Origin of the sequence: Chitinophaga sp. YR573 (assembly GCF_900110995.1) — a bacterium.
GTDB lineage: Bacteria > Bacteroidota > Bacteroidia > Chitinophagales > Chitinophagaceae > Chitinophaga.
This window is the reverse complement of record NZ_FOJF01000001.1, coordinates 3,664,503-3,779,845: the sequence shown is the minus strand read 5'-3', so window position 1 is coordinate 3,779,845 and position 115,343 is coordinate 3,664,503. Positions and strand designations below refer to the sequence as shown.

The window sequence follows — 115,343 nt, the reverse complement described above, 5'->3', positions numbered from 1 at the left end:
ATCCTATCCTGATCCAGTTCAATTGATCCGTATGCTTTGAAACATGCTTAAAAGCATTCTCTACAAAGGTCATTAAAATAAAGGGAGCAATGGTCAGATTATTTTCTTTATCTACATCGAAGGTAACTTCTATATTATCGTTCTGTCTTAGCTTTTCCAGGTCTATAATATTTTCCAGGTAAGCAATTTCCTGACTTAATGGTATCTGTGTATCATTACATTCATACAACTGATGCCTTAGTAATTCAGAGAATTTAGCAAGAGAAGCAGAGGCTTTATCCGGATTCTTATGGATGAGAAAAAAGATGGAATTAATTGTATTGAACAGGAAATGTGGATTAAACTGATATTTTAAAAAGTTCAGTTCTGTTTCCAGTTTTTCTTTCTCTAACAGCTGTTGTCTTCTTTGTGTCTGTAACCAGTTCTTGGCTAGTTTAATGCTCATAGCAAGGGTGATACTGGCTACGGTGGAAGACAACGGACTTCCTATTAATAAATGATAGAAACTACAGGAATCCTTACCATATAATTGTTCCAGGCTTTTCCCCGATAAATAGGCGCCCAGGCAATAGCCGGATACGATAATAGAAGCGGTACAAAATATTGTTATCAGCAGGTAAATAATATATAATGCGAACCTGCTCTTTTCCAGATATTTTGGTATCAGGAAATAGAGATTGAAATAGACGGCCAGTGTTTCGAAGATGACATAAAAAGAGAACTTTACGGCGAATGGAGAAAAGAATATCGCCCGGGCAGCTTCGATTGGATTGTTAATCGTAATTGCCCACCAGAGATAATTGTACAGGAACCAGAATGGTATGTGGTACAATTTATATTTGTAGAACCAATGTGTTGGTTTCATGTATTGAAGATAAATAAATCTATTCGAACCCCCGCTGACAATTGACCAAATGCATATGTGGATATATGAATGGCGTATATGTATTTCATCAATTATATACTACTGCTGGTCATGTTGTTTTTTTCTTTTGTAGCTGCAGTTCTTTCTTTGTTTTATGAAACTCCTGCTATACTTATTATTCTCCGGACAACTGACTACCAGTGGTGGTCAGCCTATCCCTTTTGCCAATGTAATCCTGTTACAGGATACAGTGCTGGTGAAAGTTAGTTTAACAGATGAGAAAGGATTTTATCGTATTGATAATGTCCCCCCCGGCAAGTATACCCTTCGCTTTAGCAGTGTAGGTTACCAGACGGCGGAGATACCGGCGGATACAGCTTTTCATGTGCAGGTGATGAATAATAAATCGTTGGGGGAAGTAGTGATACGGGGGGAGAAACCTTTATTACAGCAGCAGCCCTCAGGGCTTGTGGTGAATGTGGGGAATAGTCTGCTGACGAAAGGCAGTACTGCCCTGGCTGTTCTCGAACGTTCTCCGGGAGTGGTTATAGACCAGCATAATAACGGTATTACATTGAATGGTAAAAGCGGGGTGACAGTAATGCTGAATGGTAAAGTGCAACGGATGTCTATGGCACAGTTGTTTACGATGTTAAACAGTATGCCTGCGGATAATATTGAGAAGATAGAACTGATGACGACTCCTTCTTCTAAATATGATGCAGAAGGGAGTGCGGGGATCATCAATATTGTACTGAAGAAAAACAGGCAGGCTTCTTATGCGCTCACTGCCGGTTATGGGAAAGGTGAGAAAGCGGCCGGTAATATCAACCTCTCTCATAACAACCTGTATGGGGCTTATTCCTTCTCTCACGATCGTACTTACGGGAGTTTTACCGGAAAGGGTACGGAGATCCTGGAGGCCCTGGGAGGCCCTCTTGCGTTCGATTTTCACAGTGAGACTAAACGGGTGGATAATGCTCAGAATATAATGGTTGGTTTTGATGGGGCTTCTTTTGGTGGCAGTGTGAATTATAGTACAAGTCGTTCGACGGCTAATACCAGTAATCATGGGAAATATGTTACTGATTCTTTGTTACTGGTGGATGCATATATCAAAGAGATAAACCGCTGGCGGAATCTTTCTGTTGCTGCATATGGAGAGTGGAAACATTTCCATCTTGATATTGATTATCTCTATTATAACAATTACTATCCTACTACTGTTCAAAACGAATATCCTTCCAGGACTAGTCGTGATACAGGTTATCAGTTTGCTGCGATCCAAAAGGGTCTGGCGAATACTACTATACAAGTGGGGGTAGTTAAACTGGATTATAATAAGCAACTCAGTTCTTCTTTGAAATTAGAGGCTGGTCTGAAAGGGACTTATACCCATAACAAGAGTCTTTCAGGGATACAGAGTTTTGTGGATGATCATTGGGTTGACAGGTCCGGGACTACGAATGATATTCTGATGCAGGAGGGTATTGCGGCTGCCTATACCTCTTTTGATTATCATATTAATTCGGCTACTTCTTTAGTACTCGGTGCCCGTTATGAATATTCTCATATTTATGACCGCGACTACCGGCAATTGTTTCCCAGTCTGTTCTTTTCTCATAAAGACTGGCAGTTTTCTTATACAAAAAGGATTAGTCGTCCGACGTACAATGATCTTGCTTCTTATGTTACTTATAACGATCCGTTGTCTGTGTTTACGGGCAATCCTTTATTAAAACCTACTATCACACATAATTTAAAAATCGGGTACCGTTACTTTTCCCTTCTTTACAGTAGTGATAATAATCCTATTGTCGGGTATCAGCTGGCTACCGGTCCGGAGAAGACTCTTGTCTACATCTCCCCTCAGAATCTTAGTTGGGACCATACTTTAACCGTGCAGGCAAACTTACCGTTTAAGGTTTTTAGCTGGTGGGATATGAGTTATAATCTTATTGGTTCGTTGCGTCAGTTTAAAGCAGAATATACGGTCTTACCTGTTATAAAGACCTATCTCTCCTATTCTATTAATTTCAACGAAACTTTTAAACTCCCTAAACAATTCTCTCTGGAACTTTCCGGGGTGTATAATTCCCCTTCTTACTATGGCACTTTACAGGTAGATCCTTCCGGAGTGCTTAACATTGGTATCAGGAAAAACAACTTCACTTTATCTGTTGCTGATTTGTTACGAACAGACCGTATCAGTAATTATCTGGGTACTATCGCCAAAGAGGTCTTTGATACAAAGTATCATGTACTGGTATATCCGGAGTCGACGTACTTCCCTATTATCAAATTAACCTATTCCAGGTCTTTTGGTGGTGTGCGGAAAGAAAGGAAAGATGGGGCGAAGGATGAGAGGGAGAGAGTGAGGGGGTAGGGAGATGTATCTTTAATAAACTTTAACAATCCCATTTCATCAATTCCCCTACCTTTGTTTGACAAAATTGTTAAACAATAATGGCTATTAAGGATAACAAAACCGAACAGCATATCATAGATACCGCCATGCATGTTTTCTTCACAGAAGGTAAACTCAATGCAACTACCCAGGATATCGCAGATGCTGCCGGCGTTAACAGGACCCTGATACACTATTATTTCAGATCAAGAGATCAGCTGTTTGATTCAGTGTTTGAAAAAGCACGTTTAGCCGCTATGATAGAGTCTGAAGCAGTGCTGGAAACTACTCTGCCCTTTAAGAAAAAAACAGAGAAACTGATAGATGTGTTCCTTAAAAGACTAAAAACATACCCTTTCCTCGAAATAGCCATTACCACCGGCTTAAACCAGATGGAAACAGCCTTTCCTGCCAGCAATCCCAAATATATGCAGCAGTTCCTTAAAGAGGTACAGGTGGAAATGAACAAAGGAACTATACAAAAGTCTAAGCCAGTACATTTTATGATCAACCTTTTTTCCTTAATCGTATACCCTTTCATCGTTAAACCCCTCAATCTCCAATTGTTTGGACTGAGTGAACAGGAATATGAAAAGATTGTTAATGAAAGAAAGAAAGTGATCATGGGGTTGTTATTCTCTGAATAACCCTTTTTTTGCCACATAATTAACAAAATTGTCAAACTTATATGTTAATGAGAGTTAATGCAATTATAATAGCCATCCTGCTATCGTCGTGCGGAAATAAGAAGGCTGCCCCACAGGCCGATGCGGTGAAAGACTACGCCGTCATTACATTACAGCCCAGGAAAGCCACCATCCATTACGACTTTCCTGCTACCATCCAGGGGCAGCAAGTGATTGAGATCCGCCCTAAAATAGACGGGTACGTACAGGCGATCTACGTGAATGAAGGCGCTATCGTTAAAAAAGGACAACTTCTTTTTAAGATCAGCAACCCTCAATATGAACAGGAAGTAGTCACAGCCAGAGCCAGCATTAAAAGCGCTGTGGCAGATGTTAAAGCGGCAGAAATGGACGTGAACAAAGTACGCCCCCTCGTTGAAAAAGATATCGTCAGCAAATACCAGCTGGAATCCGCTCAATATACCCTGGAAGCCAAACAGGCAGCCCTGGCACAGGCGCAGGCTACCCTCGCCAATGCACAGACCAACCTGGGCTATACCGTGCTTAGAAGCCCCGCAGATGGCGTAATAGGGACCATCCCTTATAAAATAGGCGCCCTGGTAAGCAGCACCAGCACAGACCCTTTAACGAACCTCTCTAACGCAGGCAATGTATACGCTTATTATTCACTGAACGAAAAACAACTGCTCGACTTCTCAGAACATGTGCCGGGTAATACCTTACAGGAGAAACTGACACATCTGCCGGATGTAACGCTAATACTCGCTAACGGTACCAACTATCCGGAGAAAGGAAGAATAGAAACTGCCAGTGGATTAATCTCCACCGAAACAGGAACGGCTAGTTTTAAAGCATCCTTCCCCAATCCTTTAGGCATCATTCAAAGTGGGGCAAGCGCCACTGTAAGAGTCCCGAGAACAGAAGATTCTGCGCTTGTAATACCACAAGGGGCAACGTTTGAACTCCAGGATAAACGCTTCGCTTATGTTGTGGGAAAAGACAACTACGTCACCAGCACTCCCATCACCACTACCGCCAATGATAACGGTCAGTTTTTTATCGTAAAAGAAGGATTGAAAGCAGGTGATAGAATTGTACTGGAAGGCGTTAGTACTTTACGCGACAGTCTCCTTATAAAACCCCGCGAAGTACGCGCAGACAGCCTCTACCGGAAAGAACTCTAAAAAACAGATTATGCTTAAAAAGTTTATAGAACGTCCGGTACTAAGTACTGTCATTTCTATCATCATAGTAATGCTGGGGATCTTAGGATTAGTGACGTTACCAATTGCTCAATACCCGGATATCGCACCGCCTACGGTACAGGTATCCGCCAGTTATACAGGTGCCAATGCGGATGTAGTACTGAAAAGCGTGATCGTTCCCTTAGAAGAACAGATCAACGGTGTGGAAGGTATGACCTACATGACCTCCACCGCTACCAATGAAGGCGCGGCTTCCATCAGTGTATATTTTAACGTGGGTACAGACCCCGACCAGGCAGCTGTTGATGTGCAAAACCGTGTATCCACAGCAAGCAGTCTGCTACCGGCAGAAGTTACACAGGCAGGTGTGACCGTGAAGAAACAACAAAGCAGTAACCTGCTCATCACGGCCATCTACAGCGATAACCCTGCATATGACCAGACATTCCTCCAGAACTATGCAGAAATCAACCTCATCCCCCAGCTGAAAAGGGTGAACGGTGTTGGTAATGCCAGTGCTTTTGGTAGCATGAACTACTCCATGCGTATCTGGTTAAAACCTGATGTCATGTCTGTGTATGGATTGATCCCTGATGATATCACTACCGCATTAAGTGATCAGAATATTGAGGCTGCACCCGGTAAATTCGGAGAACAGGGCGGACAAAGTTTTCAATATGTAATCAGATACAGAGGGAAATTACAGTCGATTCCCGAGTTCGAAAACATCATCATCAAATCTACCGGCAACGGGCAATTTCTCAGATTAAAAGATGTAGCCAGAGTAGAACTGGGGGCACAGTCGTACAATAGTATGGCTACGGTGAACGGTTTCCCCGCTACGAATGTATCTATTAATCAAACCGCAGGTTCCAATGCCAGCGAAGTAATTAACAACTGTAAAACGATACTGGCAGAGGCAGCCAAGACATTCCCCAAAGGACTGCATTATACCAACCTGGTAGATATTAACAAGTTCCTGGATGCCTCTATCAGTAAAGTAATTCATACACTGATAGAAGCATTTATACTTGTATTTATTGTGGTATTCATCTTCTTACAGGATTTCCGTTCTACATTAATACCTGCTATATCCGTACCCGTTGCCATCATCGGTACATTCTTCTTTCTCAATCTCTTCGGATTCAGTATAAATCTATTAACCTTATTCGCATTAGTTTTAGCGATAGGAATTGTAGTGGATGATGCGATTGTCGTCGTCGAGGCCGTACATGCCAAACTGGATGCAGGCTATACTTCGGCAAGAAAAGCTTCTATAGATGCGATGAGTGAGATATCCGGAGCTATCATCTCCATTACATTAGTAATGGCAGCGGTATTCGTACCGGTAACATTTATCAGCGGTTCTACCGGTGTGTTCTACAAACAGTTCGGGATCACCCTGGCTATTGCCATCATCTTATCCGCAGTAAATGCGTTGACATTAAGTCCTGCGTTAGCTGCTCTCTTTTTAAAACCACATGGAGAAGAAAAACACAAGCAAAAATTCGTCCAACGGTTTTACACAGCATTTAATACCGGCTTTACAGCTGTAACTAATAAGTATACACGTTCCGTTTCTTTCCTCGCCGGTAAAAAATGGATAGTGATACTAGGCATCGCTATATTCGGAAGTGGATTATATTATATGATGAAGACCACTCCGTCCAGCTTTGTGCCGAATGAAGATATGGGAACCATCTTCGTGAATCTAAGTATGCCTCCGGCTACTTCCATGGAACGTACTACTGTCATTGCTAATGAGATCGACAGTATTGCCCGTACTATTCCCCAGGTGAACAATTCCCTGCGTATGGTAGGGCAAAACATCCTGGCAGGTAGTGGTAGCTCTTATGCGATGGTTATTCTGGAACTGAAACACTGGGACACCCGTAAAGGTGTCAGCAATGACGATGTGATCAATATCCTCAGACAGAAAACTGCTTATATCCGTGAGGGATTTATCCTCCCCATGTCCTTACCTACTATTACAGGATTCGGCGTAGCAGGTGGTTTCTCTTTCCAGCTACAGGATAAAGGCGGACATACGACCGAAGAGTTTTACAAAGTAGCACAGGATTATCTCACAGCATTACAGAAACGTCCTGAGATACAGTACGCCTCTACTACTTTCAATCCTAATTTCCCACAGTATTTATTAGATGTAAACGTGGCGAAGGTAAAAGAAGCAGGCCTTACCGTCAGTAATATCATGACGGCCATGCAGGTATATTACGGCGGTTCTTATGCATCCAACTTTAACCAGTTCGGAAAACAGTATCGTGTGATGATACAGGCAGATACCAGTTACCGTGCTAATATCCAGGGATTAAATAAAATCTACGTCCGTACTACCAACAATAAGATGGCTCCTATTACGGAATTCGTTACTCTCACAAGGGTATACGGACCAGAAAGTATTTCCCGCTTTAATCTGTTCACGGCTATGTCTGTGAATGGTTCTCCCAATGCAGGTTATAGCTCGGGGGAAGCATTAGCGGCTATCAAAGAAACACTATTACCGGCAGGTTATGGATTCGAGTTCTCTGGTATCAGCAGGGAAGAACAAAGTAGTGGAACACAATCTACCTATGTATTTATCCTTTGTCTTGTTTTCGTTTACTTCTTATTAAGTGCACAATATGAAAGTTACCTGTTACCATTTGCAGTATTACTCTCATTGCCGGTAGGTTTAGCAGGCACCTTCCTTTTTGCAAAGATCTTCGGGATAGATAATAATATCTACATGCAGATTTCCCTTATCATGTTAATAGGATTATTAGCCAAGAATGCTATCCTGATAGTGGAATATGCACTGGAAAGAAGACGTAATGGTATGGAGCTGAAAGAAGCCGCTATACAAGGTTCTAAAGCTAGATTCCGTCCTATCTTAATGACATCCTTCGCATTCATCTTCGGGTTAATGCCTTTGATGGTAGCCACAGGTGCAGGTGCAAATGGTAACAGATCTATCGGTACTGCTGCTGTAGGCGGGATGTTATTTGGTACTGTGATAGGTGTATTCGTGATTCCTGTATTGTTCATCATTTTCCAGTCGATCCAGGAGAAATTTACAAAACAAACAACATGAAGACATTAAAATTACTGTTGGTAGTCATCATAATTTCTTCCTGTAATATCACGAAGAAATACCAACGTCCGGAGAATAATGATAAATTATACCGGGGTGTTACTACCACCGATACAACGACTATCGCTGATATACCCTGGACACAGATGTTTCCTGATACGGCATTACAATCATTAATACGTCAGGGGCTTGATAATAATCTTGATTTAAAGATTGCGGTGATCCGTATTAAAAAAGCAGCGGCTAATTTAAGACAAAGCGGGCAGGCATTACTACCCAGTTTAAGTGGTACTGCCAGTGCTACTGAGCAGAAACTTTCTTCTGCCCAGGGTGCAGGGGTACTCTCTTCTCAATCATATGAGTTGTCTTTAACTTCCAGTTGGGAAGCAGACATCTGGGGGAAATTACGTGGTACCAAACGCGCTTATCTGAATGCTTTATTACAAAGCGAAGCATATAAACGTGCCGTACAAACGCAATTAATTGCAGATATCGCTACTAACTATTATTTACTCTTGGCGTATGATGCGCAATTAACTGTTACAGAAAGAACCGTTGCCAATCGTAAAGAAGATGTGGAAACGATGAAGATATTAAAGGAGAGTGATGTGGTAACAGGAGCCGCAGTGGTACAGAGTGCTGCTAACCGTTATTCTGCCGAAGTAACGATACCGGACCTGAAACAGAATATCCGTGAAACGGAGAATGCGATCAGTATATTATTAGGGCATGCTCCTGATAGTATTTTACGTACATCATTAGATATACAAAAGATAAATGTTGATCTGAAAACCGGTATCCCCGCACAATTATTAGCCAACCGCCCTGATGTGCAGGAAGCTGAATATCAGTTGAGATATTATTTCGAGTTAACGAATGTTGCCCACTCTTACTTCTACCCTTCTTTGTCTATTACTGCTACCGGAGGGTTATCAGGTACAAGCGTTTCACAGATGTTCAATGCTTCTTCATTCTTTGGTAGTATCGCAGGTAGCTTAACTCAACCCATCTTTAATCAGGGATTAAATAAACAACGTTTGAGAGTAGCAGAAGCCAACCGGGAAGAATACCTGGCTACTTTCCGTCAGACACTATTAACGGCCGGACAGGAAGTGAGCAATGCATTATATGATTATCAGGCGGCTATAGATAAAGCGAACATTCGTTCCCAGCAAATCGATTATCTGCAAAAATCTGTTGACTATACGAAGGAATTGCTCAAATATACTTCTGCTACTAACTACACTGATGTGTTGACATCAGAACAAAGTTTATTAGCTGCCCAGTTAAACAGTATCAGTGATAAGCTACAGCAGCTGCAGGCGGTGGTTACTTTGTATCGCAGTCTTGGCGGAGGCTGGAAATAAACGGTCACGGTATTGTTAAAATTTTTAACATTTTTGATTCTATATTATATATATCTTGCAAAGGGCGACCCCAACAATATTAAATTAATATATGAATATCTGCAAGAAGACGGTGATTAGCATCACATTTTTATTTTCGGGTTTTATAGCGAGCGCACAAGTACCTAACTGGCAAAACATGGATCTTCAGAAAGATTCAGTCTTTGGTATCAGCGTAGAGAAAGCCTACACAGAGTTACTAAAAGATAAAAAAGCAAAACCTGTAGTTGTAGCAATCATCGATAGTGGTATTGACACTGCGCATGAAGATCTGAAAAATGTTCTCTGGGTAAATCTGAAAGAGAAAAGAGGTAATGGTAAAGATGATGATAAGAATCATTACATAGATGATATTAACGGATGGAGTTTCATCGGTTCTACTAAAGGCAATGTCAATTATGATAACCTGGAGCTTACCCGTCTTATCCGTCAGCAAAAAGCCAAATTCGATACGTCTAAAGATACTACGGGGTTATATGCATATGCACAGATGAAGATGAAATTTGATCAGCAGTTACAGGAAGCACAGCAAACATTAACAGGTATCGGCCGTTTTGTGCAGATCCTGGATTCTATGCTGGTGCATATGAATAATCCGAATCCTACTGCTGCAGATTTAGATGCGTATGCGACTAATGACCCTGCAGAACAGCAGGTAAAGCAGGTGATCGGACAACAACTTCCCCGTTACCCCGACTTTAAAACATTTAAAGAAAAGGAACTGGATGGCGCGGTAGATCATTTCAAAGAGCAGGTGGATTATCAGTTAAACCTGGATTTTGATCCACGTGCTATTGTAGGTGACAACTACGGCAATCCCGAAGAGCATTATTACGGTACCAATGATGTTACTGGTCCTGGTGCAGACCATGGTACACACGTAGCGGGTATTATCGGTGCTGCCCGTAATAACAATATCGGTATCAATGGTGTTGCGGATGATGTGCTGCTGATGTCTGTAAGAGCTGTACCTAATGGTGATGAACGTGATAAAGACATTGCCAATGCGATCCGCTATGCGGCCGATAACGGCGCCAAAGTGGTAAATATGAGCTTCGGTAAACCTTACTCTCCTAATAAGAAAGTGGTAGACGAAGCGGTACAATACGCCATGTCTAAAGACGTGCTGCTGATCCATGCGGCGGGCAATGACGGCGCTAACCTGGACAGTTCAGTATTCTACCCCAACCGCGTATATGCCGACGGTAAAGGCGCTGCAAATGCCTGGATAGAGGTAGGCGCTTCCGGCCCTGGTGATGACGAGTCTCTGGTAGCTCCTTTCTCCAACTATAGCAAGACTGGCGTAGACGTATTTGCGCCTGGTGTGGCTATCTATTCCAGTACCCCTGGTTCTCAGTATGATTATCATGATGGTACCAGTATGGCGGCTCCTGTAGTGACGGGTTTAGCTGCGCTGATCCGCTCTTATTACCCTAAACTGAGTGCTGTACAGGTAAAGGATATCATCCTTAAGTCAGTATCCAAAGTGACTCACCCGGTAACAATTTATATAAACGGAGAGCCTAAAATGGTACAGATGACGGATGTTTGTAATACAGGGGGTGTGGTGAACGCCTATAGTGCGTTGAAATTAGCGGCTACTTATTAAAAAGATTTTTTCTGATTAGTGATAAATATGCTATTTTAGCTTCTCAATTACTTCTCTCACAAAAAGTAGCTCCGTCAAAAGAGCTACTTTCTTGTTTTAGGTCAGTTCTTACTTTTTTTAGATATTTTTTGCTTTTTCGGTTTAATGTTATAATTTTGCCGTCCCGAACAAACAATATACTGCCTGATAGTATAACGGTAGTACGACAGACTCTGACTCTGTTTGTCTTGGTTCGAATCCAGGTCAGGCAACTTGGCGAAACTCTTTCCAGTAAAGGGCTTCGCTTTTTTTATTTCCTCTCTCCAAGGTGGTATACCGAAAAATCTCCAGAAAACGGTAAAAAAAATCTCCAAACCACCTGATTTATGATTGAACTTCCAAATGGATGTAGCTACACCAAGCCATACGTCAATCCCTTCGATTGGGATCTGCCAGACGCATTTTTAGACACCGAATGGTACATTGAATATTGGTTCTTTGATCCCAGTTTTAAAAGTACACTCCCAAGAGGAAAACGGTGCAATTTTAAGAAAGGCTTTGCCGGGGCAAAAACACTCGATGAGCGAAGAAAGCTGGTTAGAAAGGCACTAAAAAATATTAAAGAAAAGCTCGAAAGTGGATATAACCCTATCACCAAACAAACCCTAAAACCAAATGAATATTATAACCAACAACCAAAAGAACAGGCACATGATCCATTTCATGATGTTGTCACTAAAACTCAGATCGATATTTCACCACAGCTCCTCGCTGTAGCAAATAAAGTCGCACTAGAAACCGAAAAAGCCCAGAAGTTGAAGGAGGAAATAAGCTCCGATAAAATAACTATTCATATCCTGACCCCAGATCTGCCTTTTATTGATGCGCTTTGGAAAGCATATCGCAAAATAAAGGGAGTTCCAGGACACCTGAGCAGTGTACGAGGCGCCATCCGGGCGATGAATCGTGCAGCATTCCTCTTAGAATATCTTCAAACACCTATCAGCAGAATAACTCCACAACATATTACCTTAAGCTTTGAGGTTATCGCCAAGATCAATCCCAAATTTTCACCAAAGTCACGTAATAAGTATAGGTCTTTTCTGCTTTCATTGTTTAAGGAACTGGCACTAGCCAGAGTCGTAAAATCAAATTTTATCCTGGAAATTCCGATTCTTCCGGAAGATGAGCCCTTACCACGGGTTCTGGAAGAAGAGGAGATTATCACCATTGATGAATATTTAAAGGCCAATTACTATCATTTCTGGCGATATGTGATAGTTTTCTACGCATCTGGCAGTAGAGAGACCGAGCTGGCCTTAGTAAAGGTAGGCAACGTGGATATAAAGAAAAGGCAGTTTACCGTATGGGTATTGAAAGGAAAGATCCACCGGGAGGTAATAAAACCGATTCCCATCCATACACTCCATATCTGGAAAGAAATATTATCGGATTGCCAGGAATATGCAACTAAATGCGGAGTACCAGAAAAGACCGGTGAAGTATTTATATTTAGCAAATTCATGAAACCCCAATTTTACTCCATCAGACCAGACCAATTTGGGCGGCGGTGGAAGAAATATGTAAAAAAGGAATTGGGTATCGATAAGGACATGTATAAGCTCAAGCATCTTTATAGTGACAGAATAGCAAAAACACTATCCCTACAGCACGCCAAGGAACAGAATAGTCATGAATATGACTCTACAACAGAGATTTATGCCTTCAATGAGGAGGAAAGGCGTAGGGAAGATCTTAAAAATGTCGTTGTTCCGTTTGCCAGAAGATCTGCATTTATAGATGGTAGCCCAATACCCGCCAAAGAAGCGAATAAATTACTTCTCCCTTCACTTACTGCTGATAGTATAAATATCATCAAACAGTTTTTAGGCACGCTGGAAGATAAATCAATGATTGTTATACCGTCTGAGAATTCTTTTCACATTAATATCATGTGCATCAGTAGTAATATTGAATCTCATCTGGGAATAGGAACACTTTATAAGTTCAGTGAAGGATTTTCAAATGGCAGTATTTGGGTGCCGGCATGTGAAATGGAATTCTACGTAGTTCACGATTCAACTGTAGGACGAATTAAAAACAGGTCTCCAAAAGTTTATGTATGTAAACTAATACATCATCCTGCCAGAAAAGAATTTGCAATTGTATTCAAGGATAATAAAATTGTAAAGGCTTTTAGTGGTGTATCAGTATACCTTACTCAATTTGCCAACGAATGGCTCCGTATGTTGGCTAGTCAATACAATGAAAAAATCATTCCACCACAGGTTGATCTATAGAGAGCAAAGCATCATTCAGTCAATAAAATCACGAGGATATACAAATACAACATTATTTAAGGTGGATAGAAATACTCCAAACCCAATATATAAAACTGAGGCAAAAAGATGTCACAACATTCAATAATAAATTATGTAGAATGAACGAAATGGGGAATTTGTTTTCTATATTTACTATAATATCTGTACCTGAATATCCTGAAATGATTCTGACACTATTCTATTTAAAAGCCTGGTAATACCAAAATGGCAATCCCAAATTCAAGAAATTCCGTAACTATAGCATGACGCGTTATTTTCCAAATGGTATTTTATCCCTAAATATTTACATCCATCTCCAAGAGAGAGGGAACCTAAGGCCATATGAATAATACATTTCATCATTGAGCTTATACACTGACAAATTCCATAATAACACTATACGGTGAACATTGAAATAGATCTGATTAAACATTAGTCAGTTTTATACTTCATATTATTATTTGATCAATTAAAAGAACTTACGACGATGAATTTCTTTGCTTATTACACTTATCAGAAAGGAAACATTCAACCTGGAGAGAAGGCAATCATTTATAGTGGTGAAATAAAAGAATTGGTAAATATCAGCCAGGACATGGGGAAACTTATCATAACCGATAGTTTTGGTCATATTATCACTGCTCCCACAGAAGCCAAAATCCAAAGGGTAAATTTCTCACTTTGCACATTTAGTGACCTGAAAGCTGGAGACCTGGTTTACGAATTTGATCCCAGAAAAGCTCCCAGAAAGATTAAAAAGATTGCCAATGACAATGTTTACTTTACAAGCGGCAAAATTAAAGAGGTTCCTATTGGTCAGGTATTTAAAAAAGTGGCTGAGATTTCACATCATGTCAGTTTTATAAAACCTTTGGAAAAAATTACCAGTGATTGCGTAAAGTTTTTGGTTTGTAATAATAATTCAGGCACTACCAGGAAATACAATGCTGAAGTGAACAGTCAGATTGATAATGCTAAAGAATACCTTATAGCACTGATAAAATGTAACAATTGCGGATCATTCCGATAGGACCATACAACTGTTAGCCCCTTTTATTCAATTATCAATTAAGGCCGTAATTCTCTTTTCATAGATTATCGTGTTTTGTATTCAACCCCAATTTATTTAATGTTATCTAATCTACTGGTTCAAAAACTACTAGTTCTTTGCATCGAAAAAAGGTTTTGAATGCAGTATGATTTGATTTTTTCTATTTTTTAACTCTTAAGAACTAAACCTAAAACAATTTTATAATTTTGTTTAACTGTTTGTAAAGCAAATATCTGAGGTGTATTAAATCATATAAAAAAAAGACCGTGAATATCTGCTAAACAATCGTTTTCCGACATGCGAACTTTAAAAATATTTCCATTGCAAAAACAAGCAATGTGAATGCCCGAATAATACACATCAAAAACAGGGGTATAAAGTAACCCATTTGAATATTGACCTGTAAGGGCCGACGGACTTATTGCGCATATCAGGCGCAACTTCCAGCTGTCATTTGCCTTAATCAAATTTATTTACCTATAAATTCAGTACACATCTATCAACTAGATGTGTATAAATGTGTCCTAAAAGTAGCATACAAAGTTGCTATTATAGCACATCTATTGGGAAAAATAAAAAATATTCCATGATAAACAGAATTATATGTTTGCCAATTGCGGGCGAAACAATAGGAAGGGGGAATCTATTTATTGTCACTAATCCAAAGCACCAGGATTACGCAACCGTACACTTTTGTACTGGAACGAATTCTGAGAATATGATATTGAGTAGTAAATCAGTAAATGCGTTTCATTTCTTAAGTGTATGTAAGGTGACTCTGTATCATTGCTGTTTTGATTTAAAAGTCAATGATCAGGCTACTGTCTATTACGATACAAGCTATACGCTGGGAAAGATTAATCACTTTTACACCGGTACTATAGTCGATAATATTAGTCGCACACAATGGCTATTAAAAAAGTCGGACGGAACGCTTGTTCCAGCGCCTAAGAAATACTGCTTTAGAGTCGAGAATGAAGTACCAATAAATCAGTACTTGAATGGGAAGCGAAGATCTATATCACGACGAATGTTTGCAGCAGTGCAGTGACGATGAGTTACATCATGAGATGGAATACGAACACCAGATGTATCTGGAATTAAATTCACAGGTTAAAGGGACTACCAATATGAGTGACGGAAAATCAGAAAGCAACAATCTGCACTTAGATATTGAAGATACGGAAGCCTATCTTTTCAACATCCGCTCAGAGGGGCGCAGAATTTTATTGAAAGAAAATTTAGATTTTAACCTGCTATATGTTTTGGAGTTAGCTTATCAGAATAATTTGTTGCCGGTCACCGGAAAAATTGCAGATTGGTGTCAAACACTAATCAGAAAAAGCTACCTGACATCAGATTATAAAATTACCATTAAGGGAAAAAAGGTATTAAAGCAGGTTCGGTTTGGAGAGGAAATACCAGATCCTCAATACTCAAAACACGATGATCCCTTCGAATATTGGTGGAAAAATGCCTATCCGACCACAGATATGTTTGAAATTTCCGGTAGACAATTTGCCGGTCATCAAAAGAAAAACCTTGACAAAGAACAATCCAGAAAATATTATTGGAACATAATCAACGAAGGTGAGTATAGTACTGATGATATCTATTGGGCCACAATCTGTCAGATGGAAAATGCTAAACAATTATCCTTACAATCCGGCAGAAGTGAACTCCACTATATCCCTAACTGTCCAAGGTATCTTTATATAAGAAGCTTCACCCCTTTTATAGAAGCTGGCCGAAATAAAAGATTAAATAATAACAATATTCAATCAGATCCATTCACATTCAGTATATGATAAAACAATATATGCCTCAGGGTTATAGCAAGGCTATAGTCAGGCCGGCGGGAGCCGGTAAAGTTGAAGCAAAATCAATAATCATTTGCTTTAACGACAACGGAGTAGCCGGTTATTTTTCCAACTTTAAAACATAGCGTTCATTGTAAAAATTATAATGGCTAAATAATCGCCCTGCTTCGTGAGTAATCACGATGTATGCAAAATATAAATACAGGAGAGTCCGAAGAAGACGCCGGCATTGGATTATTTGACTCCTTTATGATCTATGTAGATCAGGGATTAGATGGGATACATGAGGGAATTCCAATTGGGATTGAAAAACTGGACGAGTATCTTTCTTTGAGGAAAAGTATGCTTTATGTTTTAGGAGGCTATACTGGCTCAGCTAAGACATCTTTAGTGGACGATCTTTTTGTTTTGAATCCATATGACTACATGCTCCGAAACGGTAAACCGGAAAAGCTCCGGATTATTTATTGGAGTATGGAAAGGAAAAAAGTTTTTAAAGTAGCAAAATGGGTATCACACAAAATCTTCAAGGATACCGGTAGGATCATCCCTATGAAAAGGCTGCTCGGTTGGGTTCGTAAAGAACAAAGGCTTAACGAACAGGAACAGGAGATCGTCAGAGGCTGCAAAGAGTACTTTGACAATATGTTCAAATATATAAGGATTATTGATGGCCGTCAAAATCCTACTGGCATTAGAAAGGAGATTCAAAGGATTGCAGAGGAAAATGGAGATCTGAGGAATCTAAATCAGTTTGAACGAGTTTATAAGCCGAGTGATCCTTCAATTACCTGGTTGCATATTTTCGACCACGTTGGTAAGCTAAAAGGTGAGAATGGGAAGAATCTAAAGGAAACTATAGATAGCTTTTCTGATGATACCTCTAATTATACGAGGGATTTGTTTGGACATTCAGCTGTTATCCTGTCTCAATTCAACAGGGATATTGCTAATCCATTCAGGTTGAAAAATGGAGATGTAGAACCCAGATTAGAGGATTTCAAAAATACAGGTGACCTTACGGAAGATGCAGATTTGGTAATGAGTATTTTTGATCCATGGAGGTATAAAGTGCTCGACCCTAACGGATATGATTTGAATAAACTGCGCAGCGCTGATGGTGCCAAAATGTATAGACTGTTTAATATTCTCAAAAGCTCTTATGATACTGAAGGGATTAGAATAGGTCTAGCATTCCTTCCACAGACAGGCATTTTCAAAGGTCTTCCACCGTCAAATACAATGACAAGCGCAGATTATGAATCTGTAATTAACTATACAATATTTAAACATTAAAAATGGTATTTCGCTTTTTCTGATTTTAATATTACATGTCATAACGCCACATTAATATTTTTCAACTAATAAAATGCACTGTTCTTGATTAAAATAAATCATATATGGGTTAGCGTTATAGATTTCTATGTTAAAACAGCATTTATACGTATTATAGTGTCAGAATTAGACTAATGCGATACTATACAAAAGTTTACAATCATCTTTATTTATACTATTGATATTAAGGAATCGAAATAACAAACACCTAATGCGATAATTATCCCTGGCTATAGAGATTGTTTCATAGAAATGAGTATCAAAATCGGACACAGTTTTAATATATCAGATATGTGACAACCATAGAAATTGAGCGATATCCCTGAGGATGCTACCAGCCGTGAGTATTCTCTACGCAGTGGTATTGTATCCTTAAAAATTAGAACTCTTATGTAACACCTGTTAAATCTGCTTTAAGAAGTGGATAGGGAAATTATTGTCTTAAATATTTAATAATGTCAGCACAAACACAGCGAGAAGAGAACAGAATAAGAAGGCTGCCTATGGATGAAGATAATAACATCATTGATAGGCAGGAATTCACGATACAGTCCCCGGCAAAAATGATAATGATGGGACATACACTCATGGGAAAGACTATGACTATGGTGAACACAAAAAAAATAATGATTGGTGACACTCTCACTGAGACAAAATATTTCGAGTGTACAAACAAAGTCCATCTTTCTGTGAAGAAAAGTAAGGATCCGTATAAGAAGCTAAAAAATGGAGTCTATATACCAATGGGATTAGCAGAAGTTGTCAATGATCTATATCATACCAATTGTATGGACGAGTATCGTAAACTTCAACAAAGGCTGGATCTTGCACATGTACCTGAAGAAAAGGTAAAAATATTTAATGCTCTAAAAGAACATATCGCAAAAATGCGTTGGCCAATCTTCGCATTAGATAATTTAACGCAGCTGCAGGAGATGAATTATTCAGCAACTCTGCATGCTTATAATTTGGAAGTTAGACCTGATCCTCCCAAAATGGATATTCGGAAAGTTGATAAATACAGCGGAGTTAACTATACTCGTCCCAATTTCTTTGGAATCCTAGAATACATCGAAAGTTACGCAGCCCCTTTTATCATATATGTTGCACATGTAAAGAATAAAAAAGATGTTATCGGTAAAGATACAGACGACCTAACTCCACTCGACGTTGCCCTGGATGGAATTGCACCTTATACAATCACTCGGCTCATGTCAGCTGTTGCTATTTTTAATCGAAATAATGAAGGATGCTTCCTCGATTTTAATAAACGCACAGAAACTGACCTGGGAGCAAGACCCGTTCATTTACGAAATAAAATAATAAAAATTGCTGACTTTCAGACTGACCCAAAGGTATATCCCACACGTTACTGGCAGGAAATATATCCCGACCTGATATTTTAATCATCATTCATTACAATTAAAATTATAATACTATGAGTATTGTAGGACCAACAAGAGAGCCCCGTGCAAGTTCCGGATTCAGAGTAGGACTTGGTGTGCTGGAACCACTAATCGTAAATCCAACAAAAAAAGAGATCAAAGAAATTCTGGGATGGGAAAGTGAAAAAGATCCGGAATATGTTATCAATGATAATGGTGTAAAATCATTAAAACTCGAAATCTGGGTGAAGGATCTATCCACAGGCAAAAAACATAAAATACAGATTCGCCTCAAAGATCAGATAGCTACCTCAGAGAAAGGAAAAAAACGCTATATCGATAAAAAAGGCACCAGCACTTTCTGGGTTGAAAACACTGATAATTTCCAATCCTGGTTTAAAGAAAATAATCCATGGGTTGCCAGATCAGGTGAAGTAGAGTTGTATAAATTCTTAAGAGCCCATACAGGGGAACTTAGGGAGAAAAGCCCGGAAGTTTCCCGGGTACTTGACTGGAAAAAATTAATGAAGGGCGATGTTAGTGAAATTAATGAAATCCGTGGTCAAAGCTTTTCCACTAACATTGTCGGGCTGTATGCTGTAAGGCTCGCTAAAGTGGGCGATGAATTTAAGGAATTTCAGACTATTTACAACAGGGAGTTCTTATCAGTAAGCAACTTTGGATACTATAAAAGTACTATTCCTATTACTGAAATTAAAGATAGAAAGTTAGCCTTCTTTCTCAGTCAGATCCTCCACCCCGAACATGGATGTAAGGATTTTTTCGGGGCTAACAGAGTATTGGAATTGGCCCACGACTATGATCCAGCACAAAATAAACTTTTATCTGACAGTCCCATCATTACGGATGATAACATTCCAACTCCGGATGGCGATAATGTTGAGGATGATCCAATGGGAGCTTTTCCAGATATGGATGACGACCTCGACTTAATGGATAGTGATTATTGATTTAAAAATCGAATGCCCTGCTTGTACTTATTCAAGCAGGGCATTCCTATCCTTTAACCAAGGATAAAATCTATACAAATGATACAGGGTCGCCAGAGGACAGAACTGACTTTAGACACAATATTCGAGCACGTAAGTGAATATGATATCTTCCGGCACTACTTAGGGCATGATTTTAAGTTGGGCAAACCATTCAGGTCACCTCTTAGACATAAAGACGATAACCCGTCAGCTTCCATTATTAAAACAAAATTTGGAAGATTATACTTTACAGATTTCGGTCCTGGAGGATTTCGAGGTAAAATCATTGACTTTCTCAGGAACATTTATCCTGGAAGCAATTTCAATGATATTCTGCATCAAATTGACAATGACCTAAATCTGGGTATTACCAATGGAAAAGCTCCTTCAAAACCCATCAGGCGAACAATAACTGATCAAGTTGGGTATACCGATGACTACCAATCCTTTAAACTTATCCAGGTAACCCCTAAACCATTTTGCAGCGAAGATTTCAAATTTTGGGGTATGTATCACCTGGATAAAAGTGACCTAAAGAAAGAACCAGTGGTATATCGAGTAGGAGCATTGTATATAGATAAAATAAAAATAGAAATTGGTTCGAATGAATTAGTATATGGGTTTCTTTTTGAAGGTGGGAAATGGAAAATATATAGACCTCTCGCCGAAAATAAAAAAGATAAATGGAGATGTAACGTCCCCCATGATCAGCTCTATGGAATCAAATCTCTTAACCCGTCAAAAGGCGCTTTTCAGATAAAAGCAGTCAAAGACTTTAAAGTTGCTTCAAAGTTCTACGATAATTGCTATGGTATTCAGTATGAAGGTAATAATGTTATAGGCGAGGCTGACATGAAATACCTGCTAACCTTTCCATGGATACTTATATGCAACGACCCAGATGAAGCAGGAAAAAAGGCAACAGAATACTATACCAGCCTGAATAATAAGTTTAAACCATTTATAATTCCCTCATCCTACATAACACCACCCATTCGAAAGGATCTTGCTGACATTGCAAGGCACTACGGACCAGGAACAGTAGAGCGAATAATAATTAAAAATATAGAAACACTATGAAGATCTATGCTATAAGGAACAGGATTACTGGTGATTATGTAAGATTAGGTAGGGCGCAGAGGTATATCTGGAATCACTTTCCAACAAACGTTATAAGACAGAATATTCCGCTTGCGGAAAGGGCAAATTATGAAGTTGATTTCTATGACCTGAACTGGCTTGAACCAACCCGTACTTACACAATTAATAAAACCGTAATCAGGTAATTTATGAACTACGATCTCATAAAAGATAAATTCTCGACTTGGGCACCACTATTTAAGGGGTTTATTGAAACCGAAGAGTTTGATATTATTATCAGGACTTTAAAAGGGCTCTCGAAAAGAGGCCGCACGGTATGTCCATTCAAGGAACAAACATTTAGATGTTTTAGTGAAACTGCCTACAGTAACCTAAAGGCAGTCTTTTTCATTGATGGACCATATAGTAGCGTTGTAAATGGTAAAAGTATGGCCGATGGGCTATCATTAAGTGTTTCAAATACCCAGACTATCCCCAGAGGTCTTCACCGGCTTTACAGAGCTATTGAACAGGAATACTCCTCAGGCTTTAATGTGGACATGATAGATGAACCTGATTTAGGCTTCCTCGCTCGTCAGGGCATCCTATTGCTAAATTCAGCTTTAACAGCAGAACAAAATAAACCGGGATCTCATTATGACCTCTGGCGACCATTCATGAAGTATTTCTTTATTGAAATCATTAACTATTACCCTTCTTCTTTACCAATTGTATTTATGGGAGAAAACGCGAAATCCTATACACAACTGGTTGCACCATTCAACAATATCTCATTTGAACTGGACGATCCCGAATTATTTCCAGAGACAGAATCATGGCAAAGCAACCGTTTTCTAAATAAGGTTGATATAATAATAAAAGATAATCATCCGGAATTTGAGGGTATAAAATGGTTCAATGAAATCTGTACCGCATAGGCGGTACTGTACAAAATAAAACGATTATTCAAAATTTAAAATCAAAAAGAAATGACCAGATCATTGACAGTATTTAACACCAGGGGAGTTGATGAAATTGAAATCGACGAATTCGAAGGAGAGACCCTTAAAGAAGTCCAGCAGGTCTTTGAAGAACGAGGAGTCAGGTATGAAGGAATGAGTATCGTGCTGAGAGGTCACTCTAAGCCTCTTGTTGACCCATCAACGATACTGCCTACCGGAAATATCGTTGTCTATATCGTTCAACAGAAATCCGAATTAGGAAGGAAATAAAATTCCAGTAAATAAAAGGAGAAGAGATATTATTCACTTCTCCTTTTTCAAAAACCAATTGAAATGGCTGAAATTTCAAAAGCTGCGATGCTTCGCCGGGCAGTTTATCTAAAGGCCAAAGAAGGGCGAAGGATTACTGGTGAAAGCGGAATACTTAATCAAATAAAGAAAATATTAAACACTCATTTTGGCGAGCTTAATAATGAAATAGTCAATATAAATGAGTCACAGGCTATTGATCTTGCATTAAATTACTTAGGTATCTCTTTAGGACCCGACGGCGATGAAAATAATCCGGATGACACCAATATTGAACACCTCCTGGAGGTGGTAGATAAATACCTATTTTATGAAGTAGTCATACGTTTTCCAGAAGTTGAAATAAAAAATGAGCATGATGCTTCTCATATAATACGAGATCTATTCGTAAGCTTTAATATTAACTTCCAAGGATGTTTGTTCAGTGTCGATGATTCCTTTTTAAATGGTATCCGTTCCACAGTTACCGTAGATGAACTCAAGTATAACTATGCACATTCTCACCTTCCGAGAGTAGATTACCGAGAGAATTACGATGGACATTTTTGTTTGGGAACGGGATCTATTTTAGATGTTATTCTTCAGCTTAAGCACAGATTTTATGAGGATGGAATGGAGCTATTTTGCTTGCATATAAAAGAGCTGGTCAAATGGGAATCTATTTCAGGCGTTCCATATCGCTACATTTCTGAAATTGGAGTTTCTGAGCACACAACCTCTGGTCCTGCAGAAGATTTCCCGGCAGAACAAATTCCAATAATTTGCAATCATTTCCTCTTCCATTTGAGTTCCCTTCGACCACAAGTGATCAGAGATATGTTCTCTGTAAAAATCATTGAAGACAAATTCGATGTTGAGCTAACTGATCGTGGACAAAAAGAAATAGTTACTGTAATGGAGCGTATGAATCTTCCTTTGCAATGTTACGCGGTAAAAAACCATCAGGGTAAACTAATCCGTATTTCTCCGTTTGAAATCGATACGACCCAATATAAGATGACCGAACCAATACTTTATTTTCAAAACAAACCAATAAATTTCAAAATTGTTGATTATGAAAACGCAAGCAATGAAATTCGGAAATATCCCGACCCAGAATTCACCAGATTTATTAACACCCAACTTTCTGACAGATTCAATAGTTACGCGTTACAACGAAATTCTCTTCTCCCAATCAATTCCGGTATATGTGCCTAGTCATTTTATGGATAAAGTCCGATTTCTATGTTCTGAGATACAGGATCTGGAATGGAGCGCAGTTCTATTCTATAGGACAATAGGAGATTTCGGAGAAAAAAACTTCAAGTGCGTGTTAGAAGACGTACTTCTAATGGATATGGGCTCCTCAGTGATGACTGCACCAGTTTTCACTGGAAAACTTGCTACGTACCTGGATGATAATCCTTTAAACAGATATTGTAGACAAGGCATGATTCACTCCCATAACAATATGCCGGTATTCTTTTCCGATACTGACAAAAAGGATATACATATAAATGCGCCAAATCATAATTACTATTTATCAATTATTGTAAATAACAGCTATGACATTATTGGTAAGATGAGCGTTTTTGCAACCCAAAAAACAACATCAAATTCAACTTTAAATTACCTGGGTAATAATGGAGTGCATTCAACTAAAGTGATGAGCGACACCAATTCAGAAGAGGAGATTATAGGTATATATGAATGTAATATTGTTCACCACGAAAGTCAAATCGACGAGGATTTCAGGTCTCGTTGTTTTGAACTAACTAGGGAACCTGTTTTACCATCATTACCCACGGCACCAAAACCTCGTAAGGCCAAAGCATTAAAAAAACTTCAATTATTCCCAGAAGGAAATATCGCTGAGAAAAAGCCAAAATCAAAAACACGGGCACCTAAAAAGGTTGTTTCCAAAGCGGCTAAGGACATATCCAAAGGAAAAAAAGAAAATAGTCACCTATTTACCACTTATCGACAAAACGACAAAAAATGACAAATGAAAATAATGTATTAACAGAAAGTGAAAAAATGATCACCCCTGCCATATATGGAAGGTCTAAAGGTGCCTTTTGGTTTGACGCTATCTACAAAAGGGATATCGTCATAATAGGTCAGGGGGGGATTGGGTCCTGGTTGTCATTACTACTCTCCAGAACAGGAGTACGTCTTCATGTATACGATAAGGATATTTTCGAGGACCATAATGGTGGCCAGGTTATGTTTGACACTAATGTAGGGCAAAAAAAGGTAGAGGCCATAAAAAATACAATCAGTTCCTTTAGCCCGGATTGCGAAATAGAGACACATGGAGAGTATACCCGTACCAGTGAAACATCAAAAATTGTGCTTTGTGGCCCGGATAAAATAGAGGTAAGAAGACTCGCATTCGAAAAGTGGGCTGCATATGTGAACAGAACGCCTGAGCACGAACGCAGCGAGTTCTTCTTTCAAGACGGAAGATTGCTTGCAGAACAAATGTGGATCTACAACGTACCAGGTGATAGGCCAGATCTAATGGAGAAATATTACAATAATTGTCTGGAAAAACCTGATGAATCGGATACGCCTTCATGTACCTACACTCAAACAACACCTACCGCAGCTGGAATCGCTGCACACATGATATTTTATATCACGAACTGGTTGTCCAATGTAAAAAAAGGTAAGATAATTCGTAACGTCCCTTTTAGTTACGAATTCCTTATTCCACTTGATAAGTATGACATAGAATATTAAATATTAAAGTCATGGTGAACCAAAATTTTCTATCAACAATTCGGATAGGTGAAAGAACTATCAGTTTGGTTCCAGATCAGACAATTTCAAATTCATGCAAATTCATTGCTTCTGCGGGCAATAGAATACCCTTTATTCTATGTTTTACATCACTGGGATACTTAACGCTTCCTAGCGGCCCAAATGGCTACAAGAGATTATTTGATACTGATATTGTCATTCAGATTTTTCAGGACGGATCTGAAATCATTAAAATTCCAATTAGAAACAGAGTTTATTATGTCGGCAAAGGCATCATCATGGATAGCGAGTTTAATATCCTTGCAATGCTCACTGTTACTGAAGAATTCTATCATTTTTATATGGAGTTCACTGAACTGTTACCAGATCACATATCCAAACATTTTACGCTTGTAATCAGCAATAAATTTGAGAAACAGAAAGAGTTTAAAACGTTGTATGCTAAATTCAGAAAACTATACAAAGGTCAAACCATAAACCTTCACTTTACAAAAAACCCTGAATATGAGTCCTTTGTTCATTTGAAAGTCCCTTATTTCTCCACAATGGAAGAGCGTAAGGAATACATTGAAAAGTTTACGACCGATGTAATAGAAAACGTTTTAATCTCCCAGGTTATAGAGTAGTAAAATAATGAAATCATTATCCTACTTTTATTTAGTTAATCCCCCCTATCCATTGAAAACCCCGAAAAAATCTACCCTCGTAGATGATGCTGCATATCCAAGGAAGCAGCGTATTAACAGTAAACAGAAAGGAAATACTTACGAAAGATGGGTTGCAAAACAACTCAGGGATTTATTTGCCTTTAATTATTGTAAAACTTCCAGGCAAGCGTCCCGACTGCTCGATAATTCCGGTATTGATTTAAGCGGCATTCCTTTTAATGCTTCACTCAAAACCGGGTATCGAAAGTCGAGACCTAAGCCGGAAGAAATATTCAAAAATATAAAGGAACAGCTTATTAAAAATTTCCCTGGTGATGATCCAATTCATAGTAGGATGACTTTTTTATTTCACAAGCTGGACGGACGAGCACCGGAGCATCACATTGTTTCCATGATGTTTGATGATTGGTGCCGGCTGATGGCTTTTTGCATAAGAAATAAATTTTTTGAAACATGAGAAACATTCTAAGACTCGCAGACCTCCCTGATATGATCAGATATGGAATAATGACCTGCAAACCTGTTCCGCAGATGGGACTATCTATAATTTCAAAAGGAAACTGGAAGGAGATTGAGGGGAGGCAAACTGAGGAAAAGGCCGACATATTTTACTATACCGGCGTGTTCTGGAAGCATGTAAAACACAGAACGAGGGCGGAAAATAGCTGGCCCGACATTCTTGATGAAGAAGAACTTATGGAGGTTTTCCCCAATACAATATCCACTGTGGTATATAATTGATCATCTGATAAAACTAATAGTGATGACAGAAAGAGAGTATAGGGCGATAAACAGATTATCGTACAGTTCACTGAAAGATTTTATAGAAGACCGGTGGAAATACTATGAAAAACATGAGCTGAGAATAAGAAAAGTGGAGGAGCAAACCTATGATATGACATTTGGAACATTGGTAGAAACTAAACTTTGGACGCCGGATGTTTATCATGAATTATTTAAAGAGGCAACAAATAATAAGCCTAAGGGACAAATGGGTGAGGTAATAGAAAAATTGTACAATTATACCATTGCTGCTCTATCACCGGAAGGGGTTGTTACGAGGGATTTTACTGAATTATTAGCCGATGCCTTCAATGCAGTCGCGTTCAATTCAAAGGGTATTAGAGAAAAACTCAAGAAAACGTCGTATGAAACAGTTCTTATGGAGTTTGAGGGTAGTGAACAGGAACGTTACTATAAAGAAATGCTGGCCAATTCTGACAAATATCTGGTAGGACCTACCGACCTGAAATATGCAGACAATTGTATAGCGCAGCTTCAGAAACATTGGAAAACGTCAAATATCGTATGTCGTAAGTCTAACGAAAGATATAATATTCACTATCAGCTGGTAGTACTCTATGAATATCTGGGAATAAAAATGAAGTCCAAATTGGATATGGTCTCCGTAGATCATGACTTGAAAATTATTGAAATATTTGACCTGAAGGTCACTTTCGATGTTGAGCTATTTAACTTCTCCTATCGCAAATTCAGATACTACATACAGGCATTTCTGTATTACATGGCCATTCGCCAGTGGGCAAAAGAAAATGGATATGGAAATTATCGCATCATACCCATGCGGTTTATTGTCGCTCATTCTAAAGCCCAAATTGCTCCTCTTATTTTCAGAATCGGAAAAGGAAACATGATTAATGCCAGAGATGGATTTGCCGATGGAAACAAATGGTATATGGGTGTCAACGAAGCCATTTCAGCCCTTAAATGGCATAGAGACTCAGAAATCTGGGATATATCTATGCGAAATTTTGAAAACAAAGGTGATTGTACCATAAAAATTTATGCTGATGATAGTGGGGAAATCAACAAACACAACGTTGTTTCTGGTGCCGGGGTTGAGTATTAATGTAGAAGATGTAAAGAGTAAGTACGGATTCATTAACGGTTTCCTGAAAGAAACCGGAAAGGATGCTCCTTGTAAATATCCTGTATACCTGCTTTTTATGCCACCTGAATTTGAAAGCTTTCAGGAATTTGTAGATAAAGAATATAAAGACAATACTGGAATCCTGGCCGACTATGATTATGCCGGCGGATTTGTTGTCCTTGTTTATAAATTTCCAACCAGTTTCGAAAGGGTATACCGGCGATTTATAAAAGGAGAGTATTCTAAGTTCAGCCCGGAATATGTCCCTCTTCTTCCTGCTTATGAAAAATCACCGGATGGATCCAATGTTGTTAACATGTCATTGCAGCTAATGGTAATATTTAAAGTTCCCGCTTTTATCGCAACGATGGAAGAAATAGTTGATGACGTACTTGCGGACGAATGTTGGTCTATTCCAGATATAAAGCGAGAAACACTAAATATTGAGTCAATCCGTAAAAAATTAAATAAACAGTGATGGACGCAGCAAAAGTGAACTATATAATAGAAAATTGTCCTGGTGCCTATAATAGGATGCTCAAATGGTATGAAGAAAAATCGCAGATATCAACTATCCCGAGTATAGATTTTTCAATAAAAGATATTGAACGATCTATCAGAGCATTGTTATTTAACAGCCCAGGAAGATTTCTCTACGATTTTTTTGATGAAATACAAATACGGATATGTGTCCTCTGGGAGGCTGATGGTATCTGGCAATACAAAGTAACCTCTGATGTAGTCTCTGTCCATGAGAAAAAATATGGAGACAGAATACTGGCGGAGGAAGAAGGTATGTTAGCAGCATTTCAAATCCTTGAAAGTAACCCGATAGCTCATCACAATGAAAGAGTATGATCTTATAGCCGGATACAAAAAGGATTTTACCACTAAGACAGGGAAAAATCTCAAGATCACTGTATGCAGCAGGTGGGAGTCAGCATGCCAGCTACCGATTCAGATTGAAATGCCCATTGTTATAAATATGATATTGGATGCCGCTGACTGGAGCTGGGAGCAAGTCTTTACAGAATCACGCAGATCTCAATTTATTTTCAGGCGTGGATTGATATACTTTATCATGGTAAAGGCAGGCTATTCCCTTCTGAAGCTGGCAGGATATACCGGCAAAGAACATACTACCATCATAAACTCCTATCGGAAATTTGAAAATCAGTTAGAAAGCGAGCCATTAACCAGTATAGTGCTATTGGAAATAATGGAATTTATCGAAAAAAATCATACATATTATCTGGATAAATAATCACAGCATATTCCCCTTTACTGATCCCATTTTGTAATCCAATAATATAGATCCCCTTTTTTAAGTGCCGGCGCACTTCCGGTAAGACCCAAACTTAACCCAGTAAAATGATTTCTGAAGAGAAAGGCCCTGCGCTGCAGGAAGTGATGTTAAGGATTAATAAAACATATGGCAAAGGCACCATTATTACTGCCAATGAAAAAGGAGCTATTGTTCCGGTTGTCAGTACCGGCAGTTTATTAATTGATCAGGCAATAGGCATTAATGGTTTACCCCGGGGAAGAATTGTCGAAATATTAGCACCGGAAAGTGCTGGCAAGACAACGGTGTGTCTGCAAACTGTTGCCTGCGCCCAAAGTATGGGGCTATCTGCTGCCTATATAGATATGGAACACGCACTGGATACAAATTATGCAAAAAGCCTGGGCGTGGATATTAATACCTTATTTATTAGTCAGCCCGATTATGGGGAGCAGGCATTAAATATTGTTAAAACTTTAACTGAATCTGGCCGACTGGGAGTAATAGTTGTCGATTCTGTGTCTGCCCTAGTTCCTAAAAAAGAACTGGAAGGAGAAGTTGGCGACAGTAATATTGGCAGACAGGCATGGATGATGTCACAGGCGCTCAGGATGCTTGTTCCGATAGCAGAGAAAACAGGCACTCTTATCATTTTCATAAATCAGATACGTATAAAAGTTGGCGTACTATATGGGTCACCGGAGACTGGATCTGGAGGGGAAGCGCTTAAATTCTATTCATCTGTTAGGATCGATATGAGAAGATCGCAGATGGATAAGGATGGCGGGGGAAATAAAATCAAAGTAAAGATTATAAAAAACAAAATGGCAGCTCCCTTTAAGGAAGCTTTGGTTTACCTGGAATGGGGAAAAGGTATCAGCCGGATAAGAGAAGTGATAGCCCTGGCTGTCGAGGCCGATATCATCCAAAAATCCGGAAGCTGGTATTCTTATGCAGGATCGCAGTTGGGCCAGGGAGAAGATTCGCTGCGAAAACTCCTTGAAGATAATGAGGAGCTTTATAGGGAGGTGGAAGCCAAAGTAATAAACCTCAAATAAACGGATAGAGATGGATGACGTGGTTGTGAATAATCGTTCTCTTAAAGGGCTACAGTCCCATTTGCATTCTCTAAATGGAGAGCGCGATATTATACTGTTTAAAATTAACGGGCTAAATCAGCAATTAGGAGAAGTCAACAATAATATTAATAAAACAGAAAAGATGCTACGGCTGATGAAACGTAACAATGTTATTGTTTCTGAGCATGCTATTCTACGATTCATTGAGAGAGTGCAGCCTCTTCCACCTTCTGAAGTGGCAGCCAGGATTTTAACGCCTTCGTTAAAAAACATGGTACTAACGCTGGGCAACGGCACCTACCCCGTAGACGATTTCTTAGTTAAAGTGAGAGACAATATTGTAGTAACTGTGATAAAACGCAACAAATAATATGTTAGTATATAATGCAGCCAGATGCCTGAAATGTGGCATGGTGGTGGAATCCAAATATAGACACGAGGCAAAAACCTGTGGTTGTTCTAATAAAACGACTGTTGATGGTGGGTTACACTACCAACAATTCTCTGGAGTTGATATAAATCTGATACAACCTATATCCCTGCATGTATGGGATGACTATGAAACGGTCCGGGAATATGGATTCGTCCTGAAGGCGCTGAAAGAAGGAAAATTGATGGTCTTAAGGCTTAAGGATATAAAAACTGCATGGCTGGATAAAGCGATAAGTTGGCTGATGACCAATATGCCTATGAAACGCACAAGAGTGCTAGTAATGCTGATTCGTGAAAAGCAATATCGTATGGAACTGGAGGCATAAATATGGCATTAAAACGGTATAAACCCTTCTCGCCAATCAGCGAGAAACAGCGGGCAAAAAAGAAACAGCAATCCGGAAGGTATATCCTGGATAGTGAATTTTATCAGGAAATCTGGGAGGAACGCAACGGGATTTGTGAAATAACTGGCCAATCACTGGGAACTGAACCACTTTCCACAATGTTTCATCATTTATTGCCAAAGGCAAAATATCCCCAGTTTCGGTATTGTAAATGGAATATAATGATGGTAAAGCCTGAGATACATCAGCAGATTGAGCAGGATATAGATAAAGTACCTGCAGCAAAAAAGAAATTCGAGGAGCTTATGGCCCTCGTGGTCTTCGTATTATAATCAAAAGGCCGGTAGCGGATTTATTCCTGCTATCGGCCTTTTTTATCTATAGCCAATGAAACATCAAAATATTGAATTAGTTATCAATTTCTCAGGAGGAAAAGACTCCTCTGCAATGCTGGCCTATCTTTGTGAGCACTACCCTCAAGTAAAAAAGAGAATTATTATGGCCGATACTGGCTGGGAGCATAAAGATGCGGTAGAGTGGTGCAAGAAAATTGTGGCATTAATGGGTTTGCAGCTGGATGTTTGTCGTAATGAAAATAAAACCTTTTTATCTATGATCCGAAAGCGTCGAAAATTCCCATCAGCGACAACCAGGCAATGCACCTCAGACTTAAAAAGAGGCCCTATACAGACATGGATTCGCAGGAATATAAAGTCCACTACAATAATCAATTGTATGGGAATGAGAGCTCAGGAAAGCAGGTCAAGAGGCAAATTAAATCCTCTGAAAAGAAATAAAGCTTTAACCAATAGCAAAAGAACTGTTTGGGACTGGCTTCCGATTCATCACTGGAATGAAATGGAAGTACTTGATTACCTGGAAAAAAGGAATATACCCCTTCATCCTATCTACAGGCATCTTCGCAGGTTCAGCTGTAGGATATGTATTTTTATGAACGATCATGATTTATCTGAAGTAAAACAGTATGATCCAGAAGCATACAGGATTATAGCCGATTTGGAAAAGGAGATCAACTTTTCAATGAGACCAGGAAAATATCTGTCATGATAATTATTTCTTGTATATTTTTATAACTGGGTATTGAACTGACAGCCCAAATGACATCTTATTTACAAATGGATCATATCCAATATAAGGACCTATTGTTAGAAAGGGCTGGGGGGAAATTACCCTTATCGAATTTCCTGATACAATAGTATTATAAGGACTTGCGCTACGGAGGTAAATATCGGTATAAGCACGCCTCAGTAGAGGTGCTTTAATAACCTCAACACGACAGATTGTATCAGTATGTTTCAGTCTGAAATAAGAGATCCCTGAATCCTTGCCCACCGCCAAAAGATGCAAATAGCTATCATCCTTTGAGAGAATTACTGAGTCGGCTGTTCTGACGTATTTTACATCTGTGCGTATTACAGTATCGGTTCTTACTACGTACCTTTCAATGGATTTTACTGCTGTGGGTTTAATCCTTAAAGCACCAGCAAGAGAATCAATAAGTAGTTTATTTTCGAGCAGCTTTAATTCCTGAGACCTGATCACGGCGAGTATTTTTCCGTTGTTATCAGTAATATTGCGAACAGGTTCCAGGGTGCTTGTGGCCGTATCTGATGGAGAAAGGACACCAATTAGCTTTCTACAGGTAAAATGGCACAGAATAAGAATAACAATCAGTACCAGTAGGTATTTAACTTTATTACCGTTTGATTGTATCCACCGGAGGATGTATTGAATCATATTTTCTTGATTTATCCTCTATAAATCCAAGCGTTCGCATATTTTCTTCACGCAGGATCCTTATCACGGAGTCCTTTGGCAGATCAGAGGAGAGATAAAAAGGTTTATTTCCTGGGGCGGGAGTTTGTCCTGAGAAAATAATGAGCAGGCAGACAATTGTTAATGACAGAATGATTCTGATTTTACTCATGGCTATTTTGTTTTATTAGTGTTTCCCGCTTTACTTCCTGATGCAAGATTTCTTCCAGTTTTTCACCTCGCCTTCTTTCATAGTCGATTGTAGCATTTTTAAAAGCATCACTATTTGCTCCTACCCTGATGATCTCTTTGATTAAATAAACGTTTGCTGTCACTGAAGTGGCCAGTAATACCAACATTAAAGCCACCACGTTTTTCGATAAGAATAGCAGGAACCGCTGGATAACAGGAAGTTTATCGATCATATTAGCAGCATCTTTTAAGGGGAACTTCTTGCCAGTAGCCATTCTTTGGTTTTTTATTTCTGATAATTGTGGAACCGGCAACAACCTGCCCAGATTTAGAATATTTGATATATCCTCTCTTTTTTAAAGACGATGCTGGCATAGCCGGAAATCCAACCTGACTACAACAGTTGGTGTAAGGCACTTCTATCCATCCGAGTCCGGTGGGTATAGCATCATTAATTACCAATACACCGCTTGTAAGCATATCGGCTGAACTATATTTAATAAAAGCTTTGGGAGACATAGGATTAATATTTATTCTTTTCTTTTACCGCCCTGATGTGTTGGACATACTTATAAGAGCAAAACCCCGCTGATACGTGGCTTAAGTCATCATGGTAAGGTAAAAGCTGGTTTGAAATATAGTTTGGGCGACGTTTGTTAAATAAGTAAAATTCATTTTTGGCACCAACGCCGGCATCATGATAAAAATACACCTGGTTCCATTTCTCAATTTTATCCGTTGCCCATGCAAAGCCAAAGTCTTCCGGCACGCTGGTTTTATATGCTCGATTCCATAGATTCCAGAGTAATGCCCACATGTCAGCGCACCAGCTTTGGAAACCATCGTTTTCATCTTTAAAGAAGCGAAGGTTTATACCAGCCAGTTCGTAGGCCAGGTAATTTCTTATTCTGTAGGCACCCCTTTCCACATCCTCCCAGAAGTCACTATCAATATTTTTTAGCAGATACTGGGCACCACCACACACCTCATCATTTTTTTCGCAGATCTCCCTGGTAATTCCTGCAAACCGGCAACACTGGTCTAATATGTCTATCTGTTCATATTCCTGAGCTTTATGAGTAAGAACCTGTTTTGTTTTACTTTCAAAATACCCTACGTTCATATAATTGCCGGTATTTGACAGATAGCAGATATCGTCACTTAAGTATGGGCTAAAATCCAGGTATTGGGTAAAAATGATGTCAGAATCATGATAGAAAATGGCTTTCTCTTTCAAATCCGGAAATCTTTTAAAATGCTGCTTAAGTATATGTGGCCTTAAGAGCGGGATATAGTTTATTGGTATAATGCCGTAGGTTAATAAGTTAGCAACATCGGGATACCAATAGAATTTAACATTGTTTCCGCTATATTTTTTCTCCAGAGCTTTAAACCGACTCGGATTTCTGTTATACATCCTATCTGCCGGCGTAAACAATAGCACCTGGATTTCATTTTGATAACCAAGATCCCGGATATTTTCAATGAACAATTCAATTTGCCAGCTAAACACCATATCATCAGGTTGAGCCGACATAAACACAAGGTCTTTCATAGGTAAAGGGAACAAATAGAGCAAACCTTCCTTTAGGAGCTTTCTTAAACAAGATGTTGGGCGCGGATAGGGTCAATCAAAATTATCAATTACTACCGTTAAAAGGACGGCCTAAGAGCTTATTATTAACTTTCAGAATTAATTTTAAATATAGAACCAGCAGTTCTTATTGCCTGCAGGTAATCGTAAACGCAAAACTTAGGGTCAACTCTAATTTCAATATCAAAGGGCTCAGTATACGTGTAATCTCTTTTACGGAATACTTTACTTGATAGCTGATGGTAAAGTGTTGCTCCATGCTTTCTGGGTCCTGTACCGTCATTAAAAAGTAGTTCCGGGGAAATGACATTGTTAAACTTCCTTCCCGCATTCCACATCCAGGTTCGCATCTCACAAATCCATTTATTCCCCGGCAGGTTTAGGGCTATCATCTTAATATAAAGATCTATGGATTCTTTTTCTACCTGGTACCAAAAGTCCGCATCAGCTCCTTTCCCGAAACAATGAAATCCAAATGCTTTTGAAATGCTATCAGGACATCCGAGCAAATACTCAAATTTGCCGGTATCCAAATACTTGCCGGCCTCACTCCAATACCAGTTTTCATCTTCAGGAAGGTTTGGTATCTGATATACCAGCATATCAGATTCAATGAATAGAAAGTGGCGCTCCTTATTTTCCGGGAATTGCTCCCAGAACCTGGCAAATAAATACGGTTTTGAACTAGCTGGATATATCCGCCCTTCTGATCGCTCCGGGTAATAAAATATGCTGGCGTATTTCTCTAACGATTTTATCTCCAGGCTGGCAGGTACTCCCTCCTCCAGGAGAGTGAGGAAATAAATATCTTCCTTATTCACTCCTAGCTTGATAAGGGAAACCAACAGCGTTTTCAATTGCCAGATAAATAAAGGTTTATCAGGTTGGGCACATATGAACTTCATTTCCAGTTTATTTCAATATTCTTATCAGGAAATCATTTATGGTAACTTGCGGGATAGTAAGGTCTAATACTTTCTCATAAGACTGGCCGACAGCGACAGTATCGGTAAATGACAAAGAAGGGTCGTCAGAGGCAGTAAATTCAACTTTGACGGGCACACTCTCGTTATTTGATCCCGTTATGCTAAGAGTCATCGATGTGGCAGCAGAGCCAAATCTAACAGTATCAAAGTCGCAATACATGTAATCTGTTAAATTGTACACAGTATCCGGCCAAATCATTTTGGGTGTCCCAACATCCCCGCCATTATTTAATATCGTGTTTACTTCAAAATAGGAACTTATAAGTTTACTGCCACCTAAAGCAATAATACCTTGTCCAGGATTGCTGTTAGAATCAAAAGCATTTAGGTTCAGGTAGATTTTAGTTCTACCCCTGGGAAGGGCCGGTAGCGCCGGAAAAATATTATTACCCTCAACAGGCATTGGTATTGTTCTGGCATATCTTATCATATCATTGGTAACAATAATCAGGTCAAGACCACTACCATAGCTGTAATATGGATTGCCATCAGGAGAAGTCATGAACGCTGAAATAACTGGATAAATAGGGCCTGGAATATTTTGAGCATTAAAAAGAGTATAAGCATCTGCATTCCCATGTTCTATACTTTTCTCATAGATTAACTGCGTCTTGTCCATGTCACCATATAACTTATAAACTAAGGTAGCAAAACCGTTACCCCCAAAGCTATAGATCTGATTAAAACCTTCCACCAGCAAGGTTATACATCCTCCCTCCTGGTCACTTATGGTAGTGGACGACGTAGTAGTTGTGCTGAAGCCGGCGCAGGTTAATGCGCTTATAAGGTCGTCGATAATATACCAGTTTCCGTTTACCAGTCCGCAATCCTGGGAAGTGGGTCCGGTATACTGGGTACATTCATTACCGGAAATATAATTGCAGGGCTGACAATTCCTCATAGTAGGCATAGTAACAGTTTTTATCTTATTCTTGCACGGGAAGTTATAGTAATACCATACTCCCTGGCCAGATCTTCATTAAACATAGCAACATAGGTCATCAGCTCTTTTGATACCGGAAATGTTTTAAACAGGTATTTCATAACCTTGTTCTTTTCAGCGCCCTTTTCATCTCCAATGAGTAGGAAATAGGATTCCATTGTCATTCCGCTGGTAAACCTGACAATATCATTAATAAGCTGCACTGATGGGAAAACACTACCATTGGCAATGGCCGTAAAAGAAAGCGGATTTAAGAAAAATCCCAATTCATCTGTCATTTTATCAAGTGTTCTGGTAAGCCATTTATAAACGCCTGTCGTCCTGTCATCATCGTCATCTGGAACTTCTGATTTGGCAAACATTAGCATTCCCAGCATAGACATCATTAGTCCTACTTCTTTGAGCTGGGTACGGATACCCTTAACATACATATCAACAAAATCAGCCTCCGTCATTTTGAATGGTCTGCCGGTAGCTTCCGCCTGACGCTTTTTCTCCAGGTAAACTTTTCTGGCAATATCAATAAGACCTTCGTTTTTACCAGCAAGTGATGCTATAGAAGCTTTGGCACCTGTAAGTATTCCATGCCTTAGTGCATTAAAAAGCATAGCTACCCTACCCCATTCATAGCTATCAGTACCAATCTGGTAGCGGAATTCACCGAATCTGACATCGGCCATCCTGGGTATCCAGTTTTTAAACATCATAAATGACTGCCCTAAAAGCGTCATACGGTATTGGGAAATATCGTCCTCGCTCATGTTGCCCAAAGCATCCTTGCTAAACTGCTGAATATTATTGCGTAGATCCGCTACTGTTTTGGAGTTTCGGGTAATGCCATCCAGTACAATTTTATCATTCTCGATTTTTGCAACTACAGGCAAAGATTTTGTATTTTTTAACTGCTCAATCTCTGTTTCAATTTTTGCACGGAGCGCCTGCTGATCAGGGCCACTTAAGCTATAAATACTCCCGTAATTATTGAGGTCTTTTACGTGCTGACGAATATTTACCAGCTTACCATCGTTAACCATCGTATTACTAAACATGGCCAGGGCTGCTGGATATTGGACTCCTTTATCAGATGTTCGCATCAGATAAAACAAATGATCACTGGAGAGCAGTTTGACGGCTTTGGAAACAGAAAGCTGTTTAATCTGCTCACCAGTACGATCTTCTGTCAGGGGAAGAAAATAGTTCAGCAGGCCGGCATGTATTTTCCCTTCTTCAGTATGAAATTTCGCACTGGCCAGCTGTAACGCTCCTTTTGTATAATCGGATTTTGTGAAATACTTTCCAGCGAGCATATAGGCATTGGCTTTACCTCCCAGATAGTTAGTTAAAGCAGTAGCCAGGTTGAGACCCAGCACTTTCATCTGAAAGAAACGATTTGTTGCTCGGATCATTTTCTTCCCGGAAATGGTAATTTCCTCTTCACTGGAGACAGGCATCAGGTCCGACTTAAAAAATTCATTTACTTTTTTTGCCAGCCGGTTATATTTAAACTGAAAAGTTACATCCTGCCCTTCGGAAAGACGCTTACCATAGAAGTAATAATCCATGTAGTTTTTGAAGTATTCAGTATTTTCTACGTTATCTATTAAAACAGGCTCTCCGTCCTCTTTGATAGCAATACCTCCTGTCCTCTTTGACCTGGATATAGCCTGCCTGTTTTTTTCCGTAAAATGAAGCAATCTAACAGTATCTACTACTTCAGATTTGTGGCGATACTTGATAATTTCCTTTTCCCAAAGGGCCATCACCTTAAATATATCCGTGCTTTTATTTGCATAATCACTGAATAACTCCCCGTCCTTATCAAGGATTTTTTCGCCCAGGTCATAATGATAAAGTGATGAGAGCTTGTCTTGAGGATTTCCGTTGATATCAGTATAACCGAAAACTTCATCGTTATTATCGATTCGGACTGAATTCAAAAAGTTCAGATTTGCACTTTTGACCACGCCGGACTCGGCTCCAAAAACAATCTTATCCAAAAAATCCTTTCTTACATTAGGAAAAAATGTTTTTCTCTCCCAGGATTTTAACATTCCTAATTTATAGGACTCTTCCAGCTTAGCTATCCAGAAATTATATAACGCTAAAACAGGTTCATTGTGGGGTTCATGTAAACGAGCGAATTCTTTGGATTTCCAGATATTTAAGTCAGGATAGGCTTTTAGCTTATAATTAGCAAGACTTATAGCCGTATCTGGATTATCCATGATATCAAAATGCTTTTTAAAGTCCTGTAGCCTGGCTATTTTAAGGGCAGCATCTTCTTTTTCGTCCTCATGCAACCTGGATGTCTCAAAATTCTTCTTACGAAGATCCATCTCCTCTTTATACCATTTGTTATAGGCTTCCAGATCAATATTGCCCATTACCCATGAGGCATTCTTCTTAGTAAGCGCATCGGTCATTTCAGCATAAAACTCTGGACTTGTTGTAGATATTACTTTTCCGTTCCATCTGCCTTTTGCATCTTTCTGAAAAATCATATCCTGTAATTCCTTAAAAGAAAGCCCGCTTGTACGAAGCCATTCGCTCACTTTCTTTTCTAACGAGATAAGCTTCTCAATTTCCTCTGAAAACTCAATCTGAATACGGGTATTGATATTTTTCACGATCTCCCAAAGGATCTCCGTGGCTTTTGTGGCACCTTGAGAAAGTGACCTGACCCATTTCTGATACCAGGTAACCACTTTTTCTGGCTCCAGGACATCTTCCACTTCAAGACCACGAGCGATGCTATTGACACGCAGGTTATTGGCAAGAGTTATAATCCTGCTTAATACCAGCTCTGCGTCATCACTTATCATTTCAGACTCCTGAAGAATTGGCTTGCTTTCAGCGTCCTTGTATGAGAATATCTTCCGGAATGTAACATTGAAGTCTTTATAAAGGGTGAGTACATCCTCAGCATCCAGGATCTTTCCGGAAAGTTCATTAACATCAGTTGCATTCAGCTCCTGTTTGCCGGAGTCCAGCAATTCAAAATATTTACGGAAGAAAGCATTGAAGTTGTAAATATCATTTTTGGCAAATTTGAAAAGCGTCTCCGTCTCCTTCTTCATTTGTAGTCTGCGGATAGCAGTTGTGATGTCATTAAGCCGCTGGTTTTTCAGATACTCTGCTCCGGGATCAGACCTGGTATCAAAAATCTTTTCATGAAGGCTATTGAGGGCAAATATCAACTTATCCAAATCCTTGTTACCAGTACTTTCGTACTTTGTTGGAACAGGAAGTAAAGTATCATCAGTAATAGCTTTGACATTAACATTTCCGATTTCTACACCAAATAACTTTAATTTGGTGCGTTCATTATCCTCAAAGGAATATAGAGCCTTTATGGGTATAGCTCTGGTCATACCAAAATTATCCTTTACTGCGCCATATACAGGGCGGGAAAGCATTTTTAAATATTCAGATATCTGGATATTCCAGGCTTCTTTCTTGTAGAAAGGAATATCTGTGGCCTGCTCTTTTAAATTTACAAACTTCCAGTCGAGAATATGGATCTTTCCAGGTGTTCCGTCAGCGTTATCTGGCTCAATGGCAAGAAAGTCGATGGTACCGGCCATATCTTTCTCCTCGTCATAAATCATTAGCTCACTAAAGAATCTGGTACCGGCCTTAAAGCTGCGAAGACGCTCCCGCATGTTGTTTTCCAATGTCCTATAAAAAGAGTTGTCTGTAGGAGACAAACGGGAAGGAATGGTTTGTAAAAGCTCCTCATTTCTTAAAAACCCGTCATCACCAATCATGCGGTGAAAAATATCCTCCAGATCAGCGTGTCCATCTGTTCCCTTTTCCTTCTTCTGATCATTGATTGCCTTCTGAAGCTCTGTTTCAGAGATTTGTTTATTGCGAAACTTACGTTCGTAATAAAGTTTTGATAGATTGGTTACACGCTCACTTACCCTTTTCCCCCCAATAACATAGTAACTATCCTGACCATTGGTAGCTGAAACTTCTTTAGAAAGTTGGGAATGAAGATTTAAAAGCTTGTCAGAAAGCTGGCTCTGATGAGTGTCTTTATTCAATTGAAAAAAGACTTCATTCTGACCTGTTATTGGTTCATCACTAAATTGTCCATTTAAAATATTGCCTGCAGCAGTTTCAAATAAATTTAAGGGGCCTTTGGAGAAAAGATTCTTTAGGAAACTAATTATCCTTTCCCACCATGATCCCACCTGGGCCAGTAATTCAGGTTTTTCATTGATGCCTTCTGACTTATTAATGATTACCTCTACCAGGACTCTGGCGATTGCTTCTTTTTTGAGTTTTAAGATATCTGGCTTTCCATCCTTTTGATATAACGGCTCATTTCCATAGAGAGATAATATATCGTTATACAGCCTGAACTTTCCTATATCTCTGAGCAGCCCTTTAAAAAACTGCGGATTAGACTGCTGAACTAGCTCTACGGCAAAGTGCATAGCCTCCTCCGGGAGGGCTGTATCATGTTTACCGTTTACAACCTGAATGGTTTTATTCAAAATATCGGCTACTGCACTGGCATCTATCCGTTTTCCATTTACAACGATCTGATTAACATCCTTTATTTGTACCCCGATTTTTTCAAGGAAATTGTAAACTTTATCGAGCGTTTGCTTTCCTGCTTTTGATGGGATGGTTGTATCTACATTAGAATCATTTAACTGCAGCATCTTTTCATCCCTGTTTTGAAAAGCACCGATAACCTGGGCATCAGAAAATTCATCTATTTTTTGGTTGGAAGGCAGTACAGAGACGCGAGGGTGATCATAATATTCCAGCACAAGTCCTGGTTTTCCCCAGGCATTGATCTGTTTGTAAATGTAAAATTTTGCGCCAGGTCGCTTCACCTGATCATCATCATATGAGAGTGCAACGTCATTTCCATTTGTATCCTCCATCATTACTTTCTGAAAAAGCTTAATAGAAAAAAAGGAATAATCACCGTTCTTCCTCATCTGTGCTTGTTCTACAGGAGTGTATGGTGCTTTCGTTACCGGGTTAATGGCTATCTGCCTGATCTTTACAACCGGGTAATTACTTTCTCTGGACTGGAAATGAGTACTTAGCTGGATAAATTGGTAAGATCCATCTACTATGCTTAAATTCTTGTAAAGTCGTGTTGGCACCTCATAAAGAGGGGTAAATGAGCCGTAGTAGGTAGATATTTCCTTTGGTTCAACAGTGGGGACAACGCGCTCATCCCAATAATGAACTCGCTGGAATGCAAAGCTGGAAACAAAATCACGGATAAAGTTACCTTTGCTTAAATTTTCGAGGGCGCGAGTCACTATCGGCGCGTAGTCCTCTACAGGAATAATATCTGTAAATGATATTGGAGATCTTCTCGATCCTGATTGCACCAGCGATAACAAGATCAGTCGTTTATACAGACCTGCAGAATGCACGTTGTCTCTGAGCTCACGCATGGCTTCCGTGTAAAGATTGGAAGTATAGCTATCATATGCTTTCTCAGTCAGCTTAACATTTTGTGGCTCAATGGTGGAAGCATCATCGTAAACAGGTTCCAGTAACTTAAGTATTGTGTTTTCGGAAAGATCACTCCCGGCTGGAATTGCTTTTTTAAAGGCCACCAGTTCTGCTGCCACGGCATCCTGTCCGAGTAACAGATCCTGAATTTTTGTATTCAGACTGTTTTCTGAAGCCAGTTGAGTGATAAAGTCCAGGAAACTGCTCTGGAGTTTTGAAGCGATAGTGAGAAAATCATCTTCTGACACTGCTCCATCTTTAGGCAAATAATAGGATAGAATTTGCTCAAAACCCTGCATGGTAGATGGCCTGTCAAAAAGAAATATTTCTCCTAAAGCTGATTTAACTTTTCCCAGATACTGGGCAATGGTGCCAATAAAAGACTTATCCAGTAATTTATCAATGCTATTAAAAAGATTCCCTTCTCTTGCCTGTCTGGTGAAAGTCTGCTTTCTAAAGACCAGGGAAGCGTCACTAAAATAATCGGTGTCGTAATTACTACCTTGCGTTAATTTAAAAAGGTGACCTGAAAAGACCGAGTATTTTAGAAATTCATCGAGTATTTGCTGCTGAATACCATTTTCAATATCTGAGAACTTCTTCCCTCTACTTTTTTTCTCAATAAAGGTTTTTAAATTGCTGGTGTCAATTGCGCCGACAGCAACTTTTCCGGTAGGATACAAACCTTTTGCCTGATTAATGTACCTGATTGTCTTTTCAGAAAAAACAGTATTAAAACCTTTGATGGAAAGCAATCTCAAATAATCCTTAATGATGGGTTGGTTCATAAAAAAGATCACATCCCTGGTCGGCACCCCGATTTTTTCCAGGAACATGTATGTGCTGGCAACATTGAGACTGGCCCCAAGTTCAATGATAAAGGGATCTTTTGCCACGTCTACATAACCATTTATGTACGAGCTGATCTTATCTGAAATATATTTTCCAATAGTATCCTTAATGGCCGAAATACTGATAAATTCCTCACCATCCACACTCACGGTATTATGAGGCAACTGAACGGTTATATTTTTGACAACTGATTTTTCTGCATTGGAAAGTTTGTTATTAAAATTTCTGTGATCAAGGACAATTCCGGCTAGTTGGCTTAAGGCAGTATTGGTTTGCTGAAGTGCTGCAATACCTACTCCATCCTTTCCACTCAGAAAATTATGCCTGGTTTGTGACATATAAAATGGATCCAGCAGTAATGAAAAATTTCCTTTTGTTTCCTCAGCACCTATACCTAGCGCCTGGTTGAGTTCCCCCCGAAGAGCTACCAACTCATCGGCACTGTTAGGCTGTATAAGCCTTTCAAAATTTTCGGGCAGGGATAATAACTGCTGAAGTGTCCTTATATATTCATTTTCCAGAGCAGCGGAATCAAACATGGAATAAATCTGGTAAATATTTTTACCTGAGACCATGCTGGAAAACTTATCAAAGGGTATATATTTTTCAATTGCACGCTGGTAAGACTTTTCATTAATTCCTGCTTCTTTTAACTGTTCTGCCAGGCTGGAAAATACACTCTCTATTAATCTGGAATGCTCCTCTGAAAACCCTATTTTGTTTTGCGCCTTTAGTTGTCCTCTTTCCGCCTGCTCGGCAAGCTGCCGATGAGCAATGCGTAGGATGTTTTCGGTAGTTCCAAAGATATGATTATACAAAACCTTAAGTCCTTCGTCAGTCTGGGTATCAGCATGCACAAAAGATATCGGTTCAGGGAATCCGTTTTTACCGATGTAAAAGTTTTTTAAATAAGTATTCAGCTTATCAATGTCAAAGTCACTGCCGGCTTTGAGTACGATTTCGGAGGGGACTATAATTGTATCGCCCATCTCCTGGGGTAAAAAACCTTTAATTTTTATATGCTCAACGGAGTTAAGTTCCTGGGTAGGAATACGAAATCCAATACCAGTAAGCAAATCAGAACCTTTTGAGTTCAGATAATCTATTAACTCCTGGTCAGTTTTACCAGATCCCCTTTCAAGTAGTTTCTCCCGAAACCAGTGAGGCATATATACTTCTATATAAGGGGCGTCTCTGGTATAGAACTTTAAATCGCTGGAAGTAAGTCTGACGGAACTTTTCTCCTGGTCGGTTAGTTTATCAAAATCTGTGACCCTTTCCCAATTAGCTGTTTTGGCTCCTGCCGGCTTATACACCGCCTGGCGATTATTGCGTTCAAAAAGAGCAGAACTTACCTGCACCTTTGGCCCACCAGGCATTTTAGGCGACAATAACTTTTTATCTACGATAGAATAAATAATAGATTTTACTGCCCTGTAATTACTGATTGCCTCTAATGAAATTTTAAAGTCCCCCGTCTCTGCATCTATTCCGATAGCACTCTTGAAATTATCAGGTAAGTCCCTGGCTTCCGCCTCTCGGGAAATAAAAGCTGCCACAAGTTTTTTATCGGCAATGTGAAAGCCATTTTCTGTCTCCGAAATTCCCAGTTGGTCCAGTACCTGCTGATAGCCTTTATCAGCCATCGCCTTCAATATGGCAATGTTAGCTGAGATTAACTTATAGGAAGGAGATAGCTGTATCTTTTCGGTTTCTGAAAGTTTATTCCACGCAGCTGCATCCATGGAAATATCCTGAGGGATGCCGGATGCAAGTAAATTAATGATGGCAAGCTTTGTCAGTTGGGTTCCCCTGGTCTGTTTATGTTTTGTGCCGGCTGTTTCCAGCTGTATTCCAAAGTACTTAAATGGAACATTCACGTTGCCAGAAAATGGCTCCGGATTAAAATCGCCGTTTGTCTGGTAAACAGGATTCAGGAATTCAGCACCTACTTTACGGCCACTTTCCATAATTGCATAGGAAATACCTGCGGCGCTCATTTTACCATAGAGTTTGCCCAGACCTCTACCCTCTGACATCCTATAATATATAGGCATAGCAGAAGTTTTATCTAAAAAGATATCGGCAAACGCAGCTCCTGCTTTTACGCCAGTTCCAATCGGTTTTATAACATGAAAAATACCTGACTGCGGATTACCCTTTTTAACAAGATCTTCATCGTGTTTTCTCAAGTCTCCCCTGTTTTCATAGGAGAATCCATTAGTTTTGGATCTGCCCAGTCTTTCATAGGCCATCTCATACTGATACTGTCGCTCCATCGCATCCGTCCACCTACCGCCACTTTTTAGCAACAATTCACGATAGGCCGGTAGCGTTATCCAACTTTGAGCGTCGGCTTCGTTGGCATTCTCATATGCAGCTCTTAAGTTTTCTGGAATAGAATGATCTAATGCCAACGACCCTACGATCTCAATATCTGCCACGGTTGCAGTGACCATATAGTCCTTAAACTCCCAGTAACCAGGATCTGATAGCTTTAGCATAATCCTATCATCGGATAACGAAGTGGCATTCAATCGGTTGTTGGCAAACGTATTAAAATAAGGATCCGAATGATAAGTAGTCTCTCTTCCGGATAGGAAAGATTTGATTCTTTTGGTCGGATCTGAATATAAAGCAGGGTCTCCGAAAAATATCTTGTGAAATTCTGTATTCTGAATACTGTAGTTCAACGTGCGGAACCGAATAATAGAACGGATTTCAGCTTCAGTCAATTTTTCAGGTATCTTATTGTCATCCTTAAAATCACTATCAAGCCCGGAGAATGTATACAGGTTTTCATTTTCAGGCTTTATCACTTCATAATCCCTGAAGTAATTAAATAATTCATCTTCCCGCTTATCAAACCATTCTTTAATCTGCTGGCCGATGGCTGTGCGGTTATCACTAATCCATGTTTTGTGATCATAGCCAGTATTAATAGCAGCAATAGCTTTGGCATGTAGATCCTGGCCTAAGATCCCCTTAAAAAACCGGAGATCGGTTCCCTGTTTCCTAATATTTTTGATGTGAGAGCGATCTTTAAATTTTGATACCAGCTCCATTTCCGCCTGAAGATATCCACCAAAAATCCGGAAGACTTTATTTGATAGGACTCCAGGATTGGATAAATCCGAATAAGGGATATAATGAAACTTATCAAGATTCAAACTCCATTCAGTCCGGGAATCTGCTGGTAGCAACACATAATAAATACCATTCAAATTCTGGTTAAACTCCTGCAGACGTCTTCCTGAAAGGCTTAATTTTTCCGTGGAGGTTCCTGCCCGGGGACCTACTGGTTTCATTCCCTCTATGATAGAAATATTAATAGGATCTGGCCTTCGGTTACCGTCATCGTCAAACAATACACCACCGTTTTCCAGAAGTAAGGAACCAGTAGAAAAAGAATCTGAAAGATGCGGTAAAGCATTTACCAGGTCAGATTTTGTCGGATAATAATTCAGATCATTTAATATGGTGGATACATAATTGTGCAAAAGCAGATTTTGGACAGGTTCACCATCAATATTAAAATGCTGGCTTTCAGCACTTTCTCCATTTGCTTTTACATAAACCTCTGCCAGTTTTGTAAGTGCACCTGTAATCCCTAAGGATCTACCCGAAAGGGTGGCGATATCGGCAGTCTTTAATAGCTGGTTAAATAACCGCTGGGTAGCATCATTAAATTTCCTTTTATCCTTATCGGAAAGTAAGTCATAAGCCTGACTGGTAAAATCAATACCCAGGGAATTTAAAAATGATATTTTACCTGATGGCTGCTTTACAGCTTCGGTAAATGGAGCTAATTTTTTTGGATTAACCCTGTATCTATTAGTATCTACATAAATTAGTTTGTCATTGCCGGCATTGGCTTTCAGGTTATTTAGCCATGAGCTTATTACCTGGCTGGTCTGCCGGTTTTCATTTGCACCGGCAAGATAAGTCCGGCCTCCCTCATCCTGAATCTGGATGAAAAAGTCAGGTCTTTGTTTGGCAGAGACGCTATACAGTTTGATTAATAATTTCCAGTCATAAAGTGAAAGATTATCATAACCAGTCCCCGTTTTGAGTCGATTATATAGCCGTATGTAGGTTTTATCTTTTCTGGCCAGCCCTTTAATCTTCGATATCATATCGCTTGGGGAGATAGACCCTACGACCTCATATAGCATCCTGTTGAAGGTTCTAGCATAATTGACGAGCTGTGGGAGTTTGATAGAGGAGAGTTTTTTTGCTGGCGCAATCAGCACATCCTGTTTTGCCGAATTATAACCGTCATCTTCTACCTGAGTGAGGGTAGCAAATAATAATTTTATAGAAGATGCGGCATTCTTTCGCGCACTGATTTTTAAGATGTCTCGCTCATAATCACGCTGGTTTTTACCTGGATTATTGATAGCGGCCTCCAGTTCTTCCTGGTTCAGATCAGTTTCAAAAATCAGATTAAAAGGCTTCAGGAAAGATTCATTAATCTGCAAAAGCTTTTGCCAGTTGTTACTTATGGGTAGCCAGGTTTTATTATAAAAGTCAGTATAAAGCGCTATCGTTTTTTCAGCTTCTTTCTGATCTAGTTTAGCATCTTCAATATCTGCCAACAAACCCTCAGGGAGCGAAGTATCAAAATACACCTGCATCCGGTCATAAACCTTTTTATAGAGATCGGAAACCGAAAGATGATATTCATCAAACTCCACCAGACTTCTGTTTTCTGAAAACAACTCTTCAAATACCATCGATGTCATCCCTTCCATCACCTGTTGAATAAATCTGGTATTTAATCCGGGAATAAACCTGCTGTACTGCTCTGCTGAGACCCTATTGGCATAGGGAGGAGTCATGCGGGAATAATAACCCTCATTAATTCTGGAAAATATCTCTCGCATACTTGCTGCCTTTCCAAGCAGAACTGATTTAATAAAATTTAAAAGCCGCTTGAAAAAACCATCGGCTGCCGGCCTCTCTGGAAGTGTTCCGCTAAGATTAAATTCTCTGAATTCTTCAGCAATTTGTTCCTTGGCCTGGTGATCAGTTGCTTTATTATAGGAAACTTGATTACTACTAACCCTGTCTATAAATGATCCGGATCGTTTTTTAAATTCCTTTATAATCTCCTGCTGTTGTCTGGAGGATAAAAACATACCATATACTGCCTCAAATGCCTCGTGATAACCGGTACCTATTTCAGCCCCTTCATACAGGTAGATAGCATTATCCCGGAAAACACCCCATGCGTATCCTCCATCTGTTGTGGATATAAGGTTGTCTACTACGCGAAGCGGTACTGCCGGCAGCACTTTACTTAAATAGTCTTTGAACGCCGGAATATTCTCCCTGGAGCTAGGAAGATGGCTGATAATCCTGTACTGACCACCAGCGATGTCATTTCCTGATCTGTTTGGACGCAGGTTTTTAAAAATCTCTTCAGCAGTTTTACCAGACACATTACTTTCCGCCTGCGGGCCTGTATTAGTTGCTTCCGTGGCATTTAAATCTGCTGTTTGCGCTATAGGGGCAACAGCAGGGGAAGGAGCATTACTTTCGGGGCTAACAGTTAATTGTTCAGCTGCAGAGGTACGTTTCTCGATTTCGGCAAGTACTGCCTGGTTAATTTGAACAGTAGCAATTTGTAGAACGCTTGCCTTAAAGTCTTCTGTAAGCGCTTTTTTCCGCAAGTGTTTATAATCGGTAAACTGCACACCTTCAGCGGAAAAAGTTGCCGCCACGCTCGCCAGTTTTTTACCCTCAAAGGAAATCAGGTTCAGCGTGACCCCATCAAGTACAAAATCACCTGCTTTTATTATAGGTTCAAAATCTGCGGTTTCAGCCACTGGAGTAATACTTTCTCCAGGAGGAGGACTTTGCTGAGCAAGGGGAGTAACGGTTGCAGACGTTGTAGTACCCGCCTGCTGAGTAGCTGTGTGGGGGAATATGTCAAAATTCTGGAGCGTAACATATCTTCCCTGAAAAGTAGCAGCATACTTATCAGATGTAGCAGCAACAGGTGCAATATCAGTTGTGAAAGGTATCTGGTCAGTAGCTCTTGCAGTTCCGGCTAAACCCGAAGTATCATCTACGGTGGTAATATATGAACCCGATAGCAGAAAGTGCTGATAGCTCTTCCACTGGACTTGTACTGGATTATCCTGGCTATCAATATCAACGATTTCATTAAATGGCTGAGAAAAGCGCTGAGTAAGCAGAAAATTATTGGCACTTACATAAACATCGTCCAGGAACTTTTCCAGCTGCGGCGAAGAGGAAAGCAATTGGGGCAGAAATGGGGTTTTATTTGTACTACTCCCCAGATACAGGTAACCTTTACTATACCATATCTGCCCTTTGGTGGCAGCTTTGGTATCACTGGGCTTTTTCCAATATAAAAGACCTTGAAAATAATTAAGAATTGCCTTATCGACAGTGCCTTTAGAGGCTCCATCAGCTAGTTTTACGATCAGCTTTTTTATAACCTGCTTTTCTTTGCCGGTAAGTTTTCTGTTATTAAGAGGAACAAGGGTTGCTCCGCGCTGAAGAATGGGCCTACCTAATGGTAAATAAATGGTCTGATCATTATGAATGATGCTACCCGCTTTTTTACCATTTACTTCTTCTGTTTGCTGCGTTGGAATTATTAGTAATTTATTACTGAGCTCCCTGGTCGGAACAAGAGACTCCGTAACAGCATATGAGTTACCGGTTTTATCATAAGATGCAAATCCTTTCGATACAGAGAACGGAAATACTTCATAGCCGGTTGCCCTGGATAATAAGGAAGTTCTTTTAATCCTGTAGGCATCCTGATAAGTCCCTGCCTGGGCAGGAGTAGAAGCCCTTTTCCCAGTTGATATATATCGTAATTCATAGTTTTTCCAGGTAAGCGAAGTACTGGGCATTGTGGTGTATACCAGCTTATTAAAGTCTGGTTTTGTACCCACTTTTTCCATGTTATTTCCACCCTGGTCTACAAAATAGTCTCCGGCAGATGTGGAACGAATAAATACAAGCCTGATAATACCTTCATTAATATCAGCCGAAGAAGTCGTGGAGCCGGGTACTTTATCAGGAATTAACCCCTCTAGGCCAAGCTGCTTCTGATTAGCAAAAGTTACAACTGCAACACGGATGTTTTCTTTATCTGTTATATCGTCGATATTATTTAATAACTTATTTGCCCTGCGATGAAAGTCATCATTTTCTCCGACACCGGAAATGGCTGAATTTTCTGATGTTGATGAGCGAAATAAGGTAGTGATATGTTTTTTTGCTCCCTGATCTTCATTTACCTGATCTATGATTTCTTTATCTTCCGCAGGATCAGTAGTCTGCGTTGTACCGGCAAGCCCGTCTGCTTCTGCAAAACCTTTGTCTACCTGAGTACTCACAACTGGGTCCTCAGTTAACTTTTGAATACTCTTTCGTGTATTTTCAAAATCGCTGTTAATGATGCCAAATGCTTTCTCCAGCTCATCTGCCAGCTGTTTATCGTCAAGAAAATTAATAATGTCAAGCTTTTCGGCAAGTGTCTTATTTTTCATTTCCTGCTCTAAATGATCGAATGCCGGAAGTTTTACCGTCTGATCGATAGCATCATTCATTTTTGATTCCAGGACTTGCGCTTCAATTTCAGTGAGAGGATCTGATAACTTATAACCAGACATTTCTGCCGGAAATAAAAACTTTGTCTGCCCGTCAGGTAGAGTTGTTCGTATTTCTCCAAGTGGATTGGTCTCGACAATATTTAACTCAGGATTTACAACAAAAGCATTCCCATTTCGCTGGTAAGTAGTGGAAGTACCGTACTTACTACCTGTTTTAACCTTATAATCATAACTTTTGCCATCCTGATCTACCTGAGGAATAATAATTTCAGTATCCCCGTTTTGAGTAACTACAGGCCCATATTTCTTAGTGATATATTCTTCCGGTTTATTTTTCAAGCTGTCATATTCCTTCAGAAACTGTTTTCTTCTCATCGTCAGTTCAACAAGATCTCTCAGATCGGCGCGTATATCATCTTTCTTATCAGCTAATATATTCAGGTTCTTAATCTGCTCTATAGCAGGACGGATAGTAGCCTCCGAGGGATGATCGCTCTGTGCCATTTCATCAAGGATAGGCTGAACGTTGATGCTGGCATCTATCAGACTGGAAGATAAAGCTGGTACCCTCATGTCATAATCACTCACCTTTGCTGCAGCATAAACCATTTTGTCGATAACTTCATCTGGATAAATACGCTTTCCATCTTTATCCTTTTGTCCACTGTACCGGATATTTAAGGATTGGTATAAATGGTTCACATTATCAGCATGGGTTTCCATATTGCTGATACGGGAAAGTAACTGCTCACTGGTAGTATCATCAGCGATGATACCCTGATCTTTTAACTGCCTGAGTCCTTCGGGAGTAGAAGCCAGCTGACGGTAGGTGGAGATATCATCTTTTACCAGGTCAAAACGACCATATTTTATCCTGGGGGCCAGATAATTGAGCGTAAAATCAGTCTGAAGCTCTTTAGCTTCAAGAAAATCGCCTCTGCGAATAGCTTCCATTCGCTGCATCTGGATAATACCACCACGGTCTACAGCGTCACGGGTATCTGAAAGGAAGCCAGAGAAAAGTTTATTATTGAATAAATTGATGGCCGCCTTATTAGTGGCGGCCTGGCTGCCACCATAACCGGTAAATCCACGTTCTTTGATTTGATGTCTTAACTCAAAAATACCACCGCTGAGACCTCCAATCAAAGCAGACTCCAATCCCTCTTTGGTAGTAATCCCCTGCCGGTAGCCCTCTCCCAGCAGATCTGAGAAGAAGTCTGTATCTTTTCCCTGCCTGGCTTTATTATAATAATTTTCAACTCCGAAATTAAATGAGGTCTGGCTTAATTCCTCAAATGCTTCTGATGGGGCAAAAAACAACCCAGCAACATTTTTAGCCCGATTTAGCATTTTCCCAAATCCTTTTTGAGCAATGGTAGAGGTAAACTTGCCTGCCTCTTTATCAAAAGCTACAGCGCTCGCATTCCTGACACCTGAAGAAAAGATACTTTTCTCTGCCTGATAGGAAGACCCTAATATTTTGGGTAGTTGAATGTAATTAGTTGCTGTTAAGAGGGGAACATTGAGTGCAAATATGGTATTACCCGCTTTTTCTGCATATTGATTGATCTGGTCCAGATCCTTGCCGGTAGGTCTTACCCCATTCTCTGTTACATAATTGGAAATCAGCTCGCGGCGGTAATCATTTAATTGCAAAAGCGCCTCGAAATTAGCCTCTCCAATGGTTGAAAGACCTGAGACCACAGCTCGTTGTGCAGTATTAAGTGTATTAAACCCTGAAAGAAACTCTCCGGCTGCTACCCGAATACTGTTAGTGGCAGCTGCACCCTGTTGCATTTGGGGTACGGCGGAAGCCATTTGCTCACTTAGTTCTGCCGCTCTGGCAAGCCCGCCTGCGGAAGCAACTTTGGAAAATAACCCCAGCGACCTTAGCGCCGCCCCATAAGTTAAGCCTGCTCCGATGGCTCCAACGGAGAATCCAAGATTTTTGATAACCTTATCGAACAGGAAATTAGCAGTAAATAAATTGGAAGGGGAATACCAGTCCGCATTTTGCTCCTTTGTAGTATAATAATTGGGGAGGCGATCCTCCATGTACTTATTGATATCGTCCAGTGAGCGGGTAAATTCATTATCATAAAAACTAGACATTTTTCCATCTGATACCGCGCTACCAATACCAACAATAAGACCTGCAGTACCATTTAAAAATGTTGTCCCCGCAAGTCCGGCACCTTTCATTATTCCATTGCCGGCTTTAGAGTACCAGGATTGATAAGATGCGTATAAGTCTTCGTTACTGGGAACAAAAGGGGAATAGTATGGATAACGGGCACCATCAGAACCTGTAGGCACCTGAGTGGCAGGAGTCGTCCCTCCGGAAAATGGAGTTAACCCGGTAGAAGCCTTTGTAGAGGGTTTATACTTATTTAAAACGCTGTTTGCATAATCGGTAGTTGGATCTCCGTTAACATAATTGGACTGAAGCAGCGAAAGGTCGCTGCTACCTTGAAGTACATTCTTATCTATCATGATATTTACCGTGTCGGGTTATAACCTGGTATGAGGGGGTTGGTAGAAAAAAAGTTATTCTGGAAATTGTAACCGGAAGTCCCTGCCGGACTACTTTGTGCAGGGGCGAGCAGAGAGGTAATGAACCTTTCTGTAACATCATTTTTCAAAAACGCTGTCAGTTGGTTCCAATCAGAAAATAAAACGTTGTTGATGGGAACTTCTCTGGCATTTATCTCTTTGTTTTGGGGATCAGATATGTATAACTTAACCTTATATCTTCCGTTAAAATTTTCAACCTCATGGCGAACCTGGTAGCGGCCAGTGAGTTCATTGGATGTAGGGATACTTTCTTCAAAGGAGTTTCCGGTACGGATATTTTCACCCAGTTCCAGCAGGGACCTGGTAGAGGACAGGAAGTCGGGGACGGAGAAATTATTTATTCTGGCAGTCTGAGAATCTACAACAATTTCCTGGGGATTGTTTTTATCAACATCCGGATTACTTATCCTAAGGCGTACATTACCATCTTTGTCCTGAACGTAGGAATAAGCAGTTTCTTTAAGGTGATCACCATTAATCATCTCCCTTACTTTTTTCCAGTTGGTGGCCCCTCCCATTTCTGTTTCTCTGGCATTTGCTGCGAGGGTACTTACAAAATTGGCTATGGGCCTAAGCTCATCAGGTTTAGCGCTGGGAAGAGTGAGGGCGACTTCATTAAAAATACCTGCGTACTTTTTTATCTCATCCTTTATATATGCCGCTTTATCAGCATTTACCCTGGAAAGTGGCTTAATTGTCTGCTGGTATAAATTTCTAAGTGAAGAAAGATGAGCTCCTTCAGGCGTGTCATCACTACCTTCCGCTTTCAGAATAGCATTGTATTTTTCCGGTGTCAAACCATACTGGGCAAGAGTTTTAGCATCAGGAGCCGGCGTATATGTTCCACCAGGAGATCCTATTCCAAGAGAGGGGGTCGATATGGAGGTTGAAATTCTTAAGGATTCATAGGCTTTCAGATCTCCAGGAGATATCATACTACCATATATCTGAACAGCAGGCTGAGAATTAAATCGGTTTTCAGCATTTTTATATGCCTGAAACTGACTCGTTGTCCTTACATAATTATCGGCTTTGCCCTCCACATCATTTAAAACCTTTGCCAGCTTTGTGGAAACCAGTCTTTTCTCATCTGCATCTTTTAGTGTTTCCTTTATGGTAATATCAAGCCCAGGATCTCCCTTCCGGTAAGCATCCCACCACTCCGCCTGGGCGCGAATCGCAGCTCCTTCGCTACCCTTCTTTATCGAATAAACATCTTCAGTAATACCATCGCCATTAAGATCTTTGACCGTTCTGTTAACATAGGACTCTCCGAATTTTCTATAGAGAAGCCCCATCATGCTCTGATCCATCTGGTCACCAACGGATTGAAGTCTGCCTCTAAAACTATCAAGGGTAATACCCCGTCTGTCTTTTTCGCTTAAGGGAAGTACAGTGGCAGTGACAGGAGACCATCCACCGCCTTCTTCATCATCACTTTTTTTGCTTTTAGCAGAAGATTTATGTGCCATACTTACAGTGGCAGCCATCTGCGCCTTTTGTAAATCAGCCCATACTTTGAACTCTTCAAACATTGCTTTGTAGCTGGGATTGTCAACCACCTTTGTGGATGTTTCCGAAAAGCCCAGCATATTACTCACACCTCCTAACCAGGACTCATAGTATATAGAACTTTTAATCCCATCGGGATTGGTGAGCGCTGCTTCTTTATAGGATTTTTTCGAGCCGGAAAGCTCTGATCTCTTCTTTTCAATGGCGGCAATCCGTTCTTTTATTTCTGCAATCTTTCCTGCGTTGCCCGCCTGTAAAGACATTTCAAGGTTTTCATTATCCAACAGCCGCTGATAAGTGCCTTCAGTCGTTTTAAAATGTCCATCAATAAGTTTGTTAAGATCATCTGGAGAATTAATATTTCTATGTTGATATAATCCGGAGAAAGCCAGCTGCTCGCGCTGTCCCCCGGTAAGCAGACCATTTATCTGATCTGCAATCTGGTCAGGACGTAATTCTTTTACGCTCGTTTCTATCAAAGTGCGTCCATCTTTGCCAACCGTTTCATTATTAACAGTTTCATAAGCGTAGAAATCACCGTTGGGTCGCTGCACGAGTGTAGAGTTGGGTTTGGCATCTTTCCAGGATTTAATAACTTCAGCAGCCACGTCTTCATAGGGTTTGTAGCCGCCGGTTTGGTAGCTGACTCCAGGTTGTGGAGCATTCATCCAGGAAGACATCTCTCTTCTCAAAAGCCATTCGTTTTCCGGTGCCCATTTACCATTTTTCTTTGCTTCTGCGATGTCACTTTCGTCTTTGAGGTATTTCTGGGTACCGATCACCGCATTCTTTATTACCGGATCATTTGCAACGATACCGGCAAGTTTTCCAACCTGATTAACAATGCCCCTGCCCGACCAGTCAGCAGAAGCGACCTTGTTTACCTTTTCTGCTAATTCACCAATTCTTCCCTGCAGATAATCTGAATCTACCTGCCTGGCAATATTTAATCCTGATAAGGAATCCAGGTAGCTATTAACTTTTTGGACTCCCTGTTCGTACTGCTGTTGCCGTTGCATTCCCACAGTGGCATAAATATCCATGGGAATTTGTTGAATATATGGGTTAAACTGGCGTGGTTGTTCTAAAAAATTTGCCATTAGGGTTAATCGGGTTGGAACAAAATTAAAACTATAACAGCTGCTATCACCATGCTGGTTAACGATGTTTAACCTATGAAGTTGATTTTAATCTGCGCGATGTAGTAAGCAGCGACATTCGTTTTTTCAAGCTATTATTCCAGTTTTGATATTCCAGTTTGGCTTGCTCGGCATCAGATGGGGTGTTCACCACTTTCTTCCTCAACTTTCCACTTCCATCATACTCGTTTCTGGTGCGCTGATAATACTGTTCAGGTGAGCTAATATCTGCACCAGCTCCAAAAGACATCTCCTCATTTGGCTGGTATTCAATATTTCCATTATTATCAAAATTATATTGAGGAAACATAGAAGACAGCGCGTTATATCCTCTTGTCTCCAGCCTGTTTTGAGCAATCTTCGATGAAATGGAATTAATAGCATTATTAATATTTTGGCGTGTATTGGCTACAGCCTGCGACTGCCTTACAAACTGCGTATCTGCCAGCTGTAAATTTTTAAGCTGCGCGTCATTTAGTAACGAAATGTTTTTGTTTGTGATATCATTAGTTATTCCCTGATTGGTTCTAAACTCATCCCCCAGCACTGCCGAATCAGCTATATATTTCTGACCAGCCAGAATACTTAATGCAGAAGGATTATTTCCCGACTGCATGGCAACACGATTAAAAGTGGCTGCGTTTTCATTTAACTTATCCTGAAATGTTACCTGGTAAGGAGCAAATAAATTAGGCTCATATCTTTGTCCGGGAACAAAATCAGGTCTTTCTCCCAGCGCTAAAAGCTCTGGGCCATATTGAGAAAAGGCCAGTGGATTTGGATGACCGGGGCGAGCAGGAGATCCAGGATTATCAATATCTGTGAGTGGGACCTTATTTTTACCGGGAACTTTTGCCTGTTCTGGGCTATCTGGCGGATTGTTAGTATAGGTACCAGGTCCCTGCGGAAGGTTTAAAGGAGCAACGGTCATTTTCGGAGGATGAATGCTCGCATCAATTACAGGATCCTTTGGCTTATTAGTAAAAAGAAAATCCAGATCATAGAGCTTACTATCTTCCCCTTGTGTAATCACATTCATCATGTGTTCCAGCTCGGCATTATTTAAGCTGCCAACCTTTTTACCTTTCAGGTCACCGATATCAATTTTATAGCCTTCAGAGTTTGTCCAACGGCTGATGGCATCTTCTACGCTACGGGACTTATATCCAGGACCTTTCAGCAGCGCTTTCATTGCTTGCAAACCAGCCTGCTTTGATGGGAAAACGGCGAAGTTATCTCCGTCAGAAGATTTATCTCCTTTGGTAGCACCGTATTTTTTCGCAAGCCATCCGGCATATTTGATATTACCGGGATTATTATGTCTTTCAGCCATGGAGGGTTTACGCACCTTGGTACCATCCTGCGCAATAATATAGCCATGTTTTGCCTTGCTTCCGGAATTATTGCCGTCTGCCAGTAATGCCTTCTCCTGGAGATGGGATAAATTCTCCTTTAGCGATGTGAGAACTGCCTGATCCCTGCTGGCTCCAGCTATTTGCAATTTGCCCGTATTATATGAAAGGCGTTCAAACTTATCAGTCGGATCATTTTCGGCCATTAAACTCTTTGCCTTGGATAACTTCTTTGACAGCATGGCTTCCAGTGCGCCGATTTTTTTCCCTGCAGTCTTAAACTTCATAGTGCTGCCTGGAATGGTGAGGTCTCCGAAAATGTTAAGATCGCCGGCTCTATCCTGATAGGCTGTTTCCCCTCCTTCTACTTCCACATTTTGCCCGGCATAATTAATTGGGATACCACCATTTTCATGCGAGGGGCCATTAAATTGCAACATCGGATTATTACCGGAAATAGAGTTCCCTCCAACCGGTGTCAGGCTTCCACCATTTCTATAGATGGCCTGTGAACCAGTTCCATACTGATAGGGATTATAACCACTATCCTGTAGCTGCTTTCTTTTAAGACGGGAAAACTCTTTGATGCCCCTGCTTTTATCATACAAGGAATTAATGGCAGAATTTACACCTGTTATCACAGCGCCGGCATTAAGGCTCATATTAAATCCGGATCGGCCAGCATTTGCAGCAATTGGCACGGGGCCTTGATCTCCGTCCTGGTACATCTGTCCATTTTTCCCATCAATGTAGTATTGTTGATCTTCCGGCTCTGGGCCATTGACAGAGGCGTCATTGGGAATAAGACGACGATTCTGAGGATTGTTAAAATAATCTGCAATCTGCATATCCCTGACCGGTAATGGAGACACGGGTGTATTTTCCAGCTCACTGGATATTTTCCGGTTTCTTCCAACTGGCAGGATATCTCCATACTGGGCCTTTCTACCATTTTTGATTGCACCGCCCTTTTTCATTACTGGTTTTACGCCGGGGGGAAGCTTAACAGGTGGTAATTTCCCAATCGGAGTCATTCCTGGCAAAACGGCTGCCGGATCCATTACAGGTATGGGTTTGCCCGCAGGGATATAGGTACCGGCAGGATAACCCTTAACGGGAGCGTAATCAATTTTACGATTGGTGAGTGCTCCCAAAGAGTCTAACGTAAAATAATCAGTTCTATCCGGAATATCTATGCCAGTATCATAACCCCAATTAACTGTGGTATGTATATTCTGGGTAGGTACATTCCATTGCTTTGCCAACTGCTGGATGCGGCTTACACGGGTTGGTTCAAATTTCTTTTTTCGCAGGGCTTGTAAATCGTCAGGCATTATTTGAAAGAGTCTTGGGTATTGGTTAACAAAAAATTGGTGATAAGCTTATACGGCCCCTGGCTATCATAGATAAGTCTGATACGTGCATCTTTAGAACGTATCCTTGATTTTGTATGTGGCCGCATCCCATAGTCAAGATTTTCTTTGATGAAGATCCTGTCCACGGAGGGTAGCTGACAGGAGCGGGAAAAAAATGGCAGGTTTCTGGAAGAAACGATATCCCAAAACTGATTGAAGTTAAACAGGTGATCAGATTTTGTAACCAGAATATCTTTGGAATCAGTATTGAATTTAGGATATGACAGGTAAGCTTTCAGGTTCCCTCTGGGCTTTGGTTTCAGATTCAATATTCCAGAGCATTGAGAGTCAGAATAAATAACGGCATGATTAAAATAAATATCATTTTCAACCTCATGGTAAGATTCTGCACTGGTATATTTTAATACAGTAGTATAATCATGGACAGATCCTATAATGGTTTCCTGTCCACCAAATTGCAGCGGATACTCCAGTATATATTCAGCTGGCAGGCCATAGAAGCTACCATAAGTGTAGGCGGTTCCATGATCATATTGCCCACCGGAAAATCCTGTCTGGAAAAATGCCGGATGACCTATGTAGTAATCAGGAATATAGCTATGGTAAGCTACCCATGCTCCGGTGATAAAGCTATAGGATAGCGTCCAGGATTTATTGCAGAAATACTGAGCATCTGAAAGCTGAACCTGTTTATTATCCAGGAAGAATTTTCCATTTGAATACTCAATACCGGCGTTCAAAGGAAGAAAGTCCTTTTTTGTCAAAAGCAAACGATTATACCTGGTATCAAAGATCCCGGTAAGCCCTATGTGATTAAAATGATTGTCAGTACCTATTTCCTTAAACAGGGAAGTAATCTGAAAAGGCAGATTATTCATAAGCCAGCTATTCATTCCTTTTAAAGCCAGATCCTCTATGCTAGTGCCTTTATGGAGCAACACCTGTCCCCGGATAGTGTCTACCCAGATATTGCCATATGGACATTTAATCAGCAGTTTGTGAGCGCTACCAGCGTATCCGTAATCGCTTTCTATAAAATCAACAGGGGGCCCTGAAAAGAAAGCAGGGTTTCCAAGTTGGGCAATCCCAGCCTGTGTATCCAGCGTTGCCATTACATTATATATAAGGCTTTTATGTCTTAACCTGACCAGCAGACGCCTGTCTTCAATACCATCGACAGCGGTTAGTGGGCCATAGTTTTTCGGCAAATCAAAATAACTAACGGGTCTGTACACTAACCAGTTATTTTTCAGCTCCTCCATATTTGCTTTTTCTGAATAAATGATCCGGTTGGCAAAATGTGTCTGACAGGTTTTTGTGGGATCAAAATTCTCCTGGAGAGGGTGGAAATAGGTTTCTTTGTTTTGCTTGGAATAGCTCTTATTATAAACGTAAAGATTATCGTTTGCAATCGGAACAAAGGTTTCCTGTAACCAGTCATCGGGAATATCGGCTCCAACATTTGGGAAATAGTCCCCTTCCTTAATATTGATAGCCTGGCGGTAATCAGTATTTACTTCTGATTCCGTAAAAAAGTATGGGATGCCATAAGCAAACAGATAGGCTTTTCCTATCTCGTTCATATTCTTTGTGGCAGCACAATCCAGGTTGATATTAGCCACACCTAATACTTCCAGGTAAGCCTGGAAAAGTTTATTAAGAATTGTAAGTCCTGCACGCAGCGGTTTTGTTCCACCACTAACCAGATTTCCGAGTACTGTCCAAAAACCAAAATCCGTTAAGGTGTTCATTTCACTTTCAAGTCCGGACAAATCAGCATCGACATCTATTGGTTTGGTAGAATACCAAAACATAGGATATCCAATATTGGAGAGATCATCTAAGTTTATATCCGTTCCTTCACCTTTATTTACTGTTTCATCAAGAAAAAATGCGAGTTTTCTTTTCAGTGCAAACCGGTTAATGAAGCAGTCCCCGCCAAAAACGGTAGCAAACTTATACAGCCTTACTCCATTTTCATCTGACAGTGGTTGGTAGTATCCGGTATCTACGCTCTCATAAGAGTACATCCTTCCATATTGTCCGGGAACGATCCTTTTTATTGCTCCATAATATGCGCAAATATTCCTTTCTTCAATTTCAGAAGGAGATTTTGAGCATCCGGATTCAGAGATCAGGTACCTGGAATTATCAGCGGCGATGTCTTCAGAAACTTCATGGGGAAATGGTAAGGGACCCGCTACTTTTAAATACACGCTGCTTTCCCGTCGTAAATTGTTAATGGTATGAATATCTCCCAAATGCTGCATACCGGCAGTGAGATAGCCGCCGATATCAATACGGCGAATTTTCGAACCACTATTTTCAACCGGAACAGATCTGGAATAATTTCCTACCACATTTAACTGCCAGCCATAATTTACCGCTGGTGTGATATTTTTAATCACTTCAAGCGTAGAAGTGAAAGAAGGAATTACAGCCTGCAGCTGTAATCCAGCTTGCGCCTGGAATGCCTGGGTTCCGAAACCACCCCCGATGTCTAAAGTTATTACGCTCGCCATTCCGGCTGCGAAAGCCAGCTTAGTAGCATCTTTGGTTAAAAATTTATATTTCGCATTATCTTTTACCTCTACAAAATGTGATCGGGATTTACCATATTCGACGCTTTCCAGTTTCAGATAACCACTATCTACCCCATAGGGCTGATAAAAGTGAGTATCAGGAGAATGGAAGGTATACCGTTGTTTACTTTCCTGACTGGAAAATCCATCCAGACGGGCTGTCGGATTATCTCCGGATTTAGCCGTAATTTTCTCTGCTGCCAGAAAAGGATCAGGACGAAGATCGTTTAGCGGATAATTTGGATAGAAACTCGTTGTACCTTGATAATTATACGTGCCCACATTAAAAAGCAACCCCTTTGCTACTACAGACTTATGACTTGCTCTGTTAGCACGAGTGATTTTAAAGCCGGCAATCTGGGATTTGTCAGCATCGCTTAAATCGGAGTTATCAATGGCATCATAAAGGCTGCGCAGGTCTACCCGGACTCCTTTAGGATATATACTATGCTGAAATCCGACATTACCGGTAGTATTATCGTCATGAATCGGGCAAACGACGGCATCTGGAAAGCGGTGATGACGAATAGGTTTTCCGGCCAGATCTCCCCATATATATCTATTATCAGGGTATAGCTCAGTGGACTCATGATATCCGAATAGACCATATTGATAGGGGCCTATATAACAGTTATCTGCTCCACGATCTATAAAGTCTTCGCTGTGAGCAATAAAAGTAGCCGTGTTATACACCTGCCAGCGCAGGGTGGGCTTTGGATCAGCACAAGGGTTCTCGTCATATACAATGACATCATCGCCGGTAATAATCTGAAGATCATAATCAGTAGGCAATCTACCAGGGATATGAAACTTTTCAGTGATTTTTCCATTTCGTAAAATAAAGCACCCCTCAAAGGCGTACACCTCATCGCCCATATATCCTCTGTACTGCGATGTGTTAATGGGATTATTGTATCCTTCAAATTTGGTAACAGGAATCTTCCAGGTTTCCCAAAACAATTTCACTTTAGACCATATCTGTTGGTAATTGATTTTCTGATGGACAGCCATATCTGCCCAAATAAGGGCATTATCACTGGTAGTCACATCCTGAGCGGTATCATAATAGGGGAATCGTTCAAAAATATCTTCCATAGTAAGCCTGACATCTGATTTACTTTCTCCGGAATAAATCAATTGTACGCTTCCACTACCAACAGGATAAGTTCCGACCAGCTCCACGTTGGCGATATTATTAATCGTTTTTATTAAAACCAGGTTAAAGTAGTCATACAGACCACTTCTATCAAGTCCGGTTATTGATAAGGCAATTGCTTTATCGCTTAAAAGATCGGTGTCCTGGGTGTAACGGGACTCCCAAATACCAATGGCGTTGGTAATGCCATAAAATCCAGTGAGTCCACTACCCAGACTGCCTGCATACTGAACGGCAAATTGGTAGCTACCCATTCTTAAAGATCCACCTACAGTTGAAGCTGTGGGGGTAATTACCGGAATGGAAAAATTAGGTTGAACAAGCAGCTTATTACAGTCGGCTGTTCCTTCCTGTTTTATTTTTTTAGTGCTGTCAGCCGGATCCGGCAGCTCTAACCAGGGAAGCTCCTCCAGATCTATCCATCGTGGAGGATTAAGCCCGTCAGTCCAAAATAGTTGGGTGCTGCAGTTTGATGTTTTAACTATTACTTTGTGTATTGGAAATGAAATATTAAAGTTTAAACAACGGGCATTTATGATCGTTGCATAGGTACACTGGCCATGGGTTTGCTGGCAGATTTCACAATCTCCGGAATCAGGGTTAACCATGAAAAAGACGGAGCGCTGCTGCTCAATAATATTTTTTAACCCTATGACTTTAAAACCAGGCTTTAACTGGCCGCAAAGCTCGTTAGATTGCTCGTTTTGATAGCAAAGCATCTTCCCGTCAAAATTCTGGAGTACTGCATTTCGCGCGAAAGTCAGCTGCCCTTCTTTCATTGCTGAAATTGCAGCGTCAGTATTCATTCCCAGCTGGGCTGTATTTGCGGTATAGGGGTTATCGCTTCTCACCTGATAATATATTTGTTCATGCGACGGCTGGCAGCATGTATGCTGCTGATTTTCTGGCCAATGGTTTGTTTCTTTACCTCCGCGTCTGCATTGATATAGGCATCATAGTATTCTTGTTTATATAGCTGATATTTTCGCTCTGCCTGGTTAAAAGATTCATCAGCTACCTCATTGAAGATCTGTTCATACATCTTGTATTTTAAAAATGCCTTGATGTATTCTATGATTCGGTGGTTATCTGGTATGAGTTGGAACTCAGAATCGTCAAATTCTTTTTTATAAAAGATGATGTGCAGGGTACCTTCCGTAAATCCGGTAAATATTTTTCCATCCCGGATATCAAAGATATCTGGAGCATCTTTGCTGATAGCATCACAATCCTTGCTGCATAGGTTTAAGACATTTCTGTTTCCTGGCTTAAGCCGGTAGGAGTGATTAAAAGTCAGAATGGTCTGTGTGGTCGTTTTACTTACTACCTGGAATTTTTTATCGCAAGTCTCAGGACATGAACATGGATTACAGGAGTCAAAATCACCGCCCGGAGAGATGACATAGGTATTACTACTATATAGTGCTCCTGGGTTGGGCATAGTAAAATAAGAAGACTGGCAGGACCATACTTCGCGGATGAAACTGAAATCGGCTGGAAGGCATGCAGAAAGATTACTCAGCTCAACAATAACTTCATCTATTTTGTAGGTTGCTCTCCCAATTTTCTTTAAAGCACTCTCCGTATATATAGGAAACATGGTATCATCCACCACCCCGGTAGCAAAATAACTTTTCATCTCCTCTTTAATTTCTGCATACATAGATGAGGGGGAGATAAATTCGTAGGGATAATAATAGGATGGATGGGTTAATCCTGCCATTGGCGATATATTTGAGCGTATTTAGGGTCTGACTTTAAATACTGGGCTAATTTTCTTGAAGGGATTCTGTTAGCTCTGAAACTAAAACAACCAGCACCGGCAAAACGGGCATTTTTAACAAACCACTTCCAGCGATATTTATTACCATCAGTGTGAGCGTTCAGGTGATATATGATCTTTTTATGCTCTCGGGTTTTCTGCCAGTTAATGGGTAGGCCGGTAATCGTTACAGCTTTTCCAGTTTTGTTTAAAAATGTTTTCTGTCTGGGAGGGCGAAACTTGGCAATACTTATTTCTCCAAGTCCAAATGGGAGTTTTATGCGCTCACCGGTTTCAAGGACATGATCTGCCAGTAACGTATTAAATCCCAAAATAATTTCTTTGTACTGGATAAAAGAAATCTGTTCATTAGGATGCTGGCTGCAAAAATCATTATATGCTGCTTTACTGGTACTTCTATAATCAATTCGAGGTCTCATCGCGCTTCTTCTTTTTCGTTACTCACCGGATCTGCTAAAGATGATTTAAACAATCTTCCGAGTTTTTCATAGACAGCATTTTTCGCATTTTCAATTAAGTACTGAGGACATTTAAAATCTTCATCAAGGGGATTGAGACAACTTTGATCCACAGTCGCATCTGCGCACTGGCAGTCTGTCCCCTCAAAGGTTACTCCCTCTTCAAAATAAGCTACCAGGTTAATGGCTTCCAGATCAGGATCAGTGATATACAGATAACCATCCAGTAACCAGTAATACCCTTTTTTATTGGGTATGTTTAATCGTAAAATATTTTCATACCTGGAAGGATTAGCTTCTTTGAACTTCTTCCTACCATCAATGGTAAAAATTCCCTGGATGGCCAGCCCGAATGTTCCAAGATCTGCAATGCCCTTAATTCTGCACTGGGAACGGCGGATTGTGCAGGGGGCCGAATAGTTACAGCACTCTGCTACAGGCACCTCACAGAGTTTCAGACATCTGATCTGGGTAAAAAGAGTTGGGGTATTCCATAGCCTTCGCAATAGCAAATCCCTTCTGATGAGTAAAGCGGCGGCACTACGTAATTCAGATGCCAGCATTCTATCGGTGAGTACACTATCTGCACTTACCTGCTTGAGCATGGATCTGAGGTCAGATACAATCTGGCGTAGGGTCATAGGGGTTATGGGTTAACAACGAGAATTCTTACCTGTAAAATTAAAACATTAAACAGCAGATAATTAAACACAGGCCATTTCTTCAATCTAACAAGTTAAAGAAATCAGGATTTTTGATTTTCTGAATAGTTGAATTACGTGAGAGTCAAAACATCAATACCTATCATACATTTACAATAGTTATTACACTGTCAGAATATATTCCCCCGCTACAGTTCGGGCAGATTTCGGAATATTCTATTTCCCAACTCCCGGAAGAGGGAACAGTAAAAGTTAGCGGTAATTGAGCCTGAGAGTAATATTGAGGCAGGTAGGTAAAAGCAGAGGCTGAACCTTCTGCCCGATATCCTATGCGTAAAGACGAACCAAACTTAATCATGGTGGTTCCAGTAGAAACATCTGGCATTTTTAAAATATTGGGGTTAACAGGAAATAGTGGGCGATTGCGTTATTTTCCGACACACATAATTGCCAATACCTGCGCTGGTGTCCAGTTGCCACCCGGCTTCACAGACAGCTATATCAAGGCGTTCACCTTTAAAGTCTCCAGTTCGAAAAAGGATATTTAGCGCTGCATCGCTTGTGGCGGCAGCTATTTGCTGGGCAGTATTATCATATACAATCGCTGCGAAAGCATCGTTTACTGATCCATCACCGGTAGCCTGGAAATTGAGATAGTTTGGACCGGAGGGCAGATCTACCGGGATAATATGCCAGAGGTTAAAATTGCTGTTACTGACATTACTGGAAGAAGCTGCAGGTGCAGTAGCACATACGGTGCCTCCTGATGCTACGATTCCACTTGGGCCAGCTTCACATTGAACAATAATATTGTTATTGATATCTAACCTGAATGTATTATCCCCTCCCAGCCCGACATAAACTCTTTTTGGGGACGAGAGATTGAGCAAATAGGTAAACTGCAATACCGAACATGCAGCCAGTGCATCCTTTGTACCATCGCAATCAGCATCTATCCACACACTGTCCCTATTCATAACGCTCTCATTAGCGGAAGAACCACTATTATTAGGATCACCATAGCCCGCAGGAGTTCCCGTCCAATAGGCCCCTGTAAGTGCAGTATATGTATTGGAAGAAGGCAGGTGAATTGAAAATCCAGGATCATAAAGTCTGGCTCCATCGCCCGAATATGCTCCTGATTCTTTGGAATAGGCTAAACACATACCGGAAGAAAGAATTTCGGGGGGCATTGTTTCTTCCTTGTAACAAAAAGTATTATCCGGAGATAATGTAAACCCGGAAGGACAGCACGGCAGATCTGGGCCTGCAGGTACAACCACGGTAATAATCGCTTTTCGTCTTCTACAATTTGGACTAATTGCTGATACGGATACATAATAGGATTTGCCCTTTTCAAGATCCAGTGGGTACTGGCTGCCTGTGGTGGGGTTAGGGGTACTTGTTGGGGTAATCCATACAGAGGAACCGGCCTGCCGGTATTCAATGAGCGTTCCGGTGGCACCGGCTGTGGGCGTAAACTTTATTATATAGGGAGCAGTCATTTATGCTGGTATTGCCTGAACATTAGTAGGTGGAGCGCAAGGAGAAGGACAGGATGAAACCAAAGCGCAAAACCTTGCCTTGATATCTGCATCTGTCTCCATTATATCAAAGAGACGATCTATTAATAAATCGTAATCTATTGAAGACGATATCTGTAACTTGCCACTGTTTGGGGATACAGCAGTATTAATTGTTCCATTTGATCCTATAATTTTTTCATCCAGAAAGCCGGCTGCAGCATCAGAAGAGGTAGACTTTACTTTGTATTCCGGTTGGGAAGAAGTTTTGATAATAATTTTGCCAGAAGTGGTAAATGTATCCAAAATTATTCCTTCTCCCTGTTCAAGTTTATCTTCAAGAGTCCCTGGATTACTATCTGCCGCAGATACAGCAACAAGTCTATCAGATCCTGCAACCTGCCCTGAAAGCGATATTTTCTTTCCCAGGCAGGGCTGCGTTCCATCGGCATCAGAAATATTGAACATATCAGTATCAACCTGTCTGATCGTATTTTTGGTAAGCAGATCTATCGCCTCAAATATTTTTGATAATGTTCCTTCAAGGCTCGTAACCCCCGAAAAGTTGATACAGGAACTAGTTAATGCCGAAACAGAGAATGTGGGCAGACTACACAAACGTGCACGAATTTTTGTAATGGTATCTGAAAGGCTATCAAGCGCTGTACCTGCAGTAAGACATGTTCCGGTATTATCAAAAGTAGGAAGAGTCTGTCCCCCGGTGGTCAAAGCACAAATTTGATCTAACAGAAAGTTAAAGCCCTCCTGAATGGTCTGTGGTACAGGTTCAGCCGAAGAGCAATTGTTCCAGTCTACACTGGACAAGTCTAGCTGAGAGGAATAAACGTTACAAATAGCATTGGCAAGCTTAAATAAAGTTTCCGCAATGGAATCGGCCTGGGCAATGTTTAATACTGGACATTCATAATTGAAGCCAGCTTTATTTAACGTAGTAATATCATTTCTGATAGCCGTAATTTCTGCAGGAAAAATGTTGGTAGTAAAGTTCACCACAGTAGACCTCAGTTGGCAAAGCATTGCAGCCGTTTTTTCGGCAAATACTTTTTGGCTACTTACCGGTTCCAGGCACAGAAGACTATAATTATTAAAAGGATCGCTACTACCTGTGATCTCACAAATCTTCTGATCAATCTTTTGCAAAATGATATCCAACTTTTCCTTCGTGTCAGATACTATACAGTTAAGAGGAAGACCATCATTTTCAATACAGCTGGCCTTAATTATATGTTCGCAACAATCTGGATTACCGGGATCATTACATGGGGCATCAGGAAATGGGAAAGCATATATGGGGCCGGATGGATGGCAGTCTGGACAAGGCACTGATTTAAATTTAATGGTTAGTCAATTCTCATTATGTATCCGGTAATGGTAAAGCTGGGTTGACGATTATCATGGGACTGCCCTCCTCCACTATTAGCTATTGTTATACCCGTTTTGGCAATTGAAGTATCCTTGAGAGTGGTATTACTCTGATTGGCAGAATCAAATTTATTCCCTGAAAATTTTTCCGGTGTTGGATATATACTTTGGTGATAATGTCCAGGATCAACAACTCCATGGTTATGTACAGGCATCTGGGTTGCCAGTAGTTTTACAAAGCTGTATCCGAATTTCTGACCAGGTATATAGTTAGTACCGGCATTATCAGCCTTTGTAGGATCTATTTCACTGTCCAGGGCAAGACCAGGAATATCTTTTACTGCTGCCACCAGTGTTCTTCCTCTTAAATCAGGAATACCATTAAGTCCACTCATAAAATACCACCCTTCATAAGCAGTACCAACGAGTCCCTTTCCGGTAGCATCAAAATTAGTCACTGGTCCATAGTACGGCAACGGACAATATGGAGGGACAAATGAGTTAAACAGGAAAGACTGATTACTTCCTGTTCCCGATTTTACTATTCCTCTGCTCCCAAGTCCCCTTAATACCTGTCCCAGATACTCAGTTATCATTATCTTTGTTGCTTCCTCTACCGCTGGAGCAACCGTTGCTAATTGCGTTTGCAGCTCACATACTTTATTTAAAACACCCTGTAAAATGGCATCGCTGGAACTTCCCCCTCCGGGAGGAGTGATACATACTAACTGGAATGGATAAGGGGTAGGTTTTTCAGCATCTACTTTTTGTTGTAACTGGGTAATTGCCTGCCCGAGGCTGCACTGATTTGTCCAGATAATTTGCAGCAGGGAGGCGATCTGTGGCTCTTTTCCAAGTAGCTTACTGCTTAGGGCCGGACAGGTAGAGACATCAAAATCTTCCAGCGTCTTATCTTCTTTATCCAACAGCTCAGCGATCTTATCAATGATCTGCATTTCCAGAAATGTCAGCGGATCCCCGGTGCAAATACCCAGTAGTGGAATAGGATCTCCCCGCCAGATAACACAATCTGAGGAAACATTGACGCCATTACATTCATAGTTGGTTTTATTACAATCGCAGCCCATAGCTATAAAGGAGTTGAGATGTCCGGCTGATAATCTCACTGGTGGACAAACCGGCGGCATAATCAGGATTAATCATTCGGGCAGAAAGTATGTGCCGGTATATTAAAAGCCTTTTATCGGTGGTCATATCTACCGGGTTACTTAAACCCAACCGGGAATTACTTAATAGGTTATATCCGCTGGCAGAAAGGTGTTTATCAATCAGACAAATGAGATTGCGGCTATCCTGACATCCAGGACATGGATGGAGATTACTGGTAATAAACAGATTCATATTCCTTACGCGGGTTTTACAGGAGCGACTGTTGCTTCAGGGGTAAGGTTAGTCTGAGAGCAGGCATCACACACTATTTTACAATCACAGATAGCAGTACCACATATCTTACAGCTGGCCATACTTATTTTGTTTTTTTTCAGGTTAACAATCAAACTTATCAAGAAGTCGCTGAGCTTTTCGGTACAGATCCATGGCTAGTTTTTCATTGCAGATATTAGCGGCTGCCATGGCATATTGCAGGTAAAATGAAATCAGATCCAGTTTAGATCTGAACCTGGCAGCACTTCTACTGTCACAGTTACTTACATCTGCCTTCAGAAAAGCAATATCAAAGCGTTCCCTGATCCCATTTGTTTTTAAAAAGGTTTTCTGAGTATATATTTCATAATTGGGTCTAACGGAGTACTTCAGGTGATAAATACCGTCCGGCAGCGGCGCTGGTTTTACTTCCGGGTTGGTTAGCTCTATGCTGGTGCTGTTAAACAGGTTCACCGTTTTTGGGATAAAAGAAAGACCCACTTTTGAAAATCCCGGTGGGGTGATTTCAATAAATGGGTTTTCAATATTTTTTTCTGGTGGATAGCTGCTTACATCTGCGATGGCTAATATGGAGCTATTATAAGTCTCAATCAGGTCAATATCCAGGATGATCATAGGTTAACATATTGGGTACCTTTTATAAAATCTCCTTTCTTATATTTTTCCAGCAACTTTTGCCAGGTATACCCAAATGTGTTTTCCAGATGTGGATAGTCTTTGATAGATTTCCACTCCCCACCCCAGGTCCATCCTTTAGCTTTGAATGCCTGCGCCACTTTTTTCCAGTTCTCATCCACCTTCCAGGATATTTTGGTATCGATCAAAAGCGCATAGTCGAAAGCAAGACCATAATTGTGAATGCTCTCACCGCCGGCAGCATTGGTCACTTTGGATCCCGGCTTGGTTCTGCCTTGCGCAAACAGTCCATCCTGCTCTTTAAAAGTTCTGAGTGCCTGGGTAATACGAACCTGAACATTGTCTGGTAACTCCAACTCTTCCAGAATTTCCTTTACCTGAGAACGTACGCGGGGATGGAGTGTTTCAATTCTTTCAAGGGTTAACTTTTCCATTAGAGTCGTCAGTTAAATGAAGTGAACGTGCTGGTAGTAGAACTACTAGTTGTGGTAGTTGTTCTCACTACAGGAGATACATTTGTTGGAGCGGCCCCCAGATAGGCTGTCATTATTGTCTCGAACGGAGCGCTCTGAGTGATAGGAATGGCAATAATTACCGTCTGATCCTGAGGCAGAGAATTATCCCAGGTTCCCAGATCATCTACTGACAGAAATTTCAGGTAATAGGTATCGTAATATTGCCCATCAACTACATAGCTTTCATAGGCTCCATTCCATCCAGGATTGTTTACCAGGGTTTTAAACTCCGGGGACTGATAGGAATAGTAATATTTCTCCATCTGGTATATCTGTTCAGAATTTCCTCTGATAAATCCATATTGAGGGGTCGTTGTAACGGTGGCAATCTGCTCACATCTGTCATAGACCAGCGGATCCTGCGTGGTATCTGCCCCTTTGGTTACAAAAACGGCGTACCATAACCTGTCATATTCCCATGGGTTAGCACTCACATCACAAATCCTTCCATCCGGGGTAAGTGGTTTACCATTAATGATAAGTTTGGCATCGGCACCTTCCCCCTCACGGGTAACATCGATGTAGTTTGAAAGCACACTACCCATAAATGGGCCAGAGACCATAAATTTGGCGATAGCATCATCGAGCATGAGCTGAACGTCAGCGGGATCTGTGTTTGTGCAGGGATCAGCTCCGCATCCGCAGCAAGGTGCCTCCACGGTTACAGATTGCGTATAGCCATTAGCAAAACCGCTATCAATATAGTTGCTATGGGCTCTGATGGTAATAGTCATCTGGTCACCGCATTTGACCTGAAAATCAGAAACAATGGTAGATTGATCGTATGTATTAGGTTCTGCAGTTACCTTATACCAGGAGACGATCTTATTTTTTGCAATTTTTCCGGATTTCTTTGATCCTGTATTTGGAACATTCTCTAACCTTCCCTGAGCCAGGTACAGATATGGTTCATTGACAGAAGAATAAGGCTGGTAGGCAGCCCCAAATACCCCAAATTGTTTTGGAAGAAGATCCTCAGTGGATCCGGCTACCGGCAAAGTGTTATTAGGGGGTAATACAAACATGGTAGTAAGTGAAAAATCCATGGTATTGGCTTATAGGGTTAATAGGATTTAGGGTTGTTGATGTATTCTTGCCTGCGCGTATCCGGCGGCTGGAGTATTTTCAGTATTCATCGCCAGTTGCCCGGTGGCGATATCTACTAACTCATCTTTGAGATATTGCTTTAGTTCACAGTCGGTAGTAACAGAAGGTGCGCCATTAAAATCAATGTATCCTTCCATATCAACACGGGATGGATAACGGATATAGGATAGATAAGTGTGATCCACAGTATAAGTCCCATCTGTAAATCCGTATAATCTGCCAGATGTAACTGTAAATGGCATTTCCTGGTATTCAAAAGAGGGGCAGATGTTTGAATTCTTTAAAACCTGCTGCAAATCAGCATGCTTGATTCTGAATCCATGTACCACCCTATCCTTACATGTACCTTTTTTACAAATAAAAAAAGCATCTATAAAAAACATATAAGGAAGGGAAAGACCCGATAAATCTGAATAATAACCAGGTAGTCCATCTGAATTATCTTCAAATACCGGCAGCATTGTATGTGGTACAATCAGATTTTCCAGATCATCATATCTTCTCTTATTTCCATCCAGCCCTGCTGTGTTGACAGAGCCAGCTACTTTTTGTTTTATCAGCAAATACTGGGCATCGTTAATGGCTATCAGCTTATCCTCTAACGAAATAAATTGGTGACTACTGGTAGCTACCTTATTTAACTTTAGGTCTATATCATATAATAGCTGCTGTACTGCTATCATGCCAGAATTGATTTTTTTGCTCTCAGTTTATCTTCCAGCATTAATATATCGGCCTGATTTTTTTCATCGAGCAGGTAGTCCACCAACTGTTCTTCTGATTTGGCAATTTCAATTTCACCCTCAAAAAGTTTGGAGAGCTTATCGCGCCGGTAGATTGAATGTGTGATAGCCTGGCGTACCAGATCTTTTACATGCAGGACCTCATCAGAAATTGTTATAAAGCGCATGAATATATCTACTCCGGCTACGCCCTCAAAGGGACCTGATTTAATAACGCCCTGCTTTATAAAGCTGTCCAGTTGGTTGTACACCACCTGCTCTTTATCGGCATCACTGACAGGAAGGGAGCATTGCCTTGCTATTTTTTTCCGTTTCTCCAGCGACAGATTATCCAGTGTAAAAATGGCTTTGTTGAGATGTGTCTTCTTTCGATAGGTAATTTCCTGCTCCACTTCATCATCCATCACATAAAACCGGGCATCGGGAAAATCTCCCCGCTGGTAGGCTTCCATAGAGGTAGCAATATGTGGATGCACTCTTAGAAAAGCGTAAGCCACAGCCTGCAAAGGATCTTCAAGATTGAAATATGTTTTACCATCACCAAGTTTTACAGGTTCAATAACCGGCCTGTTTTTGGCTGTCGGCGACCAGGTAGAGATATTATAGTAATCAGACCGTGGGCTTAAATCCAGCTTTAAAATCTGCTCTAACCGTTGCCTTTCTTTGGTGACTTTTTCCTTTTCAATTTTCTGCGCATGTCCATCGGAGATACGTCTGATATAGACTGCCTCAGCATCCAGTCCGGTTCTGTATTCATTATTCTTTTCCTTATAGGGAAGAAACATTGTACCGGTACCAGGCGCTCTGGTTAAGTTAACAGCAGCCAGGGCACCTTCGTAACCTGTTGTTGCCTCTGAAAGAGGAATACTTGAGATAACACCTACTTTACTCATTAGCTAAATTTTATAAAAGGGAGGTTGCCGGTAAGCGGGAACGCCGTAGCAACCGTGCTGTAAGGGGGTTATAGGAATTAATATTGTGGAATCTCTTCAATGAGTACTGTCCTTGAGAGATCTTCTATAAAGATGTCGGCGCGGTCTTCCATCCAAAGCATGTATCCGGGATCCATCGATGCAGAATTCATACCTTGAGATGCCTGGTGTCCCAGGTGAGATTGCCTGCCATCTATGTATCCGTAAGTCATCGATGGTGCGCCTGCCTGACGTACTTCGCGAATACGATCAGTGAACGTGCCATCACTTTCAGGACTGACATCGAAAATCATAAATATTGGGGTGGACTTTTTGTTTTGCCCAAACTCCCGATTATGTTGTGGCAGATCCAGTTCCTGCAGATGTTTGAGTTCTACGCGTCCTGTCTCACGGGAGACCATACTATTGAAACCGAAATTCACAGACATGTTCTGACCAGAGCCTTCAATAAACCTGGAATCGGCAATAACAGTAAGCCCCAGGTTCATCAAATCCTGTTTAAGCGCTTCGTTGAAAACATCGAATCCAGCTTCATTGGTGAACATCACGACTCTACGTTTGCTCATGTCTACCCGGCGATAGAATAAATCACCGAAGATGCTTCGCAGAAGTCCTGGAGATAGCTCTCCTTTATGGTACGGGAAGTAGTTTCCGTAGTGCTTCATTTTATAATAGACACCACCAGAAATCTTCTTTAATTCTTGTTTATTACCACCAGTTTTAACGGTACCAGGCGTACTCCAGATCATTCGCTGGACTTTCGTTTCCAGCATCTGCTTTCTGATCAAAAATTCAATGGTAGGTTCCCATCTGATATTGGCGATACTGGTGGGCAATTCACCTCTCTGCCCCATCTTTGCGTAATACAAGATGTCAAGTGGCTTTCCGGTTACTGAATCCTTCAGCACTCTCTGATCCGCCCATTTGGTATTTTTGTGCTGAAAACCATAACTGGCTCCCAGAGAATCGAACATTTTAATAGTGCGGCCCAGACGAGGTAATCCACCCAGATCCTGATCAAACTCTCCTATCACCACATCGATTAACTGGCAACTGGTACCAGGGAGAATCCACTGTTTATCCAGGAACTGAATGCGAGGATTTGCGGCGACCAGCGTGAATTCATACAGGTAGCCCATGGTATACGGCTGTGGATCCTTGGTCACATACAACCTGGGGCCAAACATTTTATGGCCTAACACAATGACGGAATTTTTGGCAAACTCAGAAGTGTCTAACACCAAATGAAACTCTTTACCGTCAACGCCTATACGATCCTGATTTAAGGTTGTAGCCGGCACTTCTATTACCTGGGGGAATAAGAATGGTGCGGCAATTTCCCACTGGAAGGAATCTGTATTTCCTTCTATGTAATAAGGGGTGGCCTTATTGATCATATTTAGAAAATCGTTGCTGTACAGCTGCGTTTCAGTATATATGTCAATGATCTTTTTATCATAGTCTGCCGGTCTTTCACTACGCAGGGTGGATAGGTGGTTGGAGTCGGTGAACTTACCGATGGCGCGTCCTTCCATGCTGGCATACCGACCGTACTTAAATCCGGTGAAGCCTGGGATTGTCTGAAGCATTTTTAATAGGGATAGGTCTTCCCTGGCGGGTTAGATCAGGGTAAGTATAGGTTAACAAACAATGGGTTATTACTCAAAAAAGTTGGTACTCTTTTTACCTTGTTTTTTCTGTGTTGATTCCTCTCTCTGCAGAAAGGAAAATAATTTATTTGATTTGTCCGTTTCCGCTTTTCGCCCAAGACGTGAAAGCGTTGGGTCTACTTTCAATAGCTGCATCAACAGGGCTATCTTAACCTGGGCTTGTCTGTTTTCCGGGCGCGAGAGATCTAAAATATCCTTTTCATAGTCTGAGATCTGATTTTCTCCCAGCTGCCATTTCTTTTGCAGCATATAAGCGCCCAGGGAGCGAGCCGTTTTTTCATCCAGTGGAATACCATCAAAGTCTTTGGCCTTTAATTTCTCAGTGATGATGCGTCCGACACTGATTTGATGTTCCTGTTCCTGTGCAGCCTTTTTGGATAGCTCCTGTTTCCTGTCATTTTCCTTTTGTACCAGGGCATCCTTTTCTTTCAAAACCAGTGAGGCATGTATATCACGGGCTTCTTCCTCCAGATCCTGATAATTTTCCAGCTTTTCAATTTTGGCCCGAATCTTACCTGCATCCCAGCCCAGTGTCTGGTAATGTCTGCGTAGCACCTGTTTCTGGTTGTCTGGGATAGTCAGATCCAGATCCTGAAGAGTAGCCACCTGCTCAGCCTGAACAAAATAATCACGGGGACTTACCCCATTGATATAGATAGCATCAAAAGCCTGCCTGTATTCAGGTCCATAATTGGAAAGAATGTTTTCAAGAAGCTGCACTGCACCCCGCTGTTTTTCCTGGGTAAGTCTTTCAACCAGTTGCTCAGCGGTCTTTATTTCCGGCTCATCTTCCTGACCATCTTCGCTGGATAATATTCCCAGGCTGAAAAGTTCTTTGGAAAAGGAAGCGATGTTACTGGGTGATAAATGAGAGTCACTAGCTGTGGTCGGTTCCTTTACAGCAGTGTCACTCGCCGGTTCTACTGTGGCGTTTTTCGTGTTTGGTTCTGCAGTTTCTGTGCTATCGTCCTGCGGATCGGTCGCTAAACTTTCAATGAATGAAGCTGAATCGTCAATCGTTAAATTGAGTGGCTTTTCAGGCTGCTGCCGGGGTGTTTCCTTTTGAGTAGAGGCTTTACCACCACTAGCGTCTTTATCAGATACAGGACTTTTTTCCTCTGCAGTACCAGGGATTTTATCCTGGATGTTTGTCACCTGCTGCGGGTCATTATTAAAAAGGGACTCCAGATAGTTAGTATCCAGAATTGTGCTGGATGTAATTCCAAAGGAGTTTTGGGATTGTAGTACCGTTTCGTCTTTATCCATAGATGGGTTAAAAAATGAGTTATCAGGCTATAGGATGGTTAACAATGACTAATAAGGGGGTTCAATTCTATTTGCGGACAAGAGTAAAATTATAGCAAAAATTATATTGAAACATCATACTGTAACCGTTTTACAATATAATATCAGATTCAAATAGCATTAAATAAAATAAGCCGATACATAAAATATTTTACACCTTATGATTTTAGAATGTTATTTTTTTCTACCTTCATCACATCTTTTCAATTCAGTTGAGTCCTTCACTAAAATCTGTGTCTTATTTACAAGGCCCAGTACTTTATATTCATTATATTATTAAAAAGGTTTATTAACTGGAACGTTAATAACGCGGGTATATTTATATGAATTGCCCGTTACGTGGACATTAATTCTGACTCAGTTCAGGATTGTTTTGGGAATCTAATTCGCTACCAATCCTGGTGGTGAGATTTTATAACAGTGGCTATGGTAGGAGCTATCAATATTGCCTTTTTGTTTCATTAACCAATTATTAACTGAAGGATAAAAGTGGTAAATTATATTACACTGTGATAATCGTAGATCAATTATACAGTGCAATATCAATTCAGAAAACCAGCGGTTCCTTCAAAATTTCTGTATTAAATGACTACTGTTCTATAACCTATTAATCAAAATAACCCGATGAAAGTTAGATGTATTTTAATCCTTTTTGTTTGTTTGGTTTTGGTTTCTTCTTGTAAGAAAGATAAGCCCCTGGAAAGTAACATAAACCTTATAGGCCAGCCCCTATCGGTAATCGAGCGTTACACAAAGGGCAATTACAAGATGCTCTATTCTTATGGTGGTTTGGGTTTTGGTAAAACAGAGTATAATAACTATTATATCCGTATCAGTGAGGACACTCTCACATGGACAATAAATGACGCTATATTCTTGCATGGAAAAATAAATTGGCAACAAGATTTTGAGCTCAATCATACAAAGACGTACATGATGACTTTCCAGGGGCCAGGTGCCTACCCTTATATTCTAGCACCAACACAGGTTAAAGATGGATTACTTGTACTCTGTGACGAGATTACAGATGGGTATTCCTATTACCTGAGCCGGATTCCTTGATCTAGTTTTTTCACACTCAAAATACATTAAGCAACATGAAAAAAGTTTTACTACTTCTTATTGGGATTGCCATGTCCAGCAGTGCCGCATTTGCCCAGCAGGCGGAAAACGATACGCTGAGTATCCGCCGCGACAGGCATGGGAATATTGCCTTTGTCACCTTCACCCCTGATATAAATCAAAAAAGAAATGCAACAAATGAAAAGCAGATTATCGGCAAGCTACTGAACCTCAGAAGCGGTATCGATGAACAACGTTTGTTTTCTACAAAGACCGACGAGCTTGGACATAAACACAATAAATATCAGCAGTATTTCAAAGGCGTAAAGGTTGATAACGCACAAATCGTAGCCCATAGTTCTACCAGTCTTGAAAGTGTTAACAGTTCCATGGTCGCCATTAATGATATGAATGTAACACCAGCTATTACCGAAAACGCTGCTTTACGGGTTGCATTAGATACCCTTAAAGCAAAACGCTATATATGGGAGGATACTGCAACTTTAAATCTGGCAAAAAGGAGCAATCCTTCAGGAGATTTTACCGGCAAAGGTCAGATCGTAATTGCTTCAGCCACTTATAATAAGAAAGATACATTTTTACTTGCCTGGAAATTCAATATTGTTGCCACAGAACCTTTTCTGGATCAGACAATATATATTAACGCGCAAGATGGTAGTTTAATATCAAATTTTTCCAATATCGAAAACACCAATACACCGGGAACTGCCTCTACGTTGTATAATGGCTCCCAGGCAATTACCGGGGATAGTTATGCAGGAGCATATCGCCTCAGTGAGCTGCGCGGCGGGGTTACTATTCATACTTATAATAATAATGCAAACACTTCTTTTACCGGTTACTCCGAATACTCCGATAACGATAATAACTGGACATCAGCCGAACATCCCAATGATAGGGATGCACTCGATGCCCAATGGGGTAGCGAGGCAGTTCTTGACTATTGGAGTACAGTCCATAGCAGAAATAGTATTAATGGAAGTGGTTCTCCTGTAACGAACTATACCAATTATGGTGTCAACTATGCGAGCGCTGGTTGGGTTCCAAGTCTCCAGGTGATGATATACGGGAAGGGAGGATTGGCAGGAGGTGTAGTACCAGTCAATTCTATGGTTAGTCTTGATGTGATGGGCCATGAATTAGGACATGGCATTGCGCAAACAGAAGTAGGTTTTGCGGTTTCAAATGAAGCAGGAGCAATAAATGAGGGTATTTCTGATATATGGGGTTCGTGTATAGAATATTGGAAAACACCGGCAAAGGCAAGGTGGTCAATGGGGGAAGATGATGGAATATATTTCCCATTGCGCTATATCGACTATCCTGGTACATCTCCACTGGGAGCGCAACCTACCTGCTATGGCGGCCCGAATTACATTGCTCCGCCTGCTACTCCGGACGCCTCCAACGATTACGGTTACATTCACACAAACATGAGTGTAATGTCTCATTGGTTCTACATGTTGCTTATCGGTGGAACTGGAACTAATGCCTTGGGGCAATCGTATGCTATTACCCCTATCAGTAATACAGACGCACAAAAAATACTATATCGGGCCGAGGTATATTATATGGTTTCTAATTCAACCTTTGCAACTGTCAGAGATAATACCATTCAGGCGGCACGTGATCTCTTCGGAGTGGGAAGCTGTCAGGAAATCGGGGTCACCAACGCCTGGGCCAGTGTGGGTGTTGGAGCGAAGTATGTAAGTACTGCTGCATTTAGTGCTACTGTACCATCTATATGTACATCCGGTACAGTACCATTTGCAAGTCTTCCCACAGCGGTTTCCAGTTGCGCTTGGAGTCTATCTCCATCTGGAATCGTAACGCCTTTATCTGGTACGGGAACTACTATTTCTCTCACCAGAGTTGGATCAGTGAACAGCTCTGCTACACTTACAGCAATTTTGAGCTATAGTTGTAAATCTAATGATACATTATCGAAAGTGGTACCGGTCGGATTGCCCGGATCTCCAAACTTAGGTAAAAGAACCAGCCCCAATAGTTCCTGCGGATGGGATATTACCGGTCCACTACCTACTGGCGCAGCGGGGGTATATGTAAGCAGCGATGGTGGATCAACCTATCATACAGCGACAGTACAATATAATGCCTCATTGGGCTATACTGAATATATTGCAGAACTTCAAGTTGATGGACCTGCTTCAGTGACATACTATTTGAAATCCTTTAACACCTGTGGTACCAATACACCGGTAATAAAAACCCTTAGCATCACCGCAAGATCAGGCTGTGGAGCGAGAATGGCCGCCGATTCCAGCGATACTGCTGACAGCAGTTCTTTTATTCGTATTCGGCCAAATTTCACACCAAGTAGTCTTTTCAAAATATATCCTAATCCTACCAGTGGTGCTTTTACAGTTGAGACGCTAAACACTAAAACTAATGATTATGTCGCAAGGGTCGCTAACAATTTATTGCCTTCACTTGAGATCAGTAGCATTAAAATATTTAATAGTGAAGGTATCTTACTGGAGCAACATAACTATACTGGTTTAGGTCAGCAAAAAATTAATTTAGATTTGAGTTCTCGTCCTGTGGGAACCTATTACATAGGGGTTGCAAACGGTAAAGTGAAACGATCTTTCAAGGTTATTGTACAGCATTAATTTGTTTAATAATAATGGTTCTGAATCCGCGCGATCAATATTGATCGCGCGTTTTTTTTATAATATTAGACCTTATTATTCCCGCTAATCAGGCGAGAAAAAAGTACATTTGTGAAAATGGGAATCATACATGAATGCACGTATTAAAGTAATTGAAAATAGCACTGGTAAACTGATGCCAAGTCAACTAATAGAAATTGCATACGCAGGTCTGCTGCTGGCTGCTTTACCTGATCAATGTTCAGAAAAAGAGGCAAAGTATACCTATAAAGTTTATACACTTCATCATGGTGGAGAGGAACAGCTATCACTTCTTCCCCAGTTTTTTACTACAATTTATCATCCAATTGATCTAACCAAACCCTTTTACAGAAAGCATGATTTAGGCTCCACCAAGATATTTCTTGCTGAAAATGGCCTGCCAGCCGGAACTGCTATAATTAAATCCTATGATGCTTTTACCAAGAAATACAAAGTAGATGTAACCCTCCAGGGATCCGACATTACTGATAAGGATGTAGATGTCACTGAAGACAAATTGATCACACCACTGGATATTATTAATGGGTTATAATGGTAGCGAGTACTATTTTTTACCTACTTTATCATATTTGTTCTTATTGGCTTTAGCTATACGCTCTTTACTTGCGATCTCTTCCCGTTTGACTTTGAGCTTTGCTTTTTCCAGCCCCAGCTGTTCCAGTTGCGTGCTTCTGTCTGCAGCTAGTTTCTGTTTTTCTATACCCAGCTTATCCAGGGCCATTTTATAATCTCTGCCGGCATTAGTTTCTTCCATTGCAAGTCTGGAGACCTCCAGCACATCAGGAGTCCCATTTGCATCGACATCTTTTAGATTATTCTGCTGACGGTTGAATGTGGCGATGAGGGCTATTTCCTTCTTGTTTACCCTGTCCAGTTCTCGCTGATAATTTTCATTAACCATTTGTTCTTTTCTGGCCATATCTTCTGCCTGCTGAGTTGCCTGGAACTGCTGCTGCGCCTGGTTAATTTGTTGTTGCTGCATCTGTTGTTGCTGGGCTGCAAAATCATCCTGGCGTTTTTTAATACGCTTAAATGTGTCTTTCAGCTTACGCATTGAGTCAGTGGTATAAAGTTCTGCGATATCATAAAGGGAAGCTCCATTCTGCAGAGCCGGTTGCGCCAGTTGCTGCAGCTGTTCAAAAGCAATGGAATCTTTCGTTCTGCTGGTAACAAAAACCTTTAAATCCCGAAGGGAGATATCAGTTCCGTTAACCTGTATAAAAGCATTCTCACCGGAAGAATTTATATAAGATATTGTCGAAGTAGGTTTAGTGGATTCGATATACTGCGCTGCATCCAGTAGCCCCTGATAAAGCTCATTAAGACAATATTCGTGTTGGGTGAAGTATGCTTCTGTCTGAGCATAGCTCTGAGAAAGGGAAGTATTTACTCCTGTTGCAGTGCTGGTAGCTGCTACATTTCCCAGGCGTTCTTTTGAAAGTCCCACCAGTTCCCAACATTCCATTTTCATTTGAACCGCAAGATTATAGCGGCTCTGTATCTCCTGATGACGGGAAAGATCCAGGGCAGAATACTGATTAAAACTTGAAATGGCTTTCGCGTTCTCAGGACTATCGTCAATAAAGATGGCTCCTCTTTCCCTGGCTTCCAGTTCCCACATATCCAGTGCGTCACCGGCATCACCATCTTTGGGTGTCGGGATATGCCTGAGGGGAATTAGGATAACCTTTCCTTTCTCCTTCTCAAGTAGTTTCCACAACTGGTTAAGACATACATTATATATCATCTGATAGCCCTTCATAAGGTCAATCAGCGAAGAGGCAATGGTATTTTTACTTTCATGGGTAACACCAATAATCGGGCAGTACGGAAGTAAGGTAAAAGGTGTTACGTGGTAAACATCAGATCCGATCTTAAGCCCCTGATACCAGCGGTTTGCGTATCTCCATTCCACGGAGATTTCACCCTGAATAGTTCCTTTTTTATAGTTTTCGTCAACCAGTGTTGTCTGAAGGCTGCCCGTCTCCGGATCTAGGTACGAAACCTTTCCTACCTTAATTTTTGATTTCCAGTAGGCAATAACAACAGCGAACTTATTACCATAGCTACTTGTACTGGTTCCTTTTCCTGAAAAGAAGTGACCAAATACCAGGTCGTCCTGTAATCCGGATTCCGCCAGAAGTCTCTCCTCCAGGAGAGCGGGGTTATAGGTATCGTAGTGGATAGATTCTAACCCTTTGATGCTGGAACCATAATTTGACTGCCTTGCGCTGAAAAGACCATTATCAGAGGCTTTTCTTAAGTGATCGATTTCTTCTTTTGTAACATTTGGAAAGCGCTCAATTATTTCAGAGAGTTCCATTACGTCCAGAAGACCTCCTGCATACCAGTCACGGGAATACTTTTTATCACCCACAGACAGTTCCCATACTTTTTTGGGATTAGCTGTTTCTACAGAAAATCCTAAAGAGTTGGCTCCCGTCTCATATATGTGATAATATTCATTGGAACAAATGAGAAGATCTCGAAAGGCTTCCTCTGATTTTTCCTTAATATTGAATTCAGCCTTGAGCGCTTCCAGTGTATGATTTCCCCAACGTTCGGCCAGTGTTGTATAAGAGGTGAGTTCGTCTTCTACTTTTTCCTCCGTAAGTTCCTGTATCTGCTGATCATCGATCTCGCCTACATCTTGCCCCTGCTCTGCCAGATCAGTAATAATCTTATTGCGAGCATTCTGCAGGATATACTGCTGGAGCATATCTGAGCGGAAGGCCAGCTCTTCATTTTTAGAGTCGGCATCATAAGCTTTTACCCTTGTGGTATCCGGGCGCTTAGTTAGCTCGCCGGTTAAGGTGTTTAAGGGAGGATTTAAAATAGGATAATGACGAACATGAGCTGGCAGCTCAAACTCCTCTGTCTCCAGCGTCTCAATAAAGCTGCGGGGCCCCGGCTGCTCATAAAAGTCTTCTTTCTTTAAATGCCCTTTTACCAGGTCATAGTTGCGGGAAATTTTCTTTTTCTTCCCGTTATACTGCGCATAAGCAATATTTGCGAAGTAGTCCATGTTCTGCTTAATAAATCCATCGGACTCTTTTTCTTTCTGGGAGACATATTGATCTGGGAAAGTAGCAAGGTATTCATGCAGCAGATTGCCGCTTTGGGTATGGAGGATAATGGGCATTTAGGATAACAGTTTTCTTAAAGTGCCAGTCTTACGGCCACCTGCGCTGGAAAAGAGAGGGTCACTACCCAGCAGTTTGCGGGCGCTTTCACTTTGTTTTTTTCGGGAGAAATAGGATTTTAGTCTGGGGTCATCGGAGGAAGATGGCATTACATGTCTGGCATCCAGGTGAGAGGCCACAGCTATAGCAATAGCTGCAGCTCTAATGCGGTCAAAGTTTCCGTCGGGGTTATATTTTATCATCTCCTCCAGCAGCAAAGGGTCCAGAATACGGGATAGTCCCAGGATCTCTTTAGTGACGAGGCCGTTATCATCAACTTCTTTGCTGATCGTTTCTTCTGTATAGGTTTTAAGTAATCCGTTGATATGGGCAATCACTTTGGGCGTGGCAGGAATACCATATTGACGGCGTACTGCAGAATTAGGAGCAATATCTTTTAACCACTCAGGTTGTTCCATGAGGAACATGCTCTCAGATTTATTAATCATGTACTGGATAAACCCGTAGTCATCCGACTCACTTAAAGCATAGGCATTGTAATACTTAATCAGGTTTCGAACAGTTTCATTCCACTCAGTAATGCTGGAGGGCCTGCCAACATATTGGGCCACGATCATGTTCTGATACTGATCACCCGCTATGTTGTGCATACGTTTGTAGATATAACAGGCTCCCAGAGAGGTACTATACTTTGAATTATCCTGTTTATATGGGTCAATGCCGGCAACGTATAAGCCAAAAGGAGCATTTTTTACTGGAGCCTCATACATGACAATGCACCCATCCTTTTTTTCCAGTGCTTTTATGGGAAAGGAGGATACAGGTTTCTTATCGGTAAACTTGTGTGTGAGTTTTTCCCCATTATGGAAGATCTCTATGGGAACGCCGGTAATATTTAGGGTGGAAAGCTTCTCTTTCTGTTTTTTTACAGCTTCTATATTGAACTGGTTACTGGTAACAGAAAGAAAACACTCAGCCGGCGTGAGTGGGTAATACATTACCTTCTTTAAATATTCTGTCTGATCACTGTCTTTAGCTTTTTCTGCCCGCTCCTCTTTTATTTTCAGTAATGCCTTCTCCTTATCAGATACCTTAATGGTGATACTGGAAAGCTCTCCTGGGTTACTAACCTCAATACCTTTACTCTTTAAATACAGATCCAGGGTCGTGGTATATTTGCAGTCCTGCCGGTAGGTGCCAGGCATAAACAGGCAAGAGCGTACGCCCGTTTGGGGATCATCAAAGCCAAGGAAGTTATTTGCGTCGGGATTATAAAAGAACCTCTCAGCGTCGGCTCCACGGTCAAAGGAGCCCCCCGTGCCTACTAAAATCGGTATGCAACGCCAACCATGCTCAGATAAGAAGGCAGGCTTCGCAGCTTCGAACACCTGGCTGAAAGGGTACTTTCCGCACTCATCCATGACGAAACTTTTGGCCGTCGTTCCTGCCGAGGTTTCCGTATTAAAACCATCGTCAGCATTTCTTATCATTATATGGCTCCATACCTGGGGTTCATTATCTCTATCTTTGTACCCCAATCTCACAGTGGTTTTGCGCCAGTCCTTATCGATTTTTCCAATCCCAATTCCAGCCCACACGTTACGGAGTCCATGGTCAAGCTTTTCGGTAAGCAACTCCAAATCGGGCTTGTTGCCCCCCACTATTACATTTTGGGTATGCTGAAATAACAAGGCGTTCCAACCGGTAATAGAAGCCTCGAATTCACTTTTCCCTCCCTGTCGCAGGCCAATCTCCATGTAACCTTTCTTAAGCTCCCGGCACCGCTCAAAGGCTTCAGATCGCTCCCATTCATTATCACGCAGATCCGGCAGTTGACTAATCCTGACAATGTTGCCATAATTATCTACCTGGTCACTGCGAATTTTCCAATGATTGATGTGAAAATATAGCCAGCCACCAATATGGATGCCGGCAATTCTCACTCCACCCATACATTTTTCCAGCTCCCAGTCTACCAGTTGCTGAAACTCTTTTGTGTCTGGGGAGGGTAATGTTTTTAGGTTACGGAAAAATTCAGACGAGTATATTTCCATTGGAGGAATAGGATAGGATGGGATAACAAACAATTTTATAATCTATAATATCGTTGAGGATTACGTTAACTCAATCGATAAAGCAATGGGGTTCTATTTGGTAAAGGTGGAAGCCTGGTCATGGGACGAGGATTTAATTCCAACCGGAATAAAATCGGAGTTTGAATTGCTCATTTCAGCAGATAATGAAAAAAGTGCAATGGCTGATATTGAAAAGTTGTACAAGGATTGTAAATCTTTGTACAATCCCTATTACTGCCTAAAAGCTGTTTCTGCTGAAAATGTAATGGGGAATCTGACCCAACTCACCTGGGCTCCGGATTTTTTTGATGACCTTTAAAAGTTGCCTGCGGCAGCATCGCAGCAGGTATTACACAGTTCAGATGTTATAACTATCTTAGTTAAAGCAAATGATTATTCATGCCACTTTATCAAGTAAAGATTAATGCTACATATAATGTTATGGATGTTAAAGAGGATAGTAAATACCCGAATGCAAAAACAGTTTTCTTTCTAATCATTGAAGCTACTGATCCTGAGGAGGCTAAAAAAAACATCATCAAGATGTATCAGGCGAATAAGAGCATTTCAGCTCGATTCTACACTTTTGTCCCCGTATCTGTAGTTTTTGAGCCATTACCGGAACCTTTAAATAATAGCCGCTTTACTCTGGCTTTGGATTTCTTTCGGGAAGATTGATTCATACTATGGGGATTCCATTTTTCTCATCCTTCCTGGAACAATAGAGCTGCCTCTGGCTTCTTTTTTTGTTTCTTCTTTCTCCCTGAGCCTATCTACGACCTCCAGGAGAGACAGGTAATTCTTCATCGTTTCCTGAAGGAACTTTCCTTGCTGCTCAATGCTGCTGATCACCATGGGTATTGTTCCGCCTCGCGATGTCGGCTTCCATTCAATCCTATCTTTTAACTGATGCAGCGGGTTAGATTCCACATATGCTTTCCAGGATGCCAGCTGGGATTCTGCCCAGTCCAGATCATCGGTAATAAAACTATTCTTCTTTTGCGCCATTGCTTAACTGTTTAGTAATCTCGTTCGCCTGTTCCTGGCTAACTTCTGCCTGCCATTTACTTACCGGACATGAGCTGGAGAGCTGATGGGTTTTCCATTCCAGATTACATCCGCACCTAGTACAATGGTGATCGGGTCTGATAGTGGTGTAACCTGACAATGCTATCGCGTTTTTTGAGTTGAATTCACAAGGAGAGCAATAGGTATTCATTCTATAAGCCGCCAGATCTTTAATCCATTGTTTACCTAATACAGCGTTATATATTCCTTGCGTGAGTCCTTTCCAGTCTACTTTCATATCTTTCTATTAGCTGCTCAATACTTTCAATTCTTTTTACCAGGCTATATCTTTTTTTCTCAGAAAGATCCTTGGCCAACTTGGCCAGATAGCAATGCAATATTGCCCTGGCTCTGATGAGCTTCTTTACAATTTTCTTATCGGAACAATACAGGTACCCTACCCCGGATATTTCAACGGTGCAATGGGCAGCAGTTGCCTGGCTAACTGCTTTAAATTGATATTTGATGATTTTATCGACTAGCGGAATAGGCGACTTACAATTATCCGCTGTCAGGGCTATCAGATTGGAGATTATATCTCCGCTTGTAACAGAGATATCATTCATGTTAAGGAAGAAAGGTTAATCTGCATGATCACTCCACCTGAAAAATCAGGGGCAATACTGGGGTTAACGCGATACATTTCTCCATGCTTTTGCAGCAGCCCCTTTTTAATGAGCCGGCATTTTACATTTTCCAGCGTAGCCAGTGAAGAATCAAATATCCGAACAAATTCTCTGCGTGCACTTGCTGGCGTAATCGTTCCACGGGTCGCGGCAAAAGCCAATACCTCTATTTCTCTGGTTTGAAGGTTCAGGCTATTGAATGCCGATAATATACTATAATAGGCAATTGCTTTTTGGAGCCTGTTTTCAAATTCTTTCTGTAATTTCTGTAAAACAACAGCACTCATCAGTCTCACGAGTTATGTTAATATAATCAGGGGGATTAACTCGCGGACATTTACAAAGTTATAGAATAATGTTTATGCTGAGAGGGTGAATTATAATCAACTAGGGGTTGAATGCTATTTAAATTGAAAAAATAATATAAATCAGAGGAGTATTAAAAATTCACATCCACAGAAATACAATTTGCCGTTTAGTAATTACTAATCCCTTGTGTTTTGTACCGGTTATATTCAGAAATAATTCAAGATAAAAAATTTGCTCTAATGATACCAGTAACCGCGATAATCCAACCAGAACAGAAAATTCAAAAATACATACAAGGGAAAATGAAACAAGGCGTGTATAAACATAGAGGACGGCCAATAATGTCCCTAATATCAAAAAGTGCATTCCTAAAATCATCCAAACGTTTTTCCTCTTCTTATTTGAGATCATCCGTTCAACTTTTTTACGTAGAAATATAAATGACATTATTAATATTATAATCGTCATTATAATGCTATTTTCCACTAACTCCAAAATTTCTGAATGGCTAAAGCCATCACCCAATCCTAAAGAAGAGGTGAGATTTAAAATAATTGCGGCTATACAAATAGACGAGCAGCAAATAATGTAAATGACAATTATTGCAATTATTAGCCGTCTCCAGACTATGCAAACCATCATTGATTATTCTTAATTTTAAAATGAAATTGAAATAGGTAAGGAACTATTCCGTGGGGGAATAGTTCCTTACAGTTGCTGTTTAATTGTAAATAACCCTGTGAATAAATGTCCCCCGTCCTAATGTAAATCTCATCGGGGTAGTTATAGCTATGGTTGGTATTTGTATTGGCAATCATCAATAAAACCCTGGCAACCTGTCGTTGCCAGGGGATACTCATCCATTGTACCTTTTATTAAAAAAAAGCGTCGTAAATACATTTATTTAAAATGAGTTGTAAGTAACGAGTAATTATTCTTTGGAGAGAACTACTACCCGTTACTTACAACTGACGTTCAAAATGGGAAAAAGGGTGAAAGGTTTTTGAATTATTTTTTAAGAGAGGTGTAATTTATTAGGAATAAACAGGAATTACTTAATATGAATAGTATTGTCTTTGATATAATAATCAATACCAATGACACTTTGGGTTCTGTTTAAGAAAACAGTTAAAGGAAAACTCTTGTTAAGATTACCCGTAAAAAGTTTCGCTCCTGAAGCTGGATTATCCATAATCACCTGCACGCCGTACCACCGAGAGATCACTTTACAAACCTCTGAAAGTGGGGTCATGTTAAAATAATACTTTCCTTCTCTCCAGGCGAGTACATCTGAGGCATCAAAAGAAGCCATTTTTAGCGCTGATCCGTCAGCTATTGCCTCATAGCCCTGTTTAAGATTCAGAGTATGACCATCAGCCTTAACTTTGACGCTTCCGGTCACCACGGAAATATGGGTATTAGTATGCTCGTAAGAATTAATGTTAAAACTGGTACCAAGGACCTCAATGGATCTGCCTGATGGTAGATTCACAGTAAAAGGACGATCTGCGTCTGGGGCAACTTCGATAAATGCTTCCCCGGAAACAGAAATAACTCTTTTATCAGTGAACTTAAAGGGAAATGAAAGAGTCGTAGCAGAGTTTAGCCATACCTTCGATCCATCAGATAGACTTATTTTATAATCCATTCCGGCTGGTACGGTTAAGGTATTCATTCCAGTTACCTCTTCGGACGTATTAGTAGTAGTATAGGAAAGGGAGCTATCCTGATTAAAAAGAGTGGTTCCTCCTGCCTGGATCTTCTTGTCGCCTGAGGACAAGGAAATACTTTTTCCATCCGCAATTTTCAAAATAATCTGGCTTGCCACCTGTTTTGGGGAGCTGATATGAAATAAAACCGGATACCATACAAACGAAAAGGCAATAACCAGTGCGGCTGCAGCTAGTGACAGGAGCAGATATCTGGTCCTTCCTCTTTTCTTCTTTTCAGGAAAGATTTCAGATTGTAGGCTTTCTGGTAACTGATTGTGAACTTCAATATGCCTAAAAAATTCCTGAACTTCCGGCCGGTTATATTCAACAAGGGTTTCCTTAAAGGCCAATTGAGCTTCGGGGTTATCTTTAACCTCCTTTCTCAAAGTCTCCAGTTCACCTTCTTCAATTGTGCTGGTAAGATAGTCAACTGTAAGGCCCCTTATATAGTCGGTATATGATTGGTTATATTGTTCCATGAGGGTTAATTTTACCGGCAAATTTTTGCCTGATTGTTTCAAGTCCACGGTGTAGAGAATTACGAACTGTTCCGGTGGTTATACCGTTTTTTCTGGCGACTTCTTTAATTTTAACTTCCTGTAGATATACATCAATTACTATTTCCCTTCGTTTGGCAGGAAGCTCGTTGATGAAACTTCTGATTTGATTATCAATTTCCTCAAGTTCCTGTGCTTTAGCATCCTGACCATCATTTTGGTATAAACTTTCATTCACATATTGCACCATCGAGCCTCGCTCTTTTTGTTTCTTAATGGCAATCTTTCCGCAGCTGTATCTTACCGAAACCTTTAGATAGGCTTTAAGCTTGACATCTTCCTTGTCCTTCCCGCTGAGGTTATGTAAGTGGCGAGTCGCCCAAAGGTTCGTAAACAGATCTTGTACTACGTCTTTGGCGGCACTGATATCGCGCAAATGATGAAATGCTTCGAATACCAGATTTCCAAAATACTTAGAATAAATCTCCTTAAATGCAGATTCATCCCCAAGTCTTAGCCTTGTTAATAATATCTGATCGTTATCTTCTGACATAATAAGATAATAATACTACCTGGTTGGTAATGTTTAAAAACTCACACCAAAGCATAACCAATCCTGTGACGGTTGACACGTTGTAAAATGGAGATCAATAGCCAGTCCCCGATTGAATCATTCCCTTGTTCAGTTGTTGTTGTAATAGTGCTTAAGGGAAAACATAAATAGAAGAAATCAAAAGCCAGATCTGGTGTTTATCGTTTTGTTCATAACCCCGCAGTAGATATACAGAAGAACAAATTAAGCTGTTTTACAATGTCTGGCCTTATCAAAACCTGATTCTGATGAAGCAAAGTTAAATATATTCATTTAAAAAATTGCGTAAATCCTACGATATTTCAGTCATGACTACTCCACTTCCACTTGAATTTCTGAACATGTCTTGCTAAAGTACTGAAAAAAGTCCTTTTCAAACAATTCATGATCTTTGTATCCAAGATGGATAGCTATCCCTTCAATACTCATATTTGATGTACCGAGCAATACAAACGCCCGCATCATCCGCTTGTTATGGTAATATTTCTCGGCAGGTGTCCCCAAAAGAAATTCAAAGCTGGAATCTAATGTATCCATTGAAAGATGAAACTTGGAGGCAATCCCTTGCAAATTATGTGATTGCCCAATATTGACCTCCATATGTCCGATCAAAGCAAAAATATTGGCTAGATCACTATCTGATATCCTTCCATCAGCAAGTTGTCGAATTATAGGAATCAGATACTTATCAAGAAATGTAAAAAACAAGTTGTTAACCAGATTATCCAGATACTTACGGGCATCCCCGCCAGTCTCCTTATAAGAAAGAATTTTCAGTATCACTACTTTCTCGAACGACTCAATTTGATAAGGAACTGAATTGATTGTTCCTCCGGTTTGCTGCATCGAGGAAAGAATTTTACTAAAGAATGCCAGATCCCGGCTCAGCCAGGGAATACTATGGGGCTGCAGATCAATATGAAAACTCCAATACTGCCCAGCTAGAACTTTTGCTTCGTGAAACTTATTACCCGGGACCCAGAACATATTATACTCCCCTCTTTGAAGAGGCATTAGTCCGGCATCTTTCAGATAAGCGTCAATATCACCCCGTAACATATAATGAACTGTGAGCAAATCATCTTTTGTGAAGGGAGTAATAATAGTATCCTTCTTTGCATCGATAATATGAAACTGAAGATTAAAATTCTTGAGCCGAATTCTTTGAGAGAAAATAGTGATATCGTCCGTTTGGAAGGTAGCAACCTGGGCTATGGGGATACGATGTTCCAGCAAAGTTGAGGGAGACTTTCCGAGCTGAATTTTGGTTGAGGATGGAAGAAATTCCATGATAATTAATTTATTGTTATTGGGTTGCAATGTCGTATTTTCCGTAATGCCCGGCGTTGTTGAAAGAAAAAAAATTATTTTTTGAAAATACTTTGATTTTGAGTGTTACAAAATGATAATTTTTGACTCATGGATATGATGCTTTACTTAAATGGGGAAATAATCAACCAATTTCGATAATGTCATGTGTCAAAACCAACCAGTTTAATCACTAAGCTCCCGATTATTTTAAGTAAAGAAAAGTACCTTATTACCTAATCCTGTCAATCAAACAGCTGTATGATCGGAAAATTCACATCCTGTCGCAGGGCTATAATGCAATGTATGCTCCTGTTAATTATTATGTCATCAGCGCTTGCCAGTGCGCAAGCTCAACGATCAGGGGGAACATCAGGGTTTACACTGACCTCTAAAAGTATAAGTTTCTCCGACCTATTTACCCAATTGCGAAAGCAGACGGGTAAAATTGTATGGTATGGTCAGGAATTTGATCAGAACAAAAAGGTTACTGTAAAGTTCCTCAATGCCTCTCTCCAGGAGGTGATGGAAACGTTATTTTCTAAAACAGACATCCAATGGAAGATCGAAGATGAAGCAATTTTATTAACGACTAAAAAGAAATCTGATAATTCCAATGTAGCTGACCCCAAAGCAAACAATGTTCGAGTAGATGCCGCCAGTGACACCACTGAAAAGTTGGTTGACATAAGTGGTAAAGTTACTGATGAAAAAGGTAGCCCTATTCCTGGGGCTACTATAATTATTAAAGGGACAACTTCTGGTACTACATCAAACAACAGTGGAGATTTTAGTTTAAAGGATGTTCCTGTTAAAGGAAAGATCACCATATCGAGTATTTCGTTTGTGACGAAGGATGTTACTGTTGGTAGTAAGCGCAACTTAGGAAATATACAACTCAAAAATTATGTGGGACAACTCGATGAGACCGTAATCTTGGCTTACAGCAAAACCACTAATCGTTTTTTAACTGGAAACGTATCCAAGGTAACTGCAAAAGAGATGGAAAATTCTCCTGTCAATAACCCAATTCTGGCAGCAGTAGGTCGTATTCCAGGAATAGAAATTACTCAGTCAACTGGCTTTTCTGGCGGAGGAGTAAACATTGTTGTGCAAGGGCTCAACAGCCTTCAAAAAGGTAGTGCCCCATTTTATGTGATAGATGGAGTTCCATACGCTCAGTCTTTGCTCCCGAATATTGGCAATACATTGGGACTCTCTGGTAATGGAGCCGGAAATGGTCCAGTTACTGGGAGTCCGTTGAGCTATATTAATCCTGCCGATATAGAAAGTATAGAGGTATTGAAAGATGCAGATGCTACAGCTATATATGGCTCTCGTGCGGCAAATGGGGCTATTATTATCACAACGAAGAGAGGGAAAAGTGGGAAAATGAAAGTTGATGTAACATATCAAACTGGATTCGGCCAGGTTGCGCATAAACTGGATTTACTAAACACAAAAGAATATCTGGAGATGCGAAGAGAGGCATTTGCAAATGATAATCAGACTGTTGGCTCCACAGACTATGATCTAAATGGTACCTGGGATACAACGAAAAATACGAACTGGCAAAAGGAGTTAATTGGTAAAAATGCAAAATACAGAGATCTGCAAATGGGTATTAGCGGAGGGAGTGATAATGTACAGTATCTCTTCGGAAGCTCTATTCATAAGGAAAGTACCGTTTTTTCAACAAATTTAGCTGATGAAAAAGTTGCATTTAGATTTAACCTAGATGCTCTGTCCAATAACAAAAAGCTTAGATTCACCTTATCCAGTAGCTATCTAATTGATAACAACAAACTGCCCACATCGGATTTGACATCTGCTGCGGTGACTCTTGCTCCCAATACACCTAACCTGAAAAATCCTGATGGTAGTATAAACTGGGGAAATAATAACGCACAGAATATAAGTACAATTTTCCCAAACCCTCTTGCAGGATTGTCTTCCTTATATCTCAATAAAGCAAAGAACCTTATAAGTAACGCAATAATTTCCTATGAGGTTCTAAATGGGTTGGAATTAAAATCCAGTTTTGGATATACCGATCTTTCAACAAATGAAATTGTAACATATCCTCAAAGCGCCAGACCTCCAGAATATAGGAAATACAATACACCTTCTGCAAATTATAATAACAATGATATTAAGTCATGGATAATAGAACCTCAGATATCCTATAACAATAAATTGGCTTCAGGGAATATAAATGCGGTTGTAGGTGCTACTCTCCAGCAGAATAATAGTAGTAGGGAATATCTTTTGGGCTCAGGGTACTCAAGTGACCTTGTATTAGAGAACATTAATGCGGCAAAAACCATTACTTCATTTCCAGGTACAGCAATCCTATCAACGTACAAGTATAATGCAGCATTCTTCCAAGTAAATTATAATTGGTTGGATAAATACGTTATTAATCTAACCGGTCGTAGAGATGGCAGTAGCAGATTTGGTAGCCAGAATAGATTCCACAACTTTGGAGCTGTTGGAGCGGCGTGGATTTTTTCGAGCGAAAATTGGTTTAAGCACAAGCAAGCCATTTTAAGTTACGGTAAGCTCAAGGCCAGTTATGGAAGCACTGGTAATGACCAGATCGGTGATTATAATTATTTAAGTTTATATCAAAATAATAACCCTGATGTCCCTTATAATGGTAGTACGTCATTAGCTATTAATACCCTATCAAATCCTTATTTACAGTGGGAAGAAACAAAAAAGAGATCAGTAGGATTAGATCTGGGGTTTATTCATGATCGAATACTACTCAATATAAATTATTATAAAAACACATCATCAAACATGTTGGTGGTTGCACCACTTCCAGCGACTTCAGGGCCTATCGCAGGTCTCGTCGCAAATCTCCCTGCAACAATTACCAATACCGGGATCGAATTATCACTAACCACCATTAATTATAAAGCTAATGATTTCACTTGGACTACAAATCTAAATTTAACAGTGCCCAAAAACGAGGTGTCGAAGTTTGAAAATTTAAATAGCAGTATTTACGCTAATGCATATGTTATCGGACAATCATCTAGTGTCGTCAGAGCATATCGTACCAATGGCGTAAATAAAACAACTGGAATATATCAATTCCTAGATAAAGATAATAAAGTAACTAACGATCCTGGATCAGATCCTGCCAATTATTCAAGGCTGATAAATCCGAATCCTCAATACTATGGGGGGCTAAATAATACAATTACTTACAAAAATTTTAATATTAGTTTCCTTTTACAATATTTCAAACATTTAGGGAAAAACACACAAAATTCAGATCCTCCAGGATTCACCAAAATGAATCAACAAAGATCTGTGTTAGATAGATGGCAAAAGGAAGGTGATAATAAACCGGTACAAAGATATGCTGCTTCAGATTTCGACTATTATTTTTCATTTTATAATCAATATCTAAGCGATGCCTATTGGACAGATGCTTCATATCTGCGGCTTAAAAATGTTTCTATATCGTACAACTTACCTGCGCGTTGGCTATCAAGTTTAAAAATGAATATGTGCAGAGTTTTTATTAATGGACAAAACTTACTAACTATAACGCCATATAAGGGGCTGGACCCAGAGACGCTTTCAAATGCATCGTTACCGCCATTGAGGGTTTTTACTTTTGGAATACAGGCTTCATTATAAAAAATTTAAGAAATGGAATTATCTCATAAAATCTTATCCTTCCGATATTTACTTTTAATCACAATAGTGTTATTCCTTTTTGGGTGCACTAAATATGTAGAGGTAAATCCTCCCATTACGAGTACAAATTCAAGTTTAGTTTTTAAAAGTGATGCAACTGCTATTGCAGCCGTAAATAATCTGTATGTTGTAATGAGCCAGCAAGGAATAAATTCAGGTGTAACTTCGCTATCTCTTTATGCTTCACTCTCTGCAGATGATTTATCAGTCTTTAGCGGAGCTGATGACCCAATCCTTACAGCATATTATAAAAACTCATTGAGTGCAAGTCAAAATTTAGGACCAGATTACTGGACTAATACCTATTCTTCTCTTATTTATACCATTAATAGTGCTTTGGATGGACTTGACGCTACCAGCGAGTTGACGCCAACGGTAAAAGAACAACTAGTTGGACAGTGTAAATTTCTTAGAGCGTTCTATTACTTTAATCTTGTTAATCTATACGGAGATGTTCCATTAGTACTTACAACAGATTATAAGAAAAACGCTTCAATAGCCAGGGCATCCCAAAATACTGTCTACGAGCAGATCATTTTAGATTTGAAAGATGCTGATAGTTTGCTTTATGATGGATATTTAGACGGAACATTATTAAATTCTTCAACGGAGCGTATAGTTCCTAACAAATGGGCTGCCAAAGCATTACTTGCTAGGTGTTATCTATATACAAAGGATTGGGTAAACGCCGAAAATGAATCGTCCCAAGTAATTGCAAACACCGCATTATACGATACGGTTTCCTTAAACAATGTCTTTTTAGCTAATAGCAAAGAATCGATCTGGCAATTGCAATCTGTGAGTAGTTCTGTTACCAATACATCTGATGCCTATCTCTTCATCTTGCCTGCAGATGGTCCCAATAATTTCTCTAATAAGGTATATTTAAATAGCTACTTGGTAGATGCATTTGAAAGTGGAGATCAGCGCTTTCAGAATTGGGTGGCGTTTGTCGAAGCTGGTGGCGTTAAATATTACTATCCGGATAAGTACAAAGTAAATGATGTAGGATCTGAGGTAACAGAAAGGACAGTGGTATTAAGACTCGCTGAACAATATTTGATACGAGCAGAAGCGAGAACCCAACTGGAGAATCTACCTGAAGCTATAACTGATCTTAATGTTATTCGTGTTAGAGCAGGTCTAGCACCTTTGATTAATAACAATGACAAGGCTGAATTGATGTCCAAAATTGTTCATGAAAGGCAAGTTGAGCTTTTTACAGAATATGGTCACAGATGGTTTGATCTGAAAAGATTAAATCATGCTGATAATGTTCTTCAACCCGAGAAAGGAGCATCTTGGCAAAGTACTGATCAGCTCTATCCAATTCCGGCCTCAGAAATAGCAAAAAATACGAGTCTATCAGGAAAACAAAATCCGGGGTACTAAAACATACAATTTATCAAACATTATATTAATCATGCGATTTTTTATTCAAGCAATTGCCTTTATTATTTCAATATTTTTTATCGGCGTTTATCAAGTTAATGCTCAAAATAAGATAAGTTGGAAGATGCAACCGATAGGCATATCTACACGGTGGGCGGATTCAGTTAGTCCGGATCATCCGTTGAAGGAGTACCCCAGACCTCAAATGATCAGAAAGAACTATTGGCTGAACTTAAATGGACTTTGGCAGTATAAGATAACAGACCAAGAATCAAATATCCCAACGGCCTTTGAGGGTTCTATACTGGTACCATATCCTATTGAGTCAGCACTGTCAGGGGTGAAGAAAAGATTGATGCCTGATCAACTACTCTGGTATAAAAGAACGTTTGATAAACCAAAGATCAAGTCGAATCAGAAAATTTTACTCCATTTTGGTGCTGTTGATTGGAAAGCAACTGTATATATCAACGATAAAGAAGTTGGAGTACATACTGGCGGATATACCGAATTTACTTTTGATATAACAGATAAGTTAATTGATGGGAAAAATACAATACTTGTCAAAGTATATGATCCAACAGATAAGGGTATAGGACCACATGGCAAACAGGTATTAAATCCTGGCAATATCTATTATACGCCCTCATCTGGAATATGGCAGACAGTATGGTTGGAATCTGTTCCTAACAATTATATAAAGAATTTCAAATTAACACCTGATGTTGACAAAAGCCAACTTCTTGTCGAAGTTCATTCCTCTGATAGTAAATATACAGGTATAGTTGAGATCATTTCACCAAATGGAACGACTATTAAGGGAAACGTTGATACAAAAATTGTAGTGCCTGTAAATAATGCTCATCTATGGTCTCCAAATGACCCATATCTATATGATGTTAACATTAGATTGGTCAAAGATGGCAAGATGGTAGATGAAGTGAAAAGCTATTTTGGTATGCGTAAGATATCGATAGGGAAGTCAGCGGATGGGAAGAGCCGAATACTCTTGAATAATAAATATGTCTACAATTTAGGAACACTGGACCAGGGATTTTGGCCTGATGGATTATATACAGCCCCAACCGATGACGCTCTATCATTTGATTTGAAGGCTATAAAAGCCATGGGATTTAATACCGTACGCAAACATATAAAAATTGAGCCTGCTCGTTGGTATTACTACGCTGATAAGCTTGGTCTGATGGTATGGCAGGATTTCGTTAATCCAAACCAAAGTCTTCCAGAGGGTTCCAAACCTGAATATGAAAGAGAATTGCTTGAGACCATGGATCAGTTACACAATAATCCAAGTATCACTACCTGGGTTGTTTTCAATGAGCGGTGGGGACAATATGATCAAAAACGGATCACTGAGCTGGTGAAAGTAACAGATCCTTCCAGGTTAGTAAATGGTCACTCGGGGGAGCTATTATATGTAAACAATCAATTACACCAGCCATCAGACTCGCCGTATCAATCCTCGGACATGACTGATGTTCATTCATACCCATATCCAAGAAACCCTGTGTTACAGCCAGGTAAAGCGCAGGTAGTTGGAGAATTTGGTGGGATAGGAGTTCCTATCGAGGGACATTTATGGGATGATCTTGCCGCAGGGTGGGGTTATGATGGCTTGGTTTCACCGCTGATGCTAAAGAAACAGTATTCAGAAATGATTGATTCATTGGTAGCATTAGAAAAAGGTGGGGTTAGTGCCTCGATCTATACCCAACCATTTGATGTGGAAACAGAGCAGAATGGGTTAATAACTTATGATCGCAAGATTGCTAAGCTGCCACTGTTTGTATATCATGAAATTAATTCCAAATTACTGTCGTCTAAAAAAACACCCGCTTTTCAATTAAACGTTGAGATTGCCAGTAATACAATCCTTTCTTTCGGGGAAAGGAAAAAGTTTTTTTTAGATGGAAAGAAGGACTCTGCATTTCTAAGACAGCTTGCTATAATGGCGCTTGAAAATAAAGATTCTTCGCTTGCTACATCTGTATCAGATTTGTATATAAGTAAACTCAGAAGTCCATTTGCTGAAATAAATCTAAAATTTATCCGAAAGATGACCTTCAATGTCTCGGGTAGTGGATTTCAAATAATGAAAAATAATATAGGTATTATTGATTCTATTCTGGGAGGAAATGTTGCAGAGCGTTCTATAATGACATGTATCTACAATAGTGACATTGCCCCTGCATTAAATCTGCAGCATGTCAATTTGCCTGAGCTTGAAACGGATCTTACTGCTAAATATGGAGCGTTAGGTCAAGAAAGATTATGGCTTACAAATGTACTCTACTATTTAGATAAGCAAGACTGGACTAATTTCGGTAAATACTATAAGTTATATTTTGACAAGGCGATTATAACGGGGCGGAATTCTCTGCACATTAATAATATGAGCTGGCCTGTTGTCGAGAATGTTATAGATACAAGTGTCATAAATACAGCGATTGCTGCAATGCGTTACAGCATTGATAATTTTGATCAAAATGATCCTTATTCATTTGACACTTATGCCAATCTCCTGTATAAATCTGGGAATAAGAGAGAGGCATTATTGTGGGAGGCGAAAGCGCTGGAACTTTCAAAAAATGATCCCCCGTTTCATGAATCGACACAGAAGGTATATCAAAAAATGTTGAATAATGAAATTCCTTGGAAGTAATAATCTTTTGTCAAACTGATAACCTACGTCAGTCCATATAGCATAATTTCATGTTTAAATATTTTACATTAAAGATCAATATGAAAGTTACGTTCTTTAGAAATACGTTGTTAATCATTTTTACAATTTTTAATCTAACTGTATTTAGCCAAAAGAGGGCCATTGATTCCGCTTATTACAATTGGCCAGATCTAAGACCTCCTAAAATATCACCGAATGGGAATTATATTATGTATGAAATACATAATTATCCTGTCAATATGAGCACCTTAATTATTAAGTCGCTTACATCTAGCTGGGAAAAATCAATAGTTAGCCTGGATTTCCATTTTTATGAAGCCGAGATAACCAATAGCAAAGCAGTTTTCCTGAAGGGGAATGACTCGTTAGGCGTGATTGAGCTTGGTAAATCAGAAGAATACTATTTAGGGAATACATCCTTCAAGGTATCAGAACACAATGGCAAAACCTGGATTGCAAGTTTAAAAGGCAATAGTCTTTCTTTAATTGGCGGGAGAGGGAATGCTACTTTATTTAACATTATCGATTATTATTTTGTCGATGAAGGGAAAAAATTATTGGTACAAGGATCTGATACCTTATCCGGGAATGCAAAGCAGTTTTTTTCATTACTGGACTTGACCAGTATGAAGGTGGAAAAAATTTGGTCAGGTGAAAAAGCGAGCTCTCTAACTTTCAATAAGAAAAGCAATCTGATGGTATGTTTGGTTACAACATCAGAATTAGTAAGCCCTTTAAAACGTTTTTTATTCTTCAATTTCAGCAATAAGGACAGTTTTTCAGTAAGTAATAATAGATATCCGGATTATGAAATATCAGGTATTATGTCTTTTACTAGAAATGATGACAATGTAATTGTTAAATTAAAGGAGATAGGAAGAGATGAGCCCAAACGTAAGCCTAACAAACTAAACTTAACTATCTGGAATTACAAGGATGAAGTAATTCAATCAGTGCAGAAAGAACAAATAGAGCCAGACGAATACCGAGCTTCGGTAAACATTCAACGTCATACCCTTACAAGGATTCAGGAGAAAAATGATAGATGGAATGATATTTTACCAGTATCAAGTGCGGGCAAAAGTGTACTTGTTAATCAAAGTTTTGGAGATTGTTATTATCAAGAAATAGCATGGAATCCTGCTTGTAAAAAAGATTGGTATTTAGTAAATTTAACAGATGGACATAGAAGAAGATTGACAAAAATTGAAACAATAAATCCATTTAATGACTATAGGCTTTCACCCGATGGGAAGTATGTTATTTATTACGATCGTGATTCTTTAGCATATTTCTCTTACTCGATTTTCACTGATAGTTTAATTAGACTTACTAATAGTAGTTCTAAATTTATTTATAATACACAAATGCCTAGTTATTTTCCAGATTTTCAGCGGGGGATTGCAGGATGGAGCAAGGATATTAAATCAGTATATATTTATGACGCTTACGATATATGGAAGTTCGATTTATCAGGTAGTAGAACGCCACAAAACATTACCGGTGGATACGGAGCCAAAGACAGTATTGTTTTTACAATGATAAGTACTAATGGATACATTATAGAAGATCGTAATGTTATTCTAAGTGCATTAAATATAAATAACAAAGACAATGGATTTTATAGTGTTGATTTGAAACATAATACTAATCCTAAGGTTTTAACGATGGGGCCTTTTATTTACTATTTGCCCTTCTATCAGGCTGATGAAAACGGCGGCTTAAAGCCAGTTAAAGCCTCTGAAAAGGATATATATATAGTAAAAAGGGAAAGTAGTGATGTGTTTCCAAATTATTACAGCACCAGGAATTTTATTGATTTTAATAAAATTACAGATCTTGCTCCTGAACGTAATTATCTATGGTATAAAACGGAGCTTCATTCATATACTTTGCCAGATGGAAAATTAGTTAAGGGCGTTCTCTATAAACCTGAGAATTTTGATTCAACAAAAAAGTATCCAATGATTGTATATATATATGAAAAACTATCTAATTCTCTACATGGATACATCCCACCAGAACCAATTTGCAATGGTTGTGATGTAAATCCTGCAGTTATTGTTAATAATGGTTATTTATTATTTAAACCGGATATTTATTACAAACCTAATCAGACTGGAGAAAATGCACTTCAAACTGTGGAGTCTGCAATAGCGCATTTTAAAAACTATACTTGGGTTGATACGGATAATATTGGCCTCCAGGGATGTAGTTTTGGTGGATATGAAGCAAATTATATACTTACACACTCAAATAGTTTTAAGGCAATTTGTGCTGCATCAAGTCTAACTGATATGATAAGTTATGGAAGCAACCACTTTAGCTCAGTTTATACATCATTTACATGGGGCCAAATGCGTATGGATAAACTAATTTGGGAAGATCCTATTGCATTTGTAAAAGTTTCTCCAATCTTTAGCGTTGACAAAATCTCGACTCCATTACTACTCTTTCACACCACAGTTGATGATGCATGCCCTTTTGAACAAGCTCGCGAGCTTTATCTGATGATGAGAAGATTAAAGAAGGAAGTTTGGTTGCTGGAATATGGAGATGGTAATCATGGAATATTTGATCCTGAGCAGGTTAAAGATTTTAGCACAAGAATGTTACAGTTCTTTAATTTTTATCTTAAAAAAGGCCCTTGTCCAATTTGGATGAAAAATGGTATTAAAGCTAAGGATGCTAGATATGAAAGAGGTTTGGAGTATTGAGTTTCTTTAAATTCATTATAAAAAATAAAGGCTAACTAACTAGTTAGCCTTTATTTTTGCAGTTACAGAGCTGGGTACAGAATGGTGGCTGTACATACACCTGTATGTGAAAAAGTGTTAATTGTAGAAAGTGTAGTCGTTATTCCTATATTCAGGTTTGGATCTGACGTATAGAAAGCAGTTGTAGGCACTGTACATACGGTTCCTGCTGCATCTAGCTTAAAGAATGGATGTACAGCTCTTGATGTTTTAAATGCAAAAGCTCCGCCAACTACTGCAAAAATTGCGATTGCTGATAATGCTATTTTAGCTTTTCTCATGGTAATCTTGCCTTTCTAAATCAAAAGGCTAAACTTTAATAAATTAAAATGCCTACTCTTTTCTCATGGTTTTCGGCTACCCCATTTATTCGACGTCGAAACTTATTTTAATATTTTGTTACTAAATCTTTAACTATGATTTATCATTTGTCAATCCCCTACTTTATAAAGCAGGGTACACAAATATCGTTGTACAACATCCGATGTGTGAAAAAGTATTTAAACTAGATATAGTTGTTATTTGACCAATTGCAAGGGCTGGATCAGTTGTATAAGTGGCAACGGCTGGAACAATACAACGACAAGCAGCGTCATTTTTGAAAAATGGATGATTCAATCTTGATGTATTAAACGCCATAACTCCGCCCAGAATTGTAAGTAAAAAAATTGTTATCACTAAGTATTTTGCTTTTGACATGGGTGTTTTTTAGGTTTAAACAAAAAATGTTCTTATTTACTATCATTTATCCTTGTCTGAACTTATCGTGAATTTTGAATACTACTTGGCAAGTGTCATTGTTGTCGATAGATACTCTATAGAGCCGGGTACAATATAATTGTCGAACAATTTCCAGTATGGGAGGAGGGGTTAAATAAAGTTATTGTTATAGGTGGACCAATCGCTAGTGCAGGGTCAGTTGTATAGAGGGTAAGAGTTGAAACAGTACAAGCTCCATTAGGACCTGTTTTATAGAATACATGAAGAATTCTTGAAGTTTTAAATGCGGCAAATCCTCCCAGAATTGCAAAGAAAAAAATGACTACCAAAAAAAATTTTGCTTTAAACATAGTTATATTTTTTAGATGATTTAATTATGAATAATTTTCCCATTTCCTGTCTTAAATTAAACTCAACATTATTACTTAAACCATTTACTTGGTCGTTAATGCAATAGCATCTGCAGGATAAATTATAGTATATGGACATGTTGTACTGAATACTGATGTCGTATACAATGAATTTTGAACTATCGGAGTGCCATCAAGTGCATCAATTACATTTGTAGTATACGGTGTTATAGTTGGAGAAGTACAAATGTTACTGAATCCAACCTTGTACATAATATGGTACGACCTACTGCCACGAATACCTACCATTACTGTAGTAGAGGTAATTAGAAAGATCACTGTTAGTATTATTCTTGCTCGCATGCTATTATATTTACGCACGTTTTACAATGTTGTAAATCCTACTGCTCTTGTACAGGATCCTGAATGAGCATACGTATCCAGAAAAGTTTCAATCTGATAGATTTTAACCGAGATATCAATGCTCGTTGTATATTTAAAGGTTGTTGGAATTGTACAATTTAATCCGGACGGATCATTCTTATACCAAACTATCGGCATTCTTGAAATTTTGAATGCGAATACTCCATTTGCAACTACAACTACTGATATAATTGCTAATATTGTCTTTGCTTTTTTCATTGGAATACAATCTTTATAATTTCTGATATTGCAACTATTGCATAGCTACTCTGCTTTAATAATTCCGATACCAGGCATTATAAGGATCGGCATTATTACAACGTTATTTCAATAAATAATCTTGGTAAACTGAGGAGAGGAAAAGTAAAATAGTTTAAGGAATGGGTAGGTGAATCCTACATGTCTTGCAAGAAACATGCTCTGATCAAATTCACCTACCATTAAATCTCGATAGATCAATTCCTTATTTTATGAAGTGCAAAAAAGCAAGGTTAGATCAGATTAACGATCTATGGAATATGATGAATACTAAAACACCTTTAATGTTTTATAGTCTGTAAAATATAGTGATTGGGGTAAAATCAATTCATCCATAATGCTGATATGTTGGGCTTACAATAAATAAAGAAACCATTATTTATATCGGGTTACAGGTTTCTGTCTTTCTTAAATCAAATGTCGGAAGTATTTCCGACATGATTTTGGTGGGATCGTGAAATTTTTCTGTTCATACTAAAAAATTCTAGTCCTAATTGTCCAGGCTAGCTATATTGTTCAGATACTCGGTTGGTGTTTTTCCGGTATTCTTTTTAAACACACGCGTAAAGTAAGACTGGTCCATATATCCCACAAGCTCGCACACTTCTCCCACCTGCTTACTGCCGGAATCAAATAATTGCTTAGCCTTCTCTATCCGTTGTATCTGAATGTAAAGTTTCGGGTTAATTCCACACTTTTCTTTAAAGGCAATTTCCAACAGCCTTTTTGAAATCCCCATTTTGCTTGCCTGCTCTGAAATAATAATGTCTTTCTCCGGGAAATTATTAATCTGATTAATCAGGGCATCAATCCGTCTGCTGTACGCAGTAATCGCTTTCTTCTCCCCTTTTGGACGTCCTATACTATCCAAGTATGCTAACACGAGGTCGCAGACCCGACTATCGTAATATAACCTTCCGGCCGCATCTGTCAACTGGCTTTTTTTTATCTTCCGGATTTCTGCTTTAGTCGTTACTTTGAGTCGTTCAAAAGGCAATACCAGGTGCTTTTCCCCTTTACGTTCCAAATTGTCCATTAATTGGCCTAAAGGCGAATAGGTGTCCTTTAGTGTTATAAGCATATTTAGAGCCGGAACGATGAAGATAGAATGGTATGGTCTACCGGAGATAATAGTGGTCTTAAAAGACTGCTCCGCCGGAAAATAGTGCATGGCCTGTTTTTTCTCCAGCAGGAAGATTCGACCTGCAGATCCGGTCAGATGTACCGCGCCCTGGTAAACAAAATGAAGGCAGACCAGGTTAGTTTCAGCTATCATAGTAATTTCCATATCCACCAAAGGGTACAGGTATTGCTCACTGTAATAATGGCCTGCCAGAAGCCCGCTCTGGATTATCATAGTCCCCCAGGAGCCGGTTATACAATAAATGGTGACGTCATCTGAGAAAAACCTTAGCTGTCTGTATTTATGAGGCAGCCTATCTGCAACAATGGAATTTTTAACCAGGTTACCTGGCAACTGGTACTTAATCATTACACCAAAGTTTATTTTCCAGATCGTAATTAACATCCTGTACATTAACGTTAATATGAAGGGAACTTACCATCTCCCCCGCAAACTTGTCTAAACAAGTATGTGGATCAGTGGTTACGTGCTCATCATATTTTTGTTTTAGTTCACGTAGCTTAATCGGAACTTCAGGCATCCGGTAATGTACGCTCTCCCCAAAAAACTGTGTATTAGGGCACTTGAAGGGATCGTCATTGTTTGCATATGGTTTCATAAACTATAAATATTGGGGGTTATCCTATAGAAATTATACGAGACAGCATACAGGCTGCAACATTATCACAGCGTAGTAGTATAAATATATTATCAGCAAAAATTGCGGTAAGTCTATAAAGCGGGCAAACAGCTGGATATTACAGCTTGTAAAAAGCACAATGGGCATTATCTGTTTTTATTGATATCCTATGAGAACAAGGACCGGCCAGAACATGAGTTTAACAACGATACTTGCCAGAAGTGAACAGATATAAAAGTTAACACCTAACCAAAGTACAACTAAATTTCATAGAATAAACTTTATTGACACTCAAATTTTACAATTTATTTTTTGTAATTTTGGTATTCACATTTGTAGTACAGATGTATATATATCTGGTATAAGGTGCCGATTTTTTATTGGTGTCTTCCCCTGAAAAGTCAACATTCATTCAACTCGAAATATGACAGTATTTCTTCCAGGACTTTTCAATACTAGTCAGATATTTATTAGAATTCTGTAAAAAGCACAATTCACATTAGTAGGCCAGGGTAGCACAGCTGATATATGGCTACCCTGGTTCACTTTATTTTATGCAGGCTCTCTCCTACTGCGTTTCTTTAACTTTTTATTTTATGGACATCTTAGTTAAATTGACTATCCCTGATGGGAAGCTGCCCCCACTATGCAATTACTTTTCTACTAAAAGGGAAGAATGGCTCAAGTATGGCAATAAAAGCGAACTGGCTAACGAGAAATTAGCCAGGTTAGTGAACCATGTTTTTGCAACCGGCCTAAACGCGTTAAAGCACAACAATCATACATTTGATCTTATAAAAGATCTGCCTGAACATAGCAAGAAGCTACTTTTGAAACCTTTCGGAATCTCCTTCGATGACATGAAAGATAAACCCTTCGATAAAATTGTGAACCTTCTGGAGGAGAAAAATAATTGCAGTATAATCTTTACTGAATACGAGGGGCGAAAAGAAGCGCTCATGGTACCGAGAAGAGAGTCTTAACCGGCGCTCTTCTCTTTTCATTTTTATCGCTTATCGTCTACGAACAGCAGCGTTAGCTGTACATAACCAGGAAGCGAAATAATATTACTATGCAGCTTATATTGCAACTGCTTTATAAAGTCATTGTTCTCAATTATTTCTATAAGGAATGCCGCCGGTTCTACCGGAGAGACATTACCAATGTGCGGCCTGCTAAGATGATAGACAAGCATTAGTTCGAGTCCAGGATTTTGTACCGCCTTCATACAATTGATGGCTCTATATTCTTTAAATAATTTACGTGCCTGGCGATTAATTTCATTAGTTATCTTTATCAGTATGCTATTAACAAGTTGTTGGGCATTCGGATCAAGTTTCTTTTTCGGGTCTCTTAATTGACGCTTTACATCCTTTAATTTTGCAGGGATCGTTGATTGACTCATTACTAATTATTACTTGTTGTATTTTTTAATGATTTCTGGTTTTAGATCTCTGAAACACCTTTTGGCTTTTAGATAATCCTGCTGCATATGTAGCAACAATACCTGCTGAAGCTTTTCTATCAGAGGTTGGTCACACCTGCTTTCTGCATAGTATATCAGTGCTGAAACATAAACCCCGGCGTTATGCCATGATTTATCCCTAAAAGCCCTACTGGCAATACGGGCAACGTTTCTGATAATAACATCGGCAATAGAATCGCCTACCTTCTTTGAGGTAATTATACTCCGTTGTTTATATATTCCCAGGTAGGTCATTTTGGTTAATGGCATCAGGTGGAATAATGACTATCCGTCCATGTGTACTTCCAGGAATTTCCAGGTCCACCTGCCTGCTCATAATCCCTACATCCCGGCCACTGCTGGTAGCGTAATTATCATTTGCAAATATTTCAGGAAACCCCTTCATAATAATGCTGATCATTTCTATGCTATATCCCAGACTTTTTAACCTGGATAGAAACCAAGCAAATTCTCCTACGATTCTATCTGTATCTTGAGGTCCCTCGGTTTCCATAGCTACTATTTTCGAACTAATTAAATAGGAAAATACCGGGTAAAGACCCAGGTATTTGTTATTTAATCTTCATTTTTTAGTAAAACGATAGTAAAAACTTATACTGATTTATTTTAGTTTAGTTTAAATACAAATAAAAGTAAGGATAGGTGAACATTGTGAGATGACTCAAGATTTTCAACCAATTAGAAATCTTTTCAATTAAATTGAGTATGTAGAAGGTAAATGAAAATCAACCTCCTAACGATTCCCCATCCTTACTAGTTAAGTTACCATTATGAATTTTTGCTAGCGTTTATAAAAGGCCGGCAGCTTGCACACTACCGGCCACTATCCATCATGGCATTCTTAACCTATTTCATTCCCTAGAAATAATAGCATTAACTAAATGAAAATCTACCAGGCTTTAACTGTGGAAGCGTCAAAGTTCCATAGTCGTTGCGGCAATAATAATTAAATGTGGTTTGCAGCCATTTAAGATCATATAGATCTGCCTGATAAATCGTATCGGCAACCAATCCCAAAAATACAGTTGTTCCTTGCAGAAAACGCAATGTACCATACACCCTTGAATGGTCATACACCATTAGCTGGTGAGGATAGATAATAGGGCGTTTCTCATTTTCAGGAGGGAAAGTTGACTCAATTAGCTCTGGCGCGCTTTTAATCGCCCAAAGTAGTGTGCTTTTTTTATCATCTACATTTATATAAGCATCGTATGATTTCCCATCAGTTAATTTTACGTAATGGATATATAAATGATAATTTCCAAACTGTGATTCCTGGACAATATGGATATTGCTGTCCCAGGCAAGTACTTTGCAGCGAAGTTTTGGTAAAAGGAAATGCTTGTACCTTTTTAGCCACGGGCCAGGATAACGTTGATGTCGTATGGAGTCTTTTATCGTATATAAATCCATTTCAGGTAAGTTATTGAGGGTATTTTAATAGCCTGCAACAACGGACGCTCAAAATGGAAAAAAGGGTGAAAGGATTTTGAATTATTTTTAAAAAAATTATTTTCTTCCTATTGTGGTAATATGAAAGGTATCCTTTACCTGGTAGACCTGCAAAGTTGCTTCTAACCCAAACGTTTTTATAACAGCTTCGAGTGCCATCTCAACTTCGGTTCGGTCATGAATAGGAAAGCTAAAATGCCGTCCTGTGGGTAGATAAGTGTCCAGTTTAACTGTAATCCCATATTTAAGGTATATAGTGGTAAGGATATCAGATAAAGGTTGGTCGTGGAAATAGGTAAAGCCATTTTCCATCGCCTCCATTTCAACTTCGGTATAGGCGGTTATATCTAAATGATTATTTGTATTTAAAGTAGATTGCTGTCCCGGCTTTAGTACTATACTATCTGCTGGTGTAGTTACCAGTACAGCTCCACTGGCAAGAGCTACCTTACTGATGGAACCCAGGTTTACCACCGCGAATTTTGTTCCCAGTACTTTTACAGTGGTTTTGCCAACAGTGAGTATGAATGGAACTTTTGCATTGCCGGCAATCTCAAAGAAACCTTCGCCGGTAATAGTTCCCTGGCGTATCCCACCACCAGAGGGCAGTGTCGTTGTAAACGTTGCGCCCGGATGCAGTAGTAACCTGGAACCATCACCAAGCAAAAAGCCGGCGGAACTTATATTCCTTACTACCACGCTGGCAGGCCCCGGACCTTCTGCCATTAAGCTCTCCAGTGGTGGCGGTGAATCTTTCGTGTAAGACGATAAATCGATGTAGCTACTATCAGAAAAAACAATATAATTTCCCTTGAGAAGGGTCTTGTCTGTTATCCGGTTAGTTTTATTTCCAGTAAATAAGTATAAGAAGGTACCAGCTAGTACAAGGAGGCAGGCCGCTGCTGCATATTTGAGGTAGTTTATCTTTGCTTTTCGTCTATTAATTACCCTTGGAAGCAGCTTCTCCCATGCTTTCTCTTTATCACTATTTTCAAAAACACCATAAGGATCACTATTAATCTGATCCCACAACTGCCTGGCGGAAGGGTCATTTAGCAGCAAATCAGCAATGAGTACATTTTCTTCTTCTATGGTTAATCCGGCTTTCTTCCTCAAAAAGAGAAAGTACAGCTCCTCGTTGTCTTTCATTTTCGGAAGATTAATTTTCTCGGGTCAATTTCATTTCGCAACTGTTTTAAATCATTTTTAACGTAGCGAAGATGGGTTTTAATCGTATTGATACTTAGACCCGTTAGCGCAGACAGGTTACTTATCGTCAGTCCATCAATGTGATATTTAACAAAGATTTTTCTTCTAGCATCAGGGATTTTCTCGAACGCGGCGGTTAATTGCCTTCTCACCTGGTCATCTTCTCTTACTATAATATCATTTAATACTGAATTATCATGCTGCAGATCCTGGGTTGTCTGAAAATACTCTTCTTCATTGCGTTTTAACCTGTTGTTCCGCCGTAAATAGTCTAAGGAAGCATTGGTGCAAATTGTTGTTAAATAAGAGTACAGGCTCTTGGTAATGTTTTCAAATTGCCTTTTTTCAGTAAAATCAATAAAAACTTCCTGGACGATATCTTCAGCCTGCTCTTTTGATTTAACAATTTGGGTACTATGAAATACCAGCACGTCGTAGTACTTATCAAATATCGCTTTTAATGCAGCGATATCTTCTGGATCAGATTTTAGGCACTCCAACCAATAGGCATCATTCATAACACAATATTTTCCTATAATACAATTTTGAACACTTCATCCCACAGCTATCCACCTAAGATATCCGGGAGCAGAAATCCAACTATTATGTGTATATTTTAATGATTTGATAGAGTTAAAAGCCGTCCGAGCAAATTACGAAATTTCCCATTTTATCTATCCTTCCACATAAGAATTTTTTTTAATAAATAGTTGTTGCAACGAATGTTAAAACCTTCAATGATCGCTTGTTCATAAAATGATCCTTCTCCCGGAGGCTGGGGATAATGCTATTTACTTGAGCAAAATCCCCCTGATATCCTACGGCAGTGAAGATTTAACCTCTTTGTAAAATCGCGCCTCAATAGTGAATACCACAAAACCTATCGTAAGTATTTCTATCCTGAAGTGTTCCCCATCACCTTTCTGACCAAGGATAACTCCGTGATGCAAGCCCAGGGTATAATTATATATTCCCCTCTGGGTAAAATTTGGTAATAGAGAAATCTGATACATGCTGGCATCCTTACATCCCACGTAAAGAGAAAAAATGAGCATGAATACCCAAATGCAAAAAAGTATTAGCATAGTGATTAGCTTTAAATCTAAAAGTTGGTAGTGTTTGTATAGGTGATAACAGTGCCCTAAAAGATTGTAGTCCGCCGGAATGGATTTTTAAAAAATTCCCCTTTTATTTACTATTAGATATAAGATCCTGTTTATAATATTATTATAGTATCTCCCTTCTCCGGGAGATGGATCCAGGTTCCCTCCCCTTCCCATCCTCCCACCCTTCAAATTTAAAATGAAATATCACCGTGAACAACACCTACTTCTTTCAAAACAGCAAATGAAAATACTCCCAAATCCCCTATGGCATTAGTTATTGTCAGATGCCTGATTGTATGTCCAAATCCAAAATTTAAAAGAATTATATCTCAGCACCTCTACACCTGGTAGTTGCTGAAGTGCTTTCCGGGTCTTTCAATCACAGAACTACTAATTTCGTCATCTGAATACCGCCCTCATTAACAAATCGTTTTTTAAACTGACATTCAATACGTTAGAGTCCTCTGCCAGCTATACACAAACTTGCATACTTTTTAAACTAATTTATTTAGCATAGAATTGCTAAAAATATTGGGAAATGAAAGAAGGTGGGAAAAGTGATAATCATCCAGCTTATAACATTCAACACTTAAGTGTAATCCTGCAGATAATAGATGCCCGCGTTTCCGCAGGTTTCCCCTCACCTGCAGCTGACCATTCTGAAAACGAAATTGACCTTATTAAAGAATTTGGCCTGGATAAGCCCTCTGTGTTTATTATGCAGGTAGATGGAACCAGCATGCAGGGTGAGCGTATATTTATCCCCAATGGCGCTTATATATGCGTTGACAGAGCTCCTAAAGCCCGTCCGGGTAATGTTGTCATAGCTATCCTCAACGGTGAATTCACTGTTAAAACCTTGCTGAGAAAAAATGGCCGGTGGATACTCCATCCTGAAAATCCGGCATTCAGTCCAATAGAAGTAGGCCAGGAAGATGAATTGACTATATGGGGAGTGGCAAAAGCTGTAATCTTCCGTTTATGACTGCTCAAACTTTTGTGGCACTTATTGATTGTAATAATTACTACGCCAGTGCCGAAAGACTCTTTAACCCATCCATACGCCGCAAGGCCGTGGCCGTGCTGAGTAACAACGATGGCTGCATTGTCTCCCGTTCGGAAGAAACCAAAGCTCTCGGCATCCCAATGGGGGCTCCTATTCATAAATTTAAGGCACTGCTTACAGCTAACGATGTCGCTATCTTCAGCTCTAATTATACCCTTTATAATAGCATTAGTGATAGGGTACATAAAACGATCTCCCAATTCGTAGAAGATGTCGAAAAGTATTCCATTGATGAGGCATTCGTTAGCCTTGATGGCTTTACCCATGTAAGCCTCTATCGTCATTGCCGGCTGATAAGGGCCACTGTTTTAAGGAATGTGGGCATACCTGTGTGTATAGGTATTGCCCCTACCCGCACACTGGCCAAATTAGCCAACTGGTATGCAAAAAAAGAAAGGCGGCAAATTGGAGTTTATATCCTGGACTCGCAGGAGAAAATTAACGCTTTGCTTAAATGGACAAAGGTGGAAGATATCTGGGGGATCGGACGTAAGTATGCCCACCTGCTTAATAAGTACCGAATTTACACAGCCTGGGACCTGGTACATACCCCTAAAGATTGGATCAAGAAGCATTTAAGTGTCGTGGGCCTGAGATTAGTTATGGAGCTGCAGGGAACTATCTGCGCTGAACTTGAAACGGAACCGGCCATCAGAAAATGTATTGGAACTGCTAAATCGTTTGGTACTCCCCTCTCCAGGAGAAGTGATGTCGGGCAAGCCCTTGCTAACTATACTGCCCTGGTAGCAGAAAAGATTCGGTCTCAAAAGAGTGCTGCCGGCCAAATCCACGTATTTTTACAAACCAACCCTTTTAATACCAGCGACAAACAATACTATCAAAGTGTTACCATTAACCTGCCGGTTGCAACCAGCAGCACTGTGGAGCTGCTATATTATGCCGATCACGCCTTAAACAGAATATGGAAACAGGGATACAACTTCAAAAAGGTAGGTATTCAGTTACAGCAGTTGGTGGATGAAAATAAGATCCAGTATGGCCTTTATGATCAGATAAACCGGGAGAAACAAAATAACTTAATGTTGGCCATAGACCAGATCAATAGCGCTTTTGGAAAGAAGGACATTGTAAAATTTGCCCGACAGGGAAATACCACCAGCTGGAAAATGAAGCAGGAACATTTAAGTCCATGCTATACAACGAAGCTGTCAGACGTATTAATTATTAGAGCTTAAAAACCTTTTCTCTGTTCTTCCTTAAAATTTTTCAGGAATTTTGGCCATACGTCCTCAATTAGATCGTTAGGCTCACAACCCAATGTAGCTGCAATCCGAAATATCTTCAAGATACCGGGTTCCAGATCCCCATTTTCAACTTTACTGATGTATGGCCCTCCACCCTTCGCATAAAAACCCAAATCATTCTGACTTAATCTTTTACCCCTGATTATTGTATTCTCTCGACGTACTTTTATTCCCTGGCCCATTTCGACCAGAAACATTTGCTCTTCCGAAGATAAAGAGCGTCGCTTTTTTGTGTTCTTCTCCTTTTTTGTGTTCTTCTCCATTTCAGTCGCAACCTATAAATTATTTACTCTATATACAACATCTTATAATACATATTCTAAAGTAAATATCTTATAGTACGTATCTAATAATATTTATCTTATAAGATAAATATTAAACGAAATGTTAATGAAAATTGCTAATTTAGTCTCCGATAGAGTTAAAAGCCTGCAATTTTTGTTAAGTTTAAGTGAACCACTGGATATGGAGTGGGTCTGTCTTCTATTTTTATGAGGCTCAAAATAAATAACATAACCCTCACTTTTAAACAGCTTAAAGATGGGTTTGTAAAGGTTTCGATAAGGGGTGAGTCATTGCTATATCATATGAATCAAAGATTAGTTGACGATAGGATTCACGTTGATATTAAACTAGTTGAGGAAAATATCACAGAGCAAACGAAGGCTTTGATTGATTTTCCTACCCTGGATACGATGCTGAAAAACTACTTTGGAAACGTAAGAGGAAGACGGAAGGGATTTAGCTATAAGGATCACTATAAAAAGAAGTGACCTGATGGGACGTATACTCATCTTTCATCCGCCTTTATTGGAATAAAGGGGCCAGGAATAACCCTGCCCCCTCACAATATTATTCATTGAACGCCATCACTGTCGGCTACATCTAATTTCATGATTTCAATAATAGCCATTTTCAATTTTCTGGCATCTGATTCAGGCGGAAACTTTTCCTTTGAAACATAATCGTGTCCTAATTCAATCCCGATACCGGATAATTTACAAATTGCCGGTAAATGATGAGCTCTATCAATATGGTAATAAAATGCAGTTAGGTCATAGAATTTATTAAATTCGATTTCATCAGACGGCATCTGGTATTCATCCAACAACACTCTTTTTAAAATTTCCTCCAATTGGGGTAAATTATCCGCGTCCTCGACTATCAGCGCATTTTCAATTTCTATTCGTCCGGATACAGAATTACGATCCTCTTCAATAATTAAATCAATAATGGTCATAGTTGTTATATTAGTATTATTATGTACTGGTTAGTTTATAAAATAATCCTGGCGATCTGATTGATACATAAGAGCATTCTTACCCGGTTAATAATTACATAGATCCCCTAACATGTTATTGAGGATTAGTTATCCTTATTGAGATCATTCAGCTGTAAAATGATATCATCGTCTAATTCATCCAGTATTTCCTGTATTGGACGATTTGTAACTTTTGCTTCCAGTTTAGCGAATCTATGTAAGAGCGCTTTTATCGTTGCCTCCGCCCTGTCCAAAGGATTCCCAGCAGGTGCAGGTTTTATATCTGCGCTTAATTCTTTACTGAAATGAGCTTTGAAATCCTTTATATGTTTTTCCTTGATAGCAACACTCCCTCCTAGCAATCCAGAGAAGTAGGTTCTGGTAAAGCCAAGACGCTTTGAGATATCCTCGTTGTTAATCTTATTACCTGACGCTTTCGCGGTTGCCTTTACAGATTTAACCAGGTGATTATACTCTTCTATGAGTTTCATTAAATAAGAGGCTAAATCTTTTATAGATTTTCAAAAATTATTATGATATGATTTAAATAATTACACACGAATACTCCTGGTTACCACGAAGTACCACTGGCAGTAAATGCTGGAAGAGTTAATGAAAAGAAGTGACAGGAAGAAATAGCTTTCTCCTTGCCTTTATCTGATTGGTTGGATATTACAAAAGTACGGAATTCCAATTATCCAACCACGCGTGATGCGCAATAAAAATAATTTTGCAGTCCCTATAATTACAAATACTTATAACCGAATTTAATCTAAATTGCTATTACCAAACCCTATCACTATTTACGATCATCCATAATTGAAATCATATGCAGAACCTCGCAGAAAATAACCTATTAGAAGGGCTGATACAAGGAGATCACAAAGCATTTGAGCAGTTATATAAAAAGGAATACAATGTACTGTTTGCAAAAGCTATGAAAGTACTGGGTGATGCTGAAAAAGCAAAAGATGCCATCAATGAAGTTTTTCTTCAGCTATGGGAACGTAATACTTTCAGAAATGTAACCGTCTCTCCAGAAGCTTATGTACTTGTTATCATACATCATAAATGTCTCCGTATGATAACAACGGGAACAAAGGACCGAACGAAGTTAAAGGATGTTCCATTCACTAACAGTGATGAGGATTCTGACCAGGAGCCATCCCT

The 115,343-nt window shown here is 39.8% G+C and carries 89 protein-coding genes and 1 tRNA gene (2 of these 90 cut by a window edge); 45 read left to right on the top strand and 45 right to left on the bottom strand.

The genetic code is table 11. The features are described from left to right. A protein-coding gene (locus BMW86_RS16050) for a sensor histidine kinase (protein WP_089782740.1) crosses the window boundary here: on the bottom strand, nucleotides 1–865 show its 5' portion. It extends 215 nt beyond the left edge of the window; the window shows 865 of its 1,080 coding nt (coding positions 1–865); it begins with the start codon at nucleotides 863–865; the stop codon falls past the left edge of the window. Between the two features lie 154 nt (nucleotides 866–1,019). On the opposite strand from BMW86_RS16050, the gene BMW86_RS16045 reads away from it, so the two are divergent. The 32 genes from BMW86_RS16045 to BMW86_RS15885 all read left to right on the top strand — a co-directional run bounded on the left by BMW86_RS16045 (nucleotide 1,020) and on the right by BMW86_RS15885 (nucleotide 31,979). Continuing rightward, nucleotides 1,020–3,251: a TonB-dependent receptor domain-containing protein gene (locus BMW86_RS16045; protein ID WP_089782739.1), complete on the top strand. Its 2,232-nt coding sequence runs from the start codon at nucleotides 1,020–1,022 to the stop codon at nucleotides 3,249–3,251. An 80-nt stretch (nucleotides 3,252–3,331) separates the two neighbouring features. Beyond that, entirely contained in the window at nucleotides 3,332–3,919 is a 588-nt protein-coding gene (locus BMW86_RS16040) for a TetR/AcrR family transcriptional regulator (RefSeq protein ID WP_089782738.1), read from the top strand. Between the two features lie 47 nt (nucleotides 3,920–3,966). After that, nucleotides 3,967–5,103 (top strand): efflux RND transporter periplasmic adaptor subunit, encoded by a 1,137-nt coding sequence (locus BMW86_RS16035; protein ID WP_089782737.1) that lies wholly within the window; start codon nucleotides 3,967–3,969, stop codon nucleotides 5,101–5,103. A 10-nt stretch (nucleotides 5,104–5,113) separates the two neighbouring features. Further along, the gene (locus BMW86_RS16030; RefSeq protein WP_089782736.1) at nucleotides 5,114–8,215 is read left to right on the top strand and encodes an efflux RND transporter permease subunit; all 3,102 of its coding nucleotides are present in this window, start codon (nucleotides 5,114–5,116) and stop codon (nucleotides 8,213–8,215) included. Then, on the top strand, nucleotides 8,212–9,582 hold the full coding sequence (locus tag BMW86_RS16025) for an efflux transporter outer membrane subunit (RefSeq protein ID WP_089782735.1): 1,371 nt from the start codon (nucleotides 8,212–8,214) through the stop codon (nucleotides 9,580–9,582). Before BMW86_RS16030 ends, BMW86_RS16025 begins: the two co-directional genes overlap by 4 nt. Nucleotides 9,583–9,760: 178 nt before the next feature. Next, entirely contained in the window at nucleotides 9,761–11,230 is a 1,470-nt protein-coding gene (locus BMW86_RS16020; RefSeq protein WP_218149152.1) for a S8 family peptidase, read from the top strand. A gap of 180 nt (nucleotides 11,231–11,410) precedes the next feature. Beyond that, nucleotides 11,411–11,481 (top strand) — tRNA-Gln (locus tag BMW86_RS16015). Nucleotides 11,482–11,595: 114 nt separating this feature from the next. Then, on the top strand, nucleotides 11,596–13,509 hold the full coding sequence (locus BMW86_RS16010) for a tyrosine-type recombinase/integrase (protein ID WP_089782733.1): 1,914 nt from the start codon (nucleotides 11,596–11,598) through the stop codon (nucleotides 13,507–13,509). Nucleotides 13,510–14,017: 508 nt separating this feature from the next. Beyond that, nucleotides 14,018–14,560 carry a hypothetical protein gene (locus tag BMW86_RS16005; protein WP_089782732.1) on the top strand — a complete coding sequence of 181 codons (543 nt, stop codon included), beginning with the start codon at nucleotides 14,018–14,020 and terminating at the stop codon, nucleotides 14,558–14,560. A 1,022-nt stretch (nucleotides 14,561–15,582) separates the two neighbouring features. Then, on the top strand, nucleotides 15,583–16,389 hold the full coding sequence (locus BMW86_RS15995; protein ID WP_143056594.1) for a hypothetical protein: 807 nt from the start codon (nucleotides 15,583–15,585) through the stop codon (nucleotides 16,387–16,389). A 198-nt stretch (nucleotides 16,390–16,587) separates the two neighbouring features. Then, nucleotides 16,588–17,697, top strand: a complete 1,110-nt coding sequence (locus BMW86_RS15990) for a DnaB-like helicase C-terminal domain-containing protein (RefSeq protein WP_089782729.1) — start codon at nucleotides 16,588–16,590, stop codon at nucleotides 17,695–17,697. A 494-nt stretch (nucleotides 17,698–18,191) separates the two neighbouring features. Then, complete coding sequence (locus tag BMW86_RS15985) at nucleotides 18,192–19,142, top strand: hypothetical protein (RefSeq protein ID WP_143056593.1); 951 nt, start codon at nucleotides 18,192–18,194, stop codon at nucleotides 19,140–19,142. A 32-nt stretch (nucleotides 19,143–19,174) separates the two neighbouring features. After that, nucleotides 19,175–20,092 carry a hypothetical protein gene (locus BMW86_RS15980; RefSeq protein ID WP_089782727.1) on the top strand — a complete coding sequence of 306 codons (918 nt, stop codon included), beginning with the start codon at nucleotides 19,175–19,177 and terminating at the stop codon, nucleotides 20,090–20,092. 78 nt (nucleotides 20,093–20,170) lie between these two features. Then, nucleotides 20,171–21,193 carry a hypothetical protein gene (locus BMW86_RS15975; protein ID WP_089782726.1) on the top strand — a complete coding sequence of 341 codons (1,023 nt, stop codon included), beginning with the start codon at nucleotides 20,171–20,173 and terminating at the stop codon, nucleotides 21,191–21,193. After that, on the top strand, nucleotides 21,190–21,399 hold the full coding sequence (locus BMW86_RS15970) for a hypothetical protein (RefSeq protein ID WP_089782725.1): 210 nt from the start codon (nucleotides 21,190–21,192) through the stop codon (nucleotides 21,397–21,399). The genes BMW86_RS15975 and BMW86_RS15970 overlap by 4 nt, the downstream gene beginning before the upstream one ends. A 3-nt stretch (nucleotides 21,400–21,402) precedes the next feature. After that, entirely contained in the window at nucleotides 21,403–22,131 is a 729-nt protein-coding gene (locus BMW86_RS15965; RefSeq protein ID WP_089782724.1) for a uracil-DNA glycosylase family protein, read from the top strand. Nucleotides 22,132–22,182: 51 nt separating this feature from the next. Continuing rightward, on the top strand, nucleotides 22,183–22,425 hold the full coding sequence (locus BMW86_RS15960) for a hypothetical protein (RefSeq protein ID WP_089782723.1): 243 nt from the start codon (nucleotides 22,183–22,185) through the stop codon (nucleotides 22,423–22,425). Between the two features lie 63 nt (nucleotides 22,426–22,488). Next, the gene (locus BMW86_RS15955; protein WP_089782722.1) at nucleotides 22,489–23,661 is read left to right on the top strand and encodes a hypothetical protein; all 1,173 of its coding nucleotides are present in this window, start codon (nucleotides 22,489–22,491) and stop codon (nucleotides 23,659–23,661) included. 112 nt (nucleotides 23,662–23,773) lie between these two features. Further along, nucleotides 23,774–24,445, top strand: coding sequence for a hypothetical protein (locus BMW86_RS15950; protein WP_143056592.1), 672 nt, complete (start codon nucleotides 23,774–23,776; stop codon nucleotides 24,443–24,445). Continuing rightward, complete coding sequence (locus BMW86_RS15945; RefSeq protein WP_089782720.1) at nucleotides 24,442–25,188, top strand: ThiF family adenylyltransferase; 747 nt, start codon at nucleotides 24,442–24,444, stop codon at nucleotides 25,186–25,188. Before BMW86_RS15950 ends, BMW86_RS15945 begins: the two co-directional genes overlap by 4 nt. Before the next feature lie 11 nt (nucleotides 25,189–25,199). Then, on the top strand, nucleotides 25,200–25,835 hold the full coding sequence (locus tag BMW86_RS15940; protein WP_089782719.1) for a hypothetical protein: 636 nt from the start codon (nucleotides 25,200–25,202) through the stop codon (nucleotides 25,833–25,835). Nucleotides 25,836–25,842: 7 nt separating this feature from the next. Continuing rightward, nucleotides 25,843–26,334 carry a hypothetical protein gene (locus BMW86_RS15935; RefSeq protein WP_089782718.1) on the top strand — a complete coding sequence of 164 codons (492 nt, stop codon included), beginning with the start codon at nucleotides 25,843–25,845 and terminating at the stop codon, nucleotides 26,332–26,334. Beyond that, on the top strand, nucleotides 26,331–26,618 hold the full coding sequence (locus BMW86_RS15930) for a hypothetical protein (protein WP_089782717.1): 288 nt from the start codon (nucleotides 26,331–26,333) through the stop codon (nucleotides 26,616–26,618). Before BMW86_RS15935 ends, BMW86_RS15930 begins: the two co-directional genes overlap by 4 nt. A gap of 22 nt (nucleotides 26,619–26,640) precedes the next feature. Then, nucleotides 26,641–27,747, top strand: a complete 1,107-nt coding sequence (locus BMW86_RS15925; protein ID WP_177189277.1) for a PD-(D/E)XK nuclease-like domain-containing protein — start codon at nucleotides 26,641–26,643, stop codon at nucleotides 27,745–27,747. Then, on the top strand, nucleotides 27,689–28,246 hold the full coding sequence (locus tag BMW86_RS15920) for a hypothetical protein (RefSeq protein ID WP_143056591.1): 558 nt from the start codon (nucleotides 27,689–27,691) through the stop codon (nucleotides 28,244–28,246). The genes BMW86_RS15925 and BMW86_RS15920 overlap by 59 nt, the downstream gene beginning before the upstream one ends. Continuing rightward, nucleotides 28,246–28,626 (top strand): hypothetical protein, encoded by a 381-nt coding sequence (locus BMW86_RS15915; protein ID WP_089782714.1) that lies wholly within the window; start codon nucleotides 28,246–28,248, stop codon nucleotides 28,624–28,626. The genes BMW86_RS15920 and BMW86_RS15915 overlap by 1 nt, the downstream gene beginning before the upstream one ends. Beyond that, nucleotides 28,613–29,032 (top strand): hypothetical protein, encoded by a 420-nt coding sequence (locus tag BMW86_RS15910; RefSeq protein ID WP_089782713.1) that lies wholly within the window; start codon nucleotides 28,613–28,615, stop codon nucleotides 29,030–29,032. Before BMW86_RS15915 ends, BMW86_RS15910 begins: the two co-directional genes overlap by 14 nt. Before the next feature lie 107 nt (nucleotides 29,033–29,139). Further along, nucleotides 29,140–30,111: a recombinase RecA gene (gene recA, locus BMW86_RS15905; RefSeq protein ID WP_089782712.1), complete on the top strand. Its 972-nt coding sequence runs from the start codon at nucleotides 29,140–29,142 to the stop codon at nucleotides 30,109–30,111. Nucleotides 30,112–30,121: 10 nt separating this feature from the next. Continuing rightward, nucleotides 30,122–30,502 (top strand): hypothetical protein, encoded by a 381-nt coding sequence (locus BMW86_RS15900; RefSeq protein WP_089782711.1) that lies wholly within the window; start codon nucleotides 30,122–30,124, stop codon nucleotides 30,500–30,502. A 1-nt stretch (nucleotide 30,503) separates the two neighbouring features. Beyond that, nucleotides 30,504–30,890, top strand: a complete 387-nt coding sequence (locus BMW86_RS15895) for a DUF7695 domain-containing protein (protein ID WP_089782710.1) — start codon at nucleotides 30,504–30,506, stop codon at nucleotides 30,888–30,890. Between the two features lie 2 nt (nucleotides 30,891–30,892). Then, entirely contained in the window at nucleotides 30,893–31,243 is a 351-nt protein-coding gene (locus BMW86_RS15890) for a hypothetical protein (protein ID WP_089782709.1), read from the top strand. A 55-nt stretch (nucleotides 31,244–31,298) separates the two neighbouring features. Next, nucleotides 31,299–31,979 (top strand): phosphoadenosine phosphosulfate reductase family protein, encoded by a 681-nt coding sequence (locus BMW86_RS15885; RefSeq protein ID WP_089782708.1) that lies wholly within the window; start codon nucleotides 31,299–31,301, stop codon nucleotides 31,977–31,979. Between the two features lie 3 nt (nucleotides 31,980–31,982). On the opposite strand, the gene BMW86_RS15880 is transcribed toward BMW86_RS15885, so the two are convergent. The 24 genes from BMW86_RS15880 to BMW86_RS15765 form a co-directional block, all read right to left on the bottom strand. After that, a complete protein-coding gene (locus tag BMW86_RS15880; RefSeq protein WP_089782707.1) occupies nucleotides 31,983–32,669 on the bottom strand; it encodes a hypothetical protein in 687 nt (228 codons plus the stop codon). Beyond that, nucleotides 32,629–32,859: a hypothetical protein gene (locus BMW86_RS32525; RefSeq protein WP_143056590.1), complete on the bottom strand. Its 231-nt coding sequence runs from the start codon at nucleotides 32,857–32,859 to the stop codon at nucleotides 32,629–32,631. Before BMW86_RS32525 ends, BMW86_RS15880 begins: the two co-directional genes overlap by 41 nt. After that, nucleotides 32,852–33,154 carry a hypothetical protein gene (locus tag BMW86_RS15875; RefSeq protein WP_089782706.1) on the bottom strand — a complete coding sequence of 101 codons (303 nt, stop codon included), beginning with the start codon at nucleotides 33,152–33,154 and terminating at the stop codon, nucleotides 32,852–32,854. Before BMW86_RS15875 ends, BMW86_RS32525 begins: the two co-directional genes overlap by 8 nt. Continuing rightward, nucleotides 33,114–33,398 carry a hypothetical protein gene (locus BMW86_RS32520; RefSeq protein ID WP_143056589.1) on the bottom strand — a complete coding sequence of 95 codons (285 nt, stop codon included), beginning with the start codon at nucleotides 33,396–33,398 and terminating at the stop codon, nucleotides 33,114–33,116. The genes BMW86_RS15875 and BMW86_RS32520 overlap by 41 nt, the downstream gene beginning before the upstream one ends. Nucleotides 33,399–33,402: 4 nt before the next feature. Then, nucleotides 33,403–34,434 (bottom strand): hypothetical protein, encoded by a 1,032-nt coding sequence (locus BMW86_RS15870; protein WP_089782705.1) that lies wholly within the window; start codon nucleotides 34,432–34,434, stop codon nucleotides 33,403–33,405. Nucleotides 34,435–34,559: 125 nt separating this feature from the next. Further along, nucleotides 34,560–35,294 carry a hypothetical protein gene (locus BMW86_RS15865; RefSeq protein ID WP_143056588.1) on the bottom strand — a complete coding sequence of 245 codons (735 nt, stop codon included), beginning with the start codon at nucleotides 35,292–35,294 and terminating at the stop codon, nucleotides 34,560–34,562. A 91-nt stretch (nucleotides 35,295–35,385) separates the two neighbouring features. Continuing rightward, a complete protein-coding gene (locus tag BMW86_RS15860) occupies nucleotides 35,386–36,369 on the bottom strand; it encodes a hypothetical protein (RefSeq protein WP_089782703.1) in 984 nt (327 codons plus the stop codon). 11 nt (nucleotides 36,370–36,380) lie between these two features. Next, the gene (locus BMW86_RS15855; RefSeq protein ID WP_089782702.1) at nucleotides 36,381–52,838 is read right to left on the bottom strand and encodes a hypothetical protein; all 16,458 of its coding nucleotides are present in this window, start codon (nucleotides 52,836–52,838) and stop codon (nucleotides 36,381–36,383) included. A gap of 5 nt (nucleotides 52,839–52,843) precedes the next feature. Further along, a complete protein-coding gene (locus BMW86_RS15850) occupies nucleotides 52,844–55,531 on the bottom strand; it encodes a hypothetical protein (protein WP_143056587.1) in 2,688 nt (895 codons plus the stop codon). Nucleotides 55,532–55,604: 73 nt separating this feature from the next. Next, nucleotides 55,605–58,256 carry a hypothetical protein gene (locus BMW86_RS15845; protein ID WP_089782700.1) on the bottom strand — a complete coding sequence of 884 codons (2,652 nt, stop codon included), beginning with the start codon at nucleotides 58,254–58,256 and terminating at the stop codon, nucleotides 55,605–55,607. After that, nucleotides 58,256–62,887: a hypothetical protein gene (locus tag BMW86_RS15840; RefSeq protein WP_089782699.1), complete on the bottom strand. Its 4,632-nt coding sequence runs from the start codon at nucleotides 62,885–62,887 to the stop codon at nucleotides 58,256–58,258. Before BMW86_RS15840 ends, BMW86_RS15845 begins: the two co-directional genes overlap by 1 nt. Beyond that, nucleotides 62,884–63,759: a hypothetical protein gene (locus tag BMW86_RS15835; RefSeq protein WP_089782698.1), complete on the bottom strand. Its 876-nt coding sequence runs from the start codon at nucleotides 63,757–63,759 to the stop codon at nucleotides 62,884–62,886. Before BMW86_RS15835 ends, BMW86_RS15840 begins: the two co-directional genes overlap by 4 nt. Beyond that, nucleotides 63,747–64,238: a hypothetical protein gene (locus BMW86_RS15830; protein ID WP_089782697.1), complete on the bottom strand. Its 492-nt coding sequence runs from the start codon at nucleotides 64,236–64,238 to the stop codon at nucleotides 63,747–63,749. The genes BMW86_RS15835 and BMW86_RS15830 overlap by 13 nt, the downstream gene beginning before the upstream one ends. Next, complete coding sequence (locus BMW86_RS15825; RefSeq protein WP_089782696.1) at nucleotides 64,235–64,918, bottom strand: hypothetical protein; 684 nt, start codon at nucleotides 64,916–64,918, stop codon at nucleotides 64,235–64,237. Before BMW86_RS15825 ends, BMW86_RS15830 begins: the two co-directional genes overlap by 4 nt. A gap of 422 nt (nucleotides 64,919–65,340) precedes the next feature. Next, a complete protein-coding gene (locus tag BMW86_RS15820; protein ID WP_089782695.1) occupies nucleotides 65,341–66,444 on the bottom strand; it encodes a hypothetical protein in 1,104 nt (367 codons plus the stop codon). Then, a complete protein-coding gene (locus BMW86_RS15815) occupies nucleotides 66,445–67,623 on the bottom strand; it encodes a hypothetical protein (RefSeq protein ID WP_177189276.1) in 1,179 nt (392 codons plus the stop codon). Nucleotides 67,624–67,823: 200 nt separating this feature from the next. Then, the gene (locus BMW86_RS15805; RefSeq protein ID WP_143056585.1) at nucleotides 67,824–68,993 is read right to left on the bottom strand and encodes a hypothetical protein; all 1,170 of its coding nucleotides are present in this window, start codon (nucleotides 68,991–68,993) and stop codon (nucleotides 67,824–67,826) included. Between the two features lie 358 nt (nucleotides 68,994–69,351). Then, a complete protein-coding gene (locus tag BMW86_RS15795; RefSeq protein WP_089782690.1) occupies nucleotides 69,352–69,864 on the bottom strand; it encodes a hypothetical protein in 513 nt (170 codons plus the stop codon). Next, entirely contained in the window at nucleotides 69,861–70,319 is a 459-nt protein-coding gene (locus tag BMW86_RS15790) for a M15 family metallopeptidase (RefSeq protein ID WP_089782689.1), read from the bottom strand. The genes BMW86_RS15795 and BMW86_RS15790 overlap by 4 nt, the downstream gene beginning before the upstream one ends. A gap of 8 nt (nucleotides 70,320–70,327) precedes the next feature. Beyond that, nucleotides 70,328–71,446, bottom strand: a complete 1,119-nt coding sequence (locus BMW86_RS15785; protein ID WP_089782688.1) for a hypothetical protein — start codon at nucleotides 71,444–71,446, stop codon at nucleotides 70,328–70,330. 27 nt (nucleotides 71,447–71,473) lie between these two features. Continuing rightward, a complete protein-coding gene (locus tag BMW86_RS15780) occupies nucleotides 71,474–72,190 on the bottom strand; it encodes a hypothetical protein (protein ID WP_089782687.1) in 717 nt (238 codons plus the stop codon). Beyond that, nucleotides 72,187–73,143 carry a hypothetical protein gene (locus BMW86_RS15775; protein ID WP_089782686.1) on the bottom strand — a complete coding sequence of 319 codons (957 nt, stop codon included), beginning with the start codon at nucleotides 73,141–73,143 and terminating at the stop codon, nucleotides 72,187–72,189. The genes BMW86_RS15780 and BMW86_RS15775 overlap by 4 nt, the downstream gene beginning before the upstream one ends. Nucleotides 73,144–73,220: 77 nt before the next feature. Then, nucleotides 73,221–74,771 (bottom strand): hypothetical protein, encoded by a 1,551-nt coding sequence (locus tag BMW86_RS15770; protein WP_089782685.1) that lies wholly within the window; start codon nucleotides 74,769–74,771, stop codon nucleotides 73,221–73,223. Between the two features lie 69 nt (nucleotides 74,772–74,840). Next, a complete protein-coding gene (locus BMW86_RS15765; protein ID WP_089782684.1) occupies nucleotides 74,841–76,118 on the bottom strand; it encodes a hypothetical protein in 1,278 nt (425 codons plus the stop codon). Nucleotides 76,119–76,781: 663 nt separating this feature from the next. Here BMW86_RS15765 and BMW86_RS15760 point away from each other — a divergent pair. From BMW86_RS15760 to BMW86_RS15750, 3 genes are all read left to right on the top strand, one after another. Beyond that, nucleotides 76,782–77,219 carry a hypothetical protein gene (locus BMW86_RS15760; RefSeq protein ID WP_089782683.1) on the top strand — a complete coding sequence of 146 codons (438 nt, stop codon included), beginning with the start codon at nucleotides 76,782–76,784 and terminating at the stop codon, nucleotides 77,217–77,219. A 35-nt stretch (nucleotides 77,220–77,254) separates the two neighbouring features. Further along, nucleotides 77,255–79,873 carry a M4 family metallopeptidase gene (locus BMW86_RS15755; protein WP_089782682.1) on the top strand — a complete coding sequence of 873 codons (2,619 nt, stop codon included), beginning with the start codon at nucleotides 77,255–77,257 and terminating at the stop codon, nucleotides 79,871–79,873. Between the two features lie 130 nt (nucleotides 79,874–80,003). Beyond that, nucleotides 80,004–80,447 carry a hypothetical protein gene (locus BMW86_RS15750; RefSeq protein WP_089782681.1) on the top strand — a complete coding sequence of 148 codons (444 nt, stop codon included), beginning with the start codon at nucleotides 80,004–80,006 and terminating at the stop codon, nucleotides 80,445–80,447. Between the two features lie 12 nt (nucleotides 80,448–80,459). Here BMW86_RS15750 and BMW86_RS15745 read toward each other — a convergent pair whose 3' ends face one another. After that, a complete protein-coding gene (locus tag BMW86_RS15745; RefSeq protein ID WP_089782680.1) occupies nucleotides 80,460–83,057 on the bottom strand; it encodes a portal protein in 2,598 nt (865 codons plus the stop codon). Beyond that, a complete protein-coding gene (locus BMW86_RS15740; protein ID WP_089782679.1) occupies nucleotides 83,058–85,112 on the bottom strand; it encodes a hypothetical protein in 2,055 nt (684 codons plus the stop codon). 106 nt (nucleotides 85,113–85,218) lie between these two features. Between BMW86_RS15740 and BMW86_RS15735 the strand changes: the two genes are divergently transcribed. Together BMW86_RS15735 and BMW86_RS15730 are read left to right on the top strand one after the other, a co-directional pair. Beyond that, a complete protein-coding gene (locus BMW86_RS15735; RefSeq protein ID WP_143056584.1) occupies nucleotides 85,219–85,452 on the top strand; it encodes a hypothetical protein in 234 nt (77 codons plus the stop codon). Nucleotides 85,453–85,532: 80 nt separating this feature from the next. Continuing rightward, nucleotides 85,533–85,811: a hypothetical protein gene (locus tag BMW86_RS15730; RefSeq protein WP_089782677.1), complete on the top strand. Its 279-nt coding sequence runs from the start codon at nucleotides 85,533–85,535 to the stop codon at nucleotides 85,809–85,811. 6 nt (nucleotides 85,812–85,817) lie between these two features. Here the strand turns inward: BMW86_RS15730 and BMW86_RS15725 are convergent, their stop codons facing one another. From BMW86_RS15725 to BMW86_RS15690, 7 genes are all read right to left on the bottom strand, one after another. Further along, complete coding sequence (locus BMW86_RS15725) at nucleotides 85,818–86,141, bottom strand: hypothetical protein (RefSeq protein ID WP_089782676.1); 324 nt, start codon at nucleotides 86,139–86,141, stop codon at nucleotides 85,818–85,820. After that, nucleotides 86,122–86,439, bottom strand: a complete 318-nt coding sequence (locus tag BMW86_RS15720) for a hypothetical protein (RefSeq protein ID WP_089782675.1) — start codon at nucleotides 86,437–86,439, stop codon at nucleotides 86,122–86,124. Before BMW86_RS15720 ends, BMW86_RS15725 begins: the two co-directional genes overlap by 20 nt. Then, a complete protein-coding gene (locus tag BMW86_RS15715; protein ID WP_089782674.1) occupies nucleotides 86,399–86,767 on the bottom strand; it encodes a hypothetical protein in 369 nt (122 codons plus the stop codon). The genes BMW86_RS15720 and BMW86_RS15715 overlap by 41 nt, the downstream gene beginning before the upstream one ends. Further along, a complete protein-coding gene (locus tag BMW86_RS15710; protein WP_089782673.1) occupies nucleotides 86,764–87,114 on the bottom strand; it encodes a hypothetical protein in 351 nt (116 codons plus the stop codon). Before BMW86_RS15710 ends, BMW86_RS15715 begins: the two co-directional genes overlap by 4 nt. A gap of 1,073 nt (nucleotides 87,115–88,187) precedes the next feature. After that, nucleotides 88,188–89,327: a FecR family protein gene (locus tag BMW86_RS15700; protein ID WP_089782671.1), complete on the bottom strand. Its 1,140-nt coding sequence runs from the start codon at nucleotides 89,325–89,327 to the stop codon at nucleotides 88,188–88,190. Beyond that, nucleotides 89,314–89,898, bottom strand: coding sequence for an RNA polymerase sigma factor (locus BMW86_RS15695; RefSeq protein WP_089782670.1), 585 nt, complete (start codon nucleotides 89,896–89,898; stop codon nucleotides 89,314–89,316). Before BMW86_RS15695 ends, BMW86_RS15700 begins: the two co-directional genes overlap by 14 nt. A gap of 351 nt (nucleotides 89,899–90,249) precedes the next feature. Then, the gene (locus tag BMW86_RS15690) at nucleotides 90,250–91,227 is read right to left on the bottom strand and encodes a helix-turn-helix transcriptional regulator (RefSeq protein WP_089782669.1); all 978 of its coding nucleotides are present in this window, start codon (nucleotides 91,225–91,227) and stop codon (nucleotides 90,250–90,252) included. Nucleotides 91,228–91,551: 324 nt separating this feature from the next. Here BMW86_RS15690 and BMW86_RS15685 point away from each other — a divergent pair, with 324 nt between their 5' ends. The 4 genes from BMW86_RS15685 (at nucleotide 91,552) to BMW86_RS15670 (ending at nucleotide 101,775) form a co-directional block, all read left to right on the top strand. After that, nucleotides 91,552–94,902, top strand: coding sequence for a SusC/RagA family TonB-linked outer membrane protein (locus BMW86_RS15685; RefSeq protein ID WP_177189275.1), 3,351 nt, complete (start codon nucleotides 91,552–91,554; stop codon nucleotides 94,900–94,902). Nucleotides 94,903–94,914: 12 nt separating this feature from the next. Next, nucleotides 94,915–96,354 (top strand): RagB/SusD family nutrient uptake outer membrane protein, encoded by a 1,440-nt coding sequence (locus tag BMW86_RS15680; protein ID WP_089782667.1) that lies wholly within the window; start codon nucleotides 94,915–94,917, stop codon nucleotides 96,352–96,354. 31 nt (nucleotides 96,355–96,385) lie between these two features. Then, complete coding sequence (locus BMW86_RS15675) at nucleotides 96,386–99,037, top strand: glycoside hydrolase family 2 protein (protein ID WP_255372931.1); 2,652 nt, start codon at nucleotides 96,386–96,388, stop codon at nucleotides 99,035–99,037. An 80-nt stretch (nucleotides 99,038–99,117) separates the two neighbouring features. Beyond that, nucleotides 99,118–101,775, top strand: a complete 2,658-nt coding sequence (locus BMW86_RS15670; protein ID WP_177189274.1) for a S9 family peptidase — start codon at nucleotides 99,118–99,120, stop codon at nucleotides 101,773–101,775. Nucleotides 101,776–101,837: 62 nt separating this feature from the next. Here BMW86_RS15670 and BMW86_RS15665 read toward each other — a convergent pair whose 3' ends face one another. From BMW86_RS15665 to BMW86_RS15655, 3 genes are all read right to left on the bottom strand, one after another. After that, nucleotides 101,838–102,095, bottom strand: a complete 258-nt coding sequence (locus BMW86_RS15665) for a hypothetical protein (protein ID WP_089782665.1) — start codon at nucleotides 102,093–102,095, stop codon at nucleotides 101,838–101,840. A gap of 163 nt (nucleotides 102,096–102,258) precedes the next feature. Then, the gene (locus BMW86_RS32515; protein WP_143056583.1) at nucleotides 102,259–102,513 is read right to left on the bottom strand and encodes a hypothetical protein; all 255 of its coding nucleotides are present in this window, start codon (nucleotides 102,511–102,513) and stop codon (nucleotides 102,259–102,261) included. A gap of 1,542 nt (nucleotides 102,514–104,055) precedes the next feature. Then, entirely contained in the window at nucleotides 104,056–105,102 is a 1,047-nt protein-coding gene (locus tag BMW86_RS15655; protein WP_089782663.1) for a helix-turn-helix domain-containing protein, read from the bottom strand. An 822-nt stretch (nucleotides 105,103–105,924) separates the two neighbouring features. Here BMW86_RS15655 and BMW86_RS15650 point away from each other — a divergent pair. After that, nucleotides 105,925–106,311 (top strand): hypothetical protein, encoded by a 387-nt coding sequence (locus BMW86_RS15650; RefSeq protein WP_143056581.1) that lies wholly within the window; start codon nucleotides 105,925–105,927, stop codon nucleotides 106,309–106,311. Nucleotides 106,312–106,334: 23 nt separating this feature from the next. Here the strand turns inward: BMW86_RS15650 and BMW86_RS15645 are convergent, their stop codons facing one another. From BMW86_RS15645 to BMW86_RS15620, 5 genes are all read right to left on the bottom strand, one after another. Continuing rightward, nucleotides 106,335–106,733: a hypothetical protein gene (locus BMW86_RS15645; protein WP_089782661.1), complete on the bottom strand. Its 399-nt coding sequence runs from the start codon at nucleotides 106,731–106,733 to the stop codon at nucleotides 106,335–106,337. A gap of 292 nt (nucleotides 106,734–107,025) precedes the next feature. After that, nucleotides 107,026–107,307, bottom strand: a complete 282-nt coding sequence (locus tag BMW86_RS15635) for a hypothetical protein (RefSeq protein WP_089782659.1) — start codon at nucleotides 107,305–107,307, stop codon at nucleotides 107,026–107,028. A 380-nt stretch (nucleotides 107,308–107,687) separates the two neighbouring features. Then, nucleotides 107,688–108,227 (bottom strand): hypothetical protein, encoded by a 540-nt coding sequence (locus BMW86_RS15630; RefSeq protein ID WP_089782658.1) that lies wholly within the window; start codon nucleotides 108,225–108,227, stop codon nucleotides 107,688–107,690. Nucleotides 108,228–108,323: 96 nt separating this feature from the next. Continuing rightward, nucleotides 108,324–109,415: a FecR family protein gene (locus BMW86_RS15625; RefSeq protein ID WP_089782657.1), complete on the bottom strand. Its 1,092-nt coding sequence runs from the start codon at nucleotides 109,413–109,415 to the stop codon at nucleotides 108,324–108,326. Then, nucleotides 109,412–109,993 (bottom strand): sigma-70 family RNA polymerase sigma factor, encoded by a 582-nt coding sequence (locus BMW86_RS15620; protein WP_089782656.1) that lies wholly within the window; start codon nucleotides 109,991–109,993, stop codon nucleotides 109,412–109,414. The genes BMW86_RS15625 and BMW86_RS15620 overlap by 4 nt, the downstream gene beginning before the upstream one ends. 1,126 nt (nucleotides 109,994–111,119) lie before the next feature. Between BMW86_RS15620 and BMW86_RS15610 the strand changes: the two genes are divergently transcribed. Next, complete coding sequence (locus tag BMW86_RS15610) at nucleotides 111,120–111,566, top strand: LexA family protein (RefSeq protein ID WP_089782654.1); 447 nt, start codon at nucleotides 111,120–111,122, stop codon at nucleotides 111,564–111,566. Then, nucleotides 111,563–112,843, top strand: coding sequence for a Y-family DNA polymerase (locus BMW86_RS15605; protein ID WP_089782653.1), 1,281 nt, complete (start codon nucleotides 111,563–111,565; stop codon nucleotides 112,841–112,843). Before BMW86_RS15610 ends, BMW86_RS15605 begins: the two co-directional genes overlap by 4 nt. Here BMW86_RS15605 and BMW86_RS15600 read toward each other — a convergent pair. The 3 genes from BMW86_RS15600 to BMW86_RS15585 form a co-directional block, all read right to left on the bottom strand. After that, nucleotides 112,840–113,175, bottom strand: coding sequence for a helix-turn-helix domain-containing protein (locus BMW86_RS15600; protein ID WP_089782652.1), 336 nt, complete (start codon nucleotides 113,173–113,175; stop codon nucleotides 112,840–112,842). The two genes, BMW86_RS15605 and BMW86_RS15600, sit on opposite strands and share 4 nt — an antisense overlap. Before the next feature lie 593 nt (nucleotides 113,176–113,768). Beyond that, nucleotides 113,769–114,152: a hypothetical protein gene (locus tag BMW86_RS15590; RefSeq protein WP_089782650.1), complete on the bottom strand. Its 384-nt coding sequence runs from the start codon at nucleotides 114,150–114,152 to the stop codon at nucleotides 113,769–113,771. Between the two features lie 125 nt (nucleotides 114,153–114,277). After that, a complete protein-coding gene (locus BMW86_RS15585) occupies nucleotides 114,278–114,664 on the bottom strand; it encodes a hypothetical protein (RefSeq protein WP_089782649.1) in 387 nt (128 codons plus the stop codon). Between the two features lie 338 nt (nucleotides 114,665–115,002). Between BMW86_RS15585 and BMW86_RS15580 the strand changes: the two genes are divergently transcribed. Further along, a protein-coding gene (locus BMW86_RS15580) for an RNA polymerase sigma factor (RefSeq protein ID WP_089782648.1) crosses the window boundary here: on the top strand, nucleotides 115,003–115,343 show its 5' portion. Its footprint extends 187 nt past the window's final position; 341 of the gene's 528 nt are visible here — the first part of the coding sequence; it begins with the start codon at nucleotides 115,003–115,005; its stop codon lies beyond the right edge, outside the window.

What these genes read in the sequence shown, in the direction of transcription:
- BMW86_RS15700 (WP_089782671.1), bottom strand. Translation starts at nt 89,327, where the DNA reads ATGGAACAATATAACCAATCATATACCGACTATATAAGGGGCCTTACA.
- BMW86_RS15725 (WP_089782676.1), bottom strand. Translation starts at nt 86,141, where the DNA reads ATGGCGCAAAAGAAGAATAGTTTTATTACCGATGATCTGGACTGGGCA.
- BMW86_RS15645 (WP_089782661.1), bottom strand. Translation starts at nt 106,733, where the DNA reads ATGAGTCAATCAACGATCCCTGCAAAATTAAAGGATGTAAAGCGTCAA.
- BMW86_RS16005 (WP_089782732.1), top strand. Translation starts at nt 14,018, where the DNA reads ATGAATTTCTTTGCTTATTACACTTATCAGAAAGGAAACATTCAACCT.
- BMW86_RS15920 (WP_143056591.1), top strand. Translation starts at nt 27,689, where the DNA reads ATGATAGTGGGGAAATCAACAAACACAACGTTGTTTCTGGTGCCGGGG.
- BMW86_RS15930 (WP_089782717.1), top strand. Translation starts at nt 26,331, where the DNA reads ATGAGAAACATTCTAAGACTCGCAGACCTCCCTGATATGATCAGATAT.
- BMW86_RS15620 (WP_089782656.1), bottom strand. Translation starts at nt 109,993, where the DNA reads ATGAATGATGCCTATTGGTTGGAGTGCCTAAAATCTGATCCAGAAGAT.
- BMW86_RS15655 (WP_089782663.1), bottom strand. Translation starts at nt 105,102, where the DNA reads ATGTACAGGATGTTAATTACGATCTGGAAAATAAACTTTGGTGTAATG.
- BMW86_RS15965 (WP_089782724.1), top strand. Translation starts at nt 21,403, where the DNA reads ATGAACTACGATCTCATAAAAGATAAATTCTCGACTTGGGCACCACTA.
- BMW86_RS15585 (WP_089782649.1), bottom strand. Translation starts at nt 114,664, where the DNA reads ATGAAACTCATAGAAGAGTATAATCACCTGGTTAAATCTGTAAAGGCA.
- BMW86_RS16010 (WP_089782733.1), top strand. Translation starts at nt 11,596, where the DNA reads ATGATTGAACTTCCAAATGGATGTAGCTACACCAAGCCATACGTCAAT.
- BMW86_RS15990 (WP_089782729.1), top strand. Translation starts at nt 16,588, where the DNA reads ATGCAAAATATAAATACAGGAGAGTCCGAAGAAGACGCCGGCATTGGA.
- BMW86_RS15995 (WP_143056594.1), top strand. Translation starts at nt 15,583, where the DNA reads ATGGGAAGCGAAGATCTATATCACGACGAATGTTTGCAGCAGTGCAGT.
- BMW86_RS15715 (WP_089782674.1), bottom strand. Translation starts at nt 86,767, where the DNA reads ATGAATGATATCTCTGTTACAAGCGGAGATATAATCTCCAATCTGATA.
- BMW86_RS15975 (WP_089782726.1), top strand. Translation starts at nt 20,171, where the DNA reads ATGATACAGGGTCGCCAGAGGACAGAACTGACTTTAGACACAATATTC.
- BMW86_RS15685 (WP_177189275.1), top strand. Translation starts at nt 91,552, where the DNA reads ATGCTCCTGTTAATTATTATGTCATCAGCGCTTGCCAGTGCGCAAGCT.
- BMW86_RS15690 (WP_089782669.1), bottom strand. Translation starts at nt 91,227, where the DNA reads ATGGAATTTCTTCCATCCTCAACCAAAATTCAGCTCGGAAAGTCTCCC.
- BMW86_RS15850 (WP_143056587.1), bottom strand. Translation starts at nt 55,531, where the DNA reads ATGGCAAATTTTTTAGAACAACCACGCCAGTTTAACCCATATATTCAA.
- BMW86_RS15790 (WP_089782689.1), bottom strand. Translation starts at nt 70,319, where the DNA reads ATGGAAAAGTTAACCCTTGAAAGAATTGAAACACTCCATCCCCGCGTA.
- BMW86_RS15610 (WP_089782654.1), top strand. Translation starts at nt 111,120, where the DNA reads ATGAAAGAAGGTGGGAAAAGTGATAATCATCCAGCTTATAACATTCAA.
- BMW86_RS16030 (WP_089782736.1), top strand. Translation starts at nt 5,114, where the DNA reads ATGCTTAAAAAGTTTATAGAACGTCCGGTACTAAGTACTGTCATTTCT.
- BMW86_RS15740 (WP_089782679.1), bottom strand. Translation starts at nt 85,112, where the DNA reads ATGGAAATATACTCGTCTGAATTTTTCCGTAACCTAAAAACATTACCC.
- BMW86_RS15670 (WP_177189274.1), top strand. Translation starts at nt 99,118, where the DNA reads ATGAAAGTTACGTTCTTTAGAAATACGTTGTTAATCATTTTTACAATT.
- BMW86_RS15820 (WP_089782695.1), bottom strand. Translation starts at nt 66,444, where the DNA reads ATGACTGCTCCCTATATAATAAAGTTTACGCCCACAGCCGGTGCCACC.
- BMW86_RS15780 (WP_089782687.1), bottom strand. Translation starts at nt 72,190, where the DNA reads ATGATAGCAGTACAGCAGCTATTATATGATATAGACCTAAAGTTAAAT.
- BMW86_RS15625 (WP_089782657.1), bottom strand. Translation starts at nt 109,415, where the DNA reads ATGAAAGACAACGAGGAGCTGTACTTTCTCTTTTTGAGGAAGAAAGCC.
- BMW86_RS15895 (WP_089782710.1), top strand. Translation starts at nt 30,504, where the DNA reads ATGTTAGTATATAATGCAGCCAGATGCCTGAAATGTGGCATGGTGGTG.
- BMW86_RS15745 (WP_089782680.1), bottom strand. Translation starts at nt 83,057, where the DNA reads ATGCCCATTATCCTCCATACCCAAAGCGGCAATCTGCTGCATGAATAC.
- BMW86_RS15940 (WP_089782719.1), top strand. Translation starts at nt 25,200, where the DNA reads ATGGTGAACCAAAATTTTCTATCAACAATTCGGATAGGTGAAAGAACT.
- BMW86_RS15650 (WP_143056581.1), top strand. Translation starts at nt 105,925, where the DNA reads ATGGACATCTTAGTTAAATTGACTATCCCTGATGGGAAGCTGCCCCCA.
- BMW86_RS15855 (WP_089782702.1), bottom strand. Translation starts at nt 52,838, where the DNA reads ATGATAGATAAGAATGTACTTCAAGGTAGCAGCGACCTTTCGCTGCTT.
- BMW86_RS15605 (WP_089782653.1), top strand. Translation starts at nt 111,563, where the DNA reads ATGACTGCTCAAACTTTTGTGGCACTTATTGATTGTAATAATTACTAC.
- BMW86_RS15825 (WP_089782696.1), bottom strand. Translation starts at nt 64,918, where the DNA reads ATGACCCTACGCCAGATTGTATCTGACCTCAGATCCATGCTCAAGCAG.
- BMW86_RS15885 (WP_089782708.1), top strand. Translation starts at nt 31,299, where the DNA reads ATGAAACATCAAAATATTGAATTAGTTATCAATTTCTCAGGAGGAAAA.
- BMW86_RS15900 (WP_089782711.1), top strand. Translation starts at nt 30,122, where the DNA reads ATGGATGACGTGGTTGTGAATAATCGTTCTCTTAAAGGGCTACAGTCC.
- BMW86_RS15635 (WP_089782659.1), bottom strand. Translation starts at nt 107,307, where the DNA reads ATGGAAACCGAGGGACCTCAAGATACAGATAGAATCGTAGGAGAATTT.
- BMW86_RS15960 (WP_089782723.1), top strand. Translation starts at nt 22,183, where the DNA reads ATGACCAGATCATTGACAGTATTTAACACCAGGGGAGTTGATGAAATT.
- BMW86_RS15910 (WP_089782713.1), top strand. Translation starts at nt 28,613, where the DNA reads ATGAAAGAGTATGATCTTATAGCCGGATACAAAAAGGATTTTACCACT.
- BMW86_RS15875 (WP_089782706.1), bottom strand. Translation starts at nt 33,154, where the DNA reads ATGGCTACTGGCAAGAAGTTCCCCTTAAAAGATGCTGCTAATATGATC.
- BMW86_RS15935 (WP_089782718.1), top strand. Translation starts at nt 25,843, where the DNA reads ATGAAATCATTATCCTACTTTTATTTAGTTAATCCCCCCTATCCATTG.
- BMW86_RS15665 (WP_089782665.1), bottom strand. Translation starts at nt 102,095, where the DNA reads ATGAGAAAAGCTAAAATAGCATTATCAGCAATCGCAATTTTTGCAGTA.
- BMW86_RS15980 (WP_089782727.1), top strand. Translation starts at nt 19,175, where the DNA reads ATGAGTATTGTAGGACCAACAAGAGAGCCCCGTGCAAGTTCCGGATTC.
- BMW86_RS15765 (WP_089782684.1), bottom strand. Translation starts at nt 76,118, where the DNA reads ATGGATAAAGACGAAACGGTACTACAATCCCAAAACTCCTTTGGAATT.
- BMW86_RS32525 (WP_143056590.1), bottom strand. Translation starts at nt 32,859, where the DNA reads ATGAGTAAAATCAGAATCATTCTGTCATTAACAATTGTCTGCCTGCTC.
- BMW86_RS15830 (WP_089782697.1), bottom strand. Translation starts at nt 64,238, where the DNA reads ATGAGACCTCGAATTGATTATAGAAGTACCAGTAAAGCAGCATATAAT.
- BMW86_RS15915 (WP_089782714.1), top strand. Translation starts at nt 28,246, where the DNA reads ATGGACGCAGCAAAAGTGAACTATATAATAGAAAATTGTCCTGGTGCC.
- BMW86_RS15770 (WP_089782685.1), bottom strand. Translation starts at nt 74,771, where the DNA reads ATGCTTCAGACAATCCCAGGCTTCACCGGATTTAAGTACGGTCGGTAT.
- BMW86_RS15880 (WP_089782707.1), bottom strand. Translation starts at nt 32,669, where the DNA reads ATGATTCAATACATCCTCCGGTGGATACAATCAAACGGTAATAAAGTT.
- BMW86_RS15890 (WP_089782709.1), top strand. Translation starts at nt 30,893, where the DNA reads ATGGCATTAAAACGGTATAAACCCTTCTCGCCAATCAGCGAGAAACAG.
- BMW86_RS16035 (WP_089782737.1), top strand. Translation starts at nt 3,967, where the DNA reads ATGAGAGTTAATGCAATTATAATAGCCATCCTGCTATCGTCGTGCGGA.
- BMW86_RS15755 (WP_089782682.1), top strand. Translation starts at nt 77,255, where the DNA reads ATGAAAAAAGTTTTACTACTTCTTATTGGGATTGCCATGTCCAGCAGT.
- BMW86_RS15795 (WP_089782690.1), bottom strand. Translation starts at nt 69,864, where the DNA reads ATGATCATCCTGGATATTGACCTGATTGAGACTTATAATAGCTCCATA.
- BMW86_RS15870 (WP_089782705.1), bottom strand. Translation starts at nt 34,434, where the DNA reads ATGAAAGACCTTGTGTTTATGTCGGCTCAACCTGATGATATGGTGTTT.
- BMW86_RS15750 (WP_089782681.1), top strand. Translation starts at nt 80,004, where the DNA reads ATGAATGCACGTATTAAAGTAATTGAAAATAGCACTGGTAAACTGATG.
- BMW86_RS16025 (WP_089782735.1), top strand. Translation starts at nt 8,212, where the DNA reads ATGAAGACATTAAAATTACTGTTGGTAGTCATCATAATTTCTTCCTGT.
- BMW86_RS15710 (WP_089782673.1), bottom strand. Translation starts at nt 87,114, where the DNA reads ATGAGTGCTGTTGTTTTACAGAAATTACAGAAAGAATTTGAAAACAGG.
- BMW86_RS15860 (WP_089782703.1), bottom strand. Translation starts at nt 36,369, where the DNA reads ATGCCTACTATGAGGAATTGTCAGCCCTGCAATTATATTTCCGGTAAT.
- BMW86_RS32515 (WP_143056583.1), bottom strand. Translation starts at nt 102,513, where the DNA reads ATGTCAAAAGCAAAATACTTAGTGATAACAATTTTTTTACTTACAATT.
- BMW86_RS32520 (WP_143056589.1), bottom strand. Translation starts at nt 33,398, where the DNA reads ATGTCTCCCAAAGCTTTTATTAAATATAGTTCAGCCGATATGCTTACA.
- BMW86_RS15945 (WP_089782720.1), top strand. Translation starts at nt 24,442, where the DNA reads ATGACAAATGAAAATAATGTATTAACAGAAAGTGAAAAAATGATCACC.
- BMW86_RS15675 (WP_255372931.1), top strand. Translation starts at nt 96,386, where the DNA reads ATGCGATTTTTTATTCAAGCAATTGCCTTTATTATTTCAATATTTTTT.
- BMW86_RS15775 (WP_089782686.1), bottom strand. Translation starts at nt 73,143, where the DNA reads ATGAGTAAAGTAGGTGTTATCTCAAGTATTCCTCTTTCAGAGGCAACA.
- BMW86_RS15695 (WP_089782670.1), bottom strand. Translation starts at nt 89,898, where the DNA reads ATGTCAGAAGATAACGATCAGATATTATTAACAAGGCTAAGACTTGGG.
- BMW86_RS15680 (WP_089782667.1), top strand. Translation starts at nt 94,915, where the DNA reads ATGGAATTATCTCATAAAATCTTATCCTTCCGATATTTACTTTTAATC.
- BMW86_RS15630 (WP_089782658.1), bottom strand. Translation starts at nt 108,227, where the DNA reads ATGGATTTATATACGATAAAAGACTCCATACGACATCAACGTTATCCT.
- BMW86_RS15720 (WP_089782675.1), bottom strand. Translation starts at nt 86,439, where the DNA reads ATGAAAGTAGACTGGAAAGGACTCACGCAAGGAATATATAACGCTGTA.
- BMW86_RS15955 (WP_089782722.1), top strand. Translation starts at nt 22,489, where the DNA reads ATGGCTGAAATTTCAAAAGCTGCGATGCTTCGCCGGGCAGTTTATCTA.
- BMW86_RS15590 (WP_089782650.1), bottom strand. Translation starts at nt 114,152, where the DNA reads ATGACCATTATTGATTTAATTATTGAAGAGGATCGTAATTCTGTATCC.
- BMW86_RS15925 (WP_177189277.1), top strand. Translation starts at nt 26,641, where the DNA reads ATGACAGAAAGAGAGTATAGGGCGATAAACAGATTATCGTACAGTTCA.
- BMW86_RS15730 (WP_089782677.1), top strand. Translation starts at nt 85,533, where the DNA reads ATGCCACTTTATCAAGTAAAGATTAATGCTACATATAATGTTATGGAT.
- BMW86_RS16045 (WP_089782739.1), top strand. Translation starts at nt 1,020, where the DNA reads ATGAAACTCCTGCTATACTTATTATTCTCCGGACAACTGACTACCAGT.
- BMW86_RS15785 (WP_089782688.1), bottom strand. Translation starts at nt 71,446, where the DNA reads ATGGATTTTTCACTTACTACCATGTTTGTATTACCCCCTAATAACACT.
- BMW86_RS15805 (WP_143056585.1), bottom strand. Translation starts at nt 68,993, where the DNA reads ATGCCGCCGGTTTGTCCACCAGTGAGATTATCAGCCGGACATCTCAAC.
- BMW86_RS15845 (WP_089782700.1), bottom strand. Translation starts at nt 58,256, where the DNA reads ATGCCTGACGATTTACAAGCCCTGCGAAAAAAGAAATTTGAACCAACC.
- recA (WP_089782712.1), top strand. Translation starts at nt 29,140, where the DNA reads ATGATTTCTGAAGAGAAAGGCCCTGCGCTGCAGGAAGTGATGTTAAGG.
- BMW86_RS15970 (WP_089782725.1), top strand. Translation starts at nt 21,190, where the DNA reads ATGAAGATCTATGCTATAAGGAACAGGATTACTGGTGATTATGTAAGA.
- BMW86_RS15760 (WP_089782683.1), top strand. Translation starts at nt 76,782, where the DNA reads ATGAAAGTTAGATGTATTTTAATCCTTTTTGTTTGTTTGGTTTTGGTT.
- BMW86_RS15600 (WP_089782652.1), bottom strand. Translation starts at nt 113,175, where the DNA reads ATGGAGAAGAACACAAAAAAGGAGAAGAACACAAAAAAGCGACGCTCT.
- BMW86_RS15835 (WP_089782698.1), bottom strand. Translation starts at nt 63,759, where the DNA reads ATGGCAGGATTAACCCATCCATCCTATTATTATCCCTACGAATTTATC.
- BMW86_RS15985 (WP_143056593.1), top strand. Translation starts at nt 18,192, where the DNA reads ATGTCAGCACAAACACAGCGAGAAGAGAACAGAATAAGAAGGCTGCCT.
- BMW86_RS16040 (WP_089782738.1), top strand. Translation starts at nt 3,332, where the DNA reads ATGGCTATTAAGGATAACAAAACCGAACAGCATATCATAGATACCGCC.
- BMW86_RS16020 (WP_218149152.1), top strand. Translation starts at nt 9,761, where the DNA reads ATGGATCTTCAGAAAGATTCAGTCTTTGGTATCAGCGTAGAGAAAGCC.